The organism is Pantoea sp. X-Soil-YNGN-844 (genome assembly GCF_059730595.1).
In genome coordinates this window covers 3724561-3837320 of record NZ_AP036007.1, presented here as the reverse complement: position 1 = coordinate 3837320, position 112760 = coordinate 3724561, and the positions used below count along the sequence as shown (strand labels likewise).

Annotated in this window: 104 protein-coding genes and 1 riboswitch (1 of these 105 running past the window's edge); of the genes, 61 read left to right on the top strand and 43 right to left on the bottom strand. The window is 57.4% G+C overall.

What is annotated here, in order from left to right:
• Together AC6I8C_RS17875 and AC6I8C_RS17870 are read left to right on the top strand one after the other, a co-directional pair.
• Window positions 1-912: an alpha/beta fold hydrolase gene (locus AC6I8C_RS17875; protein WP_497823198.1), complete on the top strand. Its 912-nt coding sequence runs from the start codon at window positions 1-3 to the stop codon at window positions 910-912.
• Window positions 905-2296 carry a hypothetical protein gene (locus AC6I8C_RS17870; RefSeq protein ID WP_497823197.1) on the top strand — a complete coding sequence of 464 codons (1392 nt, stop codon included), beginning with the start codon at window positions 905-907 and terminating at the stop codon, window positions 2294-2296. Before AC6I8C_RS17875 ends, AC6I8C_RS17870 begins: the two co-directional genes overlap by 8 nt.
• A gap of 16 nt (window positions 2297-2312) precedes the next feature.
• On the opposite strand, the gene AC6I8C_RS17865 is transcribed toward AC6I8C_RS17870, so the two are convergent.
• Window positions 2313-3665 (bottom strand): MFS transporter, encoded by a 1353-nt coding sequence (locus AC6I8C_RS17865; RefSeq protein ID WP_497823196.1) that lies wholly within the window; start codon window positions 3663-3665, stop codon window positions 2313-2315.
• Window positions 3666-3835: 170 nt separating this feature from the next.
• Entirely contained in the window at window positions 3836-4738 is a 903-nt protein-coding gene (locus tag AC6I8C_RS17860; protein WP_033784254.1) for a GntR family transcriptional regulator, read from the bottom strand.
• A gap of 137 nt (window positions 4739-4875) precedes the next feature.
• Here AC6I8C_RS17860 and AC6I8C_RS17855 point away from each other — a divergent pair, with 137 nt between their 5' ends.
• Window positions 4876-5904 carry a zinc-binding alcohol dehydrogenase family protein gene (locus tag AC6I8C_RS17855; RefSeq protein WP_497823195.1) on the top strand — a complete coding sequence of 343 codons (1029 nt, stop codon included), beginning with the start codon at window positions 4876-4878 and terminating at the stop codon, window positions 5902-5904.
• A gap of 6 nt (window positions 5905-5910) precedes the next feature.
• Here the strand turns inward: AC6I8C_RS17855 and AC6I8C_RS17850 are convergent, their stop codons facing one another.
• Window positions 5911-6831, bottom strand: coding sequence for a nucleoside hydrolase (locus AC6I8C_RS17850; RefSeq protein ID WP_497823194.1), 921 nt, complete (start codon window positions 6829-6831; stop codon window positions 5911-5913).
• Window positions 6832-6936: 105 nt separating this feature from the next.
• A riboswitch (Fluoride riboswitch) is annotated at window positions 6937-7012 on the top strand.
• An 88-nt stretch (window positions 7013-7100) separates the two neighbouring features.
• On the opposite strand from AC6I8C_RS17850, the gene crcB reads away from it, so the two are divergent.
• Both crcB and AC6I8C_RS17840 read left to right on the top strand, forming a co-directional pair.
• Window positions 7101-7478, top strand: a complete 378-nt coding sequence (gene crcB / locus AC6I8C_RS17845; protein ID WP_013359414.1) for a fluoride efflux transporter CrcB — start codon at window positions 7101-7103, stop codon at window positions 7476-7478.
• Window positions 7479-7599: 121 nt separating this feature from the next.
• Complete coding sequence (locus AC6I8C_RS17840; protein WP_497823193.1) at window positions 7600-8415, top strand: sugar phosphate isomerase/epimerase family protein; 816 nt, start codon at window positions 7600-7602, stop codon at window positions 8413-8415.
• Here AC6I8C_RS17840 and AC6I8C_RS17835 read toward each other — a convergent pair.
• The 3 genes from AC6I8C_RS17835 to AC6I8C_RS17825 all read right to left on the bottom strand — a co-directional run bounded on the left by AC6I8C_RS17835 (window position 8412) and on the right by AC6I8C_RS17825 (window position 10974).
• Window positions 8412-9017 (bottom strand): alpha/beta hydrolase, encoded by a 606-nt coding sequence (locus AC6I8C_RS17835; protein ID WP_497823363.1) that lies wholly within the window; start codon window positions 9015-9017, stop codon window positions 8412-8414. The genes AC6I8C_RS17840 and AC6I8C_RS17835 overlap by 4 nt on opposite strands.
• An 11-nt stretch (window positions 9018-9028) precedes the next feature.
• Window positions 9029-9970, bottom strand: coding sequence for a glutathione S-transferase family protein (locus AC6I8C_RS17830; RefSeq protein WP_497823192.1), 942 nt, complete (start codon window positions 9968-9970; stop codon window positions 9029-9031).
• A gap of 98 nt (window positions 9971-10068) precedes the next feature.
• The gene (locus AC6I8C_RS17825) at window positions 10069-10974 is read right to left on the bottom strand and encodes a LysR family transcriptional regulator (protein WP_497823191.1); all 906 of its coding nucleotides are present in this window, start codon (window positions 10972-10974) and stop codon (window positions 10069-10071) included.
• A gap of 141 nt (window positions 10975-11115) precedes the next feature.
• Here AC6I8C_RS17825 and AC6I8C_RS17820 point away from each other — a divergent pair, with 141 nt between their 5' ends.
• Window positions 11116-12240 carry a GNAT family N-acetyltransferase gene (locus AC6I8C_RS17820; RefSeq protein ID WP_497823190.1) on the top strand — a complete coding sequence of 375 codons (1125 nt, stop codon included), beginning with the start codon at window positions 11116-11118 and terminating at the stop codon, window positions 12238-12240.
• Here the strand turns inward: AC6I8C_RS17820 and AC6I8C_RS17815 are convergent.
• Window positions 12237-14069 (bottom strand): ABC transporter ATP-binding protein, encoded by a 1833-nt coding sequence (locus AC6I8C_RS17815; protein WP_497823189.1) that lies wholly within the window; start codon window positions 14067-14069, stop codon window positions 12237-12239. The genes AC6I8C_RS17820 and AC6I8C_RS17815 overlap by 4 nt on opposite strands.
• 72 nt (window positions 14070-14141) lie before the next feature.
• On the opposite strand from AC6I8C_RS17815, the gene AC6I8C_RS17810 reads away from it, so the two are divergent.
• A complete protein-coding gene (locus tag AC6I8C_RS17810; RefSeq protein WP_497823188.1) occupies window positions 14142-14642 on the top strand; it encodes a GNAT family N-acetyltransferase in 501 nt (166 codons plus the stop codon).
• A gap of 35 nt (window positions 14643-14677) precedes the next feature.
• On the opposite strand, the gene AC6I8C_RS17805 is transcribed toward AC6I8C_RS17810, so the two are convergent.
• Window positions 14678-15595, bottom strand: coding sequence for a sugar ABC transporter substrate-binding protein (locus tag AC6I8C_RS17805; protein ID WP_497823187.1), 918 nt, complete (start codon window positions 15593-15595; stop codon window positions 14678-14680).
• Window positions 15596-16017: 422 nt separating this feature from the next.
• On the opposite strand from AC6I8C_RS17805, the gene AC6I8C_RS17800 reads away from it, so the two are divergent.
• The 9 genes from AC6I8C_RS17800 (at window position 16018) to AC6I8C_RS17760 (ending at window position 27630) form a co-directional block, all read left to right on the top strand.
• On the top strand, window positions 16018-17409 hold the full coding sequence (locus tag AC6I8C_RS17800; RefSeq protein ID WP_110331033.1) for an MFS transporter: 1392 nt from the start codon (window positions 16018-16020) through the stop codon (window positions 17407-17409).
• Complete coding sequence (locus tag AC6I8C_RS17795; protein WP_497823186.1) at window positions 17390-18346, top strand: 2-hydroxyacid dehydrogenase; 957 nt, start codon at window positions 17390-17392, stop codon at window positions 18344-18346. Before AC6I8C_RS17800 ends, AC6I8C_RS17795 begins: the two co-directional genes overlap by 20 nt.
• Before the next feature lie 157 nt (window positions 18347-18503).
• On the top strand, window positions 18504-19670 hold the full coding sequence (locus AC6I8C_RS17790; RefSeq protein WP_497823185.1) for an HD-GYP domain-containing protein: 1167 nt from the start codon (window positions 18504-18506) through the stop codon (window positions 19668-19670).
• A gap of 108 nt (window positions 19671-19778) precedes the next feature.
• Complete coding sequence (gene kdpF / locus AC6I8C_RS17785) at window positions 19779-19868, top strand: K(+)-transporting ATPase subunit F (protein ID WP_010253443.1); 90 nt, start codon at window positions 19779-19781, stop codon at window positions 19866-19868.
• The gene (kdpA, locus tag AC6I8C_RS17780) at window positions 19868-21556 is read left to right on the top strand and encodes a potassium-transporting ATPase subunit KdpA (protein ID WP_497823184.1); all 1689 of its coding nucleotides are present in this window, start codon (window positions 19868-19870) and stop codon (window positions 21554-21556) included. The genes kdpF and kdpA overlap by 1 nt, the downstream gene beginning before the upstream one ends.
• Window positions 21553-23601, top strand: a complete 2049-nt coding sequence (gene kdpB / locus AC6I8C_RS17775) for a potassium-transporting ATPase subunit KdpB (protein ID WP_033734363.1) — start codon at window positions 21553-21555, stop codon at window positions 23599-23601. The genes kdpA and kdpB overlap by 4 nt, the downstream gene beginning before the upstream one ends.
• A 10-nt stretch (window positions 23602-23611) precedes the next feature.
• A complete protein-coding gene (gene kdpC / locus AC6I8C_RS17770; RefSeq protein ID WP_497823183.1) occupies window positions 23612-24178 on the top strand; it encodes a potassium-transporting ATPase subunit KdpC in 567 nt (188 codons plus the stop codon).
• Between the two features lie 224 nt (window positions 24179-24402).
• Window positions 24403-27078: a two-component system sensor histidine kinase KdpD gene (gene kdpD, locus AC6I8C_RS17765; RefSeq protein ID WP_497823182.1), complete on the top strand. Its 2676-nt coding sequence runs from the start codon at window positions 24403-24405 to the stop codon at window positions 27076-27078.
• 54 nt (window positions 27079-27132) lie between these two features.
• Window positions 27133-27630 carry a TIGR00645 family protein gene (locus AC6I8C_RS17760; protein WP_003852093.1) on the top strand — a complete coding sequence of 166 codons (498 nt, stop codon included), beginning with the start codon at window positions 27133-27135 and terminating at the stop codon, window positions 27628-27630.
• A gap of 37 nt (window positions 27631-27667) precedes the next feature.
• Here AC6I8C_RS17760 and AC6I8C_RS17755 read toward each other — a convergent pair whose 3' ends face one another.
• Window positions 27668-28636 carry a LysR family transcriptional regulator gene (locus AC6I8C_RS17755; RefSeq protein ID WP_497823181.1) on the bottom strand — a complete coding sequence of 323 codons (969 nt, stop codon included), beginning with the start codon at window positions 28634-28636 and terminating at the stop codon, window positions 27668-27670.
• Window positions 28637-28729: 93 nt separating this feature from the next.
• Between AC6I8C_RS17755 and AC6I8C_RS17750 the strand changes: the two genes are divergently transcribed.
• The 4 genes from AC6I8C_RS17750 (at window position 28730) to AC6I8C_RS17735 (ending at window position 32772) form a co-directional block, all read left to right on the top strand.
• On the top strand, window positions 28730-29932 hold the full coding sequence (locus AC6I8C_RS17750) for an MFS transporter (RefSeq protein WP_313678754.1): 1203 nt from the start codon (window positions 28730-28732) through the stop codon (window positions 29930-29932).
• Between the two features lie 61 nt (window positions 29933-29993).
• On the top strand, window positions 29994-31340 hold the full coding sequence (locus AC6I8C_RS17745; protein WP_497823180.1) for a cation:proton antiporter: 1347 nt from the start codon (window positions 29994-29996) through the stop codon (window positions 31338-31340).
• A 22-nt stretch (window positions 31341-31362) separates the two neighbouring features.
• Window positions 31363-31707, top strand: coding sequence for a hypothetical protein (locus AC6I8C_RS17740; protein WP_497823179.1), 345 nt, complete (start codon window positions 31363-31365; stop codon window positions 31705-31707).
• Window positions 31708-31875: 168 nt separating this feature from the next.
• The gene (locus AC6I8C_RS17735) at window positions 31876-32772 is read left to right on the top strand and encodes an alpha/beta hydrolase (protein ID WP_497823178.1); all 897 of its coding nucleotides are present in this window, start codon (window positions 31876-31878) and stop codon (window positions 32770-32772) included.
• A 109-nt stretch (window positions 32773-32881) separates the two neighbouring features.
• Here the strand turns inward: AC6I8C_RS17735 and gorA are convergent, their stop codons facing one another.
• Window positions 32882-34234 (bottom strand): glutathione-disulfide reductase, encoded by a 1353-nt coding sequence (gene gorA / locus AC6I8C_RS17730; protein WP_033734348.1) that lies wholly within the window; start codon window positions 34232-34234, stop codon window positions 32882-32884.
• Window positions 34235-34362: 128 nt separating this feature from the next.
• Here gorA and rnz point away from each other — a divergent pair, with 128 nt between their 5' ends.
• Window positions 34363-35274 (top strand): ribonuclease Z, encoded by a 912-nt coding sequence (rnz, locus tag AC6I8C_RS17725; RefSeq protein WP_013359392.1) that lies wholly within the window; start codon window positions 34363-34365, stop codon window positions 35272-35274.
• On the opposite strand, the gene AC6I8C_RS17720 is transcribed toward rnz, so the two are convergent.
• Both AC6I8C_RS17720 and AC6I8C_RS17715 read right to left on the bottom strand, forming a co-directional pair.
• Window positions 35271-36089: a CPBP family intramembrane glutamic endopeptidase gene (locus tag AC6I8C_RS17720; protein WP_497823177.1), complete on the bottom strand. Its 819-nt coding sequence runs from the start codon at window positions 36087-36089 to the stop codon at window positions 35271-35273. The genes rnz and AC6I8C_RS17720 overlap by 4 nt on opposite strands.
• Before the next feature lie 7 nt (window positions 36090-36096).
• Complete coding sequence (locus AC6I8C_RS17715) at window positions 36097-36939, bottom strand: 23S rRNA (adenine(2030)-N(6))-methyltransferase RlmJ (protein ID WP_150037572.1); 843 nt, start codon at window positions 36937-36939, stop codon at window positions 36097-36099.
• A 405-nt stretch (window positions 36940-37344) separates the two neighbouring features.
• Here AC6I8C_RS17715 and prlC point away from each other — a divergent pair, with 405 nt between their 5' ends.
• A complete protein-coding gene (gene prlC, locus AC6I8C_RS17710) occupies window positions 37345-39387 on the top strand; it encodes an oligopeptidase A (RefSeq protein WP_497823176.1) in 2043 nt (680 codons plus the stop codon).
• Window positions 39388-39395: 8 nt separating this feature from the next.
• Window positions 39396-40154 (top strand): 16S rRNA (guanine(1516)-N(2))-methyltransferase RsmJ, encoded by a 759-nt coding sequence (rsmJ, locus tag AC6I8C_RS17705; RefSeq protein ID WP_497823175.1) that lies wholly within the window; start codon window positions 39396-39398, stop codon window positions 40152-40154.
• A 189-nt stretch (window positions 40155-40343) separates the two neighbouring features.
• On the opposite strand, the gene AC6I8C_RS17700 is transcribed toward rsmJ, so the two are convergent.
• Together AC6I8C_RS17700 and uspA are read right to left on the bottom strand one after the other, a co-directional pair.
• Window positions 40344-40586 carry a hypothetical protein gene (locus AC6I8C_RS17700; protein WP_266307925.1) on the bottom strand — a complete coding sequence of 81 codons (243 nt, stop codon included), beginning with the start codon at window positions 40584-40586 and terminating at the stop codon, window positions 40344-40346.
• A 442-nt stretch (window positions 40587-41028) separates the two neighbouring features.
• The gene (uspA, locus tag AC6I8C_RS17695; protein ID WP_147789621.1) at window positions 41029-41466 is read right to left on the bottom strand and encodes a universal stress protein UspA; all 438 of its coding nucleotides are present in this window, start codon (window positions 41464-41466) and stop codon (window positions 41029-41031) included.
• A gap of 417 nt (window positions 41467-41883) precedes the next feature.
• Between uspA and uspB the strand changes: the two genes are divergently transcribed.
• A complete protein-coding gene (gene uspB / locus AC6I8C_RS17690; RefSeq protein WP_497823174.1) occupies window positions 41884-42219 on the top strand; it encodes a universal stress protein UspB in 336 nt (111 codons plus the stop codon).
• Window positions 42220-42256: 37 nt separating this feature from the next.
• Here the strand turns inward: uspB and pitA are convergent, their stop codons facing one another.
• Window positions 42257-43759, bottom strand: a complete 1503-nt coding sequence (gene pitA, locus AC6I8C_RS17685) for an inorganic phosphate transporter PitA (protein WP_497823362.1) — start codon at window positions 43757-43759, stop codon at window positions 42257-42259.
• Between the two features lie 243 nt (window positions 43760-44002).
• Between pitA and AC6I8C_RS17680 the strand changes: the two genes are divergently transcribed.
• Window positions 44003-45187 (top strand): BaiN/RdsA family NAD(P)/FAD-dependent oxidoreductase, encoded by a 1185-nt coding sequence (locus AC6I8C_RS17680; RefSeq protein ID WP_497823173.1) that lies wholly within the window; start codon window positions 44003-44005, stop codon window positions 45185-45187.
• A gap of 7 nt (window positions 45188-45194) precedes the next feature.
• Here AC6I8C_RS17680 and AC6I8C_RS17675 read toward each other — a convergent pair whose 3' ends face one another.
• Window positions 45195-46181, bottom strand: a complete 987-nt coding sequence (locus tag AC6I8C_RS17675; RefSeq protein ID WP_497823172.1) for an aldo/keto reductase — start codon at window positions 46179-46181, stop codon at window positions 45195-45197.
• 293 nt (window positions 46182-46474) lie between these two features.
• On the opposite strand from AC6I8C_RS17675, the gene AC6I8C_RS17670 reads away from it, so the two are divergent.
• Complete coding sequence (locus AC6I8C_RS17670; RefSeq protein ID WP_013359382.1) at window positions 46475-46672, top strand: hypothetical protein; 198 nt, start codon at window positions 46475-46477, stop codon at window positions 46670-46672.
• Between the two features lies 1 nt (window position 46673).
• Complete coding sequence (locus AC6I8C_RS17665; protein ID WP_033784226.1) at window positions 46674-47501, top strand: hypothetical protein; 828 nt, start codon at window positions 46674-46676, stop codon at window positions 47499-47501.
• A 58-nt stretch (window positions 47502-47559) separates the two neighbouring features.
• Here AC6I8C_RS17665 and AC6I8C_RS17660 read toward each other — a convergent pair whose 3' ends face one another.
• Window positions 47560-48579 carry a LacI family DNA-binding transcriptional regulator gene (locus AC6I8C_RS17660; protein WP_497823171.1) on the bottom strand — a complete coding sequence of 340 codons (1020 nt, stop codon included), beginning with the start codon at window positions 48577-48579 and terminating at the stop codon, window positions 47560-47562.
• A 228-nt stretch (window positions 48580-48807) separates the two neighbouring features.
• On the opposite strand from AC6I8C_RS17660, the gene AC6I8C_RS17655 reads away from it, so the two are divergent.
• A complete protein-coding gene (locus AC6I8C_RS17655; protein WP_497823170.1) occupies window positions 48808-49485 on the top strand; it encodes an SDR family oxidoreductase in 678 nt (225 codons plus the stop codon).
• Window positions 49486-49500: 15 nt separating this feature from the next.
• Here AC6I8C_RS17655 and AC6I8C_RS17650 read toward each other — a convergent pair whose 3' ends face one another.
• A complete protein-coding gene (locus AC6I8C_RS17650; protein ID WP_497823169.1) occupies window positions 49501-50889 on the bottom strand; it encodes a sugar porter family MFS transporter in 1389 nt (462 codons plus the stop codon).
• A gap of 270 nt (window positions 50890-51159) precedes the next feature.
• On the opposite strand from AC6I8C_RS17650, the gene AC6I8C_RS17645 reads away from it, so the two are divergent.
• Window positions 51160-51819, top strand: coding sequence for an epoxyqueuosine reductase QueH (locus AC6I8C_RS17645; RefSeq protein ID WP_013359376.1), 660 nt, complete (start codon window positions 51160-51162; stop codon window positions 51817-51819).
• Here the strand turns inward: AC6I8C_RS17645 and AC6I8C_RS17640 are convergent, their stop codons facing one another.
• Window positions 51820-52320, bottom strand: a complete 501-nt coding sequence (locus tag AC6I8C_RS17640; RefSeq protein WP_013359375.1) for a helix-turn-helix domain-containing protein — start codon at window positions 52318-52320, stop codon at window positions 51820-51822. It abuts the gene before it with no gap.
• A gap of 346 nt (window positions 52321-52666) precedes the next feature.
• Between AC6I8C_RS17640 and AC6I8C_RS17635 the strand changes: the two genes are divergently transcribed.
• The gene (locus tag AC6I8C_RS17635) at window positions 52667-53689 is read left to right on the top strand and encodes an alpha/beta fold hydrolase (protein ID WP_497823168.1); all 1023 of its coding nucleotides are present in this window, start codon (window positions 52667-52669) and stop codon (window positions 53687-53689) included.
• Between the two features lie 26 nt (window positions 53690-53715).
• On the opposite strand, the gene AC6I8C_RS17630 is transcribed toward AC6I8C_RS17635, so the two are convergent.
• From AC6I8C_RS17630 to uxuA, 5 genes are all read right to left on the bottom strand, one after another.
• Window positions 53716-54684, bottom strand: a complete 969-nt coding sequence (locus AC6I8C_RS17630; protein WP_497823167.1) for a GGDEF domain-containing protein — start codon at window positions 54682-54684, stop codon at window positions 53716-53718.
• Window positions 54685-54787: 103 nt separating this feature from the next.
• A complete protein-coding gene (gene hemB / locus AC6I8C_RS17625) occupies window positions 54788-55765 on the bottom strand; it encodes a porphobilinogen synthase (protein ID WP_033734324.1) in 978 nt (325 codons plus the stop codon).
• Window positions 55766-55891: 126 nt separating this feature from the next.
• A complete protein-coding gene (gene proP, locus AC6I8C_RS17620) occupies window positions 55892-57397 on the bottom strand; it encodes a glycine betaine/L-proline transporter ProP (protein ID WP_033784222.1) in 1506 nt (501 codons plus the stop codon).
• A gap of 439 nt (window positions 57398-57836) precedes the next feature.
• Complete coding sequence (locus AC6I8C_RS17615) at window positions 57837-59444, bottom strand: EAL domain-containing protein (protein WP_497823166.1); 1608 nt, start codon at window positions 59442-59444, stop codon at window positions 57837-57839.
• A 282-nt stretch (window positions 59445-59726) separates the two neighbouring features.
• On the bottom strand, window positions 59727-60911 hold the full coding sequence (gene uxuA / locus AC6I8C_RS17610) for a mannonate dehydratase (protein WP_497823165.1): 1185 nt from the start codon (window positions 60909-60911) through the stop codon (window positions 59727-59729).
• Between the two features lie 148 nt (window positions 60912-61059).
• Between uxuA and AC6I8C_RS17605 the strand changes: the two genes are divergently transcribed.
• Window positions 61060-61743: a FadR/GntR family transcriptional regulator gene (locus tag AC6I8C_RS17605; RefSeq protein WP_497823164.1), complete on the top strand. Its 684-nt coding sequence runs from the start codon at window positions 61060-61062 to the stop codon at window positions 61741-61743.
• On the opposite strand, the gene AC6I8C_RS17600 is transcribed toward AC6I8C_RS17605, so the two are convergent.
• Window positions 61732-62787, bottom strand: a complete 1056-nt coding sequence (locus AC6I8C_RS17600; RefSeq protein WP_161734145.1) for an AI-2E family transporter — start codon at window positions 62785-62787, stop codon at window positions 61732-61734. The two genes, AC6I8C_RS17605 and AC6I8C_RS17600, sit on opposite strands and share 12 nt — an antisense overlap.
• 276 nt (window positions 62788-63063) lie before the next feature.
• Here AC6I8C_RS17600 and AC6I8C_RS17595 point away from each other — a divergent pair, with 276 nt between their 5' ends.
• A complete protein-coding gene (locus AC6I8C_RS17595) occupies window positions 63064-64287 on the top strand; it encodes an MFS transporter (protein WP_497823163.1) in 1224 nt (407 codons plus the stop codon).
• 75 nt (window positions 64288-64362) lie between these two features.
• Here the strand turns inward: AC6I8C_RS17595 and AC6I8C_RS17590 are convergent, their stop codons facing one another.
• A complete protein-coding gene (locus tag AC6I8C_RS17590) occupies window positions 64363-65178 on the bottom strand; it encodes a TIM barrel protein (RefSeq protein ID WP_497823162.1) in 816 nt (271 codons plus the stop codon).
• A 420-nt stretch (window positions 65179-65598) separates the two neighbouring features.
• On the opposite strand from AC6I8C_RS17590, the gene AC6I8C_RS17585 reads away from it, so the two are divergent.
• Both AC6I8C_RS17585 and iolB read left to right on the top strand, forming a co-directional pair.
• Window positions 65599-67104: a CoA-acylating methylmalonate-semialdehyde dehydrogenase gene (locus AC6I8C_RS17585; protein ID WP_095706558.1), complete on the top strand. Its 1506-nt coding sequence runs from the start codon at window positions 65599-65601 to the stop codon at window positions 67102-67104.
• A 112-nt stretch (window positions 67105-67216) separates the two neighbouring features.
• Complete coding sequence (gene iolB / locus AC6I8C_RS17580) at window positions 67217-68035, top strand: 5-deoxy-glucuronate isomerase (protein WP_497823161.1); 819 nt, start codon at window positions 67217-67219, stop codon at window positions 68033-68035.
• 74 nt (window positions 68036-68109) lie between these two features.
• Here the strand turns inward: iolB and AC6I8C_RS17575 are convergent, their stop codons facing one another.
• Window positions 68110-68952 (bottom strand): MurR/RpiR family transcriptional regulator, encoded by an 843-nt coding sequence (locus AC6I8C_RS17575; protein WP_010253340.1) that lies wholly within the window; start codon window positions 68950-68952, stop codon window positions 68110-68112.
• 561 nt (window positions 68953-69513) lie between these two features.
• Window positions 69514-71427, bottom strand: a complete 1914-nt coding sequence (locus AC6I8C_RS17570) for a bifunctional 5-dehydro-2-deoxygluconokinase/5-dehydro-2-deoxyphosphogluconate aldolase (RefSeq protein WP_497823160.1) — start codon at window positions 71425-71427, stop codon at window positions 69514-69516.
• Between the two features lie 544 nt (window positions 71428-71971).
• Between AC6I8C_RS17570 and iolD the strand changes: the two genes are divergently transcribed.
• From iolD to iolE, 3 genes are all read left to right on the top strand, one after another.
• Complete coding sequence (gene iolD / locus AC6I8C_RS17565; RefSeq protein WP_497823159.1) at window positions 71972-73912, top strand: 3D-(3,5/4)-trihydroxycyclohexane-1,2-dione acylhydrolase (decyclizing); 1941 nt, start codon at window positions 71972-71974, stop codon at window positions 73910-73912.
• A gap of 62 nt (window positions 73913-73974) precedes the next feature.
• Window positions 73975-74985, top strand: coding sequence for a bifunctional inositol 2-dehydrogenase/D-chiro-inositol 1-dehydrogenase (gene iolG / locus AC6I8C_RS17560; protein WP_497823158.1), 1011 nt, complete (start codon window positions 73975-73977; stop codon window positions 74983-74985).
• 47 nt (window positions 74986-75032) lie between these two features.
• Window positions 75033-75929, top strand: coding sequence for a myo-inosose-2 dehydratase (gene iolE, locus AC6I8C_RS17555; RefSeq protein WP_033784211.1), 897 nt, complete (start codon window positions 75033-75035; stop codon window positions 75927-75929).
• Between the two features lie 49 nt (window positions 75930-75978).
• On the opposite strand, the gene AC6I8C_RS17550 is transcribed toward iolE, so the two are convergent.
• On the bottom strand, window positions 75979-76533 hold the full coding sequence (locus AC6I8C_RS17550; protein ID WP_033734745.1) for a DcrB family lipoprotein: 555 nt from the start codon (window positions 76531-76533) through the stop codon (window positions 75979-75981).
• Between the two features lie 117 nt (window positions 76534-76650).
• A complete protein-coding gene (locus AC6I8C_RS17545) occupies window positions 76651-77316 on the bottom strand; it encodes a 7-cyano-7-deazaguanine/7-aminomethyl-7-deazaguanine transporter (protein ID WP_003852182.1) in 666 nt (221 codons plus the stop codon).
• 204 nt (window positions 77317-77520) lie between these two features.
• On the opposite strand from AC6I8C_RS17545, the gene tusA reads away from it, so the two are divergent.
• Window positions 77521-77772 carry a sulfurtransferase TusA gene (tusA, locus tag AC6I8C_RS17540; RefSeq protein ID WP_010253330.1) on the top strand — a complete coding sequence of 84 codons (252 nt, stop codon included), beginning with the start codon at window positions 77521-77523 and terminating at the stop codon, window positions 77770-77772.
• Between the two features lie 52 nt (window positions 77773-77824).
• Here tusA and AC6I8C_RS17535 read toward each other — a convergent pair whose 3' ends face one another.
• A complete protein-coding gene (locus AC6I8C_RS17535) occupies window positions 77825-80101 on the bottom strand; it encodes a zinc/cadmium/mercury/lead-transporting ATPase (protein WP_497823157.1) in 2277 nt (758 codons plus the stop codon).
• A 93-nt stretch (window positions 80102-80194) separates the two neighbouring features.
• Complete coding sequence (locus AC6I8C_RS17530; RefSeq protein ID WP_013359353.1) at window positions 80195-80824, bottom strand: lysoplasmalogenase; 630 nt, start codon at window positions 80822-80824, stop codon at window positions 80195-80197.
• 137 nt (window positions 80825-80961) lie between these two features.
• Here AC6I8C_RS17530 and AC6I8C_RS17525 point away from each other — a divergent pair, with 137 nt between their 5' ends.
• Window positions 80962-81318, top strand: a complete 357-nt coding sequence (locus AC6I8C_RS17525) for a DUF2500 domain-containing protein (RefSeq protein ID WP_013359352.1) — start codon at window positions 80962-80964, stop codon at window positions 81316-81318.
• 24 nt (window positions 81319-81342) lie between these two features.
• Here AC6I8C_RS17525 and AC6I8C_RS17520 read toward each other — a convergent pair whose 3' ends face one another.
• Both AC6I8C_RS17520 and rsmD read right to left on the bottom strand, forming a co-directional pair.
• Window positions 81343-81615 carry a DUF1145 family protein gene (locus AC6I8C_RS17520; RefSeq protein ID WP_003852192.1) on the bottom strand — a complete coding sequence of 91 codons (273 nt, stop codon included), beginning with the start codon at window positions 81613-81615 and terminating at the stop codon, window positions 81343-81345.
• Window positions 81605-82204 carry a 16S rRNA (guanine(966)-N(2))-methyltransferase gene (rsmD, locus tag AC6I8C_RS17515; protein ID WP_135907537.1) on the bottom strand — a complete coding sequence of 200 codons (600 nt, stop codon included), beginning with the start codon at window positions 82202-82204 and terminating at the stop codon, window positions 81605-81607. The genes AC6I8C_RS17520 and rsmD overlap by 11 nt, the downstream gene beginning before the upstream one ends.
• 231 nt (window positions 82205-82435) lie before the next feature.
• Here rsmD and ftsY point away from each other — a divergent pair, with 231 nt between their 5' ends.
• The 4 genes from ftsY (at window position 82436) to rpoH (ending at window position 86866) form a co-directional block, all read left to right on the top strand.
• Window positions 82436-84115, top strand: a complete 1680-nt coding sequence (gene ftsY / locus AC6I8C_RS17510; protein WP_497823361.1) for a signal recognition particle-docking protein FtsY — start codon at window positions 82436-82438, stop codon at window positions 84113-84115.
• A gap of 5 nt (window positions 84116-84120) precedes the next feature.
• The gene (ftsE, locus tag AC6I8C_RS17505) at window positions 84121-84789 is read left to right on the top strand and encodes a cell division ATP-binding protein FtsE (RefSeq protein ID WP_013359348.1); all 669 of its coding nucleotides are present in this window, start codon (window positions 84121-84123) and stop codon (window positions 84787-84789) included.
• Window positions 84779-85768 (top strand): permease-like cell division protein FtsX, encoded by a 990-nt coding sequence (ftsX, locus tag AC6I8C_RS17500; RefSeq protein WP_497823156.1) that lies wholly within the window; start codon window positions 84779-84781, stop codon window positions 85766-85768. Before ftsE ends, ftsX begins: the two co-directional genes overlap by 11 nt.
• Window positions 85769-86008: 240 nt before the next feature.
• A complete protein-coding gene (rpoH, locus tag AC6I8C_RS17495) occupies window positions 86009-86866 on the top strand; it encodes an RNA polymerase sigma factor RpoH (protein ID WP_003852201.1) in 858 nt (285 codons plus the stop codon).
• Between the two features lie 60 nt (window positions 86867-86926).
• On the opposite strand, the gene panM is transcribed toward rpoH, so the two are convergent.
• Window positions 86927-87322, bottom strand: a complete 396-nt coding sequence (gene panM, locus AC6I8C_RS17490) for an aspartate 1-decarboxylase autocleavage activator PanM (RefSeq protein ID WP_497823155.1) — start codon at window positions 87320-87322, stop codon at window positions 86927-86929.
• A 395-nt stretch (window positions 87323-87717) separates the two neighbouring features.
• Between panM and AC6I8C_RS17485 the strand changes: the two genes are divergently transcribed.
• The 10 genes from AC6I8C_RS17485 (at window position 87718) to ugpQ (ending at window position 98160) form a co-directional block, all read left to right on the top strand.
• Window positions 87718-88830: a branched-chain amino acid ABC transporter substrate-binding protein gene (locus tag AC6I8C_RS17485; RefSeq protein ID WP_013359345.1), complete on the top strand. Its 1113-nt coding sequence runs from the start codon at window positions 87718-87720 to the stop codon at window positions 88828-88830.
• 134 nt (window positions 88831-88964) lie between these two features.
• The gene (gene livH / locus AC6I8C_RS17480) at window positions 88965-89891 is read left to right on the top strand and encodes a high-affinity branched-chain amino acid ABC transporter permease LivH (RefSeq protein ID WP_497823154.1); all 927 of its coding nucleotides are present in this window, start codon (window positions 88965-88967) and stop codon (window positions 89889-89891) included.
• Complete coding sequence (locus AC6I8C_RS17475) at window positions 89888-91159, top strand: high-affinity branched-chain amino acid ABC transporter permease LivM (protein ID WP_497823153.1); 1272 nt, start codon at window positions 89888-89890, stop codon at window positions 91157-91159. The genes livH and AC6I8C_RS17475 overlap by 4 nt, the downstream gene beginning before the upstream one ends.
• A complete protein-coding gene (gene livG, locus AC6I8C_RS17470) occupies window positions 91156-91923 on the top strand; it encodes a high-affinity branched-chain amino acid ABC transporter ATP-binding protein LivG (RefSeq protein ID WP_010253302.1) in 768 nt (255 codons plus the stop codon). The genes AC6I8C_RS17475 and livG overlap by 4 nt, the downstream gene beginning before the upstream one ends.
• Window position 91924: 1 nt before the next feature.
• The gene (gene livF / locus AC6I8C_RS17465) at window positions 91925-92638 is read left to right on the top strand and encodes a high-affinity branched-chain amino acid ABC transporter ATP-binding protein LivF (RefSeq protein WP_098052142.1); all 714 of its coding nucleotides are present in this window, start codon (window positions 91925-91927) and stop codon (window positions 92636-92638) included.
• 607 nt (window positions 92639-93245) lie between these two features.
• On the top strand, window positions 93246-94562 hold the full coding sequence (gene ugpB, locus AC6I8C_RS17460; RefSeq protein ID WP_266307900.1) for a sn-glycerol-3-phosphate ABC transporter substrate-binding protein UgpB: 1317 nt from the start codon (window positions 93246-93248) through the stop codon (window positions 94560-94562).
• Between the two features lie 53 nt (window positions 94563-94615).
• Complete coding sequence (gene ugpA, locus AC6I8C_RS17455; protein ID WP_010253295.1) at window positions 94616-95503, top strand: sn-glycerol-3-phosphate ABC transporter permease UgpA; 888 nt, start codon at window positions 94616-94618, stop codon at window positions 95501-95503.
• Window positions 95500-96345, top strand: a complete 846-nt coding sequence (gene ugpE / locus AC6I8C_RS17450; protein ID WP_013359338.1) for a sn-glycerol-3-phosphate ABC transporter permease UgpE — start codon at window positions 95500-95502, stop codon at window positions 96343-96345. Before ugpA ends, ugpE begins: the two co-directional genes overlap by 4 nt.
• Before the next feature lies 1 nt (window position 96346).
• On the top strand, window positions 96347-97420 hold the full coding sequence (locus AC6I8C_RS17445) for a sn-glycerol-3-phosphate import ATP-binding protein UgpC (RefSeq protein WP_497823152.1): 1074 nt from the start codon (window positions 96347-96349) through the stop codon (window positions 97418-97420).
• The gene (gene ugpQ, locus AC6I8C_RS17440; protein ID WP_497823151.1) at window positions 97417-98160 is read left to right on the top strand and encodes a glycerophosphodiester phosphodiesterase; all 744 of its coding nucleotides are present in this window, start codon (window positions 97417-97419) and stop codon (window positions 98158-98160) included. The genes AC6I8C_RS17445 and ugpQ overlap by 4 nt, the downstream gene beginning before the upstream one ends.
• Here ugpQ and AC6I8C_RS17435 read toward each other — a convergent pair.
• Entirely contained in the window at window positions 98157-98444 is a 288-nt protein-coding gene (locus AC6I8C_RS17435) for a DUF2756 domain-containing protein (RefSeq protein WP_013359335.1), read from the bottom strand. The two genes, ugpQ and AC6I8C_RS17435, sit on opposite strands and share 4 nt — an antisense overlap.
• 208 nt (window positions 98445-98652) lie before the next feature.
• Between AC6I8C_RS17435 and ggt the strand changes: the two genes are divergently transcribed.
• On the top strand, window positions 98653-100404 hold the full coding sequence (ggt, locus tag AC6I8C_RS17430; RefSeq protein WP_497823150.1) for a gamma-glutamyltransferase: 1752 nt from the start codon (window positions 98653-98655) through the stop codon (window positions 100402-100404).
• A 316-nt stretch (window positions 100405-100720) separates the two neighbouring features.
• Here the strand turns inward: ggt and AC6I8C_RS17425 are convergent, their stop codons facing one another.
• A complete protein-coding gene (locus tag AC6I8C_RS17425) occupies window positions 100721-101215 on the bottom strand; it encodes a GNAT family N-acetyltransferase (RefSeq protein ID WP_497823149.1) in 495 nt (164 codons plus the stop codon).
• A 347-nt stretch (window positions 101216-101562) separates the two neighbouring features.
• On the opposite strand from AC6I8C_RS17425, the gene AC6I8C_RS17420 reads away from it, so the two are divergent.
• The 4 genes from AC6I8C_RS17420 (at window position 101563) to gntU (ending at window position 105376) form a co-directional block, all read left to right on the top strand.
• Window positions 101563-102258: a pirin family protein gene (locus AC6I8C_RS17420; protein ID WP_013359331.1), complete on the top strand. Its 696-nt coding sequence runs from the start codon at window positions 101563-101565 to the stop codon at window positions 102256-102258.
• Window positions 102259-102360: 102 nt separating this feature from the next.
• Window positions 102361-103356 (top strand): gluconate operon transcriptional repressor GntR, encoded by a 996-nt coding sequence (gntR, locus tag AC6I8C_RS17415; protein ID WP_013359330.1) that lies wholly within the window; start codon window positions 102361-102363, stop codon window positions 103354-103356.
• A gap of 140 nt (window positions 103357-103496) precedes the next feature.
• Window positions 103497-104033: a gluconokinase gene (gene gntK / locus AC6I8C_RS17410; protein WP_033784195.1), complete on the top strand. Its 537-nt coding sequence runs from the start codon at window positions 103497-103499 to the stop codon at window positions 104031-104033.
• 2 nt (window positions 104034-104035) lie between these two features.
• Window positions 104036-105376 carry a gluconate transporter gene (gene gntU, locus AC6I8C_RS17405; RefSeq protein WP_370425832.1) on the top strand — a complete coding sequence of 447 codons (1341 nt, stop codon included), beginning with the start codon at window positions 104036-104038 and terminating at the stop codon, window positions 105374-105376.
• A gap of 24 nt (window positions 105377-105400) precedes the next feature.
• Here gntU and AC6I8C_RS17400 read toward each other — a convergent pair whose 3' ends face one another.
• From AC6I8C_RS17400 to AC6I8C_RS17380, 5 genes are all read right to left on the bottom strand, one after another.
• Window positions 105401-105718, bottom strand: a complete 318-nt coding sequence (locus AC6I8C_RS17400) for a DUF805 domain-containing protein (RefSeq protein ID WP_497823148.1) — start codon at window positions 105716-105718, stop codon at window positions 105401-105403.
• Window positions 105715-106140, bottom strand: a complete 426-nt coding sequence (locus AC6I8C_RS17395; RefSeq protein WP_497823147.1) for a hypothetical protein — start codon at window positions 106138-106140, stop codon at window positions 105715-105717. The genes AC6I8C_RS17400 and AC6I8C_RS17395 overlap by 4 nt, the downstream gene beginning before the upstream one ends.
• The gene (locus tag AC6I8C_RS17390) at window positions 106137-106376 is read right to left on the bottom strand and encodes a hypothetical protein (protein ID WP_497823146.1); all 240 of its coding nucleotides are present in this window, start codon (window positions 106374-106376) and stop codon (window positions 106137-106139) included. The genes AC6I8C_RS17395 and AC6I8C_RS17390 overlap by 4 nt, the downstream gene beginning before the upstream one ends.
• Window positions 106373-106717 carry a hypothetical protein gene (locus tag AC6I8C_RS17385; protein WP_315313580.1) on the bottom strand — a complete coding sequence of 115 codons (345 nt, stop codon included), beginning with the start codon at window positions 106715-106717 and terminating at the stop codon, window positions 106373-106375. The genes AC6I8C_RS17390 and AC6I8C_RS17385 overlap by 4 nt, the downstream gene beginning before the upstream one ends.
• 123 nt (window positions 106718-106840) lie before the next feature.
• The gene (locus AC6I8C_RS17380; RefSeq protein WP_013359324.1) at window positions 106841-107434 is read right to left on the bottom strand and encodes a YhgN family NAAT transporter; all 594 of its coding nucleotides are present in this window, start codon (window positions 107432-107434) and stop codon (window positions 106841-106843) included.
• A 217-nt stretch (window positions 107435-107651) separates the two neighbouring features.
• Here AC6I8C_RS17380 and asd point away from each other — a divergent pair, with 217 nt between their 5' ends.
• Complete coding sequence (asd, locus tag AC6I8C_RS17375) at window positions 107652-108761, top strand: aspartate-semialdehyde dehydrogenase (RefSeq protein WP_013359322.1); 1110 nt, start codon at window positions 107652-107654, stop codon at window positions 108759-108761.
• A 416-nt stretch (window positions 108762-109177) separates the two neighbouring features.
• Here asd and AC6I8C_RS17370 read toward each other — a convergent pair whose 3' ends face one another.
• Entirely contained in the window at window positions 109178-109450 is a 273-nt protein-coding gene (locus tag AC6I8C_RS17370) for a hypothetical protein (protein WP_497823145.1), read from the bottom strand.
• Between the two features lie 221 nt (window positions 109451-109671).
• Between AC6I8C_RS17370 and glgB the strand changes: the two genes are divergently transcribed.
• Together glgB and glgX are read left to right on the top strand one after the other, a co-directional pair.
• Window positions 109672-111855, top strand: a complete 2184-nt coding sequence (glgB, locus tag AC6I8C_RS17365) for a 1,4-alpha-glucan branching enzyme (RefSeq protein WP_497823144.1) — start codon at window positions 109672-109674, stop codon at window positions 111853-111855.
• Window positions 111852-112760, top strand: partial view of a glycogen debranching protein GlgX gene (glgX, locus tag AC6I8C_RS17360; RefSeq protein ID WP_497823143.1) — the 5' end (the start) only. Its footprint extends 1074 nt past the window's final position; 909 of the gene's 1983 nt are visible here — the first part of the coding sequence; its start codon is at window positions 111852-111854; its stop codon lies beyond the right edge, outside the window. Before glgB ends, glgX begins: the two co-directional genes overlap by 4 nt.

Below are 112760 nucleotides of genomic sequence, written 5' to 3'. Positions count from 1 at the left end.
ATGATCCAGAAGCATCGACGAAAACAGGCAGCGATTGTGGCAGGTGTTGGATTGGGTGTGGCGGCCACGTTATGGGGCATGAAACGCTGGCGGCAGCTTAAGGAGACGCCGCCGGTGTCGCCGAACAGTCATCACGCCGGTCTGGCCGGTTATTATCAGCAGATTGGTGACTGGCGCATGTTTACCCGCGTTACTCCCAATGAGGCTCAGGGACTGCCGGTCGTGTTAATCCACGGTCTGGTGATGTCGGGCCGGGCGATGGAGCCACTGGCGCTGGCGCTGGGGCGCGACTATCACGTGCTGGTGCCGGATCTGCCCGGTTTTGGCGCCAGCACACTGCCCCCTTCTGCGCCGATCATGTCGGTGGATCAGCTGGCGGATGCGCTGTGGCTGTGGTTACAGCATAACGGTTTCCAGCGCGCTATCTGGGTCGGCAATTCGTTTGGCTGCCAGATTCTGGCCGCGCTGGCGGTGAAACATCCACAGGCGGTGGCGGGGCTGGTGTTGCAGGGGCCGACGGTCGATCGTCATGCCCGCAGCCTGCCGCGTCAGCTATGGCGCAGCTGGCGTAATGGCCGCCTGGAAACGCGCCGTCCGCCGGGGCCGCTGGCCCGTATCGATTACGCTAAAGCGGGGCTATGGCGCGCCTTTGGCACGATGCGCGCCATGATGCGCGATCGCATAGAACATCGTCTGACTTACATCACTGCGCCGACGCTGCTGCTGCGTGGCTCGCGCGATCCCATCTGTCGGGCGCGCTGGCTGGATGAGCTTGCTGCCCTGATGCCGCACAGCGAACGCCTGACGCTGCGAGACGGCACCCATACGCTGCACTACGTCTATCCGTGGAGTTTCTGCAACGCCATCCGCCCCTTCCTGGCGCGTATTCAGCAGGAGAATGAGCATGAGTAAACCGCCCAAGGGCATCGCCCGTTTTGACTCTGCCGCCGCCATGCTGCTTGCGCTGGCCAATGCGCTCCACGATCGTCCCTTTGCCAGCCCAAGCCAGTCACCGACGCTCGACCGGTTGCTACCCTCTTTGAACCGTCTGCCGACCGGTCTGCGCGAGTGGGGCTATGCGCTGGGCGGCATGGCAGAAGGCATCAGCCTGCGTCAGGCGGGCGAGCTGGATGTAGAAGGCATCGCAGAATGGATGGTCAGCGAGTACCCGCAGCAGGATTATCCGGCGGCGTTTATTGGCTCGTCGAACGGCGCGTTGGTGCATCTGGCGTCGGCGATGGGCGTGCCCTGGCTGCCGCAGACCTTTCTCTGTCCGGTGCGGGCGACCAACAGCGATCCCGATGATGCGATGGCGAGCTTTGAGCAGGGTAAAGAGATTGCGGCTGCACTGCTGGCCGCCTGGCCGAGGCTGGCGGTGCACCATATGCATGACCCGAATCAGGATCGGCTGATGCTTGACCAGATGCGCTATTTCCGGCTCAAACTGCGCGAACTGCCGCTGGCTTTCAATGAATTCCTGATGGGGAGCCTGCCCGCGGGTTCAACGCTGTTTATCAGCCACTGCACCCGCCAGTGGCCGGTAACACGCACCAGCGATCGCTCGTTCTTTCAGTTTGGCGCGCTCGGTGGCGCAACCGAAAAAGAGTATTTACAGGGTGGCCCGCGGGTAGCGGAATATCTGGCGCGTTACGGCATTGACCGCGAGCGCTGGACGCCGCCTGACATCACCGACCACGTGCCGGAAGCGGAGTGGGGCCTGGATGGTTATCTGATTTCCCCGCTGAAAAAACTGGCGGCGGCGCAGAACTGGAAGCTGATGGAGATTCGTTACGAAGACCCGGAAGCGATGAGTTATGTGGTGGCGGAGATTTATCGCGACTGGTATCTGGCAGCGGGTATTTTACCGACCCGGCTGACGGTGGACAGTTTCCTGCTGATGGATCCCTGGTGTACGCAGCAGCAGCAGGCGATTCCGTTCTGGCTGGTGTTCTGTACCGAACCGTCCGCGGCGGCGCTGCAACGCTTCCTGGAAAAACAGCCGCCGTTCCGCAACATCGACATGATGCTCTTTTCTCACGGTACTGACAGCATCGGGCTGGCGGAGATCGATCGCTGGCGGGCGCTGCTCTCCCATGCGCGTGACGAGGGGGCATTGATTGGGGTGGATGAAGAGCGTTTCCCGCGTGATTTCGCGACGTTTGCCCGCTTCGACTCGGCGCTGCGTGAACGGGCACCGCTATTGCCACCACCCCCTCCTCTGAGTACAGAGAAGGTGATGGCGGGTATTAAACGCTACGGTGCGAAATATGGCGTCACCCTGACGGCGCTGACGTAGCCGCCGTCAGCGGTGATTATTCGCCGTCGGTAATCGGCTGGCGCACCAGCAGCAGGTAGGCGAGTGCGCCAGCCAGCGTCACACAGGCGCAAATCATCAGCGCCAGGCTGAACGATTTGGTGGTGTCGAGCACCCAGCCGGTGATGACGGGCGCGAACGAGGCGAAGATAAAGCTGGCGAAGTTCTGGATGCTGCCGACCGAGGCGGTCATGCGGGCGGTGACGTTGGCGTGGATCAGTCCCCAGCACGAGGTGCCGGCAAAGTGGATGCAGAACAGCGCCATCCCAATCAGCGTCACGGCGCTGGTGGTATCGGTCGCGCGGGTCACTACCGCAGTAAACCCGGCGGACAGCAGCATCCCGCTGACGATGCAGACTTTGCGGGTTTTCACCGCGTTAAAGCCGCGACGCACCAGCGAGTCGACCACATAGCCATTCAGCAGCATGCCCGCCGCACCAAACAGGAATGGAATCGCCGCCAGCAGGCCGGTACTTTTCAGGTCGAGATGATAGGTCGACTGCAGGTAGCCCGGCAGCCAGGCGATGTAGAGCCACGCAGTGTAGTTGATGCCGCTGAAGCCAATCATCATGCCCCACATGGTGCGCTGCTTAAACAGGCCGCGCCACTCTCTGAAGCTGATCGGCTCTTTACGTGACGCCACGCTGCCCGCCTGCAGATAGTGGATCTCTTCAGCGCTCAGGGTGTTGTTATCGCGGTCGCGGTAAATCATATACCAGCCGATCGCGAGGAACATGCCGAGGATACCGATGGTGACAAACATGCCGCGCCAGCCCATCACCAGCATCATCGCCGCCAGAATCGGCGGGGCCACTGATAGCCCAATCATCGACGCCGCATTGAACATCCCCATCGGCATGCCGCGATCTTTAATGTTGAACCAGTCGTTGATGACTTTCACGCCGCACGGGTTCATCGGCGCTTCGCCAATGCCGAGACCGATGCGCACCAGCACGAACTGGGTAAAGTTATGCACCAGACCAGAGGCCGCCTGGAACAGCGACCAGATAAACATGCCGATACCGAGCATAATGCGCGGGCCTTTACGATCCAGCAGCGCACCGCACGGCAGCTGCGCCAGGCCATATGCCAGCGAAAAAGCAGAGAGCAGGAGGCCGATTTCGGTGGCGCTCAGCCCCATCTCCTCGCGGATGGTCATATTCGCCACCGACAGCGAGCTGCGATCCAGATAGTTGATGATGGCGGCGAACAGCAGCAGCAACATTGCCGTGATCTGCACTTTGCGGATGCGCGGTGAACGCACCACGTCGCTGCGCATCGGCACGAAATCCTGGCCTGGTGGCGTGTCGCCGGTCACGCTGTCGCGGCCGGTTACTGAAGTCTTTTCCATTGCACTCTCCCGAAACTGGGTACTTATCGTTATGGTGAGAAGGGGTCTGCGCGCAGCGGCAAAAGGCCGCCGTGACGTTGCAGTCGAGACTAAGAGCAAAGAGTTAAGAATGTTGCAAAGATGTTTCTGAATCGTGCGGGAGCTAATGCTTTGTGGTTTTTAATCGGTTTTTAATTGTACTGACCGATTGAGCGCACCATCGAGGTTTTGGCGGTCGCCAGATGGTTATGCAGGGCGCAGAGCGCGTCGATATCCTGACGGCCAATCAGCGCGGTGAGAATCGCCATATGCTCCTCCAGCGCCACAATGTTGCGCTGCTTGAGATCGCTTTCATCCCACTGATAATGCGAATGAAAAATCACCGAGATAATCTCCAGCGACTGATTGAAAAACGGATTGTTAGCGGCGGATAAAATCAGCGAATGCATCTGGCGGTCCAGCGCGGCAAAGTGGCGATAGTTGCTGGCGATGGTGTCGCGCATCGATCGGTGACGATCCAGTAGATCCCGCGCCTGAACCCAGCGCTCATCGCTGGCGGGCAGATTGAGGAAGCGGCTCAGGGCGTGGGTTTCCAGCATCTCGCGCAGCTCAAACAGCTTCTCGGCGTAATCCTGCGTGAACTTCTTCATCCGCCACTGACCACGTTTCACCGGCTCCAGCAGGTCATAGCGCATAAAGCGCAGCAGAAACTCGCGTACCACTACCGGACTGACCTTCACCTGCTGCGCCAGTTGCAGCTCGCTGAAGGTGTCGCCCGGCACCAGCTGCCGCTGATTAATCATATTAAAAAACATCTGCTCAAAGTGGCTGGCCTGCTGCTCAATCGGCGGCGTTAAGGCGCTAAAGCCGTCATCTTCACGCGGATCGCGCACGATAACGTAAGTCTGATCGACTTTATCCAGCACGCCGCACTGATGCAGATAGTGCAGGGTATGACGCACCGTGGTCCGGCTGATATTGAACATCTCGGCCAGCGCGGCCTGCGGCGGCAGGGGTGAACAGATGTGACGCTGAGCAATACTTTCCAGCATCTGGTTGATCACGTTCTGACGCAAATTCTGGCTGCGGCTCATCTCACTCTCCGGTTTTTTATGCATTAAAAACCATTCAAAGCCCAAAAAAATCGCCGTGCTTCACACTTCCCGCAAGCGAACGCCGCGCGACGAGCAGGATTCGCCATAACTGCCAGCAGGACAACCGGAGAATCACCATGACAACAATGAAAGCACTGGTCATCGCTGAACCACGTAAGATGGTCTGGGCCACCCGCGACACCCCTACGCCTGCCGCGGGCGAGGCACTGATAAAAATCCTGACTGCCGGGATCTGCGGCACTGACATCCACGCCTGGTCCGGCAATCAGCCGTTCTTCAGCTATCCCCGGGTGCTGGGCCATGAAATCTGTGCGGAAGTAGTGGCGCTGGGCAGTGGCGTGGAAGGCTTTCAGCCAGGCCAGCGGGTGGCACTCATGCCCTACATCTCCTGCCTGCGCTGCGACGCCTGCCAGAGCGGAAAAACCAACTGCTGTGAGCGGATCTCGGTGATTGGCGTGCATCAGGATGGCGGTTTCTGCGACTACCTGAGCGTGCCGGTCAGCACCCTGCTGGCGGTGGATGAGGTCGCACCGGAAGCGGCCGCGCTGATTGAGCCGTTTGCCATTAGCGCCCATGCGGTGCGGCGTGCCGGAATTGGGGCGGATGAGCAGGTGCTGGTGGTGGGTGCCGGACCGATTGGGCTGGGTGTCGCCGCCATTGCCGCTGCCAGCGGCGCACAGGTGGTCGTCGCGGATACCAGCGAATTTCGTCGCCAGCATGTCGCTGACCAGCTCGGTCTGGCGGCCCTGAATCCGGCTGATGAAGCGTTCGATAGTGCGTTGCGCGAGCAGTTTGGTGGTCGTCTGGCGCTGAAAGTGATCGACGCCACCGGCAATCCGGCGGCGATGAATAATGCGGTCAACCTGATGCGGCACGGCGGCACCATCGTCTATGTCGGTCTGCACAAAGGCGATCTGGTCATCCCGGACAGTGAATTCCACAAAAAAGAGGCCACGCTGATGGGCAGCCGCAACGCCACCCGCGAAGACTTTGATCGGGTGCGTGCGTTAATGGCCAGCGGCCAGCTGCGCGCCGACATGATGCTGAATCACCATCTGGCTTTCTCCACGCTGGATGAAACCTTTGAGGCGCAGGTCATTAACAATCGCGAACTGATCAAAGGCGTCATTCACTTCGACAGGTAACGTGATTCAGGGCGCGGTGAGGGTCTCAAAGAAGTGCGCCCGCACCGCGTCGGCATCCACGCCGAGCGCGATGCGCTGGGCGGGCAGACCGGCAAACGGATCGGCTCGTGATGCCAGCGCGCTGAGCTTACGCACCGTCTGACCGCAGGCGATGCCCTCGGTAATCACCCGCAGCGGGCTTTCGGTGAGCGCAAAGGCCTGCGGCAGCGTCAGCCACGCCACCGCCAGGGTGTCGTGCAGCGCCATACCGTCGAATCCCTCTTTCTCCAGACTGTAAGCCAGGTAAGGGCGACAGATAGCGCTCAGCACCGGCTGGTTCAGACGCTGCACCTCATCGCCGCTGATCAGCACCTTGTGCGTGACATCCAACGGGATCACTACCACGTTCAGCGCTGACGCGAGCACCTGATCGGCGGCGTGCGGATCTTTCCAGATATTGAATTCGCTGAAAGGCGTCACGTTGCCGCTATGGCCGTCGGTGCCAAACGCGCCGCCCATGATCACCAGCTCTTTCACCAGCGGAATAATATCCGGCGCCTGATTAATGGCTGTGGCGATATTGGTCAGCGGACCAATCGCCACCAGGGTGATCTGATGCGGCTGCGCCCGCACGCTGTCGATAATAAACTGCACCGCGCCCGGTGCCTGATCGCTAAAAGCATTATCAAACGCATCCCCCAGCCCATCTTCCCCGTGCAGCCTGGCGGGCGCAGAGGGGGCCAGCGCCAGCGGCCGTGAACAGCCGCGCCAGACCTCCACGTTAATCGCCATTTTGTCGCAGAATAGCCGGGCATTTTTCACTGCCTGACCCACCGCCACGTTGCCAAAAACAGTGGTAATCCCCAGCAGATGCTGCGTCCGCGCCGCATAAGCCAGCGCAAAGGCGTCATCCACGCCGATATCAGTATCAAAAATCAGGGTACGCATAGGCTCTCCGCAACAGGCTGTAAACCTTCAGCATTACCCCGCCAGCTGGCAGGGCGTCAAGCGATTCAGCCGTATTGCCAGCCTGGAACGGGCGTCGTATTATCACCGGCTCAAGGTGATGGCGTGCCACCTTTCCCAACCGCCGGTGGGCTTAACACCGGCTGATGACGCCTGACACTCAATCCTTTCGCGGGAGCTGAGGTGTCAGGCGCAGTTTATCTCTGCCTCTCCTCCTCAGCCCGGCATTACTCTGTAATCAGGAGCAAGACATGTTTAAACCCTTACTGGCTGTGGTGATCGGCGGTTCTGCCGGCTGCGTACTGCGCTGGCTGTTCGCGATGCGTTTTAATGCACTCTTTCCCAACCTGCCGCCCGGCACGCTGCTGGTGAATCTGATCGGCGGTCTGGTGATCGGCGGGGCGATGGCCTGGTTTGTCCGCCATCCCGACATCGACCCGATCTGGAAACTGTTAATCGTCACCGGACTCTGCGGCGGGCTGACGACTTTCTCCTCTTTCACGGCAGAATTAATGGTGTTGCTACAATCAGGGAAGTATTTCTGGGCGATGGCCAGCGCACTGGTGCATGTAATTGGCTCGCTGCTGATGGCGTTTGCCGGTTTCGCACTGGTCACGCTGCTGGGCTGACCCGGTACGCGCCATACCGCTCAAGAGATACTGATTTCGGGCGTCAGCGCTGTGCATCGGATAATGCGTGGCGCTGACGCTGACCCTCACCGATTATTCCGGACGATTAAGGAGCCGAGCAATGCGAACCCATCCCACCTTCCTTAACCTGGTGTTGTTAAACGGTGAACCCGGCCAGAAGCTCCAGGCGGCGCGTGACGCCGGTTTTGATCAGGTCGAGATCTGGCGCGAGGATGTTGAAGCCTGTGAAGGCGGTGCAGCGGCACTGGCTGAGATCAGCGCACGACAGGGACCTGGCTTTACCAATCTGCAGGTACTGCGTGATTTCACCGGCGCACCCAGTGCGTTGCGATCTCAGAAGCGCGAAGAGCTGCGTCAGTTTATACAGATTGCCCAGGCGCTGGGCTGTGACACCATTCAGGCACCGGCCAGCACCCGTGAGGATTGCTGTGCCGACCAGATTGATGATGACCTGCGCTGGATGGCCTCTGAAGCCGCGCGCTACAACATGCGCATTATGTATGAGCCGATGGCCTGGTGCAGCGTAGATAACACGCTGCCGCTGGCGTGGCAGCGATTGCAGCGGCTCGATCAGCCCAATATCGGGCTGGTGGTCGATCTGTTCCACATCTGCGCGCTGGGTGGTGACGCCTCCCATCTGGACGGCATTCCCGCCGATCGCATCTATGAAGTGCAGCTGTGTGATATGGCCGCCGTTCCCGCGCAGGATAAGCAGAGCCTGATGGCGATGGCGAAGCACCAGCGTCTGCTGCCCGGCGATGGGATTATCGACGTTAAGCGCTTTGTCGATAAGCTCAAAAGCGCGGGCTATCAGGGGCCGGTGGGGATTGAAGTCTTTAATGATGCGCTGAAACGCCTGCCGCCCGACGTGGCTGCCCGCCATGCCTGGCAGGCGTTAACGCGCTGCTGGGGTTAATCCTGTAAGCACTGCCCGATAAACGCGGCGGCGTGCATGGCACCCTGAGCGGAAATGGTGTGGCCGGTGGCGGGTTCAAAGCGCGCGTCAACCGGCACCGCCGCGGCTCGCAGCCGGGCCGCCGCAGATTCGCTCTCCTGCCACGGGATGACTTCATCGGCCTGACCGTGGATCAGCAGTGCGGGCACATGAGCCTGCGGCGTTAATTCACCGTCGACCGCCAGACGACCGGAAAAGGCGACCACGCCCGCCAGCGGATAACGGCCAGACGCCAGCGCATCCAGCGCCATGATCGACCCCTGAGAGAAGCCCACCAGCACCACATCCTGCCAGCGGTCGGCAAAGCCGTGCTGCATGACAATTTCATTGAGGGTGGCATCAAACGCGGCCCGTGCCGCCCGAACCCGACCTGGCCGGTTTTCTGGTGTTACGTCTGTCAGGCTGAACCACTGCCAGCCAAAACCGGCGGGAAAACGTTCAGGTGCATTGGGCGCGGCAAAAACCACATCCGGCAACAGCGTCGCCCAGTGACGGCCAATCGGTGCCAGATCGTCGCCGTTACTGCCCACGCCATGCAGAAAAATCACCAGTGCTTTTGCCATCATTGCTCCTTTTATAAACCGTATTCACTCAGATCAGGACCCGCCGGAACGATGCCGTTCGGGTTCAGCGCCTTGATCGAGTAGTAACCCTGTTTGATATGATCAATGTTGACCGTTTCACGTACGCCAGAGACTGACAACATGCTCTTAAGATAGCGGTTCAGCAACGTATAGTCGCGGATCCGGCGCAGGTTGCATTTGAACAGGCCATGATAGGCGACGTCAAAGCGAATCAGGGTCACAAACAGCCGGATGTCGGTTTCCGTCAGCCGTTCACCCAGCAGGAAGGTACGACCATCGCTGAGCAGCGCCTCCAGTTCATCGAGCTGGCTGAAAACGTCATTAAACGCCTGATGATAGCTGACGGAGGTGGTGGCGAAGCCCGCGCGATAAACACCGTTATTCAGACGCGGATAGAGGCTCTCATTCAGCGCATCAATCTCCGCACGCAGCGCGGCAGGGTAAAGATCGATGCGGTTATCGGCCAGATCGCCAAAGCCGCTGTTAAACATCCGCACAATGTCCGCAGACTCGTTGCTGACGATGGTGGCAGTTTTCCTGTCCCACAGCACCGGCACAGTGGCCCGCCCGGTGTAGTCGGGCGCGACGCGGGTGTAAATTTCATGCAGGTATTGCGCGTTATTCAGCGGGTCCGGCTGCGCGCCGGGAAAGTTGCCGAAGCGCCAGCCCTGAGCGCCAAGCTGCGGCTCGACCACCGTCACGCCGATCAGCGATTCCAGCCCCTTGAGCTTACGGGCGATCAGCGCACGTGACGCCCACGGACAAATCAGGGCCACATAGAGGTGGTAGCGATCGGGCTCGGCGGCGAATGCCGTGGAGCCATCGCTGCTGATAAAATCCCGGAAGCCGGACGTCTGACGGACGAAGCCGCCCTGTTTATCGGTAGCCTGCACCGGATGCCAGTCACTACTCCATTTGCCTTCTACTAACATCGCGCGACTCCTCTCTGTTTTGAGAAGCAGCTTAACTGATGACTAAACGGCTGATAATCCGGTCATAAAGATAATCATTTCTTCCATTATGGAAGAAATCACGCGGGCGGAAAGTGGGTAAAGTGGGTCACCAGAAAGTCGATGAGCAGGCGCGCGCGATGCGCCAGATGACGGGCGGGCGGATAGACCACAAACAGGCCCAGCGGCGGCGTGTCGAAGTTATCCAGCAGCCGGACAATATCACCCTGTTGCAGCGCGGGAGCGGCGATGAAACCGGGCAGGCGCGCAATGCCTAATCCGGCCATCGCTGCCTGCAGACAGGCTTCAGTGTTGGCAAATCGCAGACGGCCCCGGACCGGCACGGTGACAATCTCGTTGCAGCCGTCACCGCTGACAAACGGCCAGTGCCAGGGATCGCGGAAATTGGTATCGATAATGCACTGATGCTGCGCCATGTCCCGCCAGTGCTGTGGTGTACCGAACTGTTCAAGATAGATCGGTGACGCAGCAATGCGAACATGCACTTCGCCCAGCTTGCGCGCCACCAGACTGCTGTCGCTGAGGTTGCCGATGCGGATCGCCATATCAAATCCCTCATCGACGATGTTCACGGCCCGGTCGGAAAAGCTGACATCCAGTTCAATCAGCGGATAGCGCCGGGCAAACGCCACCAGCACCTGAGAAAGCACCGCCGTGCCAAAAGAGCCGGGCGCGCTGATTTTCAGCCTGCCGGTGGGGGTGGTGGCGCTTTCACGCACGCTGGCATCCAGCGTCTCAAACGCATCGAGCAGGTTTTTTACCCGCTCATAATAACTACGGCCAACGTCGGTGGGCGAGAGGGCGCGCGTGCTACGCTTAAACAGCTGGACGCCGAGCTGCTGCTCCAGCTTTGAAACCAGTTTAGAAGCCTGACTGCTGCTGGTACCGAGACGCAGCGCTGCCGCTGAAAAGCTGCCGGTTTCCAGCACCGTGACAAACATCCGGTCACAATCGAGTCGATCCATGGCGAAGTCCTGAAAGGGTAAAGTCGCAGTATAGAAGCTGCGGCCAGGCGTTGCAGCCTTCAGATTGCGTGCCTTAACCCTTTCGCTGGCGGGGAAAACCTGCTTGACTGACGCTCTGCCCGACGTTCTCTGGAGTAATTCATGTCGCTGATTCACCTGACGTCACTGGCGGCGATCCCGGCCGCCGAGTGGGATGCGCTGTTGCCTGATGACCAGCCGTTTTTGCGCCACGCTTTTCTGCTCACCTTAGAAAAGAGCGGCAGCGTGCGGCCTGAATCGGGCTGGCAGCCTGATCATCTGCTGTGGCGGGAAAAGGGCGTGACGCGCGCCGCGCTGCCGGGCTACCAGAAATATCATTCACAGGGCGAGTATGTTTTTGATCACGCCTGGGCGGATGCCAGCCAGCGCGCCGGGATCCGCTACTACCCGAAATGGCTGGGGGCGATTCCCTTCAGTCCGGTCAGCGGCGCGCGCCTGCTGGGTGACGCCTCTGCCGCCGCACAGCTGCTGTCGGCCCTGCCGGAGAGCCTGTTGCAGCACGGCTTAAGCGGCGCGCACATCAACTTTACCGATGCGCAGGCGAACCTGCTGCTGGCCGATCAGCCCGACTGGCTCTCCCGGCTCGGCTGTCAGTATCACTGGCATAATCGTGGCTACCGTGATTTTCAGGATTTCCTGGACACGTTGATGTCGCGCAAGCGCAAACAGCTGCGTAAAGAGCGCGAGCAGGTGGCGCAGAGCGGCTTCGGGTTTGACCGCTATCGCGGTGACCAGCTGCGTGAAGATCAGTGGGATTTTGTCTACACCTGTTACGCCAACACCTACGCGGTACGCGGCCAGCGGCCCTACCTGACGCGCAACTTCTTCAGCCTGCTGGCAGAGCGGATGCCGCAGAATATTGTGGTGGTAATCGCCCGCCTGCAGCAGCAACCGGCGGCGATGGCCTTTTATCTGCGCGACAGCAACACGCTCTATGGCCGCTACTGGGGCTGTCTGGCGGAGTTTGACCGGCTGCACTTCGAAACCTGTTTCTATCAGGGGATGGATTTAGCGATTGATGAAGGGCTGACGCGGTTTGATGCGGGGGCGCAGGGCGAGCACAAGCTGGTGCGCGGCTTTGAGCCGCAGATTACCCACTCCTGGCACTATCTGCTGCATCCCGGCCTGCGCGAGGCCGTGGCAGATTTTCTGGTGCAGGAGCGGGAAGGCGTACGCGGCTGGGCGGAAGAAGCGCGCGACGCCTTACCCTATCGACGCGGCGATTAATCGACGCCGACAAATCCGCCGGTCTGATGCTGCCACAGTCGGGCATAAAGACCGTTCTGCGCCAGCAGCTCCTGATGGCTGCCCATTTCGGCAATGCCGCCTTTATCCAGCACCACCAGCCGATCCATCTTCGCAATGGTCGACAGGCGGTGCGCAATGGCGATAACGGTTTTGCCCTGCATTAAGGACTCCAGGCTCTCCTGAATGGCGGCTTCCACTTCAGAGTCGAGGGCTGAGGTCGCCTCATCCATGATCAGAACCGGCGCATCCTTCAGCAGTACGCGGGCAATCGCCACACGCTGACGCTGACCGCCCGACAGCTTCACGCCGCGCTCGCCCACGTGCGCGTCCAGCCCGGTGCGGCCCAGCGAGTCGGAGAGCAGTGGAATAAACTCATCGGCGCGGGCGCGGTTAATCGCCAGTTGCAGCTCCTCTTCAGTGGCGTCAGGACGGCCATAGAGCAGGTTTTCACGGATTGAGCGATGCAGCAGCGAGGTGTCCTGGGTGATCATGCCAATCTGGCTGCGCAGGCTCTCCTGGGTCACGGCGGCAATATCCTGTTCGTCGATCACAATCCGCCCACCGTTCAGGTCATAGAGGCGCAGCAGCAGGTTCACCAGCGTCGATTTACCGGCACCCGAAGGCCCAATCAGACCAATCTTCTCACCGGGTCTGATGTCGAGGTTAAAAGCGTTAATCACCTGACGGCCACCGCCATAATCGAAGCGCACATTTTCAAAGCGGATGTTGCCACGCGTCACCTTAAGCTGCTTCGCCTGCGGCGCATCCTGCACGCTCAGCGGCTGCGCAATGGTGTTCAGGCCATCCTGCACCATGCCGATGTTTTCGAAGATGCCGTTGACCACCCACATGATCCAGCCGGACATATTCACCAGACGGATCACCAGCCCGGTCGCCAGCGCAATCGCCCCGACGCTGATCAGCGACTGGCTCCACAGCCACAATGCCAGGCCGGATGTTGAAACAATCAGCAGGCCGTTCAGCGCCGACAGCGTCAGATCCATGCTGGTGACCATGCGGCTGGCGTGCTGGGTTTTGTCGGTCTGCTCCTGAATCGCCTCACGCGCGTACTGACGTTCCAGGTCGCTGTGGGCGAACAGCTTGATGGTGGCGATGTTGGTGTAGCCGTCAACAATGGTGCCCATCAGCTTTGATCGCGCTTCCGAGGAGACCACCGAACGGGCTTTAACACGCGGTACAAAGAAACGCAGCGAGGCGCTGTAGGCCACCATCCAGATAATCAGCGGGATCATCAGCCGCCAGTCGGCACCGGCAAACAGTACCAGCGAGGTGACGGCGTAGATCAGCACGTGCCAGATGGCGTCCACCAACTGCACCGCCGAGTCACGCAGTGAACTGCCGGTCTGCATAATGCGCTGGGCAATACGCCCGGCGAAATCGCTCTGGAAGAAGTTAAGGCTCTGACGCAGCACGTAGTTGTGATGCTGCCAGCGGATCATGCTGGTCATGCTCGGGCTGATGCTCTGATGCACCAGCATATCGTGCAGGGCGATAAAAACCGGCCGCAGAATCAGCGCCACCGCGCCCATCCATAGCAGTATCGGCCAGTTATCCCGGAACAGGGTGGCGGGCGTGGAGTGATTGACCATATCGATAATGCGGCTCAGATAGCTGAACAGCGACACTTCAATCAGGGCTGACGCCAGCCCGACCACCAGCAGCGCGGCAAAACTGGGCCAGACCTGGCGCAGGTAGTAGAGGTAAAACGACCAGACCGTTGAGGGGGGCGAATCGGTGGGTGCGTCCTGAAATATATTGATAAAACGCTCAAAACGACGATACAACATAGCGATACTCTTTCCGTCCGGTAAAGAGCTACAGCTTAGTGCATGAACCCCATTCGGCTAACAGGAGAAAATATGGAAATCACAATTCGGGCACGGGAACCGCAGGACGCTGCCGCTTATCAGCGGCTTTACAGTCATCCCGACGTCTATCCCTGGACGCTGCAACTGCCGTTTCCCAGCGTCGCCACCTGGGAGAAAAAAATCGCCAGAATGGATGCCGAGGGCTTTATCGCCTTTGTCGCCGAGATCGACGGCGTGCTGGCCGGCGAACTGACGCTGTTTGTGGATAACAAGGTGCGCACCCGCCACTGCATCAGTTTTGGGCTGGGCGTGCATCCCGATTTCGGCGGTCGCGGCGTTGGTGAGCGCCTGATCCGCACCGCGCTCGACTACTCCCGCAACTGGCTGGGCATTACCCGTATGGAGCTGGAAGTGTTTCACGACAACGACCGGGCACTGCGGCTTTATGAGCGGCTGGGCTTTGAGCGGGAAGGGGTCAAACGCCAGGCCGCCCTGCGTGGCGGTCAGCTGCGCGATGTGGTGATGATGGCGAAGCTGCTGAACGGGGAGTGATAACCGGCGCGGCAGTGCTGCCGCGCCGTGTTGCGTTACGGATTTTTAGTGCTGTAGTGCTGCATGTTCTGCTGCGTCACCAGCTCAAACGGGATCCACTGGTGGGAATCCACCTTCTGGCCTTTGATCATCTGCTGCGCCACCTCAACCGATTTCCTGCCCTGACCCACGGCATCCTGGAACACCGTCACCGCCAGTCTGCCGCTCGCCAGCGCTTTCAGGCCATCCGGTGTGGCATCAATGCCGCCCACCAGAATGGTTTTCTTTGGCTTCGCCTGAGCAATTGCCATGGTTGCGCCAATCGCCATCTCATCATTGTTGGCGGCGACAATATCAATCGCTTCCCCGTTCGACAGCCAGTTGAGCATTAAATCCATGCCTTCATTGCGCGCATAGTTGGCAGTCTGCTTGAGCACTACTTTCATGTCGGGATATTTTGCCACTACCTGCTCCACATCCCGGGTGCGCTGCAGTGCGCCCGCATCGCTGAGGTTACCGATCATGATGGCGACATTGCCACGGTAACCGGCCTGCTTCGCCAGCGCCTCCATCTGCAACGTGCCCGATTCGCGTTCGTCAGAGCCGACGAACACCACGCCCGGTGGCAGGGTTTTATCGCCCGGCGTGCGGTTAACGTAGACCAGCGGAATGTGCGCCTGCTGCGCCAGTTTCGTCAGGGCTGGGGTGCTGGCGGAGTCGACCGGATCGACAATAATCGCATCCACCCCGGCGCTGATAAAGCTCTGTACCTGATCGGTCTGACGGCCGACGTCGCCGCGCGCATCTTCGAACTGCGCATCCAGCTGACGCGCTTTCGCCTCTTTCTCAATCGACTGGCGAATGATGGTCAGGAAGTTCTGGTCGAAATAAGCCATCGAAACGCCAATCTTCTCTGCCAGCGCCGACGTGGAAAGAGAGAGCAGACAGAGTAATGCCCATGCGCGTGTTTTCATTGCGGACTCCCGAGGTTAACCGGATGGAATGTATTTTTCATTTATTATAAAAATGGATAAATAGGATCATCTGCAGCTTAGAAATTGCCGTCAGGTTTGACAAGCCGCCCGTTTCACTCTTGCTGGCGTCGCCACACTTTGCTGCAAATTCGTCGCGTCATAGCTGTCAGCGCCGGTTAAAACCCCGATCGGGTGCACACTCTGCGGCAGAGAGCAGCAGCTTTTTGCGCTTTTGTGCAGCGCCGCACGGGCGGTTGTGGCGGTTGCCAGAAAATCGTTTATTCGGACCCGTCGATCTCTACATCCGCACAATGACCGATGGTTAGCCTCCTATCTATATTTTTCCAGAAGCGGGAAATCTCAGCGTTATTCCTGAAAAAAACCTCGTGGCGCAACCTGCCGCTTTTTAAGGAATTCAGCTCATGCCTAAAGATGCAACACCTCAACGGACCACCCATGTCCGCATCGGGATCCTCTGCCTGATCCTGTTTTTGTCAGTCGTGGCTTACGCCGACCGTTCGATCCTCTCGATCTCCGGATCGGCGATCAAAGAGGAGTTCGGCCTGTCAGCGATCCAGCTCGGATTGATCCTCTCTGCTTTCAGCTGGGCCTACGTTATCGGCCAGATCCCCGGCGGACTATTTCTTGACCGCTTCGGGGCCAAAAAAGTGTATGGCATCACGCTGGCGCTCTGGTCTGTCTCGACACTGGCGATGGGATTTGTGGGTGAATTCTCCAGCGGTATGACCGGCGCGCTGATGCTGATGTTTGGTCTGCGCTTTATGCTGGGACTCATTGAGGCACCCAGCTTTCCCGCCAATGCGCGCGTGGTGATTATGTGGTTCCCTGGCGCTGAGCGGGGACGGGCGTCATCGCTATTCAGTTCGGCGCAATATTTTGCCGTCGCCATCTTCTCGCCGCTTTCAGGCTGGCTGGTGTCGCGCTTTGGCTGGGAATGGCCATTCTTTGTGCTGGGCGGTATCGGCCTGCTGGCGGTGTTTGTCTGGACGGCCTGGATGCGCGAGCCGCGTAATCACCCCGGCGTGTCGGAAAGTGAACTGCGCCACATCATTGATGGCGGCGCGCTGGTGGATATCGATGCAGCGCAGACCCTTAAGGCCCGGCCACCGGTCAGCAAAGCGATGTTCAGAAAGCTGTTTACCAATCGCATGCTCTGGTGCGCCTATCTTGGTCAGTACTGCATCATCGCGCTCAGCTACTTCTTCATTACCTGGTTCCCGATCTATCTGGTGCAGGCACGCGGCATGAACATTATGGAGGCGGGATTCGCCACCATCGCCCCGGCGGTGTTTGGTTTTCTCGGCGGGATCAGCGGCGGTTACCTGTCAGATAAGTTAATCGCCCGGGGCTGGAGCGTCTCCTGGGCGCGTAAAACCCCCTACATCGTCGGCATGCTGATGGCGTCGAGCCTGGTGCTGGCGGCGATTATTCCCGGTAATGGCGGCATCATCGCCATTATGTCCTTCGCCTTTTTCGGCAAAGGCATCGCGGCGGGCGCAGGCACCTGGACGGTAATCAGCGACACCGCGCCCAAAGAGGCGGTGGGTCTGGCGGGGTCCATTTTTAACGGCATCGGCAATATTGCCGGTTTCACCACGCCGCTGCTGTTCGGCATCATCGTCGGGCTGACCGGCAGCTACAGCATCGGGCTGGCATTTGTGGCGGCACACTGCGTGGTCGCGGCGCTGCTGTTCCTGCTGGTGATGGGACCGATTGAACGCGTCGGCGAAGAGACCAATCGCCCGGCAGCCTATAACCATCAGGAGAAAGAAGATGGCATTAAAGCAATGTAATGTGCTGATCAAAGGGAAATTTCTGCCACCAGAGCTGATTGAGAATATCGAAAACGCGTTCACCGCCTTCCGGCTGTGGGAGGCGGAGGATGAGGCAGCCTTTCTGACTGAACAGGGTGCAGATATCGACATACTGGTTACCAGCGGCAATGCGGTAATGGGCGCACCCGCCGCGCTGATCGCCGCGCTGCCCAACCTGAAAGCGATCTGCAGTATCGGCGTCGGGTATGACAGCATTGATACGGAAGCCGCCCGGTTACGCGGCATTGTCGTCACTAACACGCCCGAGGTGCTGAATGATTGCGTTGCCGACCTGGGCATGGCGCTGCTGCTGGATGTGGCGCGCCGCATCAGTGAGGCCGATCGCTTCACGCGCGCCGGGCACTGGTCGCAGGGTCGCTTTCCGCTGAGCAGCAAAATCGGCGGCAAGGTGTGCGGCATCGTCGGGCTGGGCAATATCGGCCAGGCGGTAGCCAGACGTGCGCAGGCGTTTGATATGCAGATTCACTACTACAACCCGCGTTCACGTCCCGACGTACCCTTTACCCGGCATGAGAGCCTGGTGGCGCTGGCGCAGCAGGCCGATTTTCTGGTGCTCACGCTGCCAGGCGGGGCCGCAACGCGGCATATCATTAACGCAGACGTGCTGCGGGCGCTGGGCCCGCAGGGTTATCTGATCAACATCGCGCGCGGCAGCGTGGTGGATCAGCAGGCGCTGTTGGCGGCATTGGAAACCGGGCAGATCGCCGGTGCCGGACTGGATGTGTTTGAACAGGAGCCGCATGTCCCTGACGAATTGCGCCAGCGCGACAATGTGGTGATTACGCCACATATCGCCAGCAGCACCCGCGAAACCATGGCGGCGATGGCGGACCTGGTGTTTGAGAACATACTGGCGATTGCCCGTGGAGAGCCTGCGCTCACCCGCGTAGTGTAGCGGCAACAATGACTTAACCATGATGGACAGAGCGTGAGGCAGGAGGCCTCTCCTCTGACCACTCGCCTGCACGCCGCCTCCGCACAAAACAGCCTGAAGAATATTTGTCCAGCTGCCGATATCACCTTACCACCCGCTGATCGTAAGGAGTGATAGCGTGATAAAGCTGATTACCATTGATGAACTGCGCCCAGGGATGTTTATCCACAAGCTGGAGGTCTGGTGGATTAAGGACCAGCGTATTCATAATCAGATGCTGATCACCGATCCACGACAAATCGCCACGTTACGCAGTGAAGGGATCCGCCAGCTCTGGATCGACCTCGATCGATCCGTGCAGGCGCCGATTGCCACCTCGATCGCGAAAAGAACCATTGGCCGCACCCCGTTTTTTCAGGAGCTGGACCAGGCACAGCTGATCTTCCAGCAGGGCAAACCGAAAGTACTGGCGATGTTCAACGAAGCGCGGCTGGGCAACGGCCTGAAGCTCGATTATATGATGGATCTGGTAGATGAAATCGCCGGCTCGATCACGCGTGAACCCTCAGCGATGCTCAGCGTGGCACGGCTGAAAAATCATGATGACTACACCTATCTGCACTCCATGGCGGTCTGCGGGCTGATGATTGCGCTGGGTAAAAAACTCGGGCTGGATGAGCAGCAGCTGCGTCGGGTGGGCATGGGCGGTTTACTGCATGATGTCGGCAAAGCGGCCGTGCCGCTGGCGATCCTGAACAAAGCGGGCAAGCTGACTGAAGAGGAGTTCAGGGTGATGCGTGAGCATCCGGTGGTCGGTGCGCAGATGCTGATAGAAGCCGACGCCGATGACGATCTGCTCGATATCACCCTGCATCATCATGAAAAATATGATGGCAGCGGCTACCCGCATCGCCTGAAAGGAGAAGCGATTTCGTTCTACGCCCGGATGGCGGCGGTGTGTGATGTCTACGATGCAGTCACCTCAACCCGTTCCTATCGCAACGGCTGGACACCGGCAGAGGCGATGCACCAGATGCTGAGCTGGCGCGGCCACTTCGATCCGGGCCTGCTGCACACCTTCGTGCGCACTATCGGCATCTATCCGGTAGGTTCGCTGGTCCGTCTGGCCTCCGGCCGGGTGGCGCTGGTGGTGAAAGCGGGGGAAAAGTCGCTGATGCGTCCCTGTGTGCATGTCTTCTGGTCGCTGCACGCTCAGCGTGAAGTAAAACCGGAGGAGCTCGACCTTGGCGACAGTTTCTGCACCGACAGCATTGTGGGCGCAGAGGACAGTACGCTATGGGGTAACGTCGATCTCAATCGTATCTGGGCGCTGGAAGTCGCCTGATTTTTCGCCATTTTTACACTATTTTTACGCCCGCCCGCTGCATTTTAACCCCTTCTTTATACGCCTCCGCGCAAGCTAAGCCCTAAATCCAATCCTCTGGAGGTTCCTGTGAGCGTGGGCGTAATAACCGGCATTGTGCTGGTGGTGTTGTTACTGGGCTATCTGATCTATGCCCTGTTAAATGCGGAGGCCTTCTGATGGCGGCCAATGCTTTTTTACTCATCGCATTTTATCTGGTGCTGCTGATGGTGCTGGCACAGCCGCTTGGACGGGGTCTGGCCGCGTTAGTGGCTGATAAGCCGGTGTTTGCCCGCCTGGAAGCGCCGCTGTGGCGACTGCTGGGCGCGCAGCAATCGGAGATGCGCTGGCCGCACTACCTGCTGGCGATACTGCTGTTTAACGCGCTGGGCTTCGTGGTGCTGCTGGCCATACTGCTGATGCAGGGTTCGCTGCCGCTGAATCCGCAGCAGCTGCCTGGCCTGAGCTGGCATCTGGCGCTGAACACCGCCGTGAGCTTCGTCACCAACACCAACTGGCAGTCCTACAGCGGCGAAAGCACCCTGAGCTATTTCAGCCAGATGGTGGGCCTGACGGTGCAGAACTTCCTCTCTGCCGCAACCGGGATCGCCGTGGCGTTTGCGCTGATCCGGGGTTTCGCTAATCGCAGCTCTGCCTCTCTGGGTAACGCCTGGCGCGACCTGACACGCATCACGCTCTACGTCTTACTGCCCATCAGCCTGCTGATGGCGCTGTTCTTTGTCAGTCAGGGCAGCATTCAGAACTTCGCGCCTTACCACAGCTTCACCACGCTGGAAGGCGTACAGCAGACGCTGTCGATGGGACCAGTGGCGTCGCAGGAAGCGATTAAAATGCTGGGCACCAACGGGGGCGGCTTCTTTAACGCCAACTCCGCCCATCCGTTTGAAAACCCGACGGTGCTGACCAACCTGGTGCAGATGCTGAGCATCTTCCTGATCCCGGCTGCGCTCTGCTTCGCATTTGGCGAAAGCGTGCGTGACCGTCGTCAGGGCCACATGCTGCTGTGGGCGATGACGCTGATGTTTGTCGCGGCGGTCGCCGTCGTGATGTGGGCCGAGCTGCAGGGCAACCCGCATTTCCTCCAGCTGGGTGCCGACAGCGCCGTCAACATGGAAGGCAAAGAGACGCGCTTTGGCATTCTTAACAGCAGCCTGTTCGCGGTCATTACTACCGCGGCCTCCTGCGGTGCGGTCAATGCCATGCACGACTCCTTCACTGCGCTGGGCGGCATGGTGCCGATGTGGCTGATGCAGCTGGGTGAAGTGGTGTTTGGCGGCGTCGGTGCCGGTCTCTACGGCATGCTGCTGTTTGTGCTGCTGGCGGTGTTTATCGCCGGGCTGATGATTGGCCGTACCCCGGAGTTCCTGGGTAAAAAAGTCGACGTGTGGGAGATGAAAATGACCGCGCTGGCGATTCTGGTCACCCCGGCGCTGGTGCTGATCGGCACCGCGCTGGCGATGATGACCGACGCTGGTCGCAGTGCAATGGCGAATCCCGGCATTCACGGCTTCAGCGAAGTGCTCTACGCCGTCTCCTCGGCGGCCAACAACAACGGCAGCGCCTTTGCCGGACTGAGTGCTAACACGCCGTTCTGGAACCTGCTACTGGCGGTCTGCATGCTGCTGGGCCGCTTCGGCATCATCATTCCGGTGATGGCGATAGCCGGTGCGATGGCGGTGAAAAAAGTGCAGCCGGTGGGTAACGGCACGTTGCCAACCCACGGTCCGCTGTTTATTGCCTTACTCATCGGCACAGTGCTGCTGGTGGGTGCACTGACCTTTATTCCTGCTCTGGCGCTGGGCCCGGTGGCTGAGCATCTGCAACTTGTTCAGGGACAATCCTCATGAGTCGTCAACAACAGGCGTTATTTGACGCAGCCCTGCTGCGTACCTCGGCCTGGGATGCGGTGAAAAAGCTCGATCCCCGGGTACAGTTCCGTAACCCGGTGATGTTTGTGGTCTGGCTCGGCAGCGTGCTGACCACGCTGCTGGCGCTGGCAATGCTGTCCGGCCGCATCAGCGGCAGCGCCAGTTTTACCGGCGCGATTGCGCTCTGGCTCTGGTTCACTGTGCTGTTCGCCAACCTGGCGGAGGCGCTGGCAGAGGGGCGCAGTAAAGCCCAGGCCAGCAGCCTGAAAGGGGTCAAAAAGACCAGCTTTGCCAAAAAACTGTCAGCGGCGCGCTATGGCGCGGAGTGGCAGCAGGTCAGTGCCGATGCGCTGCGCAAAGGCGACGCGGTGCTGGTCGAAGCGGGCGACATTATTCCCTGCGACGGTGAAGTGATAGAGGGTGGTGCCTCCGTGGATGAGAGCGCTATTACCGGTGAATCTGCACCGGTCATCCGTGAGTCAGGCGGTGACTTTGCCTCCGTGACGGGCGGTACGCGTATTCTCTCTGACTGGCTGGTGATCACCTGTAGCGCCAACCCGGGCGAAACCTTCCTTGATCGGATGATCGCTATGGTGGAAGGCGCGAAGCGCCGCAAAACCCCGAATGAGATCGCCCTGACTATTCTGCTGGTGTCACTGACCATCGTGTTCCTGCTGGCGACCGTCACACTCTGGCCGTTCTCGGCATGGGGCGGCACGCCGGTCAGTATCACCGTGCTGGTGGCGCTGCTGGTCTGTCTGATCCCGACCACCATCGGTGGCCTGCTGTCGGCGATTGGAGTGGCGGGAATGAGCCGGATGCTGGGTGCGAACGTCATTGCGACCAGTGGACGAGCGGTGGAAGCCGCAGGCGATGTGGATGTGCTGATGCTCGACAAAACCGGCACCATCACGCTGGGTAACCGTCAGGCGACCCAGTTCCTGCCCGCGCCGGGCGTCAGCGAAGAGCAGCTGGCCGACGCCGCGCAGCTCGCCTCGCTGGCTGATGAAACGCCAGAGGGCCGCAGCATCGTGGTGCTGGCGAAGCAGCGCTTTAATCTGCGTGAACGCGATCTCAGCAGCATGGGCGCCAGTTTTATTCCGTTCTCAGCCCAGACCCGCATGAGTGGCGTAAACGTGCAGGACCGGCTGATCCGCAAGGGTGCGGTCGATGCAGTGCGTCGCCATATCGAAGCGAACCATGGTCGTTTCCCTGCCGAAGTGAATGCGCAGGTGGAAGAGGTGGCACGCAGTGGCGGCACGCCGCTGGTGGTGTCCGAGGGTGCTAACGTGCTGGGCGTGGTGGCGCTGAAAGATATCGTGAAAGGCGGTATCAAAGAGCGTTTTGCCGAACTGCGAAAAATGGGCATTAAAACGGTGATGATTACCGGCGATAACCCGCTGACCGCTGCGGCCATTGCGGCGGAAGCGGGCGTGGATGACTTCCTGTCAGAGGCGACCCCGGAAGCCAAGCTGGCGCTGATCCGCCAGTATCAGGCAGAAGGACGGTTAGTGGCGATGACCGGCGACGGCACCAACGATGCGCCTGCCCTTGCGCAGGCGGATGTCGCGGTGGCGATGAACTCCGGTACGCAGGCGGCGAAAGAGGCGGGCAACATGGTCGATCTCGACTCGAACCCGACCAAGCTGCTGGAAGTGGTACACATCGGTAAACAGATGCTGATGACGCGCGGTTCTCTGACCACCTTCAGTATCGCTAACGACGTGGCGAAATATTTCGCCATTATTCCGGCGGCGTTTGCGGCGACCTATCCGCAGCTCAACATGCTCAACGTGATGCAGCTGCACTCGCCCGCCAGCGCGATTCTGTCGGCGGTGATCTTTAACGCCCTGGTGATTATCTTCCTGATCCCGCTGGCCCTGAAAGGCGTCAGCTACCGCCCGCTGAGTGCGGCTGCGCTGCTGCGCCGCAACCTGCTGATTTACGGTCTGGGTGGCCTGCTGGTGCCGTTTGTCGGCATCAAAGCGATCGATCTGCTGTTAGTGCTTTCAGGCATGGCCTGAGGAGAAAAAAATGAGTCAGTTACGTCCGGCAATTTTACTGTTGTTGCTGCTTACGCTTGTTACCGGCGTGGTTTATCCTTTCCTCACCACCGGGCTGGCGCAGTGGCTGTTTCCGTCCCAGGCCAATGGCTCGCTGCTGGAAGAAGATGGCGTGGCGCACGGATCCGCGCTGATTGGGCAGAACTTTTCCCAGTCCGGCTATTTCTGGGGTCGTCCTTCAGCCACCAGTGATAAAGCCTATAACCCGCTGGCCTCGGGAGGCAGTAATCTGGCCGCCAGCAACCCGGCGCTGGATAAAGCGGTCGCCGACCGCGTCGCTGCGCTGCGGGCCGCCAACCCACAGGCACCTGCAGCCGTGCCGGTGGAGCTGGTGACGGCTTCCGCCAGCGGGCTGGACCCGGATATTTCGCCCCAGGCTGCCCTGTGGCAGGCTCCGCGTGTCGCTGCCAGCCGCAACGTGCCGGTCGCGCAAGTCGAGGCGCTGATTGAAAAGATGACGCATCGTCCGCTGATGCCCTTCCTCGGCACGCCGACCCTCAACGTGCTGCAGCTGAACATGGCGCTCAACGAACTGTAATGGTGTTAAGAGCCTATCCCATCAGGCTATTTTATTTGTCAGTCTGAACCTGGGCAGTGCTCACACAGGCTGCTTTAGCAACCTGAACGCCCGTCAGGGCGGCCCTGAAGGGGCGAGCGCAGCGAGTAATCCTCACGTACTACGTGTACGCTGGCTGTTTCGCGCTGTCCGTGTCCAGACTGTCTGCAACAATTACGCCTACTGGCATAGGCTCTAAGGAAGCGATGAACCACGAACCCCAGCGTCCCGATCCCGACGCGCTGCTGCAGGCTAACCGCGAGAGTCATCGCGGGCAGCTGAAGATTTACTTTGGTGCCTGTGCGGGCGTGGGCAAAACCTACGCCATGCTGCAGGAGGCACAGCGGCTGCGTGCGCAGGGTCTGGATGTGCTGATTGGCGTGGTAGAAACCCATGAACGGCCGGAAACCGCGCAGCTGCTGACAGGCTTAACCCTGCTGCCGCGGCGCGCAACCGGCCGCTCGCGTCATGCGGAGTTTGATCTTGATGCCGCGCTGGCCCGCCATCCGGCGGTGATCCTGATGGATGAGCTGGCGCACACCAACGTGCAGGGCTCGCGCCATCCCAAGCGCTGGCAGGATATCGAGGAGCTGCTGGAAGCGGGCATCGACGTGCTGACCACCGTCAACGTGCAGCATCTTGAGAGCCTCAACGATGTGGTCGGCGGCGTCACCGGCATTCAGGTGCGCGAAACCGTGCCCGATCCCTTTTTCGACAGCGCTGATGAAGTGGTGCTGGTCGATCTGCCGCCCGACGATCTGCGGCAGCGGCTGAAAGAGGGCAAAGTCTACATTGGCGACCGCGCGGAACGCGCCATCGAAAACTTTTTCCGCAAAGGTAACCTGTTCGCCCTGCGTGAGCTGGCCCTGCGTCGCACTGCCGATCGGGTGGACGACCAGATGCGCGCCTGGCGCGATCAGCAGGGACGGGATCGCGTCTGGCACACCCGCGACGCCATTCTGCTCTGCATTGGTGACGACAGTGGCAGTGAAAAGCTGGTGCGTACCGCTGCCCGGCTGGCGGCACGGCTCGGCAGTGAATGGCACGCGGTCTATGTCGAAACGCCCCGGCTTAATCGGCTGCCGGAAGCGCGGCGACGGGCGATTCTGCGCACCTTACAGCTGGCGCAGGAGCTGGGGGCGGAAACGGCCACGCTGTCGGAACCGGATGAAGCGGAAGCGGTGCTGGGCTACGCCCGCGAGCACAACCTGGGCAAAATCGTCACTGGCCGTCGCCCGCAGCGGCGCTGGCGGCGTGACAGTTTTGCCGAACGTCTGGGCCAGCTCGGCCCCGATCTCGACCTGCTGGTCGTCGCACTGGATGAGCCGCTGAAGGATGCGCCGCATCCGTTGCCGGATGGCCGCGTCACCAGCGAAAAATGGCGCATTCAGCTGCGCGGCGTGATGATGGCGCTGGTGCTCTGCATCGTCGTCACCGCAGCCGGACAGTCGGTGCTGATCAATTTTGATCCCGCCAACTGCGTGATGATCTACCTGCTGGCGGTGGTGATCGTGGCGCTGCGCTATGGCCGCTGGCCGTCGGTGATCGCCACGGTGATGAATATCGTCGCCTTCGACCTCTTCTTTGTTGCGCCCACCGGCACGGTGGCGGTCTCCGACCTGCAATACCTGGTGACCTTTGGCGTGATGCTGGCGGTCGGCGTGATCGTCGGCAATCTCACGGCAGGCGTGCGTTATCAGGCACGGGTGGCGCGCTACCGCGAGCAGAGGGCGCGCCAGCTCTATGAGATGGCGAAATCGCTGGGCAGCGCGTTGACGCCGCAGGATATCGCCGCCACCAGCCAGCGGGTGCTGGATGCTACTTTGCAGGCGCGCTGCCTGCTGCTGCTGCCGGATGAGCAGGGTGAGCTGCAACCGGTCGGCGAGGCGTTACCGGCCAGCGAACCGGATCGCGCCATCGCGAAATGGAGTTACAGCAAAGGCCAGCCTGCGGGCGCGGGCACCGATACCTTACCGGCGGTGCCCTATCAGATCCTGCCGCTGAAAAGCGGTGCACACTGTCGGGGTCTGCTGGTGGTGGAGCCGCAGAACCTGCGTCAGCTGATGATCCCCGAACAGCAGCGGCTGGTGGAAACCTTTACGGTACTGATTGCCAACGCCCTGGAGCGCATGGCGCTGTCGCACAGTGAGGCGGCGTCCCGGCTTTCGGCGGAGCGGGAACAACTGCGCAATGCGCTACTGTCGGCGCTGTCGCACGACCTGCGCACGCCGTTAACGGTGCTGTTTGGTCAGGCGGAAATGCTGATGCTCGACCTGGCCAGCGACAACTCAAAATATGTGCCGCAGGCCAGCCAGATCCGCGAGCAGACGCTGAGCACTATCCGGCTGGTGAGCAACATGCTGGATATGGCGCGCATTCAGTCGGGCGGCCTCAACCTGCGTGAAGAGTGGCTGGCGCTGGAAGAGGTGATCGGCGGCGCGCTGAGCAGCATGGCACCGTCGCTGAAAGGGCATGAGGTTCAGCTCGATCTGCCGGATGACATCGTGCTGATCAAAGGCGACAGCACGTTGCTGGAACGCGTCTTCACCAACCTGATTGAGAACAGCCTGAAGTATGCCGGTAACAGCGCACCGCGTGGCATCCGCGCCTGGCGTGCTGCGACACGGCTGGAGATTGCGGTCTGGGACAGCGGACCGGGCATTGCCGAAGACGATTTAACCCGGATATTCGATAAGTTCTGGCGCGGTGATAAAGAGTCGGCGGTGCCGGGCGTCGGGCTGGGTCTGGCAATCTGTAAAACCATTGTCGAGAGCCACGGCGGCCAGATCTGGGCAGAGAACCGACCCGAAGGTGGCGCAGCATTTCGTCTCTCACTGCCGCTGCCGCCGATCCCTGAAATTTCTGACGAAGGGCTGAAATAACTTCACAGTGGATCGGTTATACTTCCGGACCTGTTTGATTATTCGTGGGATTGTATGGAACGTTTTACCGAAAACCTGATGTATGCATCGCGCTGGTTGCTGGCTCCGGTTTACATTGGACTTTCGCTGGGATTGCTGGCGCTGACCATTAAATTTTTCCAGGAAATTTTCCACCTGCTGCCCAACATTTTCAGCATTGCGGAAAACGATCTGATCCTGCTGCTGCTGTCGCTGGTGGATATGACGCTGGTGGGCGGCCTGCTGGTGATGGTGATGCTGTCGGGTTATGAGAACTTCATCTCCAAGCTTGATATTGACGAAGACAAAGAGAAGCTGAGCTGGCTGGGCAAGATGGACTCCGGCTCGCTGAAAAACAAAGTCGCGGCTTCTATCGTGGCCATCTCCTCGATTCACCTGCTGCGGGTGTTTATGGAAGCGCGCAACGTCGAAAACGACAAGCTGATGTGGTACGTGATTATCCATCTGACCTTTGTGCTCTCGGCCTTTGTGATGGGCTGGCTGGACAAAATGTCGCGCTACGATAAAAAGTAATTTATCACCTGGTGACCCGCTGACGCGGGCGCCTGCTTTATCCCTTCTGCTCTGCTTCCCCTGAACGACCTGCCGGCTGCGACGCCGGACGCGTGCCCGCCAGCTGCGGCATCACCTCTTTGATCATGGCAAAAAAGTGTTGCAGCCTGGCCGGGTAGTAACTCGCCCAGGGATAGGTCAGCCATACCGGCAGCGGCGGGGCCTGCCAGGCGGGCATCAGCTGAACCAGACTGCCGTCCGCTAAATCCTCCTGCACCGCCCACGAGGAGACAATCGCCGCGCCCATTCCGGCCAGCGCCGCTTTGCGCACCGCATATAAGCTGTCGCTGCTCAGCCGGGGCGTAATCGCCAGGTTCACCGGCTGACCGTCGTCAATCTTCTGCAACGCCACTTCATTACGGTAAAAGCTGGTCAGCGCCAGCCACGGCAGATCGCGCAGCTGTGCCACACGTTCTATCGGCGGATGCTGCGCCAGCAGGTGCGGGGCCGCCACGACAATGCGCGGCACTTCGGCCAGCAGAATCGCTACTACAGAGGGATCGGTGGGCGCACCGACCTGAATGGCGCAGTCCACGTTCTCCGCCATGAAGTCGGGCGTGCGGTCATTCAGCATCCACTCGATATTGAGGCGGGGATAGCGGTGCAGATAGTCCACCAGCGGCGCGATCAGCTGATCCTGACCAAAGGCGTGCGGCGCACGAACCCGCAGCGTACCGACCGGGTCATCGCTGGCACCGGTCAGCTCATCTTCCAGCGCATGCCAGGTCGCCAGCAACTGCCGTGCCTGGGCGTAGCAGCGTTCGCCATCATCAGTGAGCTTCAGCGCATGGGTGGTGCGCAGGATTAGCTTGAGGCCCAGCCGCTGCTCCAGGGTCTGCAATCGGCGGCTGACGGTGGGCTGTGTCGTGCCAAGCTGGGCTGCTGCTGCGGACAAGCTGCCGCTCTCGACGATACGGATAAACGTCTGCATCAGGTCGATGCGATCGCTGCTGTTAGGGTTATTCATACGCGCCACGCATAACGGTTTTGTCTGGTATCAGTCTACCGCGTATAACCGTGATGCGCTTTAATGGTTGCACGAAATGATGAGGATTACAGCATGTCAGCCATACAGACTCAGACGCAAAATGAATCACTCTCCACGCCGCTGGTGTTTACCCTGGCGGCCGGGGCCGGACTCAGCGTTGCATCGATTTACTACAGCCAGCCGATGCTGGATATCATCAGTAAGCAGTTTAATGCGGGCATCGGTGCAGTTGGCATGGTGCCGATGCTGACTCAGGCGGGCTATGCGCTGGGTATTCTGCTGCTGGCCCCGCTGGGTGATCGTCACGACCGCCGCACCATTATCTTTATCAAAGGCTTACTGCTGGTCGCGGCGCTGCTGCTGTGTGGCTTTTCCGGCGGACTCAGCGCGCTGCTGGTTGCCAGTTTTATCACCGGGCTGACCGCCACGGTGGCGCAGGACATTGTGCCCGCGTCGGCGGCGCTGGCCCCGGAACGCAGCCGGGGTAAAACGGTCGGCACGGTGATGACCGGGCTGCTGGTGGGGATCCTCCTGTCGCGGGTGGTCAGCGGCGTTGTCGCGGAGTATTTCGGCTGGCGAACCATGTACATGATTGCCGCACTGGCGGTGCTGCTGATTACGCTGACGCTGTGGCGGGTGCTGCCACGCTTCGCGCCGGGCACCTCAGTGAGCTATCCGCGACTGTTGCTGTCGCTGGTGCATCTGTGGCGTCACCATCAGACGCTGCGCCGGGCTGCGCTGGCTCAGGGTCTGCTCTCCGTCGCTTTCAGCGCCTTCTGGTCGACGCTGGCGTTAATGCTCAGCGACCGCTTTCATCTCGACAGTGCGGTGGCGGGGGCGTTTGGTTTAGCCGGTGCAGCGGGTGCCATGGCCGCGCCGCTGGCGGGCAGTTTTGCTGACCGCATTGGTCCGGCACGCGTCACGCAGGCCGGTGCCGCGCTGGTGACGATCTCTTTTGCGCTGATGTTTCTACTGCCGCTGCTGCCCATGCCCGCACAGCTGGCGCTGATTGTGGTCTGTACCATCGGCTTTGATTTGGGGGTGCAGGCTACGCTGGTAGCGCATCAGACGCTGGTTTATGGCCTGGCACCGGAAGCACGCAGTCGCCTGAATGCATTGCTGTTTACCGTGGTGTTTATCGGTATGGCGACCGGTGCGGCGCTGGGCAGTCTGGCGCTGGCTCACTGGGGCTGGAATGGCGTCGTTGCGCTCGCCACTTTAGCCGGTGCCGCGGCTCTCGCGGTCCGCTTCGCCAGTCGCCACCTGAAAAACTGACACCTCGCCCGTCAAAAAATGTGCCAGGCTTATTCATAAACCCGAAATATTGTGGAGTGTTATGAACTTTTTAGCCTGGACAGCAGCGACGGGCGGCCTTCTGCTGCTGATGTCGCTGGCTTCCGGTTGGATTCACCGGGGACCAGTCACCTCATTTGGTCTGTTCCTGATCGCGGGCATGCTGTGCGGCCCGTGGGGATTTGATGTTATCCACCTCGATATCGTCACCCATTCCGAAGCCGTGGCCCATATCACCGAAATCACCATGGCGGCCTCGCTGTTTATCACCGGACTCAAGCTGCGTCAGCCGCTGCAGAACAACTGCTGGCACACCGGGCTGAAACTGGCGTTTCCCGCCATGCTGCTTACCGTTGCCGCGATGACCCTGCTGGCACACTTCCTGGTGGGATTAGACTGGCCGGTTGCGCTGGCGTTTGGGGCGATTGTCGCGCCGACCGATCCGGTGCTGGCGAGCTTAATCTCGGTCAACGATGCGCAGGATGATGACTCGCTGCGTGTGGCGATCTCCAGTGAAGCGGGCATGAACGATGGCTCCGCGCTGCCACTGCTGATGCTGGCGCTGCTGCTGTTTAATGGCGAGAGCCTGAGTGGCGCGATGCTGATGCACTGGGGCGCGGTCGAGGTGCTCTGGGCGATTGGCGGCGGTCTGATCATTGGCTTTGTTCTGGGGCAGTTAATCGGCATGCTGGCGACCCGACTGCGCAATGCCAATGGCGACGTTGCGCCCAATGATTTTCTGGCGCTGGCACTGATTGCGCTGAGTTATTCGCTGGTGGAGTACGTGGGTGCCTCCGGCTTCCTGGCCGCCTTCGCCGCCGGACTGGGGTTACGCCGTGCCGAACTGGGTGTGTTCCATCGTCATCAGCCGGAAGACCTCTCTGACGACGAGCGCGTATTGCCCTCTGAGGCGCTGGTGAATCCTAACAAACGCCTGGCGCATCAGGGCGACAATAATATGGTGAAGTCGATTGGGTTTGTAGTAGGCGACGCGCTCTCTTTTGGCGATACTATTGAACGTTTACTGGCGGCTGGCATGATGGTGGTGCTGGGTGTCACACTGGCGCAGCACTGGAACATCTATGGCGTGCTGATTGGCCTGGTGCTGTTTGCCGTAGTACGACCGCTGGCCGTCTGGCTGGTGACGCTGCGCGCCGGACTGCCGCTCGGGCAGCGCCTGCTGATTGGCTGGCTGGGCATCCGGGGGATTGGCAGTCTGAACTACATCGCCTATGCCTGGACGCACGGCATGCAAGGCCCGCAGATGGAAATCATGACGAATATGGCGTTAACGCTGGTGGTCTGCAGCGTGGTGGTTCACGGCACCACCGTGACGCCGCTGCTGAACTGGCGTCAGAAGCGCCTTGAAGCCCTTCAGCGTAAGGTTTAACCTGAACGAACAGGAGTTAAGAATGAAAGTAACTCAGATAGTGCTGCTGAGCATGCTCGCCACCGGCAGCGCGCTGGCAGCGGACGACGCTGATACTGAGCAGAATGTTTACGCCAGTCAGTTGTGCCACATTGTCAGCGGCGAGAAAAAGGTCGCCACTGCAGATCATTACGTCGAGCAGATGAAATCGACCGTGGCGGGCGGCCAGTCACCGTCGGCGATGAATCAGCCGGAATTTGATGAAGAGTCCGCGCGTGAAGTGGCCAGTGCCTGGCTGCAACTTGGCGACGATGAGCGGGCCAAACTGCGCGTCAACGAACAGCAGTGTGAACAGGCCGTGATGGCGCAGTTCCAGCAGGAAGATTAACCACACGGAATTAAATAAAAACGCGCCTGCCCGGCGCGTTTTTTTATGGCTTTCCTGAGGCTATTGCGTACATAATCGCCACCCATGGCACCAGACTTGCATCTGTTACTTCTTCTGTAGCCTGCCGCAACGGCTTGCTCATTACTCTGGCATCACACAACAGGCAATATGATTACGCGTCGACGCTTTATTCTCGGCACGGGAGCGCTCGGGCTCTCCATGACCACCGGCAAATTATTTGCCCGCGATGACATTATCCCCCTCTGGCCGGACGATCCGCCCGGCGGCGGCGGCCCATCCGGCCAGTTGCATATTAACAGCAGCGGTTCCTGGTCAAATATCGTCAGCCCGGCGATTCAGCGCTTTAAACCGGAAAATCCCAATGGCGAAGCGGTATTAATCGCCGCAGGCGGCGGGTATCGCTGGATCGGCATGGGCCGTGAAGCCTGGCCGGTAGCGCGCTGGCTGAACGCCAGTGGCTATACTGCCTATGTGCTCAGCTACCGGTTGCCGCATGAGAAGTGGCAGGCGGGGCGGCTGGCACCGCTGCAGGATGCGCAGCGCGCCATCCGGCTGGTACGCTCTTTTGAGCGCAAGGTACATGTGCTGGGCTTCTCGGCAGGCGGACATCTGCTGGGGCTGGCGGCGGCGCGGCCGGATTTTGAATCTTATCCGGCCCTCGATCCGCTGGATGAAGTGGTGCCAAAAGTCGACAGCGTCGGCCTGATCTATCCGGTTATCACCCTGGAAGCGCCTTATCAGCACACCAATACGCATCTGATGATGGTCGGTAAAAATGCCACGCCGCAGGATGAGGCAAACTGGTCAGTGCAGAACTTCGTGACGCGGCAATATCCGCCAACGTTTCTGGCGCAGGCCGAGGACGATCATACCTCCAATCCGTTTAACACCGAGCTGATGCGCGACACCTGTCGCCGCAACCGCGTGCCGGTTGAGCTGATTCAGATCAGCAAAGGCGGACACGGATTTGGCCTCGGCAAAGCGGGTACGCCCGCAGCGTTGTGGGATCAGGCGTATGTCCGCTGGCTGGATCGCGTAAGCTGAGTTGCACTGACGCGGTGCTGCACTGCACGGTCAGAAAGCGGATGTGGACGCGGCATAAAAAAACAGGCGACCTTAAGTCGCCTGTCTTGTTTCTGAAGCCCGGTGCGGGTTAACGCATCGTCACAAACTCTTCCGCTGCGGTCGGGTGGATCGCCACGGTGTTATCGAAGTCTTTCTTGGTCGCGCCCATCTTCAACGCCACGGCGAAGCCCTGCAGCATCTCATCCATACCGAATCCGATGCCGTGAATGCCGACGATCTTCTCATCGGCACCCACGCACACCAGCTTCATGCGGCACGGCTGACGATGCTGGGTGACCGCGGTGTACATGGCGGTAAACGACGATTTATAGACCTTCACCTGATCGTCGCCATACTGTTCGCGCGCCTGCGGCTCGGTCAGTCCTACGGTGCCGATCGGCGGATGGCTGAATACCACGGTCGGCACGTTGCTGTAATCCAGATGCTCGTCCGGCTTGTTGTTAAACAGACGCTCAGAGAGACGACGTCCTGCGGCAACCGCCACCGGCGTCAGCTCAACCGCACCGGTGTTGTCGCCCACGGCGTAGACGCCTGAGACATTGGTGTTCTGGAATTTATCGACGCTGATATAGCCTTTCTCGTTCAGCGCCACGCCTGCGGCCTGAATATTGAGATTGTCCGTTTCAGGCTCACGGCCAATCGCCCAGACCAGGCAATCTACGGTGTAGTCGCTGCCGTTTTCCAGCTGCAGCGTCAGGCTGCCATCGCTGTTTTTGATCACAGCCTTAGGAATGGCTTCGGTGTGCAGCGCCGGGCCTTCAGTGTTCATCACTTCGACCAGCGTCTCGGTTAGCAGCGGGTCGAAGCTGCGCAGCGGCGCGTGTTTACGCACGAACAGGTGGGTTTCTGACCCCAGCGCGTTCACTACGCCCGCCAGCTCAACCGCGATATAGCCCGCGCCGACAACCGCGGTGCGTTTTGGCAGCGCGTCCAGCTCGAAGAAGCCGTCGGAATCAATACCGTACTCCGCACCCGGAATAGAAGGGTGAACCGGACGACCGCCAGTGGCGATCAGAATGTGGTTAGCCGTAATAATCTCGCCGTTCACTTCAACGCTGTGCGCATCGACAAAGCGGGCAAAGCCTTTGATCACTTCAACTTTGTTTTTACCCAGCACGTTGTCATAAGAGCTGTGGATGCGATCGATATAGGCGCTGCGGTTTTTCACCAGCGTGGCCCAGTCGAAGCGGTTCACGGTCGTGTCGAAACCATAGTCCGGCCCATAGAGATGGATAGCTTCGGCGATTTGCGCGGCGTGCCACATGATTTTCTTCGGCACGCAACCCACGTTCACGCAGGTGCCACCCAGCTCTTTTGCTTCAATCAGGGCGCATTTCTGGCCATACATAGCCGCACGGTTAATCGAGGCGATGCCGCCGCTGCCGCCGCCAATGGCGAGATAGTCGAAATGTCGGGTCATTGAAGTATCCATCCGGTTGCATAAAAAATTGGGGTTGAGTGTAACGCTGCGGGTCGAAATGACGCAAAGTTAGCGCCTATGATTGTAATAGGGTTCTGTTTTTTCACTCGCTTACAGGGAAGCATACCATGCACCTTACTTTTCTTGGCACCGGCGGCGGTGCTCCCAGCCTGCAACGTAACGTGACCTCCATTGCTTTTACCCGCGCGCTGAGTGGTGAAACCTGGCTGTTCGACTGCGGGGAGGGCACGCAGTTACAGTTTATGCGCTCCAGCCTGAAACCGGGCAAGCTGGATAAGATTTTTATCACCCATCTGCATGGCGATCATATTTTCGGGCTGCCGGGCTTACTTACCAGCCGGTCGATGGCCGGACTGACCTCACCGATGACGGTTTATGGCCCCAGAGGATTAAAGACCTTTGTTGAGACGGCGCTGTCGATCAGCGGTTCCTACACCGACTACCCGCTTAACATTGTTGAGATTGAGGCGGGCTGGACGCTGGATGACGGTGAGTTTCGTATCAGTGCCTGGCCGCTGAGCCATCCGGTGGAGTGTTTTGGCTATCGCATTGAACAGCATGACAAACCCGGCCTGCTGGATGCCGAGCGGCTGAAAGCCGAAGGCGTGCCCCGCGGCCCGTGGTTCCAGCAGCTGAAGCAGGGGGAATGTGTGACGCTGGAAGATGGGCGGGTAATTAACGGCGCTGACTACCTTGGCCCGGCGACACCCGGCAAAAAGCTGGCCATCTTTGGCGATACGGCTCCCACGGAGGTTGCGCTGCAGCTGGCGGCGGAGGTTGACCTGATGGTGCATGAAACCACGCTGGAGGCCGCGATGGTGGAGAAAGCCAACGGGCGCGGGCACTCCACAACCCTGCAGGCGGCGGAGGTGGCAAAGCGCGCCGGGGCAAAGCGGATGATCGCCACCCATTTCAGCTCCCGCTATCTGGCAAAGGACATGAGCCGCCTGCTGGCGGAGTGCCAGACCATTTTCCCCCGCACCGAGCTGGCCTCGGACCTGGCGGTGTTTACGGTTTAGTGATGCAGCGCCGGATAAGTGAACAGCAGCAGATGAGTGAGGTTAAGCGCGAAGTGCAGAGCGGCTGCCAGCCATAAGCGGCCGCTCCAGTGCCACGCCAGACCATAAAGCAGCCCGGCCAGCGTCGCGAAAACTACCAGCAGTACGCCGCCGGTGGCATGCGCCAGCCCGAACAGCAGCGTGCTAATCAGCAGCGCGGGCATCCCACCCAGCTTCTCTCTCAGCCGCTGTTGCAGATAGCCCCGGAACAGCGCCTCTTCGGCCAGCGAGACAAAGAACAGATTCGCCAGCATAAACGCGGGCAGCCAGGGCGGAAAGTGAGGCTCAACGGCCAGACCGCCCAGCAGCACGGCACTACCCAGCAGCAGCGGCACGGCGACGATTAATGCCAGCGCAGCGATCCACGGATAACGTGGTGGACAGGCCCGGGCGCGGAACAGCGTCGGCAGGCAGGCCAGCAGTACAAAGGGGATCAGCGCTTTATCAAAGTTGAAGGAGAAACTGAACGGCAGGCTCTGTGCGCCCACCTTAACCTCATCGACGACGAGAAGATTGTGAAAGCCGGGAAAGAGATGGAGGAACAATCCAAGCGAAATCAGCACCAGCAGCGTTTCGCTCAGGATGTGCTGCCGGGAACGGATTGGGTCAAAGCGGCGCAGCGCGACCAGTGCCGCGATCCCGGCCAGCAGCGGCAGCACTGGCCATGTCAGGACGCCATGATAAAACCCCAGCAGCGCGGCGAGCGCTAACAGCATCAGCGCCAGCCGCCGGATGGGTTGCAGCGCGCCCAGCGCGCCTGCCAGCAGAATCCACATAATCGGTTTATTCAGGAACGATCTGATTCACCACGAAGTGACCGGTACCGGCCGGAACCAGTTTCTTGTGCAGCCACGGCAGCAGGGTAGTCATCTGATCGGCCAGCTTCCACGGCGGGTTAATCACGATCATGCCGGAGGCGGTCATGCCGCGCTGATCGCTGTCCGGACGGGCGGCCAGCTCGATCTGCAGAATATTGCGAATGCCTGTCGCTTCCAGGTCGCGCAGCATGTGTTTGATCTGCTGACGTAACACCACCGGATACCACAGCGCAAAGACGCCGGTGCCAAAACGTTTATGGCCTTCCTGAATCCCTTTCACTACCGCCTGGTAGTCGCTTTTCATCTCATACGGCGGGTCGATCAGGACCAGACCGCGACGCGACGGCGGTGGCAGTTTCGATTTTAACTGCTGATAACCGTCGGCACGGTCGACGCGCGCGCGGTTATCTTTGCTGAACTCGTTGCGCAGCAGCGGATAGTCGCTGGAGTGCAGCTCGGTGAGTTGCAGCCTGTCATCTTCACGCAGCAGATGACGGGCAATCAGCGGGGAGCCGGGATAGTAGCGCAGCGAGGGGCCACGATTCAGCGCACCGATCGCGTCAAAATAGGGTTGCAGCAGTTCCGGTGCATCGGGCTGTTGCCAGATACGCGAGATGCCTTCCAGATATTCACCGGTACGCTCGGCGTGCTCGCCGCTCAGCTGGTAGCGGCCTGCGCCTGCATGGGTATCCAGGTAGAAAAACGGTTTCTCTTTCTCTTTCAGCGCCGTGATGATCAGGCTCAGAACGGTGTGCTTCAGCACGTCGGCGTGGTTGCCCGCATGGAAGCTATGGCGATAACTCAGCATTATTTATCCTGTTGAATGTATAAGGTTTTAATTGATGGAAAATCAATTTATACCAATTATTACCTCACGTATTACCCACAGAACGACGCACAGCAACCGACGCAGGAAAAGCATGAGAATCCGCGATTATATCAGGGATGGCCTGGCGATGGGCCAGAAGCGTGATAACAAATCGGGATTACAGGGCGTGGCATCCTGTTGCAGGCATGCAGGTACGGAAAGCTGCCAGACGCGCCCACCGTAATCACAGTCATAGTTTAAAAGCCGCGGGCTTTCGGGTAGCCATTCGCGTGTTTCTTCCCCACCTCATCCTGACCCCATTGATTTTCACTACACTAAGCCGCATGTTACTTAGATTGCGTTGCGCGACCCGCTGCGCCCCATACATTGATAAAGGACTGCGCTATGACCAATCCGCTACTGACATCTTTTACGCTCCCCCCTTTTTCTGCCATCCAGCCTGAACATGTTGTTCCTGCCGTGACGGAAGTGCTGAGCCAATGCCGCGCAGAAGTCGAAAAAGTGGTGGCGCAGGGTGCGCCGTACACCTGGGATAACCTGGTTCAGCCGCTGGCGGAAACCGACGATCGCCTGAGCCGTGTTTTTTCCCCGGTCAGCCATCTTAATTCGGTAAAAAACAGCCCGGAGCTGCGTGAAGCCTATGAGCAGACGCTGCCGCTGCTCTCTGAGTACAGCACCTGGGTCGGTCAGCATGAAGGGCTGTATCAGGCGTATCGCAACCTGAAAGAGGGCGATCAGTACGCGGCTCTGGATCTGGCGCAGAAGAAAGCGGTCGATAACGCCCTGCGTGATTTCGAACTCTCCGGTATCGGCCTGCCAAAAGATAAACAGCAGCGCTATGGCGAAATCGCCGCGCGCCTCTCTGAGCTGGGTTCGGCTTACAGCAACAACGTGCTTGATGCCACCATGGGCTGGAGCAAGCTAATTACCGATGAAAACGAGCTGGCCGGTATGCCGGAAAGCGCGCTGGCGGCGGCGAAAGCCCAGGCCGAAGCCAAAGAGCAGGAAGGCTGGCTGCTGACGCTGGATATTCCAAGCTATCTGCCGGTCATGACCTACTGCGACAACGCGGCGCTGCGCGAAGAGATGTATCGCGCCTATGCGACCCGCGCCTCCGATCAGGGTCCGAACGCCGGTAAATGGGACAATGGTCCTATCATGGCGGAAGAGCTGGCGCTGCGTCACGAGCTGGCTCAGCTGCTGGGCTTCGACTCTTACGCGGATAAATCGCTGGCGACCAAAATGGCGCAAAGCCCGTCTCAGGTGATCGACTTCCTGAATGACCTGGCTGAACGCGCCCGTCCGCAGGGTGAAAAAGAGCTGGAGCAGCTGCGTGCCTTTGCGCAGAAAGAGCATGGCGTTGAGCAACTGAATCCGTGGGATCTCACCTATTACGGTGAAAAGCAGAAGCAGCATCTCTACACCATCAGCGATGAGCAGCTGCGCCCTTATTTCCCGGAAGAGCGCACGGTCGCCGGTCTGTTCGAAGTGGTGAAACGCATTTACGGCATCACTGCGAAGCAGCGTACCGACGTTGAGGTTTATCATCCTGACGTGAAGTTCTTCGATCTGTTCGATGAAACCGGTGAACTGCGCGGCAGCTTCTATCTCGACCTTTACGCCCGCGAGCACAAACGTGGCGGTGCGTGGATGGATGACTGCGTCGGCCAGATGCGTAAAGCCGATGGCAGCCTGCAGAAACCCGTTGCTTACCTGACCTGTAACTTTAACCGTCCGGTGAAAGGCAAACCTGCGCTGTTCACCCATGACGAAGTGATTACCCTGTTCCATGAGTTTGGTCACGGCCTGCACCACATGCTGACCCGCATCGAAGCGCCTGGGGTTTCCGGGATCAGCGGTGTGCCGTGGGATGCAGTCGAACTGCCAAGCCAGTTCATGGAAAACTGGTGCTGGGAGCCGGATGCGCTGGCCTTTATCTCCGGTCACTTTGAGACTGGAGAACCGCTGCCGAAAGAACTGCTGGATAAAATGCTGGCGGCGAAAAACTATCAGGCCGCGCTGTTTATCCTGCGTCAGCTGGAGTTCGGCCTGTTCGATTTCCGTCTGCACACCGAGTTTAATCCGGAGAAAGGCGCACAGATTCTGGAAACCCTGCGCGAAGTGAAAAGCCGCGTGGCAGTCGTTCCGAGCCCTGAATGGGGCCGTTTCCCACACGCCTTCAGCCACATTTTTGCCGGTGGCTATGCGGCGGGTTACTACAGCTATCTGTGGGCGGACGTGCTGGCGGCGGATGCGTACTCCCGCTTCGAGGAAGAGGGCATCTTTAACCGTGAAACCGGTCAGTCGTTCCTGGATAACATCCTGACGCGTGGCGGTTCTGAAGAGCCGATGGAGCTGTTCAAACGCTTCCGTGGCCGTGAGCCGCAGCTCGATGCGATGCTGGAACATTACGGCATTCAGGGATAAGTCGGTTCGTGAAAATCTGTTTACTCGATGAATCAGGCGCCGGAGACGGCGCCTTATCACGTTTAGCGCAGCGCTGGCAGCTGGAGCACGATGAAGATGCGCTACTGGCACTGGTGCAGACACCGACGCATCTTGAACTGCGCAAGCGTGATGAGCCAAAGCTGGGCGGTATTTTTGTTGATTTTGTCACTGGCGCGATGGCGCATCGCCGTCGCTTTGGTGGTGGACGCGGTGAAGCTGTCGCCAAAGCGGTGGGTATCAAGGGCGGTTATCTGCCGGATGTGGTTGATGCGACCGCCGGACTGGGACGCGATGCGTTTGTGCTGGCGGCGCTCGGCTGCCGGGTGCGGATGCTGGAGCGTCATCCGGTGGTGGCTGCGCTGCTGGAAGATGGTTTACAGCGCGGTTATCAGGATGCGGAAATTGGCCCCTGGCTGCGCGACCGCCTGACGCTGATTCATGCGGCCAGCGCGCAGGCACTGGGCGAGATTACGCCGCAGCCGGATGTGGTTTATCTCGATCCGATGTATCCCCATCGCCAGAAAAGTGCGCTGGTAAAAAAGGAGATGCGGGTCTTTCAGTCGCTGGTCGGGCCGGATGAAGATGCCGATGCGCTACTGGAACCGGCGCGTCGGCTGGCAAAAAAACGGATTGTGGTGAAGCGGCCAGACTATGCGCCGCCGCTGGCGGGTGTTGTGACGCAGGCGGCGGTCATAACCAAAAGCCATCGCTTTGATATTTATCCGCCGCTGGTCAGTACGCTTTAGACGAATGACGATCTGAAGCGATTGCTTCAGGCCATAATAATTTTCCTGCCGCTTATCTCCGTATGCCTGGTCTGAAAGTGACCTGGCATAATATTTTTGCTAAATAAAAAAGCCTGCCTGAAATACTATCAGGCAGGCTTTAATTATCCGCACGCGCATTGTCGCGTTAATGCGGTGCTACTGATTTGGTCAGGCGGCCAATTTAGTCAGGAAGCCTGAAAATGCATTCAAAAAGCTTTTGGCGAAGCTAAGGCCAATCGCTTTGTAAGTCAGACCCAGAGTCTGGCCCAGATCAGTGCTTTCCTTGATTGATGCGACGGTGGTGTCAAATAAGCCGGACACTTCAGTCAATGCAGTATTAACCTCACCCAGGAATTCAGTCAGGCCCGCGCCGCTAACGGCAGCAATTTCTGTCTGATTAATCTCTCTCACTTTTAATATCCTTATTGGTTTTTTAAAATAATGGGAATTATTATTTTGCTTTATCCGTTGCCTGCGCAGCAGATAAGCCAGCGAAAGATAACGGATGAACTAACCTTTTCCTATAGTAAGATTTTGATAAATTACGCTTTGCTATTAATAAAGTTCTTATCATTAGCGACTGGATGAATGAGCAATGTAATGATGGGTTTAAATTTATGTATAGGGTTGTAGTTACAGTGCTAAAAGGAGGAAATATAAACGGATGTCAGAAATGATGAAGCTGCGTATATTGAGTTTTGTGTAAAGTCAGGCTGGCGGATATCTTTATAAATAAAAAGAAATCCAGGTGGCGTTGCGCGGGAATCAGGAACTTAAATCGCGGGCCAGAATAAAGCGTAAATATATTCAGCCCGATAAGAAAGCCGGCTTGCACCGGCTTTAATAACAGCGGTTACTCTTCGTCTTCATCGCGCAGCGGCACAATCAGCATGTCGATATGCACGGTATTGATCAACTGACGGGCTGAAGACATCAGCTTGCTCCAGAAATCCTGATGATGACCGCACACTACCAGGTCAACGTCATATTTTTTGATCGCATCAACCAGCACCTGGCCGAGGTCGCCACTGCCGCTCAGCGTCTCGCTGATCGGATAGCCCGCGGCATCTGATAACCCTTTCAGTGCCGTATGCGTCTCTTCAGAGATGCGCTTCTGCATATCCCCTAAGTTGACATCAATCAGGCCGGTGTAGAGGTCGGAGTAATTCACATCGACGTGAATCAGGGAAATTCTGGCATCGTACGGGCGAGCCAGCGAGACGGCCTTATCCACCAGTAACTGACTTTCGGGAGAAAGGTCTACTGCAATCAGGATGTGTTTATAAGCCATGATAAAACTCCTTTCACGAGATTAAGGATGGCATCCGGTGTTCCTGCCGCGTCACAGCTTAGCGAAATCCTTTGCGCGAGCGGGCGATGAGCGCCACCAAAGTGTCTACCTGCGTTGCAGGTGATGATGTTGTTATGTTCTGAGTATAGCCTTCTCTCACTGCAAATGCTGCCGCTGCCGCCTGGCTTATGAATAAGATCAAGGCTATGCCAGATTTACTCGCGCTGAACGAAAATCATCGTTGGAAAAAATGTAAAGAATTCTCCTACACTGAAAAAAGGCGGTCCGGTTCGCAGCCGCTCAGGGGGTCGAAAATTTTCGCAGTCCGGTGATTTTCAGTGGCTGGTTTTTTCTGCAGGCGGATACAGTGTCTGACGCTGGGTCTGTTGCTGCAATGCCAGCCAGGAGGGGGAGAATATGATCAACACTATTGCGCTTTTTTGGGCTCTTTGTGTGGTGTGTATCGTGAATATGGCGCGCTATTTTTCATCGCTGCGTGCCCTGCTGGCGGTATTACGGGGCTGTGATCCGCTGCTGTATCAGTATGTCGATGGGGCGGGATTTTTCACCTCTCATGGTCAGCCGAGCAAGCAGGTGCGGCTGGTCACTTATATCTGGGCAAAGCGCTATCTCGATCATCATGACGATGAGTTTATCCGGCGCTGCGAGCGGGTGCGTGGGCAATTTATGCTGACCAGTGCGCTGTGCGGGCTGGTGGTCATCAGTCTGGTGGCGCTGGCGATCTGGCATTAAAAAAGGGCGACTTGCGTCGCCCTTTTTTTAGCTGGCATCACACCAGTTTTAAGGCAATCCAGTAGAGCGAACCTGACAGCAGAATACAGACCGGCAGGGTGAAAATCCACGCCATGGCGATATTCTTGATGGTCCGGCTCTGCAGTCCGCCCCCGTCAACCAGCATCGTACCGGCTACGGATGAAGAGAGGATATGCGTAGTGGAAACGGGCATGCCGGTATAGCTGGCGACGCCAATCGACACCGCGGCGGTCACCTGCGCTGACATGCCCTGTGCATAGGTCATGCCTTTTTTACCAATCTTCTCACCAATGGTGGTGGCAACACGACGCCAGCCAATCATGGTGCCGATGCCCAGCGCCAGCGCCACGGCCACAATAATCCAGATCGGCGCATACTCGATCGTGCCAAGCAGGTCGCTTTTCAGCTTATTGAGGAAGCGCTTGTCATCTGGCGAGGTCTCTTCCAGACGGGCCGCTTTATCGGCGGTGTCTGAGATACACAGCAGCAGACGACGCATCTGACCGCGCTGCTCAACCGTCAGCTGGTCGTAGCTCTGCAGATTATTCAGCAACACCTGAGCACGCTGAACTGCCTGCAGTGCACGCGCGCTGTCACAGTGGAACTCCTGCGGGCTGGTCGCTGGCACTTCTTCCGGCGTTGGCAGCTTAGGCGGTGCCATCTGGATGATGTGCGTCAGCGAGGCGTTATGCTGCTGGTAATACTGCTCCAGGTGATTAACCGCATCGCGGGTACGCGTAATGTCATACCCGGAGGCATTCATATTCACCACGAAACCGGCCGGAGCCACGCCAATCAGGACCAGCATGATCAGGCCAATGCCTTTCTGACCGTCATTCGCGCCGTGCGAATAGCTCACGCCAATTGCCGAAACAATCAGGGCGATACGGGTCCAGAACGGCGGCTTTTTCTTGCCGTCGATCTTCTCGCGGTCAGCAGGCGTCATATGAATACGCGCACGCTTTTTGGTATTGCTCCAGTAGCGACGCAGAATGAAGATCAAGCCGCCCGCCATCACCAGGCCGACAATCGGCGACAGGATCAGAGAAAGGAAGATGTTCAGGACTTTCGGGATGTTGAGTGCATCAACTACCGATGTTCCGGTCATCAGGGCGTTGGTCAGACCGATACCGATAATGGCGCCGATCAGGGTATGGGAGCTGGAGGCCGGCAGACCGAGATACCAGGTGCCGAGGTTCCAGATAATCGCCGCCAGCAGCATAGAAAACACCATGGCGAGACCGTGAGCCGATCCAACATTTAACAACAGATCGGTGGGAAGCATATGAACAATAGCGTAAGCGACACTCAATCCACCGAGCAGCACGCCAAGGAAGTTGAATACACCCGCCATCACCACAGCAAGCTGGGCACGCATGGCACGCGTATAGATGACCGTCGCAACTGCGTTGGCCGTGTCGTGGAAACCGTTGATTGCTTCGTAAAACAATACAAACAGCAGGGCAAGAACCAATAACAGGCTAGTACTGAGGTCTAGACCAGCAAACAGATGTAGCATAAACGTTACGCCATTTTTGGAGGACATGAACGCGGCGCATTATCCGCGACAACGTGCTGTATGGGAAAGGAAAATATAGCGTTAATTTGACCTTTCGTCGTAAGGCTGAAGGGTAACTCAGCTAAAAAGGGTTAGATATTAAGCAGATACAATATGACACATTTACGGCAATTTTTTGACGCTGGCGTCTCAGTGAGCAGATCACTACAATCTGCGCCTTTCCAGTTAAGTGAGTGAACCGCAGTGGAACAGTTTGACGTTATCATCATTGGTGCCGGCGCCGCCGGTCTGTTCTGTGCCGCCCAGGCCGGACAGCGGGGGCGCCGCGTGTTACTGCTGGATAACGGCAAAAAGCCGGGACGCAAGATTTTGATGTCGGGCGGTGGCCGCTGCAACTTCACCAACCTCTATACCGAACCGGCGGCCTATCTGTCGCACAATCCCCACTTCTGTAAATCGGCGCTGGCGCGTTATACCCAGTGGGATTTTATCGATCTGGTCAATCGTCACGGGATTGCCTGGCATGAGAAAACCCTGGGCCAGCTCTTCTGTGATGACTCGGCTCAGCAGATTGTCGATCTGCTGCTGGCCGAATGTGACAAGGGCAATGTCACCCTGCGGCTGCGCAGTGAAGTGCTTAGTGTGGCGCGTGATGAAAGCGGTTATACCCTGCAACTCAACGGCAGTACGGTTCAGGCGGAGAAGCTGGTCATCGCCAGCGGCGGCCTGTCGATGCCAGCTCTGGGCGCTTCGCCGTTTGGCTACAAAATTGCAGAGCAGTTCGGCCTGAGCGTCTTTCCGACGCGGGCGGCGCTGGTGCCCTTTACTCTGCACAAGCCGCTGCTGGAGCAGCTGCAGACGCTGTCAGGCGTCGCGCTGGAAACTACGATTGATGCGCAGGATGGCACCCGCTTCAAAGAGGCGATGCTCTTCACCCATCGCGGCCTGTCCGGTCCGGCGGTATTGCAGATCTCCAGCTACTGGCAGCCGGGTGAATTCGTCACTATCAATCTGTCGCCCGCCACACCGCTTGAGGCGTTTCTGAAGGCACAGCGTGAAGCACATCCGAATCTCAGCCTGAAAAACAGCCTGGCGAAAATTCTGCCGAAGCGCCTGGTGGAAGTCCTGCAGACGCTGAAGGTGGTACCAGACATCACTCTGAAGCAGCTCAACAGCAAACAGCAGACCGAACTGGCGCAGACACTGCACGCCTGGCGCATCCAGCCAAACGGCACAGAGGGCTATCGTACGGCGGAAGTAACGCTGGGCGGGGTGGATACGACGCAGCTCTCATCAAAAACCATGGAGGCGCGTGCGGTGCCGGGACTTTACTTTATTGGTGAAGTGGCCGATGTCACCGGCTGGCTGGGCGGCTATAACTTCCAGTGGGCCTGGAGTTCCGCCTGGGCCTGCGCCCAGGCGTTGTAACGCGCGTCTACCAGCGCTGATGCACGTGAGGCGCGATCTTCTCCTGATAGATCTGCTTCAGCGCTGCCATCGTCTCCTCAGAGAGCGCCTCGACATCGCTGGCGCGGGCATTGGCTTCAGCCTGTTCACGGTTTTTCGCGCCAGGGATTACCACGCTGACATCTTCGTTCATCAGGATCCAGCGCAGCGCAAACATCGCCATGGTGGTGTCCCCGGTGACAAAGCGGCGAATCTCCTCAACCGCTTCCAGCGCCACCTCATACGGCACGCCGGAGAAGGTCTCGCCCTTATCGAACGCTTCGCCATTGCGGTTAAAGGTGCGATGGTCGTCAGCGGCAAACACGCTGTCGGCATTCATTTTACCGGTCAGCAGACCTGAAGCCAGTGGCACGCGGGCGATAATCGCCACATCACGGCGTTTCGCCTCACGCAGCAGCAGTTCTGCTGGACGCTGGCGGAAAATGTTGTAGATCAGCTGAATCGACGAGACGTTGGGAAATTCCAGCGCCTTTAGCCCTTCCTCGACTTTCTCAACGGAAACACCGTAGTGACGGATTTTTCCGGCAGCCACCATCTCATCCATCACCGCAAAGACGTCCGGGTTGTAGTAGACCTCGGTCGGCGGGCAGTGCAGCTGCACCAGATCCAGCGTTTCGGTCTGCAGATTTTCACGTGAGCGATCGATAAAGGTGTTGAGATTTTCGGCGTTGTAGCCCTCAGCCACGTGCGGTGAAAGCCGACGCCCCAGCTTGGTGGCGACAAACGGGCGTTCCCCGCCGCGCTGGTTCAGCACCTCTGCGATAATCTTTTCTGAGCGGCCATCGCCATAGACATCGGCGGTATCAATAAAGGTGATGCCCGCATCCAGCGCGGCGTTCAGCGCGGCTTTGGCATCCTCTATGCTTACTTCTCCCCAGGTTCCGCCAATGGCCCATGCGCCAAAGCCAATTTCAGAGACGCGCTGACCGGTGCGGCCCAGTGTTCGTAATTTCATGCAAACCTTCCTCGATGCGTTTCAGACAGGGTGACAGAAAAGGGCTAACCATTGAGCTTAGCGCTTTCCGGCGGGGAGGCGGTTCGGCGTTGTTGCATACCACACCGGTATAAAAAGGAGGCTTTTTGCGGCAGGCTGCTGGTTACGTTGAAGATTTCTGCAAAAAACAGGCCGGATCGTGTGGATACCGCTTCGCTAATTAATTGATTTTAAGAAATTTCACCTGAAATTAAACAGGCGAGAGTGTGGATTCGGTCACATACTTCAATTTTCAGGCCAACAAGTGGATCGCTATGTTTAAATTTGTTAAGTCGGTCTTTGCCAGTCCCGAGAAGTTTCTGCAGATCATGACCCGTCAGGATATCAATGACTCCATCGCCGAAGGTGAGCGCATCATTATTGATGAGAACGGTAATATCTCGGTCAACACGCTGAGTGAGGAAGTCCACGAAGATTTTGCCCGCCATGTGAATACGTTAAAGGGAGTGTAAGGTGGGTACCGCAATATTTATGGTGCTGATGGTCAGTGGTTACTGGTACACCAGCCGTGATTTAAACAGCCGCTTTAAAATCCGCCGCTCGTCGGGCTGGGATGTCTATTTTCTGGTCGCGCTTTACGGCTGTATTTTTGTTCTGCAGGGCGTGTTCGCCACCGGCATCGTCTGGCTGCTGCTGCTCTGTATGTCCGGTATCGCCAATGCCCTGCAGATGATCCCCGGCGTGCATCTGAAGTGGCAGGTAGAGTTCATGAACTGGAGCTTCCTGGGCATCCAGGCACCGGTTGTCATTATGCTCGCTTTCGCCATTCTGCTTTGCCTCTATCGCTCAAACTGGGCGGGCAGCGCACGCCTGAATGTATCAGGGCGTAAAGACCTCTATCAGCGGCTGTCACGCTCCAATGGTGTGGAGCAACTGCTGTTTCAGTGCATGGAAGAGGGCGAACTGGCGTGGATTACGCTGAAGTCGCGCCGTATTTACATCGGCATGGTGCATGCCTCGACCTTTGAATATGAGAGCACTAAAAACATCGTGCTGATCCCGATGCTGAGCGGCTATCGCGACAGCAAAACGCTAAAGCTGGCGGTAGAGCATAACTACAGCAAATGGTACGCCGAGCATGAGATCACGCTCGACTCGAAGCCCAAAGATGCGATGTCGTTCCGTAAAGTGATCATGGTTGACCAGATTGAGAGTCTGTCACTGTTCGATCCGGCCAGCGCCACGGCGCTTTCGATGGGACATCCGCAGGAAGTGGAGAAGAGTCAGGGTAATGATGACGATAGTCCGGATAGCAATGAAAGCCGTGACGAGTCGGATTAAAAACGCTCACCTGGTTTTCCCTGATTAAACAGCCTCATCAGGGAAAACCGGGTTCATCTCACACCATATTTTCCGCCGTAAACAGCCTGAACGCGACTTTACCCGCCTGATAGACATCCGGCTGATAACCGGTTTCCAGATGACTCAGCATCAGATCGATCGCTAACCGGGCATGCTGTCGGGCATGTTGATCCAGCGTAAACGCCACTTCATCGTTCAGCAGTAGCTGACGGGTCACATCATAAAGCTCATGGGTGATGTAGGTGCATTTACCCAGCAACTGATGGGCACGCAGGGTATCGCTGACGTCCGTGTTGCCCATGCCGGTGTTGTAGACTCCGGCAATCGCCTGTGACGAACGCAGATTGCGGGCCAGCTCGCTGCGGATGGTTTCCCGCTGATCCTGACCCGACAGCACCTCACGCAGATAACGCTGCGGCGCACGCAGCTCCATGGCTTCACGGAAACCGGCGATACGCTGACGGTGGGCGCGATAATCAAAGCGGCCGCTGACCATCAGAATGTCGCCGGGCTGGTTCAGGGTTTTACTCATCAGCAGGCCCGCGGTGCGGCCTGCCTGATACTGGTCGATGCCAACATGACACAGGCGATCAGCGTCGGGCAGATCGGTGACGATGGTGATCACCGGCACATTGCGGCTGCGGCACAGCGCCAGTGCCCGATAGACAGGCGGTGAGTCATGTGCAAACACAATAATGCCGTCGCGGGTGCTGCTGCGGGCGATAATGCTCTGTGCCAGCTGCTCGGGCTGCGCTTCGGCCACCAGCGTTTTATGCAGCTTCAGGCGGCGATAGCCAAGCTGACTGGCGATCTCGCTGAAACAGGTGGTGAGCTGCTGAAAAAAGGATGAGCCGTTGTTGCTGAGGAAGACTTCGATTTGCCACGGATGCTGATACTCCTCTGGCAGCAGACGCCGGAGTCCCGCTTCGCGCGCGGCCTTCAGAACTTTGCGGCTGGTCTCCAGCGAGACGCCGCCGCGCTCATTCAGCACCCGGTCGACCGTCGCAATCCCGACGCCCGCCATTTTTGCCACCACCTCTAAGGTGAGCTTTTTCATTCAGACTCCACGCGAAAAACGGCGATTAGCTGCTGCCTGTCAGACTGTTTATCTCTTCTAACCGTTTAAAAGTAAAAGATAAAGTAATTTGATGATGGGAAACCATCAACAGCATTGCGCCATGAGCTTTTACCCTCAGTGCGGTCGTCAGGTTAAAAAGCACAGCGGGCCGCTGTCCGGGCGGAAATACCGTTAAGCTTGTAGCGAGACAATTAATGAGGAGTGAATATGGCGCAGCAAAAAGAAGTTCTGATTATTGGTGCTTCACGCGGTATCGGTCTGGCAGTCGTGCAGGCGTTTGCCGGTGACGGCTGGCAGGTTACAGCCACCCATCGCAGCGGTGTTCCGGAACAGGGCAACAGGCCAGGTATTGACTGGCAGGCGCTGGATATGACCGACGCATCGGCGGTTCAGCAGCTTGCGGGCCAGCTCAGTGGCAACGCGTTCGATGCGATTCTGATCAATGCCGGAATCTCCGGGCCTTCGCACCAGAAGGTGTCGCAGAGTGACGATCAGGAACTGGCACAGCTGTTCCTGACCAATGCGATAGCCCCGGTTCGCACTGCAGAGATTCTGCTGCCGCTGCTGAAGCCGGAGGGCGTACTGGCGCTGACCTCATCCCAGCTCGGCAGCCTGAATGAAAACCCGGAGGCGCAGATGCCGATTTACTCGGCCAGCAAAGCCGCACTGAATATGCTGAGCCGCACGCTGACCCCAGCGGTTGAAGCACAGAACGGGACGCTGCTGACGCTGCATCCAGGCTGGGTGAAAACAGATATGGGCGGCGAGAGTGCGCCGCTGACGGCAGAAGAGAGTGCGGCCGGTATCGTCCGGCAGTTAACCCAGTGGCGCGGACGCGGGGGGCATCACTACGTCGATTACGCCGGCCACCAGCTACAATGGTAAGCTGAAACGGGGCGGTTACGCCCCGATGTCCCGCAGTGCCTTACCCTTCATCAGGTTGCGTTCAATGTGCTCCAGCGTCACATGTTTGGTCTCAGGCACCAGCATCATCGTCAGCACGATAAACACCAGATTGAGCGCGCCGTATAACCAGAAGGTGTTGGCATTACCCAGTTGATCCAGCATCGTCAGGAAAGTAGCTCCCACTATCATGTTGCCGACCCAGTTGGTGGTGGTGGAAGCAGTAATGCCGAAGTCACGCCCTTTCAGCGGCTGAATTTCTGAACAGAGCAGCCAGATGACCGGTCCGGCCGCCATTGCAAAGCCAACGATAAACATCAGCAGCATCGCGACCGCAAAGTATTTGCGGAAATCTGTTTCGACGCCGATATGCAGCAGCGTGCCCAGTACGCCCATGCCCACCGCCATCACCAGAAAACTGGTGGTCAGCATCGGCTTGCGACCCCAGCGATCGACAAAAAAGATGGCAATCAGCGTGGCCAGCATGTTGACCAGCCCGACAATCACCGTGCCCCACATCTGCTCACTGGTGCTGGAGAAACCGGCAATATTGAAGATTTTAGGGGCGTAATACATCACCACGTTCATGCCGGTAAACTGCTGCATTACCTGTAGCAGCATCCCCAGCCAGACCGCGCGGCGGAAATTGCCATTAGAGCGGAACAGCGACCAGCCGCGCTGTTTCACCTGGAGGCTTTCCCGGATCTCTTCCAGCTCCTCCCGCGCCTGCTCGCTGCTGTTACGCAGCCGATCCAGCACGCGCTGCGCCTCGTTGAAGCGTCCGTGCGCCGCCAGCCAGCGCGGACTGTTGGGCAAAAACAGCACGCCGATAAACAGGATCACCGCCGGAATAGCGATAACGCCGAGCATCCCGCGCCAGTTGCCGCTGTAGCTGAACGCGGTGTCGGAGAGATAAGCGACCACGATGCCGGTGGTCAGCATCAGCTGGTACATCGAAATCATTGAGCCACGAATACGTTCCGGCGCAATCTCCGCCAGATAGAGCGGCGCGGTATAAGAGGCGATCCCTACAGCCAGCCCCAGCATCACACGGGCACAGACCAGCGACTCCACATCGGGAGAAAAGGCGGACCACAGCGAGCCAATCACAAACAGCGTCGCGCCCGCCAGCATACTTTTCTTACGTCCCAGCTTTGAGGACATCCAGCCCGCCGCCAGCGCACCCAGCGCCGCACCAAACATCATCGAACTCACCACCCACTCCTGCTGATGGTTGGTTATCTGCAAATCCTTCGCCAGGAACGGCAAGGCCCCTGCGATGACGCCGATATCCAGACCAAACAGCAGGCCGGACAGCGCCGCCATAAAACAGACGAACCAGGTAAAACGGTTCTGATGATTTCCCGATTTTTTAGCCGCGGCCATGCGAGTCTCCTTGCGGTGATTCAGTGTCAATATTGTTAATGTTATGTAAACATAGTCGATATCAATGTGGTTCCGATCACACTTCCGGCTATCGCCGGGGTCGCACAACATGGCTGTGAAAGAAAGCATCAGAGATCAGCAGGTTGATTCAGAAACGGGAAACCGCAGCCGAGGCACGAATACGCAAAGCAGCCTGCATCAGGTCAGATTTTGCAACTGACCGCCTGCGGCATTACACTTCCGCCTTTCTGCTATTGATTGAAGGTGCTTATGTCTGAACCTTTCCAGCGTCAGCCGCTGCCCTTGCCGGGCGGCCATAAAAAAGTTTTACTGCACTCCTGCTGCGCACCCTGTTCGGGGGAAGTGATGGAAGCGATGCTGGCCTCCGGCATTGAATACACCATCTATTTCTACAACCCGAATATTCATCCGCTTAAAGAGTATGAGCTGCGCAAAGAGGAGAATATTCGCTTTGCCGAGAAATTTGGCGTGCCGTTTGTCGATGCTGACTACGACCGGGATAACTGGTTTGAGCGGGCGCGCGGGCTGGAGTGGTCGCCGGAACGGGGTGAACGCTGCACCATGTGCTTTGATATGCGCTTTGAGCGCACGGCACTCTACGCCCATGAGAACGGATTCCCGGTAATGACCAGTTGTCTGGGTATTTCACGCTGGAAAGATATGAAGCAGATTAATAGCTGTGGTGTCCGCGCAGCGGCGGCGTATCCGGATCTGCTCTACTGGGATTTTAACTGGCGTAAAGGTGGCGGATCGGCGCGCATGATTGAAATCAGCAAGCGCGAGAGCTTCTATCAGCAGGAATATTGCGGCTGCGTCTATTCGCTGCGCGACACCAATCGTCATCGCGTCACCCAGGGACGTGAGCGTATTAAGATTGGTGTGCAATATTATCAGCCGGATGAATCCTGATTAACTGATATCGCAGAAAGCATCTGCCTGCGCATAGCCGCGCGCTGAGCGCGTAACAGGCCGGACTGTTACGCCACAGCTCTGCTTTATGCTGCCTGGCCGGACGTAGCTGCAGAGCGCGCAGGGGTCGTCAACGTCGGCCATCTGCTGCTTCGCTTCTTCACTCATCAGTCGTTTACGGCAGGCGCTTGGCGTGCAGCCCATAATCTGCTTAAACGAGCGGGTAAAAGATTGCTGGCTTTCAAAATGGTATTTCAGCGCCAGGCTGATGATTGGCGTGCGGCTGTTTTTTAAATCATTCACACTGGCGTTAAGTTTTTTCTTACGAATATAGCGCGCCAGCGTTTCATTATGATAACGGGCAAAGAGTTTCTGTAAATACCATTTCGAATACCCGGCTTTTTCTGCAATATCATCCACGCTTAAACGCTGGTCGAGATTATTGTTAATCCACTCAGTGATAGAGACGATCACGCTTTCGTTATATCTGTTTTCTTTCATAGCTGTTCTCCCCTGTTTAATTCAGCGGAATTATGAATTATTTATCTTAATGTGCTTATTCTTTGCGTAAAGTTCTTTCAGTATTTGAATCGTTATCTCTGAAGATATTCATATGAACAGCAGTTATTAATAAAAAGGATGAATTGTAATTAGTTTGTTGTTGATTATAAGGGGAATAATTTATCCAGGGATGGATAACGATAAACGCGAGCATAGTATTTCGCTTGCCGCTTCGCGGTTAAGGCGGCCAGCGTCTGTGAAATCAAGGCCATAGCACGGACCATCAATAGATTTTCTGCCGCGACATGCCAGGCTTACGATTCACCTTTAACCTGGAGAACCCCGGATGAGCCCGACATACGCGTTGAAAAAACCGCTTGCCGCTTTGCTCACCTCGCTGGCTTTATTTGCGCATGCGCCCGCCAGTGCCGCGCCTGTTTATGGCGAACAGCTGGAAGGATTTCATTACCCCTATCCTCTGCAGCATTTCGATTTTCAGTCCCAGCAGCAAACGCTGAGTATGGGCTATATGGACGTGAAGCCGGTGCAACAGGCCAACGGCAAAACGGTGGTGCTGATGCACGGTAAAAACTTCTGTGGCGCAACGTGGGAAGAGACCATTCGCGCGCTGAGTCAGCAGGACTATCGCGTTATCGCGCCCGACCAGATTGGCTTCTGCAGCTCGACCAAGCCCGCCAGCTATCAATACAGTTTTCAGCAGCTGGCTGAAAACACCCATCAGTTGCTCGCCCGGCTGGGTGTGGAGAAGGCGGTAGTTATCGGTCACTCCACGGGCGGAATGCTGGCCACGCGTTATGCGCTGATGTACCCGGAACAGACGCAGAAGCTGGTGCTGGTCAACCCGATTGGGCTGGAGGACTGGAAAGCCAAAGGCGCACCGTGGCGTTCGGTGGATCAATGGTATCAGCGTGAACTCAAACTCAGCGCGGAGGGCATTAAGAAGTATGAGCAGCAGACTTACTATGTCGGGCGCTGGAAACCGGAATATGACAAGTGGGTCGATATGCTGGCCGGGCTCAACAGCGGGCCGGGACATCAGAAAGTGGCGTGGAACTCCGCCCTCATCTACGACATGATTTTCACGCAGCCGGTATTTTATGAATTTGGCGATCTGAAAGTCCCGACCACTCTGATGATCGGCACCTCAGACACCACGGCCATCGGCAGTGATATCGCCTCAGCAAAGGTCAAAGCCCGGCTGGGCGATTACGCGGTGTTGGGTAAAGAGGCCGCAAAACGTATTCCGGGCGCGCGTTTAATTGAATTCCCCGGGATGGGACACGCGCCACAAATGGAAGAACCGGCAACGTTTAATCAGACGCTGCTCGACGATCTGGCGCGGCCCTGACGGGTCAGGCGCTGCGGCGCCTGATCTCAAACCGCTACGCGTTTCTGCTTTTTCCTGAGGTACATCTGCTCATCGCTGTCATGCAGCAACTGTTCCAGCGACTGCGGATGCGCTGCGTCAAACTCCACCACGCCGGACGAGAATTGCAGGCGGTAACGACGATTCAGACTGACTGACTGCTGTTGCAGATAACGGTCAAACTGGGCGAGTAACGCTTCGCTCTGCTGCTGCTGCAGGCCATTAAACAGCACCACAAACTCGTCGCCACCCAGACGGGCAAACAGATCGGAGTGCTTAAACACCACCTTCATCGCATCGGCAAAGTCCATCAGCGCGCGGTCGCCTTCACGGTGGCCCAGCGTGTCGTTAATCTGCTTAAACTTGTCGAGATCGAGAAAGGTCAGGCAGGCGGGTCGGTTTTTCATCAGGCACTCATTCAGTACCATCTGCCCCAGCGTCATAAAGCCGCGACGGTTGGTAATCTGGGTCAGCTCATCGCAGGTGGCGGTCTGAAAGGCGACCAGTTCCGCTTCAGCCATCGCGGCCAGGTCGCGCATCGTTGCCTGATCCTCTTCGTTGAACTGACGCGGTTCGCGACCAATAATGCAGAGCGTACCCATTTTCGCGCCGCCGGGCGCACGCAGTGGACAGCCTGCATAAAAGCGAATATGCGGTTCGCCGGTCACCAGCGGGTTATCATGAAAACGCGCATCTTTTTGCGCATCTTCAACGATCATGATCTCGTCCTGCAGGATGGCGTGGCCGCAAAAGGAGATGTTGCGGGGTGATCCTTTAGGTTCATAGCCCTGAGCAGATTTAAACCACTGATGGTCATTTTCCAGCAGGCTGACTAACGCGATAGGGACGTCATACAGGCGGCGCGCCAGGCGGGTTAAACGATCAAACCGCTCTTCCGCTGGCGTGTTCATTATGTTCAGCGCACGCAACTGCGATAAACGTTGTGCCTCGTCGGCAGGGATTTCAGGTGCTTTCATCACAGAGACCTTTATTGTTTTAGCGGAAGCCAGGTTCTGGTGTTTGCCTTACGGCGAAGAAGAAGAGCGTGACATAGCAACCACGCTCTTTATGAGGAGGGGATCAGAGCACTTTTTGTTCTGCGAGATCAAGGGCGAAATAGCTGAAAATCAGGTCCGCACCGGCGCGTTTAATCGCACCGAGACTTTCCAGCACCACATTACGCTCATCAATGGCACCGGCCTGTGCGGCAAATTTGATCATCGCGTATTCGCCGCTCACCTGATACGCCGCCAGTGGCAGTTCGGTGCGTTCACGAATGTCGCGCAGAATATCCAGATAGGCACCTGCCGGCTTCACCATCAGTGAATCCGCGCCCTGGGCCGCATCAAGCAGTGATTCACGGATCGCTTCACGGCGGTTCATCGGGTTCATCTGGTAGGTTTTACGGTCGCCTTTCAGCGCCGTGCCGGCAGCTTCACGGAACGGGCCGTAAAACGATGAAGCGAATTTGGTGGAGTAGGACATGATGGCGGTCTGGGTAAAGCCCGCCGCGTCCAGAGCCCGGCGAATCGCCTCAACCTGACCATCCATCGCCGCTGACGGCGCAATGAAATCCGCACCGGCTGCGGCGGCAACCACCGCCTGCTTACCCAGATTGGCCAGGGTTGCATCGTTATCGACGCCATGATCGCAGAGCACGCCACAGTGACCGTGGCTGGTGTATTCGCAGAAGCAGGTGTCAGACATCACGATCATTTCCGGCACGGTGTCTTTGCAGATGCGGGACATGCGTGCCACCAGACCGTTTTCGTTCCAGGCATCGCTGCCGGTCGCATCGGTATGGTGCGAAATACCAAAGGTCATCACCGAGCGAATGCCCGCTTTGGCGATGCGCTCAATCTCATAAGCGAGACGTTTTTCCGGAATACGCATTACGCCAGGCATCGCCTGAATCGCTTTGTAATCGTCGACTTCTTCTTCAACAAAGATAGGCAGAGCCAGATCGTTCAGGCTCAGAGAAGACTCCTGGAACATTTCACGCATTGAAGCGCTGGCGCGCAATCTTCTTGGGCGCTGGATAAGGGAATAATCAGACATTTTCATTCTTACGCAGGTGAAAAAAGTGACGACAGTTTACTCTCTTTGCCCGCGAGGCATGAAGGTTTGTGTGCGGTAATAAGAGGGAAAGGGACTCTCCCGCCGGGCGGCGGGAGAGCAGAACGATTACTCGTTGATATCCGGATGCTGCTGCACCAGGTTTTTACGTTTCGCTTCCAGGCGGGCAATTTCTTCGTCGATATCTTCGATTTTGTGCTCAATGTTATCGTGATGCTCCTGCAGGATTTCGCGTGCTTCTTCCATGTCTGAGGCCGCTGGCGTCGCACCTTTCAGTGGCTTGTTCGCCGTCTCTTTCATGAACAGACCGGTAATCAGACCAATCACCGCCACCACCATCAGATAGTAGGCTGGCATGTAGAGGTTGCTGGTGGTTTCTACCAGCCAGGCCGCCAGCGTTGGCGTCAGACCGGCAACCAGTACCGAGATGTTAAACGCACTCGCCAGCGCACTGTAGCGGATGTGCGTCGGGAACATCGCAGGCAGTGACGAGGCCATCACACCGGTAAAGGCGTTGAGGATCACTGCCATCAGCAGCAGACCGGCAAAAATCAGGCCCAGCACGCCACTGTTGATCATCATAAAGGCGGGAATTGCGAAGACCAGCAGGGCGATACTCCCGATGATGACAAACGGACGACGGCCGAAACGGTCACTCATCATGCCGATCATCGGCTGAACAAACAGCATACCGATCATAATGGCGATGATAATCATCACGCCGTGATCTTCGCTGTAATGCAGGTTGTGCGACAGGTAGCTCGGCATATACGTCAGCAACATGTAGTAGGTGACGTTCGTGGCGATAACCAGACCGATACAGGAGAGCAGGCTGCGCCAGTGTTTGGTCGCAATCTCTTTAAACGAAACCTGCGGACCATCCTGCAGGCCTTCGCGGTCGCCCTGTTCCAGTTTGTCCACGTGCTGCTGGAATGCCGGCGTCTCTTCCAGCGCATGACGCAGGTAAAGACCGATGATGCCCAGCGGCAGCGCGACGAAGAACGGCAGACGCCAGCCCCACTCAAGGAAGCTTTCTTCCCCGATAATGGAGGAGATCAGCACCACCAGGCCCGCACCGAGCACGAAGCCCGCAATCGAACCGAAGTCGAGCCAGCTCCCCATAAAGCCGCGTTTACGGTCAGGCGAATATTCGGCGACAAAGATTGAAGCACCGGTATATTCACCACCTACCGAGAAGCCCTGTGCCATCTTAGCTAACAGCAGCAGAATCGGCGCCCAGATGCCGATGGAGGCATAGGAGGGTATCAGTCCGATACAGAACGTACTGACCGACATGATGATGATGGTGATGGAAAGGATTTTCTGACGACCATATTTGTCGCCCAGCATACCGAAGAACAGACCACCCAGCGGACGGATCAGGAAGGGTACAGAGAAGGTACCCAGCGCAGCGATCATCTGCACGCCTGGTGATGCATCCGGGAAGAAGACTTTACCCAGTGCATAGGCCACAAAGCCATAAACACCGAAGTCGAACCACTCCATCGCGTTACCCAGAGAGGCCGCGGTGATGGCTTTACGTAAACGGGCATCATCGATGATGGTCACATCATCGATCCCAATTGGTTTTACACGCTTCCTACGCAATTTCATAGAATTACCCTGTAATGGAACACGAAAGTCCTCAACGGCGCGAGCCGGGTTGAAGCAGTCAGACCGCTGCGTTGAGAAATTTAAGCATAGCTTCAAATAAGCGCGGTTTACGCGCCCACTGACACAATAATTACTGTTGTTATTATTGCGAACAGCGACAGAGTATACCGTTTTTGTGTGATATCTGTCATGTTTGGGCTACATACAGGCTATTTTTACCACTAATACGCCTGATTAGCTGCGCAAAAAAATTATCACGCCGCGTGACGACCGCCGTTTTTTTCAGCAAATTGGGGGCGGGAAAGGGTGATGAGCGGCGATACCGACGCCGCAGGTGGTTATTCGCTATACAGAGCAGGGTGGCAGTAAGCCATGCGACATAACGAAAGACGCGCAGACGCCGATATTGCGCGGCAAGCCTGTTAAGTTCAGGGTCGGTTCAGATGCTGGCTGTCTGATGAGTCTCAGGGGCGTGATCCGCTTTAACCGGCTGTTCGCCCTGTCTGGCGAGCCAGGCAATCAACGCCGCGTTGTCCATCGGGCGGGCATAATAATAGCCCTGGATGAAGACCACGCCGCGCCGTTGCAGATAGCTGAACTGCAATGCGCTCTCGACGCCTTCCCCCAGCACTTCCAGCTCAAGCTCATGACTGAGCTGAATGATTGCATCCAGTACCGGGGTTCTGCCCTCCAGGGATTCAATCGCGTTGATAAAGCCGCGATCGATCTTCAGATAATCCATGGTGAAGGTCTGTAAGTAACTCAGCGAACAGTGACCGGTACCAAAATCATCAATCGCCACTTTCATTCCGCAACCGCGCAGCTGCTCCAGCTTGCGTGCCACCTCAACGCCATCTTTGATCAGGCTGCGTTCGGTCAGCTCCAGGGTAATCAGGAACTGCTTATCTTTAACCCGGTCAGCAAAGTGCAGCATATCGTCGACAAAGTCCGGGTGCTGCAGATGATCGGCCGCCACGTTAATGGCCAGATGGAAGCCTGGTTCAACCTGCCACGCCTGCACATCCTCTGCAATTAAATCGAGCAGATGACGGGTCAGCGGCACAATCATGCCTTCCGCTTCAGCGGCACCGATAAAAATATCGGGCCGGATGCCGTTACCGTCGGGCGTTGTCCAGCGCAGCAGTGCCTCTGCGCCGCTACAGCGCTGCAGCCGGTTGTCATAGACCGGCTGATAGTGCGCCCTGAACTGACCGCTGGCGATGGCCCGCCGAATCTCATCGCGCCAGGAGATACGCCGTTGCAGCCAGTTCGCCATCAGCATCATCAACAGAATCGAGAAAATTATCGCCATCGGCATGATGATCAACATTACCTGACGCCAGGCCAGGATCAGTTCAGAGGGTGAGGCAATAAGGGTGACAGAGAGCGGATAGCGGCTGGAGCTGGCCTGATAAATCAGCGGTTCAAACCAGCCGGACAGGGCGATTTGCGGATCGCCAAACGAGATCGGCGCGCCGTCGTTGAACTCCATACTGAAATGATAGAGATGGGTGCTGCTGATGGCGCGCATAAAATCGATCAGATACTGGCCATCAACGACTGCCCAGAACCCCTCACCATCGGGCAGATCGCGCATAAAAATCACTGCGGGACGGTCCGGCACACCCGCCGTTCCGGCAATCGACAGGCTCCACCAGGCTTTTCCGGTGACCGGCGCATCACGCATGATCATATCGCTCAGAAAAGCAGGCTTCGTACCATAGGCTGAAGAGCAGGCAATTCTGTTTTCTTCCATTTTACCAATGGCGCGAAAATAGGGATTCAGCGCACCGATGCGCTGTAACTGGTTTTCAATCTGGCTGCAGGGCTGATGCTGAAACTGGCGCAGCTCAGTAATCATATTCCAGGCGCTGTCGCTCATTCTCTCGGCCTGAGATAACAGCGTCTTTGCCGCGCTCACCTGCTGCTGCCGCACGGTGTGGCGCGCATCAAGGGCCGTGAAAAAAATGCCAATAATCAGAGGCAGCACGCCGGAGATAATAATCACCAGCCTGGCGTAGTCGCGTTTTCGTTTCAGTAGCGGCACCGCTAAATCCTCTGGATATTATTGGTATTATACGGAGGGGCTAATCAGTGGCGCAGCATAGCATTTCTCCGGGCGGTGCAGATTAGCGTTTTTGCGATCAACTGAACTGACTCAGGTCAATTATCGACCAGACTTTACATTTTATTGACAGGTTGTTTTGCCTTTATTGGTATTCAGCAAAAAAACAGGTGAGAACGGGAGGCAGGGCAGAAGGGCGAATCGCTGCTGCCGCCTGGGGTGACCCTGGCCCGCCTGAGAGCGGGCGCAGGGTAAAGGTAATTCTTAATCAGCAAAATAGATCTGTTTCAGCGCCACTTCAACGCCACGCAGTTCAGCCAGTCCTTTCAGCCGACCAATGGCAGAATAGCCGGGATTGGTACGTTTATGCAGGTCGTCCAGCATCTGATGGCCATGATCGGGGCGCATCGGAATTGCTCGCTGATTGCCTGCCTGGCGACGGCGCTGCTCTTCCGCCAGAATGACCCTGATGACACCGACCATATCGACGTCGCCCGCCAGGTGCGCGGCTTCATGGAAGCTGTTGGGGTTATCCTCGCGTTTTGTGGCGCGCAGGTGGACAAAGTTAATGCGGTCGGCATAGGTTTCCGCCATCTCAACCAGCGCATTGTCGGCACGCACGCCATAGGAACCGGTACAGAAACAGAAACCATTGTGCAGACTGTCCACGGTTTCCTTCAGCCACTGCATATCTTCCTGGGTAGAGATAATGCGTGGCAGGCCCAGAATCGGGCGCGGTGGATCGTCCGGATGTACCGCCAGTTTAATCCCCACTTCCTCCGCAACCGGCACGATAGCGCGCAGGAAGGTCGCCATATGCTCGCGCAGTGTTGCTTTGTCGATGCCGTCATACTGCGCCAGCTGCGCCTGGAACTGCTCCAGGGTGTAACCCTCTTCGGCACCGGGCAGACCGGCGATAATATTGCGCACCAGCGTACTTTTATCCTCAGCGCTCATGGTGGCAAAGCGCTGAGCGGCGGCCTGCTGTTCAGCCGCGCTGTAATCCTGCTCCGCGCCCGGACGCTGCAGCAGATAAAGTTCGAAGGCGGCGAAAGCGTCGGCGTCGAAGCGTAGCGCTTTTGCGCCATCCGGCAGCGTCCAGGCGAGGTCGGTGCGCGTCCAGTCCAGCACCGGCATAAAGTTGTAGCAGACGGTATCGATGCCGCAGGCGGCCAGATTGCGTATCGACTGCTGATAGCTGGCGATATAGCGAAGGTAGTCACCGCGCTGGGTTTTGATCGCCTCATGAACCGGGATGCTCTCCACCACCGACCAGACCAGACCCTTTTCCGCCAGCAGTGCCTGACGCGCTTTAATCTCCTCAACCGGCCACACGTCGCCGTTAGGGATATGGTGCAGCGCCGTCACAATACCGGTTGCGCCCGCCTGACGCGCATCATCCAGGGAGACCGGATCGTTCGGGCCGTACCATCGCCATGTATGTTCCATTTTTACTCCTCAACTGTGATGTGGCCCAGTGGTCAGGCCGCTGGGCCAAGAGTATGATAGTGGACACATCAGGGCCGTGATCCGGATCGCAGCATGACAAACTGCATCCGGCAAGTGAGCGGTTTATGCGGAATAAAAGGAGAGGGTAATGAGCCTGCCGGTTATCAAAACGGAGCGCCTGTATCGTCAGATCGCCAACGCCATTATGGCCGGCATCACGCGCGGTGATTTTGTGGCGGGTGGCCTGCTGCCGCCCGAACGCGAGCTGGCAAAACAGCTGGGTGTCAGCCGTTCGTCAGTGCGTGAAGCATTGATTGCGCTGGAGATGACCGGCTGGGTCGATATCCGCACCGGCAACGGTATCTACGTCGCTCAGCCGCTGCCCCAGGCCGCCATCCCGCAGGAGAGTGAAACCTGCAGCCTGCAGGACCTTTTGCAGGCGCGTGAAGCCTTTGAAGGCATGCTGGCAGGATTTGCCGCCCGTCACGGCACCGCCGGACAGCGGGAGGCACTGCTGGCGCTGACCGCTGAACTGCAGCAGTACAATGAAAACGACGCGGCGTTTCTGGAGCAGGATAAACGCTTTCATCTGCTGATCGGCGAGATGAGCGGCAATGACGTATTACGCGACCTGCTGGAGCAGCTCTGGAACCGGCGTCACAGCCCGCACGTGCAGCGGCTGGAACTCCATTATGCCGATAACAGCTTTGCGCAGGCGATGAATGCTGATCATCAGCAGATTGCCGACGCGATTGTGGCAGGTGATGAAGCCGCGGCTCGCCAGGCGATGGAGAGCCATCTGCAGCACGTCCAGCAGCGGCTACTTGGTTAATCCCCGTACGCGTTTAGGTCGTCCGGTGCCGAGCATAATCGCCAGCCGACTACCGCCTGGCGTGGTTTCCATCAGGATTTTGGTAATGCTGGTCAGCGGCACTGAGAGCAGCATGCCGACCGGACCGAGCAGCCAGCCCCAGAAGACCAGTGACAGGAACACCACCAGCGTTGATAAGCCCAGGCCGCGACCCATCAGGCGCGGTTCCAGCATGTTGCCGAACACCATATGAATCGCGGTAAACAGCGCTGCCACCATCGCGGCATCAAACAGGCTGTTCAGTAACAGCGCCTGCAGGAAGGGCGGAATGCCGGCAATGATCGGGCCGATATTCGGAATATAGTTGAGGATAAATGCCACGACGCCCCACAGCAGCGCGAACTTTACATCCAGCAGATAGAGACTCAGCCAGACGGCGATACCGGTGATGAGACTCACCAGGGTTTTCAGCGCCAGATAGTGCGTCACGCCTTTCAGCGCCTTATGCAGCCCGGCGATGCGAATTTTGGGATTTACCAGCGCATTACGCATTTTGTAAGGCAGGTGATGAACCTCAAACAGCATAAAGACCACGGTCAGCACCAGCAGCACGGTATTGGTCATCGCACCCGAAAAGCCGCTGAGCGCCACGCTCGCCAGGTTCATCATGGTATTTGGGTCGAAACGCTGTACCAGCGCATCGGTTGAAATATTGAGATGAAAGCCCGCCGCGAGATGTTGCAGCACCGTCATTTTCTGCTCCATGGTGGCGCGCAGTTGCGGGTAAAGGTCAGAAAACTCGCTCATTGAGCTGGCGATGATGGCACCCAGCAGCAGAATACCGCAGAAGATCACGGTAATGACCAGTCCAATCGCCAGCCCACGGCGGAAGCCACGACGCATCAGCATTGTCACCAGCGGGTTGAGCACAATGGCAAAGAACGCCGCCAGCAGAAGCGGGACCAGAATATCGGACGCGGCCCGAACCCCGGCAAGAATAATGACCAGCATCGCCAGTTTTATCAGAATATTTTGTCCAATCTTTTCCCGTTGCAGCTCGCTCATTGCCTCTCCCGTGACGTAATCTGGCTGTTGGAAGTGTAGCTGAAAGAAAATTAACAAACTGATTTATCAGAGAAACGGTAAAGCGCGGCGGCATAATAGCGAGATAATCAGCGCCACCGCACTCAGCTATGACGGCAGGACCGCGACCTCCTGCTGTTCCTGTTTTTGCACCGCGTTCTGCTGCGCGATAACCGTGCCAGTGTGATGCGCCGGTGGCGAAAGCGGGTATAGTTAAACGATAAACCTTATCATTCAGCCAACTACGCGCGAGAACCTATGCCTGAACAGCCTGCAGCGGAACAGAACGTCCCATCCGGAAGCCTGAATATCTCGCTGCTCATCCTCTCTATCGTCGCCTACAACTTTGCCAGCTATCTCACCATTGGTCTGCCGCTGGCGGTCCTGCCTGGCTGGGTGCATGACCAGCTGGGCTTCAGCGCATTCTGGGCGGGCGTGGTGATCAGCCTGCAATATGTGGCGACGCTGCTGAGCCGGCCACATGCCGGGCGCTATGCCGATCTCTGGGGGCCAAAGAAAGTGGTGGTGACCGGTCTGGCGGGCTGTCTGATCAGCGGCTTGTGTATTCTGCTGGCGGCGCTGATCGCATCACCGCTGTGGAGCCTGATACTGCTCTGTGTCGGCCGGTTGATACTGGGCGTGGGCCAGAGCTTTACCGGCACCGGCACCTCGTTGTGGGGAGTGGCGCGGGTCGGTTCACTGCACATTGGCCGGGTCATCTCCTGGAACGGCATCGTCACCTATGGCGCGATGGCGATAGGTGCGCCGCTGGGCGTGGTGATCTTCCGGGCCGGCGGGCTGCTGTGGCTATCGCTGGTGATTGTGGCCATCTGCGTGGTGGGCATCGTCTGCGCGGTCCCGCGTCCGGCGGTAAAAGCCAGCCGCGCCAGACCGCTGCCGTTTCGGGCGGTGCTGGGGAAAATCGCTGGCTTTGGCGCGATTCTGGCGATGGGGTCAGCGGGTTTCGGCGTGATTGCCACCTTTATCACGCTGTTCTATCAGAATAAAGGCTGGGAAGGGGCCGCCTTTGCGCTTTCCCTGTTCAGCGGTGCTTTTGTCGGGGCGCGCCTGCTGTTCCCGAATGCGATTAACCGCCACGGTGGCCTGTGGGTCGCCAGCGTTTGTCTGGCGGTTGAGGCTGCCGGGCTCTTTCTGGTCGCCGCCGCAGGCGATCCCTGGATGGCAAAAGCGGGCGCGTTTCTGACCGGTGCCGGGTTTTCACTCGTGTTTCCGGCACTGGGCGTGGTGGCAGTAAAAGTGGTGCCGCAGCAGAATCAGGGCAGCGCCCTGGCGACCTACACCGCTTTTATGGATCTGTCGCTGGGAATAACCGGGCCACTGGCCGGATTCATCATGAATTATGCCGGTGTCTCACGCGTCTACTTGCTCACGGCGCTGCTGGTCTGTGTCGCTTTCTTCTGCACGCTGCGCCTGCAGCGGCGTCAGGCTTCAGAGCCAGTAACCGGGGATTCGTCAGGATAAAAAAATGGCCCAGCAGCGGGCCATAACGTCTTTTCAGACACAGATAAATCAATAAATTTCGGGTGCGAACAGGTTTCAGGTCTGCAGCAGTTCAATACTGTGGCGGATCTGGCGTTCAATCTCCGCCGGTGTCCAGTTGTTGAGCTGACCGGAGAACGGCTCAAAAGCGTAGACGCCCTTATAGCCGAGCATCTCCAGCCGTTTAACCTGCACCACGCTCTTCAGCACATCGTTGTCACTCAGCATGATGCGTTCGTCGTCGGTCAGTTCGGCAGTCGGGCGCCGATCTTCCACACCCGAAAGATGCACCAGCCCAATCTGGTCAATATCGATACCCGCCGGAAATTCCTGTTCAGCCTGTTCATAGAGATGATGGTGAAAGGTATCCAGCAGCAGCCTGAAGGGTACATCCGCCGCGGCGATTAACTGCTGCGCCTGTACGATCGAACGCAGTGAGCTAACCGGAAACCCCAGCGGTTCTACCAGCCCCTGAATGCCATAGTGTGCAAAGCGCGGCGCCAGCTGCTGCATTGCTGCCTGCGTCTGCTGAGGCGACACGGTAATCCCCTCATTCAGCGGACACATCACCAGTGCCTTTGCGCCGATCTGTTGTGCTGTCTGTAACAGCGACTCCGCCCGCGTCAGCAGCGCGTCATCGATCCGGTTAAAGGGATAGAGCGCATTAATCGTGACGATATCGATGTGATACTTATCCGCCAGGGCGCGCAGCTGATCGGTGCTGAGGTCATCGGTGACGTTGCCGCCCGGCATGTCATTACGCAGTTCGACCTTGCTTAGCCCCAGACGCTGAACCAGCTGAAAGAAGGCCTCCAGCGAGAGCCGGGGCGCAATTTTACGGTTGATACAGAAACGGGTGGGATCGATGGCCATGCGCTGACTCCGGGACAGGAGAAGGATGGGCTAAAGAAAACATTTATTTCATTGATAGTGAATTATGAAATGCGAATTATTAGATCGGTCTCGCATTAATTTCATATTCCGTTTCAGTCTGATGCATAAACGCTGGATCAATCTCGCAGGAATACCAGCTCTATCCGCCTCTGCTGTTCGCCTGTCAGGCTAAGGCTGCGCGCTGATAAACGCCTTCTGCCATCGGGACATCGTCATTAGCTTGAGGGTGGCAAAAATGCGATCCGTGCCGCTAAAAGTAAATTTTCCAAAAAGAACTATTTGAAAAATTTATTCCACTGTAATAGCTTCATAGCACGCTTTCAGGTTTGCCTGGTCAGGCAGTGTGGCAGGCCACAGGGCCCGTCTGCAGGGAACATAACCATCTTAAGAGGCAACATCATGACAATCATAGGTAACTTTATTGGCGGTAAAACGACTTTCAGCGCCAGCAACGAAACCATTCCTGTTTACGATCCGGCAACCGGCAAAGTGGTACGTGAACTGACGCAAAGTACCGCTGATGAAGTGGCCCAGGCGATTGGTGTCGCGCATGACGCATTTGCTGCCTGGTCAAAAACCTCGCCGCTGCGTCGCGCCCGAGTTCTGTTTAACTTTAAAGCCCTGATGGAGCAGCATCGTGAAGAGATGGCGGCGCTGATTGTCTCTGAGCATGGCAAAGTCTGGTCTGATGCGTTAGGTGAACTGACGCGCGGCATTGAAGTGATTGAGTTTGCCTGCGGGATCCCCCATCTGCTTAAAGGTGAATATTCCCCGAACGTCGGCGGCGGCGTTGACAGCTTTTCGCTGATGCAGCCGGTGGGTGTCGTAGCGGGTATTACGCCGTTTAACTTCCCCGCGATGGTGCCACTGTGGATGTTCCCGATCGCCCTGGCCTGCGGTAATACCTTTGTTCTGAAGCCACCGGCGCTAGATCCCTCTGCGGCCGTGCGTATGGCCGAGCTGCTGACCGAAGCGGGCCTGCCGGATGGCGTATTCAACGTGGTGCACAGCTCTAACGAAGATGCTGAGCAGCTCTATAAAGATCCGCGCATCGCAGCGGTGAGCTTCGTCGGCTCGTCCGGTGTGGCTGAGCATATCTATAAAACCGCCAGCGCCCACGGCAAGCGGGTGCAGGCATTTGGCGCGGCGAAAAACCACGCCATCGTCATGCCGGATGCCGATCTGGATGCCACCGTTAACGCGATTATGGGCGGTGCGTTTGGTTCGGCCGGTGAACGCTGCATGGCGCTACCGGTTGTGGTCGCGGTGGGCGATGACACTGCTGACAAGCTGATTGCCCGTCTGACACCACTGGTGAAAGCGCTGCGGATCGGTCCTGGGATCAATCAGGGTGCCGATGAAAATGAGATGGGGCCGGTTGTCTCAGCCGCGCACCAGAAGAAGGTGCTGGGTTACATCGATAAAGGCGAGCAGGAAGGCGCGAAGCTGGTGGTCGATGGCCGTAACGTGCAGGTTGCAGGTCACGCCGAAGGTTACTACGTTGGCGGCACGCTGTTTGATAACGTCACCTCTGAAATGGTGATCTGGCGTGAAGAGATTTTTGGGCCGGTGCTGAGCATCATGCGCGCACCGGACTACGACAGCGCGCTGCAGCTGGTCAACAGCCATGAGTTTGGTAACGGCAGCGCAATTTTCACCAGCAACGGTCACACCGCACGTGAGTTCGTGCAGAACGTTGAAGCGGGCATGGTCGGTGTTAACGTGCCGGTTCCTGTGCCGATGGCATTCCACAGCTTCGGTGGCTGGAAGCGTTCCGTGTTTGGCGCGCTCAATGTTCACGGGCCGGATGGCGTGCGCTTCTATACCCGCATGAAAACCGCCACCGTGCGCTGGCCGTCCGGTCAGCAGACCGTGTCTGAATTCAGTATGCCAACCCTGGGCTAATTCATTTCACCGCTGATCGCGACCGGCAGAAGAGTCTGCCGGTCGCTTTGTTCGCTGGCACCTCGCCCGTGAGCCTGACGCAGCGTCAATCGTGACAGAGAGGAGGATTAGGATGTCTTTACTGTCGAAAGCACAAGTCCCTGACGCACAGGGTCGTATCCAGCATGTGACGCCTGAGCGCGCTGGCTGGCGTTATGTTGGCTTTGACGTTTATCTGCTGAAAAAAGGGCAAACCCTGCGCCTCAACAGCGGTGATGCAGAGCTGTGTCTGGTGCTGGTGGCCGGGCTGGCCTCGGTGAAAACCCGCCATGCTGAGTTTCCCGGAATCGGTAAGCGCATGTCGCCTTTCGAACGCGTGCCGCCGTATTCCGTGTATGTGCCGCATGACGATGAAGTGGAAGTCTATGCTGACAGCGATCTTGAACTGGCCGTCTGTAACGCGCCCGGCCAGGGCAATCTGCCTGCAAGACTGATTGCGCCAGCTGATGTCGGTGTTGAGCATCGCGGTAAAGGGCGCAACCAGCGTCTGGTGCATAATATCCTCCCTGATACTGAACCCGCTGACAGCCTGCTGGTAGTGGAGGTTTATACCAACGAAGGCGATACCAGCTCCTATCCCAGCCACAAGCATGATCAGGAGGAGAGTGAAAACGAAACCTACCTGGAAGAGACCTACTATCACCGTTTCGATCCGGAACCTGGTTTTGCCATGCAGCGCGTTTACACCGACGATCGCTCACTGGATGCCTGTATGGCACCCTATAACCGCGACGTCGTGATGGTACCGCGTGGCTATCATCCGGTGGCGACGCTGGCGGGTTATAACAACTACTATCTGAACGTGATGGCAGGGCCGGTACGGCTGTGGAAATTCAGCTGGGAGAAAGATCACGCCTGGGTGAACAGCGACAGCTATCCGCGATCAGAGTAAGGCTCAGCGGTTTTATCAGCGCATGCCTGTAGTAAAGGGCAGTCAATCGGGCTGCCCTTTTTGTTGTTTGCAACTCAGGACGTTTTGGCGTTGTTTAGCGCCAGTGACACCGCCAGCGTCTGTGCCAGGCAGAGTGAGGCGACCTGCGAACGGAAGCCATCGACCTGCGCTTCACGCACAACAAAGCAGACATCGCTGAAGGCAGCCAGCGGGCTGACCTGGCTATCGGTAATGGCGATCTGATGCGCGCCACGCTTGGCCCCCATTTCGACGACCTCGACCGCTTCACGCGCATAGGGCGAGTAGCTGATCGCAATCACCACATCTTTCGGGTTAACCAGACTGAGCTGCTCGGTAAACATCCCGCCCAGACCATCAATCAGAAAAGCACGCCGCTCCAGATGACGCAGCGCGTAGACCAGATAGGAGGCGACGCTGAACGAGCGACGCAGGCCAATTACATAAATGTTCTCAGCCTCATTCAGCAGTTTTACTGCTTTGTTCAGCTGCTCAGGATTCACCTGCATCGCCAGCTGCTGCAGCGCCTGGCTGTTCACCATGGTAAAGACGTTAAGGATCTCCGCCGGACTCTCAGGCGCACTGGCGCTGTCGTCCGTAGAGGTCTGACGAAACAGACGCGCGCGCTCGGTATAGTTGACCGTCTCTTCCATCAGGTGCTGACGAAAAACCTGTTTCATTTCGTTGAAGCCGCTGAAGCCAAACGCATTCGCAAAACGGATCAGCGTCGATGGCGGCACATCGGCCTGCTGAGCAATCGAGGCGACGGTATCGAAAGCAATACTATTACTGTTATCAAGGATGTAGCGCGCAACCTGTTTAAGACGCTTGCTCAGCGTTTCATAGCGGCGACGAATATCGTCCTGCAAGAGAGAAAGTTGGGTGGGATTATTGTTCATCACTTCTGCCCGTATCATGAGAATAATGGCTGCATAATGAGCGCTATAGTATCAGATGGATGGAAAATTTCATTTGTTTGCGTCAACGACGCGGTTTATTTCATGGCTTTATGAAATGGTTCACAGATTGGCTTTAGCGCGCCCAGGCGGGCAATGACAGGGTGAAAAACGGGATGAAATGACAGAAGGGAAGAGGGGTAACCAGTAAAACGCCATCCCGGTTGGGATGGTGTGATATTACTAAAAAGTCTGTCTCTGCCTGCTATGAGTCCGCACAGGCTCAGGTAACACGGTCAGATCGGAAAGTCGCTCAAGCCATCCATGGCCGCTCGGCCCGCGCGATTACGCACCTCATCCATGAGGTGCGCCCGTTGCCGGGCCAACGCTTCGCGTTGTTCAAAAACGCTCCCGGCGTTTTTGTCCCGGGCGCGGGACGCTTTCCTCTTCTGACCGTGTTACCTGCGCGTTGAGCTTATTCGTTGCTGCAACATTCACCCTGCTTTGAGTGAGTCAGCAGTCTGAGGCCATCGCGGTTGAGACAGCCTGGTGCAGAGCAGCAAATCAGGCGCGCGCAGCGCGCCAGTGCGCAATCAGCCGCAGGTAATTCCCTTTTACGGTCTCAATCAGTGCCTGATCGTCCAGTTCACCCTGCAACCACTGACGCGAAGGCTGACCAAAGATGGTGCGACCCACCGCAAAACCTTTCACCCATGGCGCGTTGGCCGCCGCAGCGAAGCCCGCTTTAAGCTTCTCTTCGGGCGCATCCAGACCCAGCAACAGAATGCCGCGACAGTGAGGGTCCTGCTCTTCAATCAGACGACTGATCGCCTGCCAGCTCTCTGCGGATAGCGGAGGCAGTTTCCACCAGTCCGGCTGAATACCCAGACTGTAGAAATGGCTCAGTATATCAAGGTAATAGGATTCATTCTTATCCGGGTTGTTCTCGGGAAGAATCACTTCCAGCAGCAGCTCATGGCCACTTTTGTTACAGCCTTTCCAGACATCGAGCACCAGATCATCCTGCTCTTTGCGCAGTTCAGCACTGTCATGCGGATGATAGAAAACCAGACATTTCACGACATGCTCGGCGGGCCAGTCGATTAGCTGCGAGCCGATGTTGCCATGCTCCAGACGCAGTGGACGTGAGCTGGGCAGCTCGATCGGGCGGCCAATCCACCACTTCTTACCCGTGATGGCATTCAGGGCTTTCTGACCATACGTGGTATCCGCCAGAATGCCGCTTTTGTTCTCTAATCCCGCCTCACTGGCCGCCTGTTGAGCGGCTTCCAGCAAAAGCAGTTTCAGTTGTGGAATACGGCTCTCATCAACGCCCGCTTCCTGCGCCATATCCGCCAGCTGTTTGCGATGGTCAAAAGCGAAAACGTTCAGCTCCGGCCATTGCTGCTTACGGGTGGTCACGCGGTGCAGATGGTTCAGACGACTGTCGAGATCGGGACGTTTCACCTCTGTGTCGCGGCTCAGGAAATCATCCAGCTCTGCTTTGGTTGGCATGGCAGGGGCACAGCCGTGGCGTGACACGACCAGCGCGCCACAGGCGTTGGCATAACGGCACGCCTGCTCCCAGCCTTCATCATTCAGCCAGCCGCGCAGCAGGCCAGACATAAAGGCATCGCCCGCACCCAGCACGTTGAGCACGTCGACGCGCACGCCGGTATGCAGCTGAGTCTGTTCCCAGCTATCCGGAATTTCACCTTCAAACACCACACAGCCCAGTGGACCGCGTTTGCAGACCAGCGTCGCCTGGCTCGCCTGACGCACGTTCTTCAGTGCGGTCAGGGTATCGGTGCTGCCACCGGCAATATGAAACTCCTCTTCGGTGCCGACGATCAAATCGAAATAGTGCACCACTTCCTGCAACTGCTGAGTGACCTGAGACGACTCAATGAAACGTGTTTCACCGTCGCCTAAAGAGGTCAGTCCCCATAACACCGGGCGGTAATCGATATCCAGCGCCGTTCGCAGGCCATTGCGGCGGGCGATATCCAGCGCTTTCAGCACCGCTTCACGGGTCTGCGGATGAGATAAGTGCGTGCCGGTGACCGCCACCGCGCGGGACGAGGTAATAAAGGCTTCATCGATATCGTCCGGTACCAGACCCATATCAGCGCAGTTATCACGGTAGAAAATCAGCGGAAAAGTCTCTTCATCTTTAATCCCCAGAATCACCATGCCGGTCAGACGTTTTGCATCGGTGATCAGGGCATCGGTGTTGCAGCCCACGCGCTGCAATTCCTCACGCAGAAAGCGACCATTGTGCTCATCTCCCACCCGCGCCAGCATCGCCGATTTCAGCCCCTGAATCGCGGTGCCATAAGCGACGTTGCCCGATGATCCGCCCAGATATTTAGCAAAGGAGGTGACATCCTCCAGCCGTGCCCCAATCTGCTGGCCATAAAAATCAACGGCGATGCGCCCGATACAAATCACATCAAGCGGCTTCTGTTGTGTACTCATACCTGTGGTTTCCTTCTGTGATTCGCAGAGCTGGCGGGCGAAAAGACCGATCCAGGCAGGCTCTGCTTCCGGGTCTGTGGGTATCTGACTGGCTATGAGGGGAGTATGAGGAATAAAAATTCCATATTCAATATGAAATGAAATATCCATCGCAATTTTGTGAACCAGGTAAAACTCCTGATTGCCACCCGCCTGCGTGGTCTCTGCTGTCACGATGTGCGGTATGTCAGGGTTGTGAGGGGGATCGCAGGAATCTGTATACCAGTCAGGCAAGCTGCTGCATTGAAATGAATTTTTTCATCATGAACCACTCTCTGCAAAACGTTCCAGATTCCCCCGTCGTGATCGCCCGCCAGACCTGTTGCCATCGTTAAATTTGATCTCACTCGCAAAATGAAATGTTTCTTCTGTAATCGTGTTTTATGAAAAATATATTTGTTTATAATCGCCTCACGTTTCAGTTATTCCGGCCGCTTTTCCGCCAATGACAACGCCTTGCGCGCTGTCGCGGAAGTCGGGGTCCACCAGCATGTAAGGAAGAAACATGGGCACAATCAGACTGACCACGGCACAGGCGCTGGTTAAATTTCTTGATAATCAATTCATCGATGTTGATGGCACTGAGACGAAGTTCGTCAAAGGCATCTTCGCGATTTTCGGCCATGGCAACGTGCTGGGGCTGGGCCAAGCGCTGGAACAGGATAGCGGCGATCTGGTGGTCTGGCAGGGTCGTAACGAGCAGGGCATGGCCCATGCTGCCACCGGCTTTGCCCGTCAGTCGCTGCGCCGTCAGATTATCGCCTGCAGTTCGTCTGTGGGACCGGGTGCGGCTAACATGATTACTGCCGCCGCCACTGCGACCGCTAATCGCATTCCGCTGCTGCTGCTGCCCGGAGACGTCTTCGCCACCCGTCAGCCCGATCCGGTGCTGCAACAGATTGAGCAGAGCTACGATCTCAGCATCAGCACCAACGACGCCTTCCGCGCCGTCAGCAAATACTGGGATCGCGTCAGCCGTCCTGAGCAGCTGATGTCTGCCTGTATCAATGCCATGCGCGTGCTGACCGATCCGGCCGAAACCGGCGCGGTCACGCTGTCGCTGCCGCAGGATGTGCAGGGTGAGGCCTGGGATTACCCGGACTACTTCTTCCAGAAACGCGTGCACCGTCTGGATCGCCGCCTGCCGGTCGCGGCACAGCTGGCGGATGCCCTGACGCTGATTAACCGTAAGCGCAAGCCGATAATTATCTGCGGCGGCGGGGTGAAATACTCTGAAGCGGGCGAGGCGCTGCGCCAGTTTGCCGAGCGCTATCAGATCCCCTTTGCCGAGACGCAGGCGGGCAAAGGCACGCTGGTCTCTGACCATCCGCTGAATATCGGCGGCGTAGGCGAAACCGGCTGTCTGGCCGCGAACCTGCTGGCGAAAGAGGCCGATTTAGTCATCGGCATCGGCACCCGCTACACCGACTTCACCACCGCATCGAAATGGATTTTCCAGCATCCCGATGTCAGCTTCCTGAACATCAACGTCAGCAACTTCGACAGCTACAAGCTCGATGGCGTGCAGCTGCTGGCCGATGCCCGTGAAGGGCTGACCGCGCTCACCGCTGCGCTGGCCTCACAGCACTACAGCAATGACTGGGGCAACCAGATTGAGCAGGCGCAGAGCCAGCTGCTGAAAGAGACGCAGCGCGTCTATCAGGTGGAATATCACGATGGCGACTTTGTGCCGGAGATAGCTGACCATCTCGACCGCGAAGCGGTGTTCGCTGAATTTAACCGCCTGACTCAGTCACTGCTGACGCAAAGCAGCGTGCTCGGCACCTTAAATGAGCAACTGCCGAAAGATGCGGTCGTGGTAGCCGCCGCAGGCAGCCTGCCGGGCGACCTGCAGCGTGTCTGGCGCACCAAAGATTACAACGCCTACCACGTCGAATATGGCTACTCCTGCATGGGCTATGAAGTCAATGCTGCGTTGGGTGCAAAACTGGCGCAGCCGCAGCGCGAGGTCTATGCGCTGGTCGGCGACGGCTCCTTTATGATGCTGCACTCTGAGCTGGTCACCTCGATTCAGGAAGGGGCGAAAATCAACGTCGTGCTGCTGGATAACATGACTAACGGCTGTATCAACAACCTGCAGATGGAACACGGTATGGACAGCTTCACCACCGAGTTCCGTTTCCGTAACGCGGAAAGCGGCAGGCTGGACGGTGGCTTTATCCCGGTCGACTTCGCGGCCATTGCTGCCGGTTATGGCTGCAAAACTTATCGCGTTACCAGCCTGGAACAGCTTAAAGCGGCGCTGGAAGATGCGCGCACCCAGACGGTTTCCACCCTTATCGACATCAAAGTGCTGCCAAAAACCATGATCCACAAATATTTCAGCTGGTGGCACGTCGGCGTGGCGCAGGCGTCGAAAACCGAACGCGCTCAGGCGGTCGCGGACAAGCTCAACAGCCATCTGGATCAGGCGCGCAAATATTGATTTCCGGGCCGTGCTGCGGCCCGTTTTCCTCTTCTCCGTACGAACCCTACACAGGTGTAATTATGACTTTGAAACTTGGCGTCATCGGTACAGGTGCAATTGGTCAGGAACATATTCGCCGCTGCAGCCATGTGCTGCAGGGGGCTCAGGTGGTTGCCGTCTCTGACATCAATGTCGACGGCGCGCGGGCTGCACTGCAACGCCTGAACATTGAGGCGGAGGTGTTTGAAAATGGTCACGATGTGATTCAGTCTCCCAACGTCGATGCGGTGCTGGTCACCTCATGGGATCCGACCCACGAAGAGTTCACCTTAGCGGCGATTGCCGCCGGTAAACCGGTCTTTTGTGAGAAGCCGCTGGCGATGAGCGCCGAGGGCTGTCGCCGGGTGGTGGATGCAGAGATTCAGGCGGGTAAACGCCTGGTGCAGGTCGGTTTTATGCGTCCTTACGATGCGGGCTATCGCGCCCTGAAAAAAGTGATTACCGATGGCGATATCGGTGAGCCGCTGATGCTGCACTGCGCGCACCGCAACCCGACCGTGCCGGAAAACTACACCACGCCGATGGCGATCACGAATACCCTGATCCACGAGCTGGATGTGCTGCGCTGGCTGACCAGTGACGACTATAAAACGGTGCAGGTGATCTTCCCGCGCGTGACGTCGAAGACCCATGGTCAGCTGAAAGACCCGCAGATCGTCCTGTTCGAAACCCACAAAGGGGTCCGCATCGACGTCGAGATCTTCGTTAACTGCGCTTATGGCTATGACATTCAGTGTGAAGTGGTCGGTGAAGAGGGCATTGCCCGCCTGCCAGAGCCTTCTTCGGTGCAGCTGCGCAAAGATGCCCGCTTGTCGAATACCATTCTGGTGGACTGGAAAGATCGCTTTATCGAAGCGTATGACGTTGAGCTGCAGGCGTTTATCAACGACATCAAAGCGGGTCAGCTTACCGGCCCTTCTGCCTGGGATGGCTTTGCTGCCTCGGTGGCCGCCGACGCCTGCATCAAAGCGCAGAGCAGTGGTGCGATCGAGCCGGTAGAGATGCCGCCGCGTCCTGCTTTCTATAACTGATTTAGCTCTCTCTGCGGCCTGGCCGCTCTCCGCCTGGGAATAAGAAAATGAACAAAGAGAACGTAAAACTGGCGATCGCGCCGATCGGCTGGACCAACGATGACATGCCGGATCTCGGCAGTGAAAATACCTTCCAGCAGACCGTCAGTGAGATGGCGCTGGCGGGCTTTACCGGCAGCGAAGTGGGCAGCAAATATCCGCGCGATCCGGCGATTCTGAAACCGATGCTCGATATTCGCGGCATCGAAATCTGCAACGCCTGGTTCAGCACCTTTTTCGCTAATGGCGACAAAGAGAAAACCATCGAGCAGTTCATCGAGCATATGAACTTCCTGCATGCGATGGGCGCACGGGTGATTGGCTGTTCTGAGCAGAGTAAAAGTATTCAGGGCACCACGCTGGCGGTATTCGAAGAAAAAGCGATTTTCAGCGATGAAGAGTGGCGGTTAACCGCAGAGGGCTACAACGAACTGGCCCGCATCGCAGCAGAGAAGGGGATGCGCGTGACGCTGCATCACCACATGGGCACCGGCATTCAGACGACGGAAGAGATCGACCGGTTTATGGCGATGACCGACGAGCAGGTCGGTTTGCTCTATGACACCGGCCACGTCTACTACTCCGAAGGCTCCCAGCAGAAGATGCTGGCGGTACTGGAAAAATATCTGCCGCGCATCTTCCACGTTCATCTCAAGGATGTGCGTGATGAAGTAGTGGCTGAGGTACGCGAGAATCATCTCTCGTTCCTGGAAGGGGTAAAAAAGGGCACCTTTACCGTGCCGGGCGATGGCGTGATCGACTTTAAGCCAGTGTTTAAAATCCTGGACGATTACGGCTACAAAGGCTGGATGGTGGTGGAAGCGGAGCAGGATCCGGCGCTGGCCAATCCGTTTGAGTATGCGGTGAAAGCGCGGAAATATATCCGGGAAAATACAGGGTTATAACGTGCTCTGAATAAAGGCGGGCTTCCCTGTGGGAAGCCCGCCTTTTGTTTTACTTCAGCGTAATGCTTTTCACAATGCTGTCAGCATCGCTCTGGGCCTGCTGCTGATTATCGCCTGGCAGCGTAATCTGCAGCGTCACCAGTTTGCCATCCACTTTTGCCAGAACCACGGAAGACCATGAGGTCTGGTTGTTGGCAGAAATCACCGTATCCAGCTGCTGAGCGGGCTGATCTTTCAGCGTCACAGATTTGTTCGAAACCACCTGCAGCTGCGGATCGCGGTTGCGCTGCTGCTGTTCCATGCGCTTCGACAGCACATCCAGCCCGTCACTGGTCGGGTCACCGGCAATCACAATAATGGCGCGGGCTCCGGTTTCATCCGCATAAACGTGCATGTTCGTGGTCTGCGAACCCAGTTTACCGCTTTTATCTGACATGCCTGGTGGCAGTGAGAAGCTCAGTTTGCCATCCATCAGCGTGACAGTCTGCGCCGACTGACTGGCACTGACGCCGTTGTCGTTCGCCGCTTCATCTTTCTTCTGGTCACAGGCCGCCAGGCCAAGTACCAGTAAACCCATTCCTACATATTTCACCAGGTTGCGCATCAGAATCCCTTTTTTAAGTTTCCAGTCAGGCATTAATACAACAGGAATCAGGTTGCAAACGCAACCTGATGATTGTCAGAAGATCTTAGCGGGTAATGACGGAAATTATATAAGTTCTTAGCCGAAATTGACCTGGCGAGCGGTCTGGCGTTCCGCCAGACGCTTGAGCGCCGCGTTGAGCAGCACGCCGTAGGCGGGCAGGAAGAAGACCATGCAGATAAGTACTTTGAAGCTGTAATCCACCAGGGCGATCTCAACCCAGTGCTGTGCCATAAAGGCATCGGGGCTTTTATAGAAGGCGATAAAGAAGAAGGCCAGCGTATCGCTGATATTCCCCAGGAACATCGCGCAGCCCGGTGCTATCCACCACTGTGGCAGTCGACGCAGACGGTTAAACACATGCACGTCGAGGATCTGACCCAGCGCGTAAGCCATAAAGCTGGCGCAGGCGATACGGGCAACAAACAGGTTCATCACTTCCAGCGCCTGCCAGCCCTGCCATTCACCCTGATAGAACAGCGCCGAAACACCGTAAGAGATAAACAGCGCCGGGATCATCACGGCCAGAATAATGCGTCGGGCCAGCGGTGCGCCAAAAATACGCACGGTGAGGTCGGTCGCCAGGAAGATAAACGGAAAGCTGAACGCACCCCAGGTAGTGTGGAAGCCAAAGACGGAGATCGGCAATTGAACCAGGTAGTTACTGGAGGTGATCACCAGCAGGTGAAACAGCGATAACCAGAAAAGCGCATGCATGCGCTGACGTGAAGAAAATGCGAGCATATTCAACCTTTTTAATGTTGGGGTGAGGGAACCCATTGCGGGACGCCGTTCGGGCAGCGCCTGGCAGTTTTATGAGCAAAAAGCGGCGGCATCTTACCGCGTTGTGCTTTTTATGCAATGGTTAATTTTAACGCAATCGTTATCGCCTTGCTTCACCGCCAGCACGCGCTAGAATGAGCGCCCCTTACCTGAACCGAGTTGATTATGAGCGATGCTTTTTCCTCTGCAGACCATCAGCTGGATGCCCGTGGCCTGCGTTGCCCGGAGCCGGTGATGATGGTGCGCAAAACCGTACGCAGCCTGCAGGATGGCGAGACGTTACTGATCATCGCCGATGATCCGGCGACGACCCGCGATATTCCCGGCTTCTGCCGCTTCATGGAACATGGCCTGCTGGCACAGCAGACCGACACGCTGCCCTATCAGTTTCTGATCCGCAAAGGTATGGCGGGTTAACAGCAGCCGTTCAGGCCGCCGTTAACCCTACTCTTCAGACAGAGCCTTTTACTCAGTCGTGGCGACGCAGTAACCTCAGCGCGTTGGCGGTGACCAGCGCGGTGGCACCCGAATCCGCCAGCACCGCCAGCCAGAGTCCGGTCAGACCCAGCAGGGTGGTGACCAGGAAAATCGCCTTCAGCCCCAGCGCAATACCGACATTCTGGCGGATGATGCGCCGTGTCCGGCGTGCCAGCGCAATCATCGGAGCCAGATTGCCGAGCTGATTACGCGTCAGGGCAGCATCGGCCGCTTCCAGCGCCACATCGGTGCCGCTGCCCATCGCAATGCCCAGCGTTGCCGCTTTCATTGCTGGGGCGTCGTTAATACCATCCCCGACCATCGCCAACGGCTGCTGCTGACTCAGTTCACGGATCGCCGCTACCTTATCGGCAGGCAGAAGGCTGGCGCGATAATCAATATCCAGCTGGCGGGCAATGGTCGCCGCAGCGCGTGGGTTATCGCCGGTCAGCATCAGGCTCTCAATACCCAGCTTTTTCAGCGCCTTTAACGCCTCAACGGCGTCGTCGCGCAGCTGATCGCGCAGGGCCAGCGCACCCAGCGCTTCGCCATCGCGCATCAGCACCACCAGGGTTTCACCTTCGGCTTCCTGTTGCGCTATCTGCGCATTTTGCTGCGGCGTCAGACCGGGTGCATGGCCGGGCGTCAGCAGCCGAATCTGCTGGTCAGCGACTTTCGCGCTGATGCCGCGTCCCGCCTGCACCTGCTGATCCTGTGCGTCAGGAATCACCAGATCACGCACCTGCGCGGCCGCCACGATAGCGCTGGCCAGCGGATGGGTGGCACCCTGTTCCGCAGCGGCGCTCAGCGCCAGCATCTCTGACTCGCTGGCCGTGCCAAAGCGCAGGATCTGCGTCAGCTGTGGCTTGCCCAGCGTCAGCGTGCCGGTTTTATCAAACGCCATTCTGCGCACCGAGCTCAGCCGCTCCAGCGCCGCACCGCCTTTAATCAGTGCGCCCTGTCGCGCCGCCGCAGCCAGCCCGGAGGTAATGGCGGCTGGCACAGAGATCACCAGTGCACAGGGGCAGCCAATCAACAACAGTGTCAGCCCTTTGTAGATCCACGGCTGCCAGTCACCTGCGAAGAGCAGTGGCGGCACCACCATCACCAGCAGCGACAGCAGCATGACCAGCGGCGTGTAGATGCGGCTGAACTGATCGATAAAGCGTTCAACCGGCGCACGGTGCGTTTCCGCTTCCTCAATCAGCTGCAGGATACGGTCAATCGCGCTTTCACCTGGCTTCGACACCACTTCCAGCGTCACCAGCCGATCCACGCTGGTGGCCCCGGCAAGGATCTTTTCGCCGCTGGCGTGGGTGACCGGCAGCGATTCCCCGGTCAGCGCGCTCTCATCAAAACTGGCGAGCGGGCTGATTAAACGGCCGTCGACCGGCAGGCGACTGCCCGCCGCGACTTCAATCACATCGCCGGGTTGCAGCGCCGCCAGCGGTACTTCAAGACGTTTGCCCTGTTCAAGGCGAATCGCCGATTCAGGCCGCAACGCCATCAGGCTGGTGACGCCGCTGCGCGCCCTGGAGGCGGCATAGCTTTCCAGCTGTTCGCCCAGCTGAAACAGCACCAGCACCATCGCGGCTTCAGCGTGCGCGCCAATAATTAGCGCGCCTGCCGACGCCAGCGTCATTAATGTCTCAATGGTAAAAGGCGATCCGCTGCGCAGACGCTGCCAGGCGCCGCGCGCCACCGGGACCAGGCCGACCAGGGTGGTCAGCACGAACAGCCGATCGCCCCAGACGGGCGCGAACTGGCTGAGAACGCTGCTGGCGAGCACCAGCAGTGCCAGCAAAATCAGCATGCGGTTCTGCTGCCAGCGCGAGCTTGCGGACGGCGTCTCCGAGGGTGTAACAAGCTGGAAACCGGCTTTTTTTACCGCCTGTTCAACGGCGCTTTGTACATCGTTGTCAGCGTTAACCACCAGCTTCTCGCTGCTGAACAGCACGCGGGCGTCGGTTACGCCGCTTATCTGGCGCACGGCGGTTTCAATAGTGCGGGCGCAGCCCGGACAGTCCATGCCGCTGACCTGCCAGCTAAAGGGCCAGGCGCCTCGCCGGTCGCTTTCCTCAGTGGAGTCGGCCTCATTGCCAGGGCTGCTATTGCAGTCACAGCAGCAGCCTGCCGTATCCGCCGTCACGGGCGTAGCAGCATGAATAGAAAGAGAGAGTGGACGGGCCTGACGAACCTGGCACAGCGGTTTTGCTGCGGCGTGGCTGGCACGCGGTTTGCCGCAGCCACAGGCGTGATGTTGATGCATATGACCTCCGGAGTGTAAGAGTTGCGGGATGAGCAACGTTGCCCATCCCTTATCCTACACTCTGGAGTGAACTCCAGAGTCAAGACTAATTTCTCAGACGACCCACAGCGAACGCACGATCATAAAGTGACCGGCAAAGTAGCAGGCGGCCACAATCGCACTGTCAGCACTGAAGCGACGACGATAGTGCGAGATAAACCAGACCGCGTTGGCCAGCAGCAGCAGACCGGCACCGACCATGATCGAGAAGCTGTAATCGGTCGGGCGGAAGAAGTACTGCTCGGTCGCTATCCAGGTCATCACTACCGTCATGCCAATAAAGGTGCAGACAGGCCAGCGCAGATCCTCCAGTCGGCTCCAGATGATGCCAATCAGGGCGGCACCGATGATGAGCAGCGTCAGCGGAATCGGCCAGAAGAAGGTCATGGTCATGCTGGCGGCGAAGCAGAGCGTATAGAGCAGGTGTGACAGGAAAAATGCCCCGACGGCATAGAGCATCTGCTGACGCGGCAGTAGCGTTAACGCATCACCGACCAGTGTCGCAACCAGACCGGCCAGAATCAGATAGTCCGTGGTTTGCAGCACCGGAGCCTGCCAGGCGAGCCCGACCAGCAGCAGCAGGGTGACGGGCTTAAACAGCCAGCGCTGCCATTGTGGGCCGCGATAGGTGGCATCGACATAGAGCCAGCCGGAGAAAAGTACAGCGAGGAAAGACCAGAGCATTGTTTCTCCCTTTTTTACTCAAAATGGTGAAAGATCCCAAAATATCACTTCCAGTTTAGGTTAAGCCTCTGAGATGTGACAATCAGGCAACTCTGGTTGTATGCTTTGCCGCCTGATTTAACAGGCATGAGAGCGCTATGAGCAAACCACCGTTAATCTTTATCATCGTTCTGGCGATTATTGCCGTGCTGGCGAGTCGTCAGTTTATTAAGCAACGGCGTGAGGCTGCGGTGAATGATGCCTCCCCCACGCGTGCTCTGCAGGCTGAAGTCAAAACTAAGCGTGAATTCCCTTCACCCAATCGTCGTTCACGGCAGCGTGAAGTCATCGCCGGGGAAGAGATGCGGTATGAGGTGCTGTTTCATCCGCTGAACGGTGACAGCGACATCAAAGTGCAGCTTAAAGAGGGGGAGTATCACCAGCTGGATAAAGGCGCGAGAGGTGAGCTGAAGATGCAGGGCACGCGCTTTATCAGCTTCACGCCCGTGCAGTAAGGCGGGCATTGCGCCCGCCCGACACTACTTTTTGCGTGGGAAGTTTTTCTTCTGCCAGGCGACCAGTTCAAACACGCCAAACAGAAACACTTTCGCCTGAGTGACGCGGTCAATCGGCGGTGCATCTTTGGTCTGCGTCGTGCGCAGTAATACCAGTTGCAGACCATGCATCAGGATCATGAAGATCAGTGCAACGTTGATAAAATAAGTCAGTGGCTTCGGGTAGGGATGGACCAGATTAGCCAGTAAAAATCCCCACACGCATAGCATCAACAGACGCCCCAAATTAAGTAACATCCTGCGTCTCCTGTTGACGTTGATACAAACGATAAGCCACTTGTCCGGCTATTTTCTCGCGATAAAGATCCCACTCTGGCGGCACCGGTGGTGCGCCATTTTCCACTTCACTTTCGACGTAAATCAGCGCCTGATCGGCCAGCCAGTTATTCTGCTCCAGCAGCTGTAGCGTCTGCTCCAGCAATCCCTGACGAAACGGGGGATCGATAAACACCACGTCAAAGGGTGTACCCGCCTGTGCCAGCCAGTTTAGCGCATTGGTCTGAACCACGGTGCCATTCGTGGCGCGCAGCGTCTGCAGATTTTTTGTTAACTGCTGTGCCACCGGACGCTCCAGTTCCAGCAGCGTCGCCGATCCCGCGTAACGCGACAGCGCTTCCAGGCCTAATGCGCCGCTACCGGCAAAGCAATCAAGGCAGCGCGCCTCTGGCAACACCGGGGCCAGCCAGTTAAACAGCGTCTCGCGAACCCGATCGGTGGTCGGGCGCAGCCCGGCACTGTCCGGCACCGGCAATTTGCGTCCGCGCCACTGACCGCCAATGATGCGAATCTGCCCGGCACCGCCTGTACTGCGGGGGTTTTTATTCATCTTGCTCACAACTCGTCATAATTTGTTGCGTAGTTTAACGGGCGAATCGGTGAGAAGAAACGTTAAAAAAGGGTGCTGTGGTGAGCTGGCTGGAAAGTGTTAGACTACTGAGTTGCTGAAGTCATGCATTATTCTGCGGTTTACGCCGGTCTGGCGCTGACCAATTTCATTGATTTACCCCTGGAAACCACGCGCGACCGGGACAAAGCCATCGAGGAGTGTCGTCACACAATGGCAAAAGAGAAAAAACGTGGCTTTTTTTCCTGGCTGGGATTTGGCAAAGAGGAAGAGAAACAACCTGCAGCAGAGGAGCAGACACCAGAGGTCGCTCAGCCCGAACAGGAAGCGCCGGCATTAAGCCAGGCTGAAGCACAAGCGGAAGAGACTGTCGTCATCACCGAAACGGTGGCCGGACAGCAGCGTGAGGCGGAAGTCACTGCGGCAGCGCCGCATGAATCAGCACCCGCGGTGCTGGATGAGGCTGAGCCGATTGAGGCCGACCCTGAAGCGCTACTGGAAGTTGCTGCACCTGAACATGATGCGACGCCGGTTATCGACGCCGACGATGTGGTTAGGCCGATCGCTGATGCGGAACCCGCAGACGCGCCGTTAAGCGAAGAGGAGCTGACGGCACTGGCGCTCGGCGACGCAGAGATCGTTGACATCCCGCACAGCGAAACCGAGGCGCCGTTAAGCGAAGAAGAACTGACGGCGCTGGCGCTGGGCGATGCAGAAATCGTCGAACCCCCGCACAGCGAAGCACCGTTAAACAACGAAGTGCTCACGCGACAGGTGCTGGATGACGCAGCGATCGCTGAAACTCAGGATAGCGAAGCAGATGCGCCGCTGACCGAGGAAGAGCTGACCGCACTCGCACTGGGTGATGCCGACGTCACTGACCAGGAACCGACTGAGTCGTTATCCGATACCGTCAGCGATCTGCCGCTGGCCGCCGCACCGCTCATCGTGCAGGAGCAGGAGCGTCCCAGCAAAGAGGGCTTCTTCTCCCGCCTGAAGCGCAGCCTGGTCAAAACCCGTCAGAACCTCGGTTCCGGTTTTATCAGCCTGTTCCGTGGCAAAAAGATTGATGATGACCTGTTTGATGAGCTGGAAGAGCAGTTGCTGATTGCGGATGTGGGCGTGGATACCACGCGCCGCATCATCACCAACCTGACCCAGCAGGCAAACCGCAAGCAGTTGCGTGACGCGGAAGCGCTCTACGGTCTGCTGAAAGCAGAGATGGCCTCGATTCTGGCGAAAGTGGATGCGCCACTGGACGTTTCAGGCAAAACGCCATTTGTCATCCTGATGGTGGGCGTCAATGGCGTGGGTAAAACCACCACCATCGGTAAGCTGGCGCGCCAGTATCAGGCCGAGGGCAAGTCCGTGATGTTAGCGGCCGGTGATACCTTCCGCGCCGCGGCGGTTGAGCAGCTGCAGGTGTGGGGCCAGCGTAATAACATTCCGGTCATTGCGCAGCATACCGGCGCAGATTCTGCTTCGGTGATCTTCGATGCCATTCAGGCCGCGAAATCTCGCGGCGTTGACGTGCTGATTGCCGATACGGCGGGTCGTCTGCAGAACAAATCGCACCTGATGGAAGAGCTGAAAAAAATCACCCGCGTGATGAAAAAGCTGGATGATTCCGCGCCTCACGAAGTGATGCTGACGCTGGATGCCAGCACCGGACAGAATGCGGTCAGCCAGGCCCGACTGTTTAATGAAGCCGTCGGCCTGACCGGGATTGCGCTCACTAAGCTGGATGGCACCGCCAAAGGCGGCGTGATCTTCTCGGTGGCCGATCAGTTCGGTATCCCGATTCGCTACATCGGCGTCGGTGAAGGCATTGAAGATTTACGGCCGTTTAAGGCGGAAGATTTTATTGAGGCACTGTTTGCCCGAGAGGACTAATTAGGATGATTCGCTTTGAAGAGGTCAGTAAGGCATATCTCGGCGGACGTCAGGCGCTGCAGGGGGTAGATTTCCATCTGCGTCCCGGCGAAATGGCGTTTCTGACCGGCCACTCCGGTGCCGGTAAAAGTACCTTGCTGAAGCTGATTTGTGGCATTGAGCGCCCGAGTGCCGGAAAAATCTGGTTCAGCGGCCATGACATTTCCCGCCTGCGTAACAGTGAGGTGCCTTTCCTGCGTCGTCAGATTGGCATGATCTTCCAGGATCACCACCTGCTGATGGATCGGTCGGTTTATGACAATGTGGCGATCCCGCTGATTATTTCCGGTGCCAGCGGCGAAGATATCCGTCGTCGCGTTTCGGCGGCGCTGGATAAAGTGGGCCTGCTCGACAAAGCGAAAAGTTATCCGATTCAGCTTTCGGGCGGTGAACAGCAGCGTGTGGGCATCGCCCGTGCGGTGGTGAACAAGCCGGCCGTGCTGCTGGCCGATGAACCGACCGGTAACCTGGACGACGCGCTGTCAGAAGACATTCTGCGCCTGTTCGAAGAGTTTAACCGCGTCGGCGTCACCGTCCTGATGGCGACGCATGACAGCGGTCTTATCGCCCGACGCAACTACCGGATGATGACGCTGAATCAGGGACGTCTGCACGGAGGCCACGATGGTCAATAAACGCATTAAACGTCCGGCTGCACCGAAAGCGAAGCAGCCGTCGAAGTCGAAGAGTAAAGCGCTGAAGGGCGGCTGGCAGGAGCAGTGGCGCTATGCGCTGCGCGGCACACTTTCGGACATGTGGCGTCAGCCGCTGGCGACGCTGCTGACGGTGATGGTCATCGCCATTTCTCTGACGCTGCCCAGCGTCTGCTACATGGTGTGGAAAAACGTCAGCCAGGCGGCCACGCAGTGGTACCCGGCGCCGCAGTTGACCGTTTATCTCTCCAAAACGCTGGATGATACGGCGGCAGAAAATGTGGTGGCACAGCTCAAGCAGGCTGAAGGCGTGGATAACGTCAACTACCTGACGCGGGAAGAGGCGCTGAACGAATTCCGTAACTGGTCAGGCTTTGGTGGCGCAATGGATATGCTGGAGCAGAATCCGCTGCCTGCGGTGGCCATCATCACGCCTAAGCTCAACTTCCAGAATTCAGACACCATGCAGAGCCTGCGCGATCGGGTGAGCAAAGTGCAGGGCGTGGATGAAGTGCGAATGGATGACAGCTGGTTTGCGCGGCTGGCGGCGCTGACCGGGCTGGTGGGGCAAATCGCCTCAATGATTGGCGTGCTGATGATTGTAGCAGTCTTCCTGGTGATCGGTAACAGCGTCCGTCTTAGCATCTTTGCCCGGCGCGACACCATTAACGTGCAGAAGCTGATTGGTGCCACTGACGGCTTTATCCTGCGTCCGTTCCTCTACGGCGGAGCGCTGCTGGGCTTCAGTGGGGCAGTGCTGTCGCTGCTGCTGTCGGAAGTGCTGGTGCTGCGTCTGCAGTCAGTCGTCGCCAGTGTGGCAACTGTATTCGGTACCACCTTCTCGCTGGAAGGCTTCTCCTGGGATGAAGCGTTGCTGCTGCTGATGATTGCGGCCATCATCGGTTGGGTGGCTGCCTGGCTGGCGACGGTACAACATTTACGTCGATTTACGCCGCAGTAAACGCCTGCAACATTTTTTTGTTATAATGGTCCTCTGCTACCGATGGTGGGTGCAGAGGATTTTCCCCCTCTTCCCTTCCTGTCATCTGTGTGTAAAATATTCACTGCTATAATTGAACTTGTGGATAACTTTATCACTCTAAGTAGCACAGATTGCTTTCGGATCTCGCGCGACGTTGACGTAATGTATCGTCTGCGCAGGGAAATGTGCGGCAATTCCACTGAATTTGTGAGGGTTTGAATGACCAAAGAAATGCAAACTTTAGCTATTGCTCCTCTTGGCAACCTGGAGTCTTACGTCCGGGCGGCGAATACCTGGCCGATGCTCTCGGCAGAAGAGGAAAAAGCGCTGGCTGAACGGCTGCATTACCAGGGCGATCTGGAAGCAGCTAAGACGCTGATCCTGTCACACCTACGCTTTGTAGTTCATATCGCTCGTAATTACTCCGGCTATGGTCTGCCACAGGCTGACCTGGTCCAGGAAGGTAACATCGGCCTGATGAAAGCGGTGCGTCGCTTCAACCCTGAAGTGGGCGTGCGTCTGGTTTCGTTCGCCGTGCACTGGATTAAAGCGGAGATTCACGAATACGTGCTGCGTAACTGGCGTATCGTGAAAGTCGCGACCACCAAAGCACAGCGTAAGCTGTTCTTTAACCTGCGTAAAACCAAGCAGCGTCTGGGCTGGTTCAATCAGGACGAAGTCGAGATGGTTGCGCGCGAGCTGGGCGTAAGCAGCAAAGACGTGCGCGAAATGGAATCGCGTATGGCCGCGCAGGATATGACCTTTGATATGTCTGCCGACGACGAGAGCAGCGAAGGCCGTTCTATGGCACCGGTGCTGTATCTGCAGGATAAGACCTCTGACTTTGCCGACGGCATCGAAGAGGACAACTGGGATGCGCACGCGGCTGACAAGCTGAGCTATGCGATGGAAGGTCTGGATGAGCGCAGTCAGCACATCATTCGCGCCCGCTGGCTGGACGAAGACAATAAAACCACGCTGCAGGAGCTGGCCGATCAGTACGGCGTATCTGCCGAACGTGTCCGGCAGCTGGAAAAGAACGCCATGAAGAAACTGCGTATGGCGATCGAAGCGTAACGCACTTCAACACCTTAAGGGGCGACAGATGATGTCGCCCTTTTTGTTTTCTGCGTCCGGCTAGTCTGCCGCCCGTATCCAGCCGTCACTCTGCGCCCTGAAGCCACACGCCTGCATAAACGCCGCGCGTACCTGCTGATCGTCACTGCCATCATCGGCAATCCACCAGTCCGCGATTGAACCATTCTGCCTGATCGTCTCCTCCAGCAAATACTGGCCTACCCCGCGTCGCCGGGTGACATCGCGCACCGCCAGCCGGTGAACCTTGCCGTGGATGCCGGAAATTTCCAGCTGCAAACCCGCCAGCAGGCGGTCGTTAAAACGCGCCGCGTAAAGACGATGAGACTCACTCAAACTCTGTTCCAGTTTATCCATCTCCAGATCCGGCCAGACTTTGCCAAGATCGATGCGGTCCTGCGGCGTCAGCGCAGTCAGGCGCTGGATAGTGAGCTTCATAACAAAAACCTCTAAAAAAGGGGAAAGTGTAGCGAAAGTATACAACCAGAGGGCCACCACATTTTCATCAATAAAACAGGTCAAAAGATGGCCTGGATGCCAGGATAACAGGAGTAAACCTGGATGGCGGGCGATCAATCCAGCATAACGCGCTGGCAAAGTGGTCATAAACCGGCCGTTGCATCCAGTGTATTATGCTGTTAAACCCGGTCAATTCTGAATGTGTCAGTTGATTTACAGAAGAAACTTCCTGTTTAATAAACTGAAAAATAAAGCCTTATTACTAATAAATGTCAGAAAAGTACGCTAACTCATTCATCATTAATCAGTTTTCGACTTTATCTGGCAACGCAAGCACTCACAACATACACGACAAAACAAATGGGGTAGTCAGGATGAAAATGAAAGGTCGCGCATTACTGGCGGGATGTGTAGCACTGGCGATGAGCCATGCGGCGCTGGCTGAAGATATCAAAGTGGCCATTGTCGGCGCAATGTCGGGTCCGGTAGCGCAGTACGGCGACATGCAGTTCGCCGGTGCAACGCAGGCGATTGAAGATATCAATGCCAAAGGCGGCGTTAACGGCAACAAGCTGGTGGCGGTGAAATATGACGACGCCTGTGATCCGAAACAGGCGGTTGCGGTCGCGAACAAGGTGATTAACGACGGCATCCGTTACGTCATCGGCCACCTCTGCTCTTCCTCCACCCAGCCGGCGTCTGACATCTATGAAGATGAAGGCGTGCTGATGATCACCCCGGCCGCGACTGCACCTGACCTGACTTCCCGTGGCTATAAACTGATTATGCGCACCACCGGCCTCGACTCCGATCAGGGGCCGACCGCCGCGAAATACGTAATGACCGAGCTGAAACCGCAGCGTATCGCTGTGGTGCATGACAAACAGCAGTATGGCGAAGGCCTGGCGCGCTCCGTGCAGGAGAGCCTGAAAAAGCAGGGCGCCAATATCGTGATGTTTGAAGGGATTACTGCAGGCGATAAAGATTTCTCTACGCTGGTAGCCCGCTTCAAGAAAGAGAACGTCGACTTCGTCTATTTCGGCGGTTACTACCCGGAAATGGGGCAGATCGTGCGTCAGGCGCGCGCTGCGGGTCTGAAAACCCAGTTTATGGGACCAGAAGGCGTGGGTAACGCCTCGCTGTCGAACATCGCCGGTGCAGCCTCTGAAGGCATGCTGGTGACCCTGCCGAAACGCTACGACCAGGTTGAAACCAACAAACCGATTGTGGACGCGCTGAAAGCGAAGAAACTGGATCCGACCGGCCCGTTCGTCTGGACCACCTATGCAGCACTGCAGTCGCTGGCAACCGGCATGGAGCGCAGCAAGAGCGCAGAGCCGGACGCTATCGTGAAAAACCTCAAGGAAGGCGCTGCGGTCCCAACCGTGATGGGCAACCTGAACTGGGATGAGAAGGGCGATCTCAAGGGCTTTGAATTCGGCGTCTTCAAATGGCATGCCGATGGCACCTCGACCGCTGTGAAGTAAACCAGGCTGTTTTGTGGTGAGCGGGAAGCCAGATAACCGGTTTCCCCTGACCAGCGACACGAACGCCTGGTGCTCGTCTGCCAGGCGTTTTTTGTACCCCGATCGCCTGTGATCGGTTAAGTAAGGGTCAAGGTATGTCCGAGCAGTTCCTCTATTTTATTCAGCAGATGTTTAATGGTGTGACCCTGGGAAGCACCTACGCGCTGATCGCCATCGGTTACACCATGGTTTACGGCATTATCGGCATGATTAACTTCGCCCACGGCGAGGTTTACATGATCGGTAGCTATGTCTCCTTTATCGTGATTGCCGCCCTGATGATGATGGGCATCGACACCACCTGGCTGATGATTGCAGCTGGCTTTGTGATGGCAGTCATTATCTCCAGCGCTTACGGCTGGAGCATTGAGTGCGTCGCCTACCGGCCTGTGCGCTCATCCAAGCGCCTGATTGCGCTGATCTCCGCCATCGGGATGTCGATATTCCTGCAAAACTACGTCAGCCTGACCCAGGGTTCACGTGACCTGGCGCTGCCGAGCCTGATCACCGGACAGTGGACGGTAGGCGAGAGCAACGGTTTTGCCGCGACCATCTCTGCCATGCAGATTGTGATCTGGGTGGTGACCTTCCTGGCGATGCTGGCGCTGACCACCTTCATCCGCTATTCCCGCATGGGCCGCGCCTGTCGCGCCTGCGCGGAAGACCTGAAAATGGCCAGCCTGCTGGGGATTAACACCGACCGCGTGATCTCGCTGACCTTTGTGATCGGGGCCGCGATGGCGGCAGTCGCGGGGGTACTGCTGGGCCAGTTCTACGGTTCGATCAACCCCTTCATCGGCTTTATGGCGGGCATGAAAGCCTTCACCGCCGCGGTGCTGGGCGGAATTGGCAGTATTCCGGGCGCAATGATTGGTGGCCTGGTGCTGGGCATCGCTGAAGCGCTGACCTCGGCGTATCTCAGCACGGAATATAAAGATGTGGTTTCGTTTGCCCTGCTGATTGTGGTGCTGCTGGTGATGCCGACCGGGATTCTGGGTCGTCCGGAGGTCGAAAAAGTATGAAGACCTCTTTTATTAACGCCCTGATCTCCTCCCTGATGCTGCTGGTGCTTGCCACCTTCTTTATGGGACTGCGCCTGAATCTGGATGGCACGAATCTGGTAGTGCAGAACGCCGGTAGCGTGCGCTGGAACTGGATCGCCGCAGGCTGTGCGGTGGTCTTTCTGTTTCAGCTGCTGCGTCCGGTCTGGCAACGCGGACTGAAGAAAGTGTCTGGACCGGCGCTGGTGTTGCCCGGTCTGGATGGCTCGACGCCGAAGCAGAAGCTGGTGATGACGGTGCTGATTATCGCCGCGATTGCCTGGCCTTTCCTGGTGTCACGCGGCACCGTCGATATCGCCACCATGACGCTGATCTACGTGATGCTCGGTCTGGGCTTAAACGTGGTGGTCGGTCTTTCTGGCCTGCTGGTACTGGGTTATGGCGGTTTCTACGCCATCGGCGCTTATACCTTTGCGCTGCTGAACCACTATTACGGTCTTGGCTTCTGGCAGTGCCTGCCGCTCTCTGGCATGGTTGCTGCGCTGTTTGGCCTGCTGCTGGGCTTCCCGGTACTGCGACTGCGCGGCGACTATCTGGCGATTGTGACGCTGGGCTTCGGTGAGATCGTACGTATTCTGCTGCTGAACAATACCGCCCTGACCGGCGGGCCAAACGGCATCAGCCAGATCCCGAAACCGACGCTGTTTGGTCTGGAGTTTGGCCGTACGCCGCGTGAGGGCGGCTGGGATACCTTCCACAACTTCTTTGGGCTGAAATACGATCCCAGCGATCGCATCATCTTCCTCTACCTGGTGGCGCTGCTGCTGGTGGTACTGACGCTGTTCGTGATCAACCGGCTGCTGCGGATGCCGCTGGGCCGCGCCTGGGAAGCGCTGCGCGAGGATGAGATTGCCTGCCGTTCACTGGGCCTGAGTCCGACCCGCATCAAGCTGACCGCCTTTACCATTAGTGCCGCGTTTGCGGGCTTTGCCGGCAGTCTGTTTGCCGCGCGTCAGGGATTTGTCAGTCCGGAATCCTTTACCTTTGTCGAGTCCGCCTTTGTGCTGGCGATTGTGGTACTGGGCGGGATGGGCTCGCAGTTTGCGGTGATTCTGGCCGCCATTCTGCTGGTGGTGTCACGCGAGCTGATGCGCGATCTGAATGAATACAGCATGCTGGTGCTGGGTGGCCTGATGGTGCTGATGATGATTTGGCGTCCGCAGGGATTATTACCGATGAAGCGTCCGCATCTGAAGCTCAGAGCCGCTAAAAAAGGAGAGCAGGCATGATTCAGCCTTTATTAGCCGTTGAAGGCCTGATGATGCGCTTCGGCGGTCTGTTAGCCGTGAACAATGTGGCACTGGAGCTGCGTCCGCAGGAGATCGTTTCACTGATTGGCCCCAACGGTGCCGGTAAAACCACCGTGTTCAACTGTCTGACCGGCTTTTACAAGCCCACCGGCGGCACGATCACATTGCGTGAGCAGCATCTGGAAGGATTGCCGGGCCAGAAGATTGCGCGTATGGGCATCGTGCGCACTTTCCAGCACGTCCGCCTGTTCCGTGAGATGACCGTGATTGAGAACCTGCTGGTCGCGCAGCATCAGCACCTGAAAAGCGGCGTATTTTCCGGCCTGCTGAAAACCCCGGCGTTTCGCCGCAGTGAGAGCGAGGCGCTGGATCGTGCGGCGACCTGGCTGGAGCGGGTGGGTCTGCTGGATCTGGCAAACCGTCAGGCGGGCAATCTGGCCTATGGGCAGCAGCGTCGTCTGGAGATTGCGCGTTGCATGGTGACGCGCCCGGAGATCCTGATGCTGGATGAACCGGCGGCGGGTCTTAACCCTAAAGAGACCCACGAGCTGGACGCGCTGATTGCGGAGCTGCGTGGCGAACACAAGGTGTCGGTGCTGCTGATTGAACATGATATGAAGCTGGTGATGGGCATTTCTGACCGTATTTACGTGGTTAATCAAGGAACGCCGCTGGCTAACGGAACGCCGGAGGAGATTCGTAATAATCCGGATGTCATTCGTGCCTATTTAGGAGAGGCCTGAGATGGCAAATGCGATGTTAACCATTGAGAACGTCAGCGCTCACTACGGCAAAATTCAGGCGCTGCACAATGTCAGCCTCTATATCAATCAGGGCGAAATTGTCACCCTGATTGGCGCTAACGGAGCCGGAAAAACCACGCTGCTGGGCACGCTGTGCGGCGAGCCGCGCGCGACCCAGGGCACTATCACCTTTGATGGCAAAGCGATTACCGACTGGCAAACGGCGCGCATTATGCGTGAAGCAATCGCCATCGTGCCAGAGGGAAGGCGGGTGTTTTCGCGCATGACGGTGGAAGAGAACCTGGCGATGGGCGGCTTTTTTGCCAGCCGTCCGGAGTATCTGACGCGGATTAAGCGCGTGTATGAACTCTTTCCACGGCTGGAGGAGCGTAAAATCCAGCGTGCCGGAACGATGTCAGGCGGCGAACAGCAGATGCTGGCGATTGGCCGCGCGCTGATGAGCCAGCCGCGCCTGCTGCTGCTGGATGAGCCGTCGCTGGGACTGGCACCGATCATTATTCAGCAGATCTTCGACACCATTGAGCAACTGCGCAGCGAAGGGATGACGATTTTCCTGGTGGAGCAGAATGCGAATCAGGCGCTGAAGCTGGCGGATCGGGGCTATGTGCTGGAGAACGGGCATGTGGTGCTGGAAGATACCGGTGCAGCTCTCCTCTCCAACGAAGCCGTCCGCAGCGCATACCTCGGCGCTTAACCTTTAGAGGCCTGGCTTACTTGCCATTTCGACACCGGGCAGTGCTCGCATTCCTCACGTACTTCAGTACGCTCCGGATGCTGTGCGCTGGCCGGTGCCGAACTGCCTGCGACGCCGACGGCCTTGAGTGTTGGTGTGGTAGTGTCGATGGCCTTTAAATTTGCGCAAAAGCACGGACAAGCGCGGCTATTGCCCGAGGCCGTTGCAGATTATGGTAATAAATCCGACGTAGTAATGATGTATAGCCGCTCAGACTGCTGACAAACCCAAATCAGTGTGAATCTGGCCGCAACAAATAAACTCAACGCGCAGGGAACACGGTCAGAAGAGGAAAGCGTCCCGCGCCATGGACGGCGCGGGCCGAGCGTGTCATGGATGACGGATTTTGCGTCTTTCCGATCTGACCGTGTTCCTTGTGCATGCTCAGTCTTACAGCAACCTGGCCAGATTTTGTCAACAAAGTAGTTAGCTGCTCCGCCTTTCCTCCCTTTCGCCTGTCATCCGGCTGTCATCGGGTTGTTATTAATCCGTCATTTCCCCGTGTCATGTTACTTCGCGAACCAGAAATCCGTGATTTCACGCGTATTTACCTGCACAGGAAAATTCTATGTCCGTCGTTACCTTTCGTCGTAGCCTGATGAGCGTGCTGCTCGGTCTGACGCTCAGCAGCCATGCCATGGCCGCCACTGAGATCCCCTTCTGGCACTCCATGGAAGGCGAGTTAGGCAAAGAAGTGGATTCGCTGGCACAGCGTTTTAACGAGACGCATCCCGATTACAAAATTGTTCCGACCTACAAAGGTAACTACGAGCAGAGCCTGGCGGCAGGGATTGCGGCCGTGCGCAGCGGTAAAGCGCCTGCGGTGCTACAGGTCTATGAAGTCGGCACGGCGACCATGATGGCCTCTAAGGCGATTGTGCCGGTACATCAGGTCTTCAAAGATGCCGGCATCCCCTTTGATGAAAAACAGTTCGTACCCACGGTGGCGGGCTACTACAGCGACAGCAAAGGTCAGCTGATCTCTCAGCCGTTCAACAGCTCGACGCCGGTGCTCTACTACAACAAGGACGCCTTCAAAAAAGCGGGTCTGAACCCGGACCAGCCACCGAAAACCTGGCAGGAGCTGGCGACCGATGCCGCGGCACTGCGCAAAGCAGGCCTGAGCTGTGGTTACGCCAGCGGCTGGCAGGGCTGGATCCAGATCGAAAACTTCAGCGCCTGGCATGCATTGCCGGTGGCGACAGAGAACAACGGATTTGACGGCCTCGACGCGGTGCTGGAGTTCAACAAGCCGGTGCAGGTTCGTCATATCGACCTGTTGGAAGCGATGAATAAGAAAGGGGATTTTACCTACTTTGGCCGTAAAGATGAGTCCACCGCCAAGTTCTACAACGGCGACTGCGGTATCACCACCGCTTCATCCGGTTCGCTGGCCGATATCCGTCATTACGCTAAATTCAACTTCGGCGTCGGCATGATGCCGTATGACGACACCGTACCGAATGCGCCGCAGAACGCCCTGATTGGTGGTGCGAGCCTGTGGGTGATGAAAGGCAAAGATGCGGCAACGTATAAAGGCGTGGCTGAGTTTATGCAGTTCCTGGCGAAACCGGAAATCGCGGCGGAATGGCACCAGAAAACCGGCTACCTGCCGATTACCACCGCCGCCTATGAGCTGACGAAACAGCAGGGCTTCTACGACAAAAATCCGGGTGCAGATATCGCGACCCGCCAGATGATGAACAAGCCGCCACTGCCGTTCACCAAAGGGATGCGTCTGGGCAACATGCCGCAGATCCGCACCGTGATCGACGAGGAGCTGGAAAGCGTCTGGACCGGTAAACAGTCACCGCAAAGCGCGCTGGATAACGCAGTGAAACGCGGCAACGAACTGCTGCGCCGCTTCCAGCAGCAAATGAAGTAATCTCTCCCCTGGCCAGCCCAGGCTGGCCCCTCTTTTCTGACGTCAGGTACGCCATGTCTTCATCCCGTCCGGTCTTTCGCACCAGCCTGTTGCCTTATCTTCTGGTGCTGCCGCAACTGCTGATTACCGCCATCTTCTTTCTCTGGCCTGCCGGTGAAGCACTGTGGTATTCGCTGCAAAGTCTCGATCCCTTTGGCATCTCCAGCAGCTTTGTCGGGCTGGAAAACTTCAGACGCCTGTTTGCCGATCCCTACTATCTGGATTCGTTCTGGACCACGATAAAATTCAGCGGCATGGTCACGGTGTTCGGCATGGTGTTTTCGCTGCTGCTGGCGGCGCTGGTGGATTATGTGGTACGACTGCGCCGCCTCTATCAGACCCTGCTGCTGCTGCCCTACGCCGTTGCCCCGGTGGTGGCCGCGGTGCTCTGGATGTTTCTGTTTAACCCCGGTCTGGGCCTGTTCAGCTATCTGCTGAACCACATCGGCTACAACTGGAACTATGCGCAGAACAGCGGTCAGGCGATGTTCCTGATTGTGCTGGCGTCGATCTGGCAGCAGATGAGCTACAACTTCCTGTTCTTCTTCGCCGCACTGCAATCAATCCCGAAATCGCTGGTGGAAGCCGCCGCCATCGACGGTGCCGGGCCGGTGCGTCGCTTCTTCAACCTTTCTCTGCCGCTGATTACGCCGGTCAGCTTCTTCCTGCTGGTGGTGAACCTGATCTACGCCTTCTTCGATACCTTCCCGGTGATCGATGCCGCAACCGGCGGCGGACCGGTGCAGGCGACCACCACGCTGATCTACAAAATCTATCGCGAAGGCTTCACCGGTCTGGATCTCTCCTCATCCGCGGCGCAGTCGGTGGTGCTGATGCTGCTGGTCATCGGGCTGACGGTGCTCCAGTTCCGCTTTGTTGAACGTAAGGTGCAATACCAATGATTGAGAATCGACGCGGACTGGATCTCTTCAGCCACATCGTACTGGTGCTGGGCGTGCTCACTATCCTGTTTCCGCTCTATGTCGCTTTTGTGGCGGCGACGCTGGATAACGAGGCGGTCTATCAGGTGCCGATGACGCTGGTGCCCGGTACGCACCTGTGGGAGAACATCTCGCGCATCTGGACGCACGGCGTTAACGGCAGCGGACCGGCGTTTGGCCTGATGCTGCTCAACAGCATGATCATGGCGCTGGGCATCACCTTCGGCAAAATCACCGTGTCGATGTTGTCGGCATTTGCGCTGGTCTGGTTTCGCTTTCCGCTGCGCACGCTCTTTTTCTGGCTGATCTTCATCACGCTGATGCTGCCGGTTGAGGTACGTATCTTCCCCACGGTACAGGTGATTGCCGACCTTAATCTGCTCGACAGCTACAGTGGCTTAACCCTGCCGCTGATGGCCTCAGCGACCGCCACTTTTCTGTTTCGTCAGTTCTTTATGTCACTGCCGGATGAGCTGGTGGAAGCAGCGCGCATCGACGGTGCCAGCGCGATGCGCTTCTTTATCGACATTGTTCTGCCGCTGTCGAAAACCAATCTTGCGGCGCTGTTCGTGATCACCTTTATCTATGGCTGGAACCAGTATCTCTGGCCGCTGCTGATCATCAATGACGCCAGCCTCGGCACGGCGGTGGCAGGGATCAAAAGCATGATCTCATCCAGCGGATCGCCAACCCAGTGGAACGAAGTGATGGCGGCAATGTTATTAACCCTGATCCCACCGCTGGCGGTGGTGTTAGTCATGCAGCGTGCCTTTGTGCGCGGTCTGGTTGAGAGTGAGAAATAAGATGGCAGGCGTAACCCTTCAGGCAGTAACCAAGTCCTACGATGGCAAAAATCAGATCATTCAGCCGCTGAACGTCACCATCAATGACGGCGAGTTTATGGTGATGGTCGGGCCATCCGGCTGCGGTAAATCGACCCTGCTGCGCATGGTGGCCGGACTGGAGCGCGTTACCTCCGGCGATATCTATATCGACAACCGGCGTGTCACTCAGGAAGAGCCGAAAGATCGCGGCATTGCGATGGTGTTCCAGAACTACGCGCTCTATCCCCATATGTCGGTGGAGGAGAATATGGCCTATGGCCTGAAAATCCGTGGGATGGGCAAAGAGCAGATCCGCCAGCGGGTGCTCGACGCGGCGCGCAGTCTGGAGCTGGATCACCTGCTGATGCGCCGGCCTCGCGAGCTTTCGGGCGGACAGCGCCAGCGCGTGGCGATGGGGCGCGCCATCGTGCGTGAACCGGCGGTGTTTCTGTTCGATGAGCCGCTGTCGAATCTCGATGCCCGCCTGCGGGTGCAGATGCGGCTGGAGCTGCAGCAGCTGCATCGCCGCTTGCAGACCACCAGCCTCTATGTGACGCACGATCAGGTTGAGGCGATGACGCTGGCGCAGCGGGTGATGGTGATGAATAAAGGCGTGGTCGAGCAGATCGGCACCCCAGTTGACGTCTATGAACGTCCCGCCAGCCAGTTTGTCGCCTCGTTTATCGGCGCGCCCGCGATGAACCTGCTGCAAGGGCAGATCAGCAGCGATGGTTCGCGCTTTAATCTCGATGCCTCGCATGCACTGCCGCTCAGTGACAGTAAACCGAAATGGGCTAACCAGCCGGTGGTGCTGGGTATCCGGCCAGAGCATATCCGGCAAAGCAGCCGTGAGCAGGGCGGCGTACCGCTACGCGTCGATACGCTGGAGATGCTGGGCGCCGATAATCTGGCACACGGTCGCATCGGGGACACGCCACTGGTGGTACGCTTAGCCCACAGCGAACGGCCGCAGCCAGGCAGTACGCTGTGGCTGCATCTGCCGTCAGATGCGTTACACTTCTTCGATTCAACCCATGGAAAGCGTCTGGAATGAGCACACAACACTGGCCTTATCCCCGTATCGTTGCCCATCGCGGCGGCGGTAAAATGGCACCGGAAAACACCCTGGCGGCAATTGATGTCGGCGCAAAGTATGGTCATCAGATGATTGAGTTTGATGCCAAGTTATCAATGGATGCGCAGATCTTCCTGCTGCATGACGACACGCTGGATCGCACCAGCAACGGCTGGGGCGTGGCGGGTCAGCTGCCGTGGGAGAAGCTGTCGCAGCTCGATGCGGGCAGCTGGTTTGGTAACGCGTTTACCGGCGAAAAGCTGGCACGACTGGATGAGGTGGCGGCACGCTGTCGTCAGCATCAGATGATGGCGAACATCGAAATCAAGCCGACCACCGGCAGCGACGCTGAAACCGGACGCGCCGTGGCGCAGGCTGCCGCGATCCTGTGGCAGGATCAGACCGCACCGCTGCTCTCGTCGTTCTCTTTTGAGGCGCTGGAAGCCGCGATGCAGGCCGAGCCGCAGTTGCCGCGTGGCCTGCTGTCGCACAGCTGGGATCCCGAGTGGCAGGAAAAAACGACCGCGCTGGCGTGCGTGTCGATCCATCTTAATCACAAGGTGCTGACCGCTGAGCGGGTCGCCGAACTGAAAGCAGGCGGACTGAAGATTCTGGTGTATACCGTGAACAGCCCGGACCGGGCGCGGGAATTGCTGAAGTGGGGCGTCGATGCCATCTGTACTGACAGCATCGACATCATTGGCCCCGATTTTCATTAGTTCTGATTCGGATTCTGGTTCTGCTGGCCCGGCTGCGTGGTAATCACCCGCTGCTGGGCGCTGTTGCGCTGCTCCTGCATTTTACGCTGCATGTCCTGCGTCTGACGCTGCTGATCCTGGCGCAGCTTCAGCTGTTGCTGCTGTTGCTGGCTCTGCATCTGCGACTGCATCCGCTGCTGACTCGGGTTATAACCCGGTTTATTCGGATCGTTGGTGCTGTTCAGCGTGTTCGCCTGACTGGCGAAAGGCAGCAGGGCGGCTAAAACAATCATCCACTTTTTCATCTTTCCTCCTTCCTTTATCGCGACAGGTTTTTTGGGTGCACAACGGCGCACACCGATATCAGGGTCGCACCCATAAGTTTACGCGATATCACAGACCTTACTTTCAGATGTATTCCTGATTTGACTTAACCCCGGTTATTTTGCTGTATTTGTAGGCACTTGCAGAAATGATAAAAAAATGTAAATAACAACATGGGATGGTGGCAGGATGAAAATGCAGCAGACAGTGCGTCAGCTTAGCTGGTCGCTGGTGATGAGTTTTACCGTGGTGGCAGGCGCGAACGCCGCGCCTGTTCAGGCTCCGCCGGTCTCCTACGGTGTGGACAGTGATACTTTTCACCCGGTAAAAGCGCAGCACGGCATGGTGGCGTCGGTGGATGCGCTGGCAACCCAGGTGGGCGTGGAAATTCTGCGTCAGGGCGGAAATGCGGTGGATGCCGCGGTCGCCGTGGGCTTTGCGCTGGCCGTGACCCATCCGCAGGCGGGCAACCTGGGCGGCGGCGGCTTTATGCTGCTGCGCACCGCGTCTGGTCGCGCTACCGCCATTGATTTCCGTGAAATGGCACCGGGCCACGCGTCGCGCGATATGTTCCTGGATAAGCAGGGCAACGCCGACAGTAAGCTGTCGCTGACCTCACATCTCGCCTCCGGCACGCCGGGCACCGTCGCCGGACTGGCGCTGGCGGCGCAGAAATATGGCACCCTGCCGCTGAGCACTCTGCTGGCACCGGCGATTAAACTGGCGCGTGACGGTATTCCGGTCAACGATGCGCTGGCGGATGACCTGAAGACCTACGGCAAAGAGGTGCTGATCACCCATCCCAACAGCAAAGCGATCTTCTACAAAGCGGACGGCACGCCGTGGCAGAAGGGCGATCGGCTGGTGCAGAAAAACCTGGCTCACAGTCTGCAACTGATTGCCCGCCAGGGGCCGGATGCCTTTTACAAAGGTGAAATCGCGGATGAGATCGCCGGCGAGATGGCGCAGCATGGCGGGCTGATCAGCAAAGCTGACCTGGCGGCTTATCGCGCGGTCGAGCGAACGCCCATCAGTGGCACCTACCGCGGTTATGAAGTCTTCTCAATGCCACCGCCCTCATCCGGTGGTATCCACATCGTGCAGATCCTCAATATCCTGGAGAACTTCGATCTGGCGAAGATGGGCTTTGGCAGCGCTGACGCCATGCAGGTGATGGCGGAAGCGGAAAAATATGCCTACGCGGACCGCTCGGAATATCTCGGCGATCCTGATTTCGTGAAGGTGCCGTGGCAGGCGCTGACCAGTAAAGCCTATGCTAAAACGCTGGCGCAGCAGATCGACGTGGCGAAGGCGCGACCTTCCAGTGAGATTAAACCGGGCAAGCTCGAACCTTACGAAAGCAACCAGACCACCCATTTCTCGGTGGTGGATAAGCAGGGCAATGCCGTTGCGGTGACCTACACGCTGAACACCTATTTCGGCAGCGGAATTGTGGCGGGCAAGAGTGGCATCCTGATGAATAATGAGATGGATGACTTCTCCGCCAAGCCGGGCACACCCAATGTCTACGGGCTGGTGGGCGGGGAAGCGAATGCGGTGCAGCCGGCGAAACGTCCGTTGTCTTCGATGTCGCCAACCATCGTCGCTAAAGGGGGCAAAACCTGGCTGGTCACCGGCAGTCCGGGCGGCAGCCGCATTATCACCACGGTGTTGCAGATGGTGGTGAATAGCATCGATTTCGGGATGAACGTGGCGGAAGCCACCAACGCGCCGCGCTTCCACCATCAGTGGCTGCCGGATCAGTTGCGGGTGGAGAAGGGCTTCAGTCCCGATACGTTGCGTCTGCTGGAAGCTAAAGGCCAGCATGTGAAAGTGCTGCCGTCGATGGGCAGTACGCAGAGCATCATGATTGGGCCGGATGGCATGCTGTATGGTGCTTCGGATCCGCGCAGCATTGATGATTTGAGTGCGGGTTACTGATACAAACCTGACCCAGGTGAATCTGACAGCAATAAATAAGCTTAACGCGCAGGGAACGGGGTGAGAAGAGGAAAGCGTCCCGCGCCTGGGACAAAAACGCCGGGAGCGTTTTTGAACAACGCAACGCGTTGGCCCGGATACGGGCGCACCTCATGGATGAGGTGCGTAATCGCGCGGGCCGAGCGTGTCATGGATGACGGCTTTTGCGTCTTTCCGATCTGACCCCGTTTCCTGTGCAGGCGATGACTGACAGCGAACCGTGCCAGGGTTTTCAGCATAAAGGGCACCAGCAGGTGACCTTTTTCATCATCACAGGTCAGGCTTTAACCCGCGCCATATAATGCGCGTCGATGAGTTCACCGTGCCGTATGGCAAAACCTCTGGCCGTTCCCTCAATCTCGAAGCCGAAACGCTGATACAGGGCGATAGCCGGCCCATTATCCACGAACACCGTCAGCTCCATCCGGCTCACCTGTAGCCAGTTGTCGCACAACGAGACCATTTCACGCATGAGTGCAGTGCCGACGCCTCGCTGCCGGTAACGCGCATCCACGCCCATCCCTAACGAGGCAACGTGACGGCGTCTGGGGCGCGCTACTGCGTCCAGCGCGCACTGGCCAACAACCTCTTCGTCGATGCAGGCCACCAGCAGATGTGAATGAGGCTGTGGCGTAGCAAGGCGGGTCTGCCACATCTGTAGCGATGAGTGAGGCAGATGTAGCGTGCTGGCCTGGGTATCTGGCTGACTGTAGATCCTGTGCAGCGCAGCAGCATCTTCTGGCATGACGTGGCGGACAACTATTTCACTCATGATCGCTCCTTTAGCCCATAAAAACCTTTTAAACATCAAGGTATTCAGATCATTAATCAAGCTAAAAAAGTGAAAATGACTTTACAGACGCGAATGATAATGATTATTATTGTCATGCATTCCGGGGCAGTCGCCCGACAGCGCCGGAAAGCACGACATTGCTCACATTGCTTCCAGTATTATTTCGCCAGCTTAGATGCTGGCTTTTTTTTGCCTGCTCTCCTTCAATGCTTTTCAGCCACTCCTGCACGATCATTCAATGAATTTGAACAGAGGAGTGAAGTTTTTCAGCTATCAATCAAACCGCCTCAGGGACACACTATAAAAAACATTGAGGAGATTTGAACATGATCTATGTACGCAAAGCTGAAGAACGCGGTCACGCAAACCATGGCTGGCTGGATAGCTGGCACACCTTCTCTTTCGCCAGCTATCACGATGCGAACTTCATGGGTTTCTCCGCGCTGCGGGTCATCAATGAGGATGTCATCGATGGCGGTCAGGGATTTGGCACCCATCCGCATAAAGATATGGAAATTCTGACCTACGTGCTGTCCGGTACGGTTGAGCATCAGGACAGCATGGGCAACAAAGAGCAGATCCCGGCTGGTGAGTTCCAGATCATGAGCGCCGGCACCGGCGTGCGTCACTCTGAGTACAACGCCAGCGAAAGCGAGCCGCTGCACCTTTATCAGATCTGGATCATTCCTGAGCGTACCGGCATTGAGCCACGCTACGATCAGCGCCGCTTCCCGGATGTGCAGGGACGCCAGCTGGTGTTAAGCCCGGATGCCCGTGAAGGGTCGCTGAAAGTTTATCAGGACATGACCTTATCGCGCTGGGTACTGGCTGCCGGTGAGCAGGATAACGTCGCGATTGATGCGGGACGTCGTATCTGGATTCAGGTTGTGAAAGGTGATGTCACCGTTAACGGCAACGCGGTCACCACCAGCGACGCCCTGGCGATCTGGGACGAAAGCGCGCTGACGATTGAAGCCAGCTCGGCGGCCGAAGTCCTGCTGTTTGATCTGCCACCGGTCTAAGCAGATAACGGGCGCGCCTCGTCGCGCCCGGTTAGGAATTTTGTGACAGAAAAGTGATAGACTCATCGTACTTTAGCTTTCAGGGCGATCCCAGGCGCTACGATGAAGAAGAAAAGACCGGTATTACAGGACGTTGCCGATCGCGTCGGCATTACAAAAATGACCGTCAGCCGTTACCTGCGTAATCCTGAGCAGGTCTCTGTTGCCCTGCGGGATAAGATTGCAGTGGCACTGGATGAGCTGGGTTATATCCCCAATCGCGCCCCCGATATGCTTTCTAACGCTACCAGCCGTGCCATCGGCGTGCTGCTGCCGTCACTCACCAACCAGGTTTTTGCCGACGTCCTGCGCGGCATTGAAGCCGTCACTGACGAAGCCAACTATCAGACGCTGGTTGCCCACTTTGGTTACAACCCGCAAAAAGAGGAGCTGCAACTGCGCTCGCTGCTGGGCTGGAACATCGATGGCGTTATCCTCACCGAACGCACCCATACGCCAGGCACGCTGCGTATGCTGGAAGTGGCCGGTATTCCGGTGATTGAGGTGATGGACAGCGTTACACCCTGCCTGGACATGGCGGTCGGCTTTGATAACGTCGAAGCGGCCCGGCAGATGACACAGGCGATCCTCAGCAAAGGCCATCGTCACACCGTCTATCTTGGCGCACGCCTTGATGAACGCACGCTGCAAAAGCAGCGCGGTTATGAAATCGCCATGCGCGAAGCGGGTCTGACGCCGCACAGCGTGATGATGGAGGATGCCTCATCATTCAGCGCCGGTGGCGATCTGCTGCGTGAAGCACAACGTCTCTATCCTGAAACGGATAGCCTGTTCTGTACCAATGATGACCTGGCGGTCGGCGCGATGTTTGAGTGTCAGCGCCAGGGATTGCAGGTACCCACTCAGATGGCGATAGCGGGTTTTCACGGCCATGATATCAGTCAGGTCGTCACACCACAGCTGGCGACAGTACTGACGCCGCGCGACCGCATGGGTCGTGAAGCGGCGGCGATGTTGCTGGCGCGCATTGCCGGTGAGAGCAGCGATGATCCGCTGCGGGATATCGGTTTTGAGATCAGTGAAGGTGGCAGCATCTGATTGTGATGTTTTTATGAGTCAGCTCACACTTTCATGCTTTTCCTGGTAAAAAGGTTGCCAGGCTGTTAACCGGCCAGGAGAATGAGAAACGACATTGTTATCGGTAACATTGGCAAATTCTCACCTGCCGGAGCAGAAAAATGACAACGCAATCCCCGTCGCATCACGTTTTTATCCTGATGGGCGTTTCAGGCAGCGGAAAGTCTGCTGTCGCCAACCAGGTCTCTCACCAGCTGAATACCGCTTTTCTTGACGGTGATTTTCTCCACCCGCGCGCCAACATCCTTAAGATGGCCGATGGTCATCCGCTGGATGACAGCGATCGCCAGCCGTGGTTACAGGCGCTGAATGATGCCGCGTTTGCCATGCAGCGTACCCAGGCGATCTCCATCATTGTCTGCTCAGCCCTGAAAAAAAGTTATCGCGACATTCTGCGTCAGGGCAACGATAACCTGCGTTTCGTCTACCTGAAAGGCGATTTCGATACCATCGAAGCCCGCCTGAAGGCGCGTAAAGGCCACTTCTTCAAGCCGCAGATGCTGGTCACCCAGTTTGCCACACTGGAAGAGCCGGGCAGTGATGAGCCGGATGTCCTGGTCGTGGATATCGCGCATTCACTGGACGAGGTGGTGGCGGCTACGGTTGCGACTATCCAGGACGCTATCAGCCAGGATTAGAGATGAATACCGCAACACTCGTTTTGACCGCAGCAGGCTCCGTCCTGCTGCTGCTTTTTCTGGTGATGAAGGCCCGTATGCACGCCTTTGTCGCGCTGATGTTAGTCTCCATCGGTGCCGGACTCTTCTCCGGCATGCCACTGAACAAAATCGCGGAAACCATGCAGAAGGGGATGGGCGGCACGCTCGGCTTCCTTGCCATTGTGGTCGCACTGGGCGCGATGTTCGGCAAAATCCTGCATGAAACCGGCGCCGTGGATCAGATCGCTATCCGGATGCTGAAAACCTTTGGTCAGAGCCGCGCCCATTATGCGATGGGCATTGCCGGTCTGATCTGCGCGCTGCCGCTTTTCTTTGAGGTGGCAGTGGTGCTGTTGATCAGCATCGCGTTTGCAGTGGCGCGGCGAACTGGGGGCAATCTGGTGAAGCTGGTGATCCCGCTGTTTGCCGGTGTGGCCGCGGCGGCGGCGTTCCTGCTGCCTGGACCGGCTCCGATGCTGCTTGCTTCACAGATGCACGCGGACTTCGGCTGGATGATCCTGTTGGGTCTCTGTGCGGCGATCCCCGGCATGCTGATTGCCGGGCCGCTATTTGGCAACTTCATTGGCAATCACGTCACGTTCAGCGCACCGCCGGAAGATCATCAGCCGGATGTTGATGAAAGCAAGCTGCCGTCGTTTGGCTTCAGCCTCTCACTGATCCTGTTCCCGCTGGTGCTGGTCGGCCTGAAAACCATCGGCGCACGCTTCACAGCCGAAGGCACCACGCTGTACGAGTGGCTGGAATTTATCGGCCATCCTTTCACCGCCATTCTGCTGGCGCTGCTGGTGGCGATTTATGGCCTGGCTTACCGTCAGGGTATGGATAAAGAGCGGGTGATGCAGGTGTGCGGCAGCGCGCTGCAACCGGCCGGGATTATCCTGCTGGTGATTGGAGCGGGTGGCGTATTCAAGCAGGTGCTGGTGGATTCAGGCGTAGGGCCGGTGCTGGGCAATGCGCTGACCGGTGCAGGTCTGCCGATTGCGCTGGCCTGCTTTATTCTGTCGGGCGCGGTGCGGGTGATTCAGGGGTCGGCGACGGTCGCCTGTCTGACCACCGTCGGGCTAATCATGCCGGTGATTGAACCGCTGCATTACAGCGGTGCGCAACTGGCGGCGCTGTCGATCTGCATCGGCGGTGGCTCGATTATTATCAGCCATGTGAACGATGCCGGGTTCTGGCTGTTTGGCCGCTTCACCGGGGCCAGCGAAGCGGAAACGCTGAAAACCTGGACGCTGATGGAGACCATTCTCGGCACCGTAGGTGCAGTTGTTGGAATGATTGCTTTCGAACTGCTTTCCTGACCAGTCTGACGGGCTATCTGTCCGTCAGTTTTTTTTCCGCGAGCCGGGAAAGAGTAAAAAAGGGAACAGCAGATAAGGTGCTACTACCAAAAGGACAATGACGCCGCGTGAATAGCCAGCGTCATTTATTCTTCTCACCCCGCAGGAAAATAGAGGCAAAATAAACAGCAGCAGCGCGATTAAGCCTGGTTCATGCTCTGGCCCGGTAAACCATTGCAGATAACTGCAGAACCAGACCAGCTGAAACAGCAGGAAAATAAAATAGCTCGTCCTTTCTTCACGCCCTTCATAGTTAAACGTGCGCAGCAGACAGCTTTTGATAATCTGCGGCAGACTGTTCATGCCCATTTTCTTCTTATCAGAGCAAAAAAAACCAGCGTGATGGCGGCGGCAAGCAAGTAAACCCAGGCAAAATCAGTGACGTCAACTTGCATCAGTTGCACGTCATTTAACGCCGCTTTCTGGCCCGGGACGGATAATACGGTCAGGCCAGCTAAACAGAGTATATTTGCCAGAAAAAATAGCGACTGAAAGGCTGTTTCTTTAGCCACGGACAGGGCGGCAATTTTTCTGAAACCCCACCAGGCTATCAGATAAACCAGTAGCCAGAGTAACGAGCAGAGTAGCGGGGCAACCAGATAACTGCGCATATCTGTGATCACCCCTGAATGGCCGCTGCTGGCATACTCCAGGACTTCCTGAAGGGAGAAGTAACCTGTTATCAGATAGAGCGCGCCGAAGAAAAAGGGTAATAACAACCTCATTGCATTTCCCTCCGGGTTTTCAGCCGCTGAATCAGCTGCGGCAGCTCTTTTCCGGGGTCCACCATCACCAGCTGTTTACTTTTTGCATCGTATTTCGCGGCGGCGGTCGGGTCACCTTTACCGCCCTCCGCCATCACAAAGCGTGCATCTGCACGGCCATAAAGGCCGACATGCGGGAAGGGATCGCTGCCAAAGGCCAGCACGTTTCGGCCAGGCAGGGTATATTCTCTGGTCAAAAAATCCGGGATTTTTTTGAGTCGACGCCTGAGAAAGGCGTAGTGACAAAGCGGGAACCTGCATAATCGAGGGAAAAGCAGGTACTGCTATCGGCTGCATTTTTCTGTACCAAATCCGCGCCAAACAGGATTTTTAAACGTTGCCAGACCGTCGCGCTGTCGGGTTCGATCTTTGTGCCTTCCAGATAAACATCTTGTTTATGATAAAGTTGGTAAACCATTTTGTGGATCTGCATCATGGAGGCGCCAACACCGTGCCAGTTCGGTGCATCCCTGCTGTAAAGCCGCTCAACGATAATAAAGACGCCTGTCCCGGCATAATTTTCAATACTACCCGCCATAGAAATCTCCTTTTTTACAACATTATATTAATATTATTGTTCATTTCAATGTCGTAACTTTATGATAAACAGGCTGAATTGATGCGGCTGCATGCTTGTCAGTTCAAAAGGACAAAGGCACGCTTATAACTTCAGATAAGCCCGGATGCCGTCCAGGAACATCTGGGTTGCCAGCATAATCAGTATCAATCCCATCAGACGTTCCAGCGCATTCACACCCTTATCGCCCAGCAGACGCAGGAACAGACCTGACATCAGCAGAATAGCGACCGTTACGCCCCAGGCGATCAGCAGCGCGCCCACCAGATGCGACATCTGATGCGGATACTGATGCGACAGCAGCATCAAAGTGGCCAGTAGCGATGGCCCAGCGACCAGTGGAATCGCCAGTGGCACCAGGAACGGCTCTTCGCCCGCTGGTAAGCCAGAACTACTGCTTTCGGCCGATGGAAAAATCATCTTGATGGCGATCAGAAACAGGATGATCCCGCCGGAGATCGACACCGTTTCGGTGCGCAGATTCAAAAACGCCAGGATGCGTTCACCGGTAAAAAGGAACAGCAGCATGATGATCAGCGCGATCAGCATTTCGCGGATTAGCACAACCCGCCGCCGTTTCGGCTCCAGATGCTTTAAAACCGACATAAAAATCGGCAGATTGCCCAGTGGATCCATAATTAACAACAATAATATTGTTGCCGAAATCATTTCAGTCATCGGTTTTGCGCCATGTTGTTCGCGAAAAAGCGGAGTTATTAGTTACGCTGCTGAAAAAGTTAGCGTAATCGAATTAATTCACTTGCTACCCGGCCTGCATTTTGTAGAGTGATAGCACACAGGTAAATCCTATTATTACGCAGAGCGGCGTGAAAATAGCACGCGGCTCTCTCCTCTGAAATGAAAAGCAGGTGTAACTGCCTTAGACGGACACGACATGAAGAATGTAGGTTTTGTTGGTTGGCGCGGCATGGTCGGCTCAGTGCTGATGTCCCGCATGAGTGAAGAGCGTGATTTTGATGCAATCAATCCGGTCTTCTTCTCGACGTCGCAGCATGGTCAGGCGGCACCCGCGTTTGCGGGCAAACAGCAGGGCACCCTGCAGGATGCGTTTGATATTGAGGCGCTGCGCGCGCTGGATATCATTATCACCTGCCAGGGCGGCGACTACACCAGTGACGTCTATCCAAAGCTGCGCGCCAGCGGCTGGCAGGGATACTGGATTGATGCGGCCTCCACGCTGCGCATGAAGGATGATGCCATCATCATTCTCGATCCGGTCAACCATGCTGTGATTCGCCAGGGCATCGACCGTGGCATCAAAACCTTTGTCGGCGGAAACTGTACCGTCAGCCTGATGCTGATGTCGCTGGGCGGCCTGTTTGCGCAGGATCTGGTGGAGTGGGCCTCGGTTGCCACCTATCAGGCAGCCTCTGGCGGCGGCGCGCGCCACATGCGCGAACTGCTGACCCAGATGGGCATGCTGCACGATCACGTTGCGCCTGCGCTGCAGAACCCGGCTTCCGCCATCCTCGACATTGAGCGTAGCGTGACCGATTTCACCCGTTCCGGCACCTTACCAACCGATAACTTCGGCGTACCGCTGGCGGGCAGCCTGATTCCTTGGATCGACAAGCAGCTGGAAAACGGTCAGAGCCGCGAAGAGTGGAAAGGCCAGGCGGAGACCAACAAGATCCTCGCTACTTCGAAGGTTATCCCGGTTGATGGATTATGCGTACGCGTCGGCGCGCTGCGCTGCCACAGCCAGGCGTTTACGCTGAAGCTGAAACGCGACCTGCCGCTGGCTGAAATTGAGCAACTGCTGGCCTCTCACAATGAGTGGGTCAAAGTGGTGCCAAATGATCGCGAGCTGACGATGCGTGAACTGACGCCTGCCGCCGTGACCGGCACGCTGACCACGCCGGTTGGCCGTCTGCGTAAACTGAACATGGGGCCGGAGTACCTTTCCGCCTTCACGGTAGGCGACCAACTGTTATGGGGCGCAGCCGAACCGCTGCGTCGCATGCTGCGGTTGCTGACCAACTAGTCAGCAAATATCGCCTGAGTCATGCCGATCGGATAAGACAAAAAGGATCGGATGGCTATATGAAAGCCCGTAATCATCATTGATGGTTGCGGGCTTTTTTGCTGACTGGCCTGGGATGGTGTTATTGCGTTTTAAGCAACATACCGCTCTGTACTTCATGACCTGTATGGCCATTGATGGCTGGCGTCTGGCTATGTAGCGTGCTTAACCTGTTTTTTGATAACCCATTCTTTTTGCATCCTTACAGAGTGCCTGTGCAGTCAGGGCGTTGAGCCATAACGACAATGTTACTCTGCCTGTGATACAGAGCAGGCAGCACGAAGATGCTGAGCAGGATGAAGTACAGGTGCCCTGTATATTAGCCATTATATGCTCTTATCTCTGAGTCGATTAGAAACATGCTGTTAACCATCGCTTTACAACGCGTTATCAGGTAGCTTTTCTCCATCGCCGTCTGCGCTCATCACGCGGGTGTCTGACATTGCCCGGCGGCAGAGACGCTGTTCCAGTCCGGTGAAAAATGCAGCGTCTTTCATCCGGACACGCCGGGCAGCATAAATGACACTAATCTGCGGATTTGTCCGGCCTTTTTTGTCCCTTTCGTACACGAAACAATCTGCCGTTTCGCTTACTAAGTGATCAGCTTCCCTTTTTTGCCGATCGCTAAAGAATATTTTGCTTAAGTCCATGGCAACTGCCGCGACCAAGCTATGATTTAACCATGATGTGCCACAGGTCACTCTTGTGCTTTCCGGACTAAATGGTTGTGGTACACGGCAAAAAAATTTTCCCACGGAATGGCCTGACTTCTTTGTCGTTGTACGTATGGCTCAATGAAGAGCAGCGCAGGTGAAGCGCGACAGGCTATGTTGCGTTCATTTCGGCTGCCAATTATCACAGGAAGAAAGTCATGTCAGAGCTTCCCGATCGCGATGCGATCAATGCCCTGTTTGCGGGTAATTATGCCGACCCTTTTTCGTTACTAGGGATGCACCGAACTCAGCAAGGCCTGGAAGTCAGGGCATTGCTCCCCGAAGCGCTCGAAGTGTGGGTCATTGAAACCTCCACCGGACGTAAACTGGCTCAGCTGGTGTGCGAGGATGCACGCGGCTTCTTCAGTGGCGTCATTCCACGCCGTAAAAATCATTTCCGCTACCAGCTGGCGGTGAACTGGCACGGCCAGCAAAATCTGGTCGATGATGCCTACCGCTTTGGCCCGCTGCTGCAGGAGATGGATCTGTGGCTGCTGGCGGAAGGAACACACCTGCGTCCTTACGAAACGCTGGGCGCGCATGGCGATGTCATCGATGGCGTCTTCGGGACCCGCTTCTGCGTCTGGGCACCCAACGCCCGTCGCGTCTCAGTGGTTGGTGACTTCAACTTCTGGGATGGCCGCCGTCATCCGATGCGCCTGCGTCAGGAGCTGGGCATCTGGGAGCTGTTTGTACCGGGTGCGGTCAACGGTCAGCTCTACAAATATGAAATTATCGATGCCAATGGTGAACTGCGTATCAAAGCGGATCCTTACGCCTTTGAAGCGCAGATGCGCCCGCAAACTGCGTCGATGATCTGTGGCCTGCCAGAGCCGGTTGAGATGAAAGAGGAGCGCAAAGCCGCCAACGGTTTTGACGCGCCCATCTCCATCTATGAAGTGCACCTGGGCTCCTGGCGTCGTCACACCGACAACAACTTCTGGCTGAGCTACAAAGAGCTGGCTGAACAGCTGGTGCCTTACGTTAAAGAGATGGGCTTTACCCATATCGAACTGCTGCCGATCAACGAGCATCCGTTTGATGGTAGCTGGGGCTATCAGCCACTGGGCATGTATGCGCCGACCCGCCGTTTTGGAACCCGTGATGAGTTCCGCGCCTTTATTGACGCCGCCCATGAAGCGGGCCTCAACGTGCTGCTCGACTGGGTGCCGGGTCATTTCCCTAGCGATGATTTCGGTCTGGCGCGCTTCGACGGCACGCAGCTCTATGAGCACAGCGACCCGCGAGAAGGCTTCCACCAGGACTGGAACACCCTGATCTACAACTTTGGTCGCCGGGAAGTGAGCAACTACCTGTCGGGCAATGCGCTCTACTGGACCGAACGCTTTGGCATCGATGGCCTGCGCGTGGATGCTGTCGCCTCCATGATTTACCGCGATTACAGTCGCAACGAAGGAGAGTGGGTACCAAATCAGTTCGGGGGCCGTGAGAACCTGGAAGCGATCGAATTTCTGCGTTACACCAACCGCACGCTCGGCACTGTGGCGTCCGGGTCGGTAACCATGGCTGAAGAGTCAACCGACTATCCTGGCGTGACGCGTCCGACCGAAGGTGGCGGGCTGGGCTTCTGGTTCAAATGGAACCTGGGCTGGATGCACGACACGCTTGACTACATGCAGGTCGATCCCATCTACCGCAAGCACCATCACAACCTGATGAGCTTCGGCATGATGTACAACTACACTGAAAACTTTGTGCTGCCGTTGTCGCATGACGAAGTGGTGCACGGTAAGCGCTCGATTCTCGATCGTATGCCGGGCGACGCCTGGCAGAAGTTCGCCAACCTGCGTGCCTACTACGGCTGGATGTGGGGCTTCCCCGGCAAGAAACTGCTGTTCATGGGCAACGAATTTGCTCAGGGCCGCGAGTGGAACCACGACGTCAGCCTGGACTGGCATCTGCTGGAAGGCGGCGATAACTGGCATCACGGCGTGCAGCGTCTGGTGCGCGACCTCAACCATACCTATCAGCACTACACGCCGCTGCATCAGCTGGACTTTGATCCGGCAGGCTTTGAGTGGCTGGTGGTGAACGATGCGGAACACTCCGTCTTCGCCTTCGTCCGCCGCGACCGTGAAGGAAACGAAGTAATCGTCGTCAGTAACTTTACCCCGGTGCCGCGTCCGGGCTATCGCTTTGGCGTTAATCAGCCTGGCTACTGGCGCGAAGTACTGAACACAGATCAGCATGAGTATCACGGCAGTGACGTGCGTATTCATCGGGTGCATACCGATGAGCAGGAGAGCCACGGACGACCGCAGTCGCTGAGTCTTGATCTGCCGCCGCTGGCAACAGTCTGGCTGGTGCGGGAGGCTGAATGACCATGACTGCCGGCGATCCCGAACCGCTGGGTGCCAGTTACGATGGCAAAGGCGTTAACTTCACTCTGTTCTCACAGCATGCGGAGCGCGTAGAGCTCTGCCTGTTTGATGAACAGGGTGCAGAACAGCGTTTTGACCTGCCTGGCCGCAGTGGGGATATCTGGCACGGTTATGTTCCGGCGTTAAAACCGGGACAGCGCTACGGCTACCGGGTGCATGGCCTCTGGTCGCCGCAGCGGGGACATCGCTTTAACCCGGCAAAGCTGCTGGTTGACCCCTGCGCCCGCGCGGTGGAAGGCGATGTTCCGGATGACCCGCTGTTTCAGGGTGGCGAAGCGCAGCCCGATCCGCATGACAACGCCGCGATTGCGCCTAAATGTGTGGTGGTAGCCGAAGATTTTGACTGGCAGGGCGATGTCGCGCCACGTACGGCCTGGGGCAACACGGTAATTTATGAGGCCCATGTGCGCGGCCTGACGCAGCAGCATCCGGAAATTCCGGAAACGCTGCGTGGGACTTACGCGGCGCTGGGTCATCCTGTTATGGTGGATTACCTGCGCAAGCTGGGAATTACCACCCTTGAGCTGCTGCCGGTGGCCCACTTCGCCAGCGAACCGCGACTGCTGCAGCTCGGCCTGAGTAACTACTGGGGCTATAACCCCTTTGCGCTCTGGGCGGTGGATCCCCGTTACGCCTCCGGTCAGCCGGGTGTGACGCCATTGCAGGAGTTTCAGCAGGCGGTCAAGAGCCTGCACGCCGCGGGTATTGAAGTACTGCTGGATGTGGTGTTTAACCATACTGCTGAACTGGATGAGATTGGCCCGACGATCTCAATGCGCGGTATCGACAATGCCAGCTACTACTGGCTCGATGAGCAGGGCGGTTATCAGAACTGGACCGGCTGC

Excerpts from the sequence above, each read along its gene's own strand:
- AC6I8C_RS17875 (WP_497823198.1), top strand. The coding sequence starts at position 1 with ATGATCCAGAAGCATCGACGAAAACAGGCAGCGATTGTGGCAGGTGTT.
- AC6I8C_RS17870 (WP_497823197.1), top strand. The coding sequence starts at position 905 with ATGAGTAAACCGCCCAAGGGCATCGCCCGTTTTGACTCTGCCGCCGCC.
- AC6I8C_RS17865 (WP_497823196.1), bottom strand. The coding sequence starts at position 3,665 with ATGGAAAAGACTTCAGTAACCGGCCGCGACAGCGTGACCGGCGACACG.
- AC6I8C_RS17860 (WP_033784254.1), bottom strand. The coding sequence starts at position 4,738 with ATGAGCCGCAGCCAGAATTTGCGTCAGAACGTGATCAACCAGATGCTG.
- AC6I8C_RS17855 (WP_497823195.1), top strand. The coding sequence starts at position 4,876 with ATGACAACAATGAAAGCACTGGTCATCGCTGAACCACGTAAGATGGTC.
- AC6I8C_RS17850 (WP_497823194.1), bottom strand. The coding sequence starts at position 6,831 with ATGCGTACCCTGATTTTTGATACTGATATCGGCGTGGATGACGCCTTT.
- crcB (WP_013359414.1), top strand. The coding sequence starts at position 7,101 with ATGTTTAAACCCTTACTGGCTGTGGTGATCGGCGGTTCTGCCGGCTGC.
- AC6I8C_RS17840 (WP_497823193.1), top strand. The coding sequence starts at position 7,600 with ATGCGAACCCATCCCACCTTCCTTAACCTGGTGTTGTTAAACGGTGAA.
- AC6I8C_RS17835 (WP_497823363.1), bottom strand. The coding sequence starts at position 9,017 with ATGGCAAAAGCACTGGTGATTTTTCTGCATGGCGTGGGCAGTAACGGC.
- AC6I8C_RS17830 (WP_497823192.1), bottom strand. The coding sequence starts at position 9,970 with ATGTTAGTAGAAGGCAAATGGAGTAGTGACTGGCATCCGGTGCAGGCT.
- AC6I8C_RS17825 (WP_497823191.1), bottom strand. The coding sequence starts at position 10,974 with ATGGATCGACTCGATTGTGACCGGATGTTTGTCACGGTGCTGGAAACC.
- AC6I8C_RS17820 (WP_497823190.1), top strand. The coding sequence starts at position 11,116 with ATGTCGCTGATTCACCTGACGTCACTGGCGGCGATCCCGGCCGCCGAG.
- AC6I8C_RS17815 (WP_497823189.1), bottom strand. The coding sequence starts at position 14,069 with ATGTTGTATCGTCGTTTTGAGCGTTTTATCAATATATTTCAGGACGCA.
- AC6I8C_RS17810 (WP_497823188.1), top strand. The coding sequence starts at position 14,142 with ATGGAAATCACAATTCGGGCACGGGAACCGCAGGACGCTGCCGCTTAT.
- AC6I8C_RS17805 (WP_497823187.1), bottom strand. The coding sequence starts at position 15,595 with ATGAAAACACGCGCATGGGCATTACTCTGTCTGCTCTCTCTTTCCACG.
- AC6I8C_RS17800 (WP_110331033.1), top strand. The coding sequence starts at position 16,018 with ATGCCTAAAGATGCAACACCTCAACGGACCACCCATGTCCGCATCGGG.
- AC6I8C_RS17795 (WP_497823186.1), top strand. The coding sequence starts at position 17,390 with ATGGCATTAAAGCAATGTAATGTGCTGATCAAAGGGAAATTTCTGCCA.
- kdpA (WP_497823184.1), top strand. The coding sequence starts at position 19,868 with ATGGCGGCCAATGCTTTTTTACTCATCGCATTTTATCTGGTGCTGCTG.
- kdpB (WP_033734363.1), top strand. The coding sequence starts at position 21,553 with ATGAGTCGTCAACAACAGGCGTTATTTGACGCAGCCCTGCTGCGTACC.
- kdpC (WP_497823183.1), top strand. The coding sequence starts at position 23,612 with ATGAGTCAGTTACGTCCGGCAATTTTACTGTTGTTGCTGCTTACGCTT.
- kdpD (WP_497823182.1), top strand. The coding sequence starts at position 24,403 with ATGAACCACGAACCCCAGCGTCCCGATCCCGACGCGCTGCTGCAGGCT.
- AC6I8C_RS17760 (WP_003852093.1), top strand. The coding sequence starts at position 27,133 with ATGGAACGTTTTACCGAAAACCTGATGTATGCATCGCGCTGGTTGCTG.
- AC6I8C_RS17755 (WP_497823181.1), bottom strand. The coding sequence starts at position 28,636 with ATGAATAACCCTAACAGCAGCGATCGCATCGACCTGATGCAGACGTTT.
- AC6I8C_RS17750 (WP_313678754.1), top strand. The coding sequence starts at position 28,730 with ATGTCAGCCATACAGACTCAGACGCAAAATGAATCACTCTCCACGCCG.
- AC6I8C_RS17745 (WP_497823180.1), top strand. The coding sequence starts at position 29,994 with ATGAACTTTTTAGCCTGGACAGCAGCGACGGGCGGCCTTCTGCTGCTG.
- AC6I8C_RS17740 (WP_497823179.1), top strand. The coding sequence starts at position 31,363 with ATGAAAGTAACTCAGATAGTGCTGCTGAGCATGCTCGCCACCGGCAGC.
- AC6I8C_RS17735 (WP_497823178.1), top strand. The coding sequence starts at position 31,876 with ATGATTACGCGTCGACGCTTTATTCTCGGCACGGGAGCGCTCGGGCTC.
- gorA (WP_033734348.1), bottom strand. The coding sequence starts at position 34,234 with ATGACCCGACATTTCGACTATCTCGCCATTGGCGGCGGCAGCGGCGGC.
- rnz (WP_013359392.1), top strand. The coding sequence starts at position 34,363 with ATGCACCTTACTTTTCTTGGCACCGGCGGCGGTGCTCCCAGCCTGCAA.
- AC6I8C_RS17720 (WP_497823177.1), bottom strand. The coding sequence starts at position 36,089 with ATGTGGATTCTGCTGGCAGGCGCGCTGGGCGCGCTGCAACCCATCCGG.
- AC6I8C_RS17715 (WP_150037572.1), bottom strand. The coding sequence starts at position 36,939 with ATGCTGAGTTATCGCCATAGCTTCCATGCGGGCAACCACGCCGACGTG.
- prlC (WP_497823176.1), top strand. The coding sequence starts at position 37,345 with ATGACCAATCCGCTACTGACATCTTTTACGCTCCCCCCTTTTTCTGCC.
- uspA (WP_147789621.1), bottom strand. The coding sequence starts at position 41,466 with ATGGCTTATAAACACATCCTGATTGCAGTAGACCTTTCTCCCGAAAGT.
- uspB (WP_497823174.1), top strand. The coding sequence starts at position 41,884 with ATGATCAACACTATTGCGCTTTTTTGGGCTCTTTGTGTGGTGTGTATC.
- pitA (WP_497823362.1), bottom strand. The coding sequence starts at position 43,759 with ATGCTACATCTGTTTGCTGGTCTAGACCTCAGTACTAGCCTGTTATTG.
- AC6I8C_RS17675 (WP_497823172.1), bottom strand. The coding sequence starts at position 46,181 with ATGAAATTACGAACACTGGGCCGCACCGGTCAGCGCGTCTCTGAAATT.
- AC6I8C_RS17670 (WP_013359382.1), top strand. The coding sequence starts at position 46,475 with ATGTTTAAATTTGTTAAGTCGGTCTTTGCCAGTCCCGAGAAGTTTCTG.
- AC6I8C_RS17660 (WP_497823171.1), bottom strand. The coding sequence starts at position 48,579 with ATGAAAAAGCTCACCTTAGAGGTGGTGGCAAAAATGGCGGGCGTCGGG.
- AC6I8C_RS17655 (WP_497823170.1), top strand. The coding sequence starts at position 48,808 with ATGGCGCAGCAAAAAGAAGTTCTGATTATTGGTGCTTCACGCGGTATC.
- AC6I8C_RS17650 (WP_497823169.1), bottom strand. The coding sequence starts at position 50,889 with ATGGCCGCGGCTAAAAAATCGGGAAATCATCAGAACCGTTTTACCTGG.
- AC6I8C_RS17645 (WP_013359376.1), top strand. The coding sequence starts at position 51,160 with ATGTCTGAACCTTTCCAGCGTCAGCCGCTGCCCTTGCCGGGCGGCCAT.
- AC6I8C_RS17640 (WP_013359375.1), bottom strand. The coding sequence starts at position 52,320 with ATGAAAGAAAACAGATATAACGAAAGCGTGATCGTCTCTATCACTGAG.
- AC6I8C_RS17635 (WP_497823168.1), top strand. The coding sequence starts at position 52,667 with ATGAGCCCGACATACGCGTTGAAAAAACCGCTTGCCGCTTTGCTCACC.
- AC6I8C_RS17630 (WP_497823167.1), bottom strand. The coding sequence starts at position 54,684 with ATGAAAGCACCTGAAATCCCTGCCGACGAGGCACAACGTTTATCGCAG.
- hemB (WP_033734324.1), bottom strand. The coding sequence starts at position 55,765 with ATGTCTGATTATTCCCTTATCCAGCGCCCAAGAAGATTGCGCGCCAGC.
- proP (WP_033784222.1), bottom strand. The coding sequence starts at position 57,397 with ATGAAATTGCGTAGGAAGCGTGTAAAACCAATTGGGATCGATGATGTG.
- uxuA (WP_497823165.1), bottom strand. The coding sequence starts at position 60,911 with ATGGAACATACATGGCGATGGTACGGCCCGAACGATCCGGTCTCCCTG.
- AC6I8C_RS17605 (WP_497823164.1), top strand. The coding sequence starts at position 61,060 with ATGAGCCTGCCGGTTATCAAAACGGAGCGCCTGTATCGTCAGATCGCC.
- AC6I8C_RS17600 (WP_161734145.1), bottom strand. The coding sequence starts at position 62,787 with ATGAGCGAGCTGCAACGGGAAAAGATTGGACAAAATATTCTGATAAAA.
- AC6I8C_RS17595 (WP_497823163.1), top strand. The coding sequence starts at position 63,064 with ATGCCTGAACAGCCTGCAGCGGAACAGAACGTCCCATCCGGAAGCCTG.
- AC6I8C_RS17590 (WP_497823162.1), bottom strand. The coding sequence starts at position 65,178 with ATGGCCATCGATCCCACCCGTTTCTGTATCAACCGTAAAATTGCGCCC.
- AC6I8C_RS17585 (WP_095706558.1), top strand. The coding sequence starts at position 65,599 with ATGACAATCATAGGTAACTTTATTGGCGGTAAAACGACTTTCAGCGCC.
- iolB (WP_497823161.1), top strand. The coding sequence starts at position 67,217 with ATGTCTTTACTGTCGAAAGCACAAGTCCCTGACGCACAGGGTCGTATC.
- AC6I8C_RS17575 (WP_010253340.1), bottom strand. The coding sequence starts at position 68,952 with ATGAACAATAATCCCACCCAACTTTCTCTCTTGCAGGACGATATTCGT.
- AC6I8C_RS17570 (WP_497823160.1), bottom strand. The coding sequence starts at position 71,427 with ATGAGTACACAACAGAAGCCGCTTGATGTGATTTGTATCGGGCGCATC.
- iolD (WP_497823159.1), top strand. The coding sequence starts at position 71,972 with ATGGGCACAATCAGACTGACCACGGCACAGGCGCTGGTTAAATTTCTT.
- iolG (WP_497823158.1), top strand. The coding sequence starts at position 73,975 with ATGACTTTGAAACTTGGCGTCATCGGTACAGGTGCAATTGGTCAGGAA.
- iolE (WP_033784211.1), top strand. The coding sequence starts at position 75,033 with ATGAACAAAGAGAACGTAAAACTGGCGATCGCGCCGATCGGCTGGACC.
- AC6I8C_RS17550 (WP_033734745.1), bottom strand. The coding sequence starts at position 76,533 with ATGCGCAACCTGGTGAAATATGTAGGAATGGGTTTACTGGTACTTGGC.
- AC6I8C_RS17545 (WP_003852182.1), bottom strand. The coding sequence starts at position 77,316 with ATGCTCGCATTTTCTTCACGTCAGCGCATGCATGCGCTTTTCTGGTTA.
- tusA (WP_010253330.1), top strand. The coding sequence starts at position 77,521 with ATGAGCGATGCTTTTTCCTCTGCAGACCATCAGCTGGATGCCCGTGGC.
- AC6I8C_RS17535 (WP_497823157.1), bottom strand. The coding sequence starts at position 80,101 with ATGCATCAACATCACGCCTGTGGCTGCGGCAAACCGCGTGCCAGCCAC.
- AC6I8C_RS17530 (WP_013359353.1), bottom strand. The coding sequence starts at position 80,824 with ATGCTCTGGTCTTTCCTCGCTGTACTTTTCTCCGGCTGGCTCTATGTC.
- AC6I8C_RS17525 (WP_013359352.1), top strand. The coding sequence starts at position 80,962 with ATGAGCAAACCACCGTTAATCTTTATCATCGTTCTGGCGATTATTGCC.
- AC6I8C_RS17520 (WP_003852192.1), bottom strand. The coding sequence starts at position 81,615 with ATGTTACTTAATTTGGGGCGTCTGTTGATGCTATGCGTGTGGGGATTT.
- rsmD (WP_135907537.1), bottom strand. The coding sequence starts at position 82,204 with ATGAATAAAAACCCCCGCAGTACAGGCGGTGCCGGGCAGATTCGCATC.
- ftsY (WP_497823361.1), top strand. The coding sequence starts at position 82,436 with ATGGCAAAAGAGAAAAAACGTGGCTTTTTTTCCTGGCTGGGATTTGGC.
- ftsE (WP_013359348.1), top strand. The coding sequence starts at position 84,121 with ATGATTCGCTTTGAAGAGGTCAGTAAGGCATATCTCGGCGGACGTCAG.
- ftsX (WP_497823156.1), top strand. The coding sequence starts at position 84,779 with ATGGTCAATAAACGCATTAAACGTCCGGCTGCACCGAAAGCGAAGCAG.
- rpoH (WP_003852201.1), top strand. The coding sequence starts at position 86,009 with ATGACCAAAGAAATGCAAACTTTAGCTATTGCTCCTCTTGGCAACCTG.
- panM (WP_497823155.1), bottom strand. The coding sequence starts at position 87,322 with ATGAAGCTCACTATCCAGCGCCTGACTGCGCTGACGCCGCAGGACCGC.
- AC6I8C_RS17485 (WP_013359345.1), top strand. The coding sequence starts at position 87,718 with ATGAAAATGAAAGGTCGCGCATTACTGGCGGGATGTGTAGCACTGGCG.
- livH (WP_497823154.1), top strand. The coding sequence starts at position 88,965 with ATGTCCGAGCAGTTCCTCTATTTTATTCAGCAGATGTTTAATGGTGTG.
- AC6I8C_RS17475 (WP_497823153.1), top strand. The coding sequence starts at position 89,888 with ATGAAGACCTCTTTTATTAACGCCCTGATCTCCTCCCTGATGCTGCTG.
- livG (WP_010253302.1), top strand. The coding sequence starts at position 91,156 with ATGATTCAGCCTTTATTAGCCGTTGAAGGCCTGATGATGCGCTTCGGC.
- livF (WP_098052142.1), top strand. The coding sequence starts at position 91,925 with ATGGCAAATGCGATGTTAACCATTGAGAACGTCAGCGCTCACTACGGC.
- ugpB (WP_266307900.1), top strand. The coding sequence starts at position 93,246 with ATGTCCGTCGTTACCTTTCGTCGTAGCCTGATGAGCGTGCTGCTCGGT.
- ugpA (WP_010253295.1), top strand. The coding sequence starts at position 94,616 with ATGTCTTCATCCCGTCCGGTCTTTCGCACCAGCCTGTTGCCTTATCTT.
- ugpE (WP_013359338.1), top strand. The coding sequence starts at position 95,500 with ATGATTGAGAATCGACGCGGACTGGATCTCTTCAGCCACATCGTACTG.
- AC6I8C_RS17445 (WP_497823152.1), top strand. The coding sequence starts at position 96,347 with ATGGCAGGCGTAACCCTTCAGGCAGTAACCAAGTCCTACGATGGCAAA.
- ugpQ (WP_497823151.1), top strand. The coding sequence starts at position 97,417 with ATGAGCACACAACACTGGCCTTATCCCCGTATCGTTGCCCATCGCGGC.
- AC6I8C_RS17435 (WP_013359335.1), bottom strand. The coding sequence starts at position 98,444 with ATGAAAAAGTGGATGATTGTTTTAGCCGCCCTGCTGCCTTTCGCCAGT.
- ggt (WP_497823150.1), top strand. The coding sequence starts at position 98,653 with ATGAAAATGCAGCAGACAGTGCGTCAGCTTAGCTGGTCGCTGGTGATG.
- AC6I8C_RS17425 (WP_497823149.1), bottom strand. The coding sequence starts at position 101,215 with ATGAGTGAAATAGTTGTCCGCCACGTCATGCCAGAAGATGCTGCTGCG.
- AC6I8C_RS17420 (WP_013359331.1), top strand. The coding sequence starts at position 101,563 with ATGATCTATGTACGCAAAGCTGAAGAACGCGGTCACGCAAACCATGGC.
- gntR (WP_013359330.1), top strand. The coding sequence starts at position 102,361 with ATGAAGAAGAAAAGACCGGTATTACAGGACGTTGCCGATCGCGTCGGC.
- gntK (WP_033784195.1), top strand. The coding sequence starts at position 103,497 with ATGACAACGCAATCCCCGTCGCATCACGTTTTTATCCTGATGGGCGTT.
- gntU (WP_370425832.1), top strand. The coding sequence starts at position 104,036 with ATGAATACCGCAACACTCGTTTTGACCGCAGCAGGCTCCGTCCTGCTG.
- AC6I8C_RS17400 (WP_497823148.1), bottom strand. The coding sequence starts at position 105,718 with ATGAACAGTCTGCCGCAGATTATCAAAAGCTGTCTGCTGCGCACGTTT.
- AC6I8C_RS17395 (WP_497823147.1), bottom strand. The coding sequence starts at position 106,140 with ATGAGGTTGTTATTACCCTTTTTCTTCGGCGCGCTCTATCTGATAACA.
- AC6I8C_RS17385 (WP_315313580.1), bottom strand. The coding sequence starts at position 106,717 with ATGGCGGGTAGTATTGAAAATTATGCCGGGACAGGCGTCTTTATTATC.
- AC6I8C_RS17380 (WP_013359324.1), bottom strand. The coding sequence starts at position 107,434 with ATGACTGAAATGATTTCGGCAACAATATTATTGTTGTTAATTATGGAT.
- asd (WP_013359322.1), top strand. The coding sequence starts at position 107,652 with ATGAAGAATGTAGGTTTTGTTGGTTGGCGCGGCATGGTCGGCTCAGTG.
- AC6I8C_RS17370 (WP_497823145.1), bottom strand. The coding sequence starts at position 109,450 with ATGGACTTAAGCAAAATATTCTTTAGCGATCGGCAAAAAAGGGAAGCT.
- glgB (WP_497823144.1), top strand. The coding sequence starts at position 109,672 with ATGTCAGAGCTTCCCGATCGCGATGCGATCAATGCCCTGTTTGCGGGT.